The sequence below is a fragment of the Pseudoduganella aquatica genome, assembly GCF_020865585.1.
GTDB lineage: Bacteria > Pseudomonadota > Gammaproteobacteria > Burkholderiales > Burkholderiaceae_D > Rugamonas > Rugamonas aquatica_A.
Genome location: NZ_CP086370.1, coordinates 5,416,922 through 5,529,322, shown reverse-complemented (window position 1 = coordinate 5,529,322; position 112,401 = coordinate 5,416,922). Strand labels below are relative to the sequence as shown.

Sequence of the window (112,401 nt, the reverse complement as noted above, 5' to 3'; positions counted from 1 at the left end):
AGGATGTATTGGCGCGCCATCAGGCGCGAGACGCGGCTGTCGTCGACGACCAGTATCTGTTTGACGGACTCCATGCGCTTTCCTGGCGGGCTATGTCTGGGAGCTTATTCTCGCATAAACACGCGGGGGCGCGGTGGCGATCCGCTAAAATAGCGGCAATTCGATTTCCCGCATTCCTACTCTTAATTTTTTATCATGACCCAAGACGAACTGAAACAAGCCGTAGCCCGCGCCGCCATCGCCCACGTGGAAGGCGACATCATCGGCGTCGGCACCGGCTCCACCGCCAACTTCTTCATCGACGAACTGGCCAAGATCAAGCACCAGATCAAGGGCACGGTGGCTTCCTCGGAATCGACCGCCGCGCGCCTGGCCGCGCACGGCATCGCTGTGCTGGACCTGAACGACGTGGCCGAAATCGCGGTCTACATCGACGGCGCCGACGAGATCACCGAGCAGGGCGCCATGATCAAGGGCGGCGGCGCGGCGCTGACGCGCGAGAAGATCGTTGCTTCCGTGTCGAAGAAGTTCGTTTGCATCGCCGACGGCTCCAAGCTGGTGGATGTGATGGGCAAGTTCCCGCTGCCGGTGGAAGTGCTGCCGATGGCGCGCAACGCCGTGGCGCGCCAGCTGGCCGCGCTGGGCGGCCAGCCCAAGCTGCGCCTGAAGGCCGGCACCGACGAGGCCTTCGTCACCGACAATGGCGGCAACATCCTGGACGTGGCCGGCCTGGCCATCACCGATCCTAAAGGCCTGGAAGCGCAGATCAACCAGATCGTCGGCGTCATCGCCGTGGGCCTGTTCGCTGCGCGCGGCGCCGACGTTTGCCTGCTGGGCACCGCCGACGGCGTGCGCACGCTGACCTTTTAATCCCTCCCCAGGACGTCTATGAAACGCTTGCTGTTGCTGTCGGTCGTGGTGTTGAGTGCCTGTTCGCAGTTGCCGTTCAAGCAGGACCAGGAGCAGGAAGCCGAGGCGGCCCGGCGCGCGGCCACGGTGCGCAAGCCCGTGGTGTCCGAGCTGGCCAGCGACGGCAGCAAGCGCGTGGCGGTGGACGGGGTGGAGATAGAAAAAGTGGTCTTCCGCGCCGGCGCCTCGTCGGCCACGGTGGAGCGCATGGCGCGCAAGGCCGGCTGCGACGGCAACGGCGGCCCCGGCGCCGGGCTGCTGTCCGAGCCCGGCCCGGTGGAGGTCTACCGCATGATGTGCAGCAACGGCACGGCCTACCTGGCCAAGTGCGAGCTGCGGCAGTGCAAACCTTTGCAGCGATAAAAAAAGGCGCCGCTGGCGCCTTTTTTTATTCCGCCGGCGGTACGTAGCCGGCTGCTGCGTCGGCGCCGTCGCCGAAGAAGTGCTTTTCCATCTGCGTGGCCAGGTATTTGCGCGCGCGCAGGTCGGCCAGGTTCAGGCGGTTCTCGTTGACCAGCATGGTCTGGTGCTTGAGCCAGGCGCCCCAGGCTTCTTTCGAGACGGACAGGTAGATCTTCTTGCCCAGTTCACCCGGGTAAGGCGGGAAATCCAGGCCTTCGGCTTCCTTGTTCAGTTTGATGCAATGGACGGTGCGGGCCATCTTTGGTGCTCCTAATGCGGTGTGGTGAAACCGTGATTATAAGGTTTTAATCAGAACCTGGGATTTGCGCTGCCAGTTATACATGCGCTGGCGGTCCTTCGGCAGCGCGTCCACCGTGGCCGGCACGAAGCCGCGCTTGATGAACCAGTGCGCCGTGCGGGTGGTGAGCACGAACAGCTTGGACAGCCCCAGCGCGCGGGCGCGGTTTTCCATGTGCTTGAGGATGCGCTCGCCGTCGCCCTGGGCTTGCACGTCGGGGTTGACGGTCAGGCATGCCATTTCGGCCATTTTTTGTTCCGGGAAGGGGTACAGCGCGGCGCAGCCGAAGATCACGCCGTCGTGCTCGATGACGGAGAACAGGTCGATTTCCCGTTCGATCAGCTCGCGGCCGCGCTTGACCAGCGTGCCGTCCGCTTCCAGCGGTTCGATCAGCTTGATAATGCCGCCCACGTCTTCGATCGTGGCCTGGCGCAGCGATTCCAGGTTTTCGTGCGAGATCATGGTCCCCACGCCATCGTGGGTGAACAGTTCCAGCAGGGCCGAGCCGTCCATGGCGAAGGGCACGATGTGGGAGCGCTCCACGCCGTTGTTGCAGGCCTTGACGCAGTGCTTCAAGTAAAATGCGGTGGCGTCGGGCAGGAAGCCGGCCATCAGCACGGCTTCGGCCTGGTGCGAGGACAGCTCGCGGATCTCGGCGCCGGCGGCGTCGGTCATCATGTCCGTTTCGGTGATGAAGATCAGCTTGTCGGCGTGCAGGGCGATGGCGGCGCTGCAGGCCACGTCTTCCATGGTCAGGTTGAAGGTCTCGCCGGTGGGCGAGAAGCCCAGCGGCGACAGCAGCACCAGGCCGTCCGAACCGAGGATGGAGTGGATGGTCTCGGCGTCCACCTTACGGGTGATGCCGGTCAGCTCCAGGTCCACGCCGTCTATCACGCCGAGCGGGCGGGCGGTGATGAAGTTGCCGGAAATGATGCGGATGGCCGCATTGGACATGGGCGTGTTGGGCAAACCCTGGCTGAACGCGGCCTCGATGTCCAGGCGCAGCTCGCCGGCCGCTTCCTTGGCGCATTCCATGGCGGCGGTGTCGGTAATGCGCACGCCGTTGTGGAAACGGCCTTCCACATTGCGCAGCGCGAGCTGTTCGGCCACCTGCGGGCGCGAGCCGTAGACCACGGTCACGTTGATGTCGAGCGCCTGCAGCAGCGACAAATCATGGGCCAGCACCGGCAGGGCGCCAGCCGATACGAGTTCGCCGGGAAAGGCGACCACGAAGGTCTTGCCGCGGAAAGCGTGGACGTAGGGCGCGACGGAGCGCAGCCATTGGACGAATTGGGTAGGGTTTTCCATTTGCCGCATTATAATTCGGTGCGCGGTTTTCGCGCCAAATACTAGTAAAAAACATGTCAGAAGCCAGCAAGAAGCCACCAGTTTCCACTCCGCAGCAGCCATCCACCGCTCCCGCCGCCAACGCAGCCGCCTCTCGCGGCGATACGCCCGCTGTGACGCGCGCGCCACAAGGGGGGCAACGCGGCGCCCAGCGCGGCGGCCAGCAGGGCCAGGCCGGACGCGCCGCACGCGCCCCGGGCGGGGCGCCGGGCGCCCGCACGCCCGGCCAGCCGCGCCCCGCGCAGGCGGGCGAGGGCCGCGCCCCGCGTCCGCCGCGCACGGAGTCCGATGGCGGCGAGCGTGGCGGCCGCGGCCAGCGCGCGCGCCTGACGCCGGAGGAAGTGGCCGCGCGCGAGGCGGAGGCGGCGTTCCGCAATCCCATCCCGCCGATCACCTTCCCCGAAGACCTGCCTGTCTCCGGCCGCCGCGAGGAAATCGCCGAGGCGCTGATGAAGCACCAGGTCATTATCGTGTCCGGCGAAACCGGCTCGGGCAAGACCACCCAGCTGCCGAAGATCTGCCTGGAACTGGGGCGCGGGCGCAAGGGCCTGATCGGCCACACGCAGCCGCGCCGTATCGCCGCCTCGTCCACCGCCAAGCGCATCGCGCAGGAACTGGGCACGCCGCTGGGCGAGAACGTCGGCTTCAAGGTGCGCTTTGCCGACACGCTGATGCGCGGCGCCTGCGTCAAGCTGATGACGGACGGTATCCTGCTGGCCGAAACCCAGACCGACCCGCTGCTCAAGGGCTACGACACCATCATCATCGACGAGGCCCACGAGCGCAGCCTGAACATCGATTTCCTGCTTGGCTACCTGAAGCAGCTGCTGCCGCGCCGCCCGGACCTGAAGATCATCATCACCTCGGCGACCATCGACGCGGACCGATTCTCGCGCCACTTCGGCACACCGGAGAAGCCCGCGCCGGTGATCGAAGTTTCCGGCCGCCTGTACGCGGTGGAAGTGCGCTACCGCCCGGTGGAGCGCGACCAGGTGGCGATGGGCGGCGCCAACGCAGCCAACCCTTCGCCGCAACAGGGCAAGGCCGCCGCCGCGCGCGAAAAGCGCGACCTGATGGACGCCGTGGTCGACGGCGTGGACGAAGTGTGCCGCATCGGCTCCGGCGACGTGCTGGTGTTCCTGCCCGGCGAGCGCGAGATCCGCGACGCTGCGGAAGCGCTGCGCAAGCACCATCCGCCGCACGTGGAGATACTGCCGCTGTTCGCCCGCCTGTCGGTGGAGGAGCAGGAGCGCGTGTTCCGCACCTCTAATGCGCGCCGCATCGTGCTGGCCACCAATGTGGCCGAGACCTCGCTGACCGTGCCCGGCATCCGCTACGTGGTGGATGCCGGCCTGGCGCGCGTGAAGCGCTACAGCTACCGCAACAAGGTGGAGCAGCTGCAGGTTGAGCCGATTGCGCAATCGGCCGCGAACCAGCGCGCCGGCCGCTGCGGCCGCGTGGCCGACGGCGTCTGCGTCCGCCTGTACGACGAGCAGGACTACCTGCAGCGCCCCAAGTTCACCGAACCCGAGATCCTGCGTTCTTCGCTGGCCGCCGTTATCCTGCGCATGAAGTCCCTGCACCTGGCGGACGTGGAAACCTTCCCCTTCATCGAGCCGCCGATGGCGCGCGCGATCGCGGACGGCTACCAGCTGCTGCAGGAGCTGGGCGCGGTCGATGAATACAACCAGCTGACGCCGCTGGGCCGCAAGCTGGCCAAGCTGCCGCTGGACCCGCGTGTGGGCCGCATGATTCTGGCCGCGCACGACAACGCCTCGCTGACCGAAGTGCTGATCGTGGCGTCCGCGCTGTCCGTGCAGGACCCGCGCGACCGTCCGGTGGAGCACCAGCAGGCGGCCGACGAGGCGCACAAGAAGTTCGCCGACGAGAAGTCCGAATTCCTCAGCTACATCAAGATCTGGCGCTGGTTCGAGGGCGCCATCGAGCACAAGAAGACCAACCGCCAGTTGCAGGAAAACTGCCGCAGCAACTTCCTGTCGCAGGTGCGCCTGCGCGAATGGCGCGACGTGCATTCGCAGCTGCTCACCATCGTCAAGGAGCAGGGCTGGCGCATGAACGAGGCGCCCGCCACCTACGAGAACCTGCACCTGGCGCTGCTGACAGGCTTGCTGGGCAATGTGGGCTTCAAGGGCGAGGACGAGCCGGGCGCCGGCTTCCTGGGCGCGCGGGGCATCAAGTTCCATATCTGGCCGGGTTCCAATCTGTTGAAGAAGCCGGGCAAGTGGATCATGGCGGCCGAGCTGGTGGAAACCACCCGCCTGTACGCGCGCTGCGTGGCCAAGATCGAGCCGGAATGGCTGGAGAAGGTGGGCGGCCACCTGCTGAAGAAATCGTGGGGCGAGCCGCGCTGGGAAAAACGCAGCGCGCAAGTGACCGCGTCCGAGCGCGCCACCTTGTACGGCCTGGTGGTGTACAGCCAGCGCCGCATCAACTACGGCGCCTTCAACCCGCAGGAAGCGCGCGAAATCTTTATCCGCGACGCGCTGGTGGGCGGCGACTACGATACGCGCGCGCCGTTCTTCGCCCACAACCACAAGCTGGTGAAGGAGATCGAGAACCTCGAGCACAAGTCGCGCCGCCTGGACGTGCTGGTGGACGATGAACTGATCGCCGCCTTCTACGACAAGCTGATCCCGGCCGACGTGGTGAACGGCGCCGGTTTCGAAAAGTGGCACAAGGAGGCGACCGCCGCCGAACCGAAGCTGCTGTACTTGAACCGCGATGAGCTGATGCGCCACGAGGCGGCCGGCGTAACCACCGACCTGTTCCCGAAAACGATGATGGCGGCAGGCCTGGAAATGGCGCTGACCTATCACTTCGAGCCGGGCAGCGTGCGCGACGGCGTGACGCTGGCGGTGCCGCTGTATGCGCTGAACCAGCTCTCGCGCGAGCGCTGCGAATGGCTGGTGCCGGGCATGTTGAAGGAGAAGGTGCATCTGCTGCTGAAGTCCTTGCCGCAGAAGCTGCGCCGCCATTGCGTGCCGCTGCCGGATTACGCGGCCAAGTTCTGCGAGCGCGTGCACGCAGCGCTGGCTTTCGGGCGCGGCGATCTGATCGACGCCATCATTGCCGACATCCGCAAGGAAATCACGATAGGCGTGCTCACCACGGACTTCAAGCCGGAAACGCTGCCCGCTCACCACTTTATGAATTTCAAGGTGATCGACGAGCATGGCCGCCAGCTGGACATGGGCCGCAACCTGGCTACCTTGCAGGCTGAATACGGCATGCAGGCGCGCCAGAGCTTCCAGAAGATGGCCGAGACCACCACGCCGGCCGGCACGCAGCTGCGCGCGGGCACTCCTGCAGCAGGCGCCGGTGCTGCCGCCGCAGGCGCGGGCAAGCTGGCGCATGGCGGCATCGCGGCGGACGCTGCGCGCGGTGCGGCGCCGAACGCGGGCAAGGGAGGCAAGGCTGGTGCGCAGTCCGGCGCCGCCGCGAACGCTGCCGCGAATGCGCCGGCCGCGCAATCGGCCACCACCGGCATCACCGCCTGGACCTTCGGCGAGCTGCCGGAACTGCTGGAGATCGTGCAGGGCAAGCTGACGCTGATCGGCTTCCCGGCACTGGTGGACAAGGGCACGCACTGCGACCTGGAAGTGTTCGACGACCCCACCGTGGCGGCGCGCACGCACCGCGTCGGCCTGCGCCGCCTGTTCGCGCTGCAGATGAAGGACCAGATCAAGTTCGTGGAAAAGAGCATCCCCAACCTGCAGCAGATGGGCATGCAGTTCATGTCCATGGGCACGCAGGAGGAGCTGCGCGACCAGATCATCAACAAGGCGCTGGACATCGCCTGCCTGCAGGACCCGCTGCCGACAGACGCAGCCACTTTCGCCAAGCGCAAGGACGAAGGCAAGTCGCGCCTGGTGCTGCTGGTTAACGAGGTGGCGCGCCTGCTGTCGCAGGTGCTGACCGAATTCCACGGCCTGCCCAAGCGGCTGCAAGGCATCAACGCGCAGGTGGCGGCGGACATGCAGGCGCAGTTGCAAGGCCTGGTGCACAAGCGCTTCCTGCTGGAGAGCGACTACGCGCAGCTGGCGCACTTCCCGCGCTATCTGAAGGCGATGAATGTGCGGCTGGAGAAGCTGCGCGCCGATCCCGCGCGCGACGCCAAGCTGATGGCCGAGTGGCAGAGCGCCGCCGCGCCGTATCAGCGCCTGATGCGCGACAAGACCGCAGGCCGCAACACCGACCCCAAGCTGGTGGAGTTCCGGTGGATGCTGGAGGAGCTGCGCGTGTCGCTGTATGCGCAGGAGCTGCGCACGCCGATGCCGGTGTCGGCCAAGCGCTTGCAGAAGGTGTGGGAGTCCATGCAGCGCTAAGGCGCCGGCATGGTGTAGGGTGCGCGGCAGGGGAGCCAACGCAGTCCCACCTGCCGGCCCCCCTGTTTTCCCCGCGCATGGCGGTTACTGCTGCATTCGGTACAAAAGTTTAATCTGCGATCCCGTGCGCTGGCGCACCGATGGGAGCTTTCTGCCCCGGTATATTGCACTGCAACATACTGAACAGGAGTGTCGCATGACCAAGCCCATCTTTGGCGCACGATTGCTGCGCAGCATTACCCGTGCAGGCAAGTCGCAGCAGAAGTTGATGACGCAATTGTTCGGCGTACCCCCCGTGAAGGCGAAGCCGAAAGCCAAGACGGTGAAGGCGGTCAAGCTCGCGAAGCCGGGGCTCAAACTCGCCGCGAAGCCTGCCGCCAAACCGGCGTCCAAGGCCAAGACCGCGGGCGCCGCGCGCCGGTCCATCTCCGCGCCGGACGGCATGCCGATCCGCCAGCACGCGCGGCCGGATGTGGCTGTGCTGCCGGGCCGCTGGCTCGCGTCGCACTACGCCGCCATGCCGCAGCCTGGCCAGGCGCCGGGCCACGCCATGAGCTACTGGCTCTACCTCCCCCAGTACGTGCCCGACGCCGCCGCGCGCCACGGCCTGCCGCTGATCGTCATGCTGCACGGATGCCATCAGAGCGCCACCCAGTTCGCGCAAGGCACGCGCATGAACCGCCTGGCCGAGCAGAAGGGCTACGCCGTGCTGTATCCGCAGCAGGCGGCCAGCACACAGGCGCACCGCTGCTGGCGCTGGTATGACAAGAGTACGCAGGAGGGCGGCGGCGATACCGCGCTGATCGCCGCCGTGATAGCCAGGGTTTGCAGCGACTACGCCATCGACCGCAAGCGCATTTACGTCTGCGGCATTTCGGCCGGCGCCGGCATGGCCAACATCCTGGCGCTGAACCATCCGGAATTGGTGGCCGCGGTGGGCCTGCATTCGGGGCCGGCTTACGGCGGCGGGCATAGCACCGTCGGCGCGCTGACCGTGATGCAGCACGGCGCCGGGCTGCAAGCGTCCGCCGCCATTCGGCAGGTGCTGCGGCAGCGGCCCGGCTTCCCCGTCATGCCCACCATCCTGATCCACGGCGAAGGCGACAAGGTGGTGCGGCCCATCAACCAGGCGCAGCTGGTGCAGCAAAGCCTGCTGTTGAACCGGCTGCCTGCGGGGACCGAAGTGACGGTGGTGGAGCGCGCGCGGCGCGGGCTGACGCGTAACGCGCATGAGATACGCGACTACAGCGCAAAGGGAAAAGTGCTGCTGCGCGTGGCGCGCATCGCGGACCTGGAGCACGCATGGAGCGGCGGCGACCCGGCGCTGTCCTTTAACGCCAAGGCCGGCCCGGACGCCAGCAAGATGATGCTGGACTTCTTCGCCAAGCACCGGCGCATTATTGCGTGAACGCGCCGGCGCGGCTTACTCCGGCGCCGGTTCGGGGCTGTCGCCGGGATCGGCGGCCGGGCTGTCCGTGCCGGCGCCTTCGCCCTTGAGCTTCACGCCCCGGCGCGCCAGCCCTTCGCGCAGCAGGAACTCGATTTCCGCGTTCACGCTGCGCAGGTCGCGCGCAGCCAGGCGCTGGATTTCCTCCCACAGCGCGGGGTCTATCCTGAGCGGATAGGCTTTTTTACCTGGGCTTGCCATGCTGTTCCGCCGCTAGTTATACAGCGTGCCCGTGTTGATAATCGGCTGGGTCTCCTTGTCCGAGCACAGCACCACGAGCAGGTTGCTCACCATGGCCGCCTTGCGTTCGGCATCCAGCTCCACGATGTCGCGTTCCGCCAGGCCTTTCAGCGCGGCCTCCACCATGGTCACGGCGCCGTGCACGATCTTGGAGCGGGCGCTGATGATGGCGTCGGCTTGCTGGCGGCGCAGCATCACTTGCGCGATTTCGGCGGCGTAGGCCAGGTGGGTCAGCTTGGCGTCCAGCGTTTCCACGCCGGCCGCGTCGAAGCGCGCTTGCAGTTCCACTTTCAGCGCATTGGCCACCACGTCCATGCCGGCGCGCAGCGTGGTTTCGCCCTCGGCCAGGTCTTCGCCTTCATCGTAGGCGTATTGCGAGGCCAGGTGGCGCAGCGCGGCTTCCGCCTGCACCGACACGTAGCGCTCGAAATCGTCCACTTCAAACACGGCCTGGGCGGTGTCGCGCACGCGCCAGACGATGGCGGCGCTGATCTCCACCGGGTTGCCGCGCTTGTCGTTGACCTTCAGGGTAGGGCAGTTGAAGTTGCGCGCGCGGACCGACAGCTTGCGCTTGCCGTAGAACGGCAGCGCCCAGCGCAGGCCTTCGTTGCGGTCGGTGCCCAGGTACTTGCCGAACAGCGTAATGATGGCGCTCTCGTTCGGCTGCAGCATGTACAGCCCGGCGAAGGAGGCCAGTCCGAGCACGGCAGCGAGGATGCAAATCAGCGGATGGATGCCGCTGCGTATGCCCAGCCCGGCCAAAGCAAGTAGCGCAATGGCGCCTACCGCCGCCGTATAACCGCTGACCGAGGAAAACGCCGTTTCGCGGCGGATATGTGCTGCATTCATGCTGGACTCCCTCTTGGTTGTGACATCAAAGTGATATCACTTTAGGATCACTTCGAGTTGGAGTCAAGAAATTTATCAAAAAAATATTAGGGCAGGAAGCCACAGCCTGCCGTGCTTGCTGCGTTCCATCCAGGGAGACGCATGTTGTCTACAGGAAAAAGGCTGCGGCGGCTACGGCGGTGGGCGGCAGGGCGCCCAGCAGCAGGCCGAGTGCGCCGATGGACTCGTCCTGGAAGCCGCGCCGCAGCAGCGACACGCCGGCCGGGTTGGGCGCGTTGGCGATCACCGTCAGGCCGCCGCCGGCCACCGCGCCGGCCACCAGCATGTATTGCGCTTGCGGCGCCATGCCTTCGATCAGCGAGCCGAGGTAGGTGAGGGCTGCGTTGTCGGTGATGGCGGTCAGGCCCAGCGCGCCGAAGAACAGCGCCACCGGCGCCAGGCTGGAGACGATGGGCTGCAGCCACCATTGCTGCATGCCGCCCAGCACCACCAGCCCGGCCAGGAAGAAGCCCACCAGCAGGCCCTCCTTCAGGATCAGCGGCTGCTGGTAGCGCTGGTAGGCTTGCGTGAAGCCCAGGAACAGCAGGAACAGGCCGAGGAACATCACCGGATGGTGCGCCAGCAGCACCACGGCCGCCAGGAAGGCCAGGTGGATCAGCGACACCAGCAGCGGCACCTGCACGGGGCCGCCCTCGGCCGGCGCGCCTTCCGCAGGCTGTAAATGGCGTTTGAGCATGAAGCAGACGGCGGTGGCGTTGGCCAGCACCGCCAGCGTGGCTTTCCAGCCGAACTGGCTGGCCATGAAGGCGCTGTCCCAGCCCCAGGTGGCGGCCACCATCAGCACCGGCGGCGCGGCGTAGGAGGTGAGCGTGCCGCCTATGGAGACGTTGACGAACAGTACGCCCAGCGCCGCGTACTTCAGCCGCTCGGGCATGCCGGCGCGGAAGACCAGCGGCGCCAGCGTCAGCGCAGCCAAGGTCATGGCGGCCGGTTCGGTGATCAGCGAGCCGGCCAGCGGCACCAGCGCCAGGCCCAGCCAGGCCAGCGCAAGTTCCGTGCGCATGGGCGCCAGCCGCGCCAGCGCCTGCAAGGCGCGCTGCACCGCGTTCAGCACCGGCCATGAGGCGGCCACCACCATCACCACGAACACGAACAGCGGCTCGGTGTACTGGCGCGATTCGGCGTAGGCGATGGCGTTCTGGCCGCCTGCCGCAAGGGCAATGGCCACGATCAGGATGGCGGCCCAGAAGCCGAACACCACTTCCACTTCGCCCAGCAGGTGCAGCAGCCCCGCGTGGCGCGGGTGGCGGTGGGCCAGCTTTTCGAAGGATTTGGCGGCGAAGGTGTGCACCAGCGCCAGTCCGAACAGGATGGCGCCGATGAGCTCGATGGTGGTCATAAATGTCCATAAAGAATGGTGGCAATGGCCATCTTACAGCATGCGCAAGCTTTCTCCTGGGCACATACCGCAAGTAGTCCTTGCTAAAACCGGGAGTAAATAGTACTGTGTATATGTACAGTATTTTGCATTGAGCGCCATGTCCAACTCCACCGCAGCCGCCGTTATCGCCGCGCCCGAAAGCCTGCATCCGTCCCTGTGGCTGGCTTCGCAGCTGGCGCACGCGGCCACGCGCTGCATGGACACCGGCTACGCGGCGCTGTCGGCGCAGCTGCCGGGTGGCGGCTGGCCGCAAGGCACGCTTACCGAGCTGATGCTGCAGCAAGCGGGCATAGGCGAAATCCGGCTGCTGCGGCCGGCATTGGCGGCGGCCGCGCAACGGCCGGTGGTGCTGCTGGCGCCGCCGCAAATTCCGCAGGGGCTGGCGCTGGCCGCGCTGGGCCTGCCCCCGGAACAGATGGTATGGATACGCGGCACCGGCAAAAGCGGGGACGCGCTGTGGGCGGCCGAACAGGTGCTGCGCAGCGGCTGCTGCGGCGCGCTGCTGCTGTGGCAGCAGCAAATGCGCAGCGAAAGCTTGCGCCGGCTGCATCTGGCGGCGCAAAGCGGCGATACGCTGTTTTTCCTGATGCGTCCGCTGGCGGCGGCGCAGGACGCCTCGCCCGCGCCGCTGCGGCTGGCGCTGCGCCCGGCTCCGGGCGGCATCAGCATCGACTTTATAAAACGCCGGGGACCGCAGCGCGACGCGCCGCTCTTCCTGCCCTTGCCTCCTTCTTTGTTGCAGCGTCATGCGTTTATGGATAAGCCTCTACCTGCCACGGTTACCGCTCGAAGTCTTCTGCCCCAGCTGGTCGGAGGATAAGGGCAGCGTGGTGCTGGAGCAGGACGGCGTGCTGGCGGTGTCGCCGCATGCCCATGCCGCCGGTGTGCGGGTGGGCATGCGGCGCGGCGGCGCGCTGCTGATGGCGCCGGAGGCGCAGTTGCACGAGCGCGCGCCGCTGCGCGAGCGGGAGGCGGCGCACGCGGTGGCGATGGCGCTGCTGCGCTACACGCCGCAGGTGGCGGAGGCCGAGGAGGCCACGCTGCTGATGGATGTGGGCGCCAGCCTGCGCCTGTTCGGCGGCGTGCGCAAGCTGTGCGCGCTGGTGCGCGCCAGCATGCGGGCGCTGGGTTTCACCGCCGTGCTGGGCGCCGCGCCCACCGCGCGCGGCGCCTGGCTGCTGGCGCGCAGCGGGGGCGGACGTTCTTTAACAATCGAGAGCATGGCGCGGCGGCTGGCGCCGCTGCCCAGCAGCTTGCCGCCGCCGGCGCGGCCCTTCCTGAACTGGTTCGAGGGCATGGGCTGTCTTACGCTGGCGGACCTGCGGCGTTTGCCCCGGCCCGGCTTGCAGCGCCGCTGCGGGCGCGCCTTGCTGGACCTGCTGGACGAGGCGCACGGCGAGGCGCCCGAGCTGCATGTGTGGATAGAGGCGCCGCCCACTTTCAGCGCGAAGCTGGAATTGTTCGACCGCGTCGAACATGCGGACGCGCTGCTGCACGGGGCGCAGCGCCTGCTGCAGCAGATGGTGGGTTGGCTGTGCGCGCGCCAGTTCGCGGTCGAGCGCGTGAGGCTGCTGCTCGAGCATGAGCGGGGCAAGGTGGCGCGCGCGCCGACGGCGATCGACATCGCGCTGGGCGAGCCGGTATGGCGCGATGACCATTTGCTGCGCCTGCTTAAGGAGCGCCTGGCCAAGACCGAGCTGGCGGCGCCGGTCATCGGCCTGTGCCTGGAGGCGGCGCAGGTGCGTCCCATGCTGCCGCCAACCGATACACTGTTCCCGGAGCCGGGCGGCAGCAAGGAGGACCGCGAGCGCCTGTTCGAACTGCTGGTGGCACGGCTGGGGGCGGACAATGTGCTGAAGGCGTCGCCGCAGGCGGACTACCGGCCGGAACTGGCCAACGCCTGGGTGCCGGTGCGCGACAAGCTGCGCGCCGCCGAGGCAGCCGCACGCCTGCCGCCGCAAAGCCTGCCGCGCCCGGCCTGGCTGCTGCCCAAGCCGGTTGCGCTGCTGATGCGCGACCACCGGCCGTTCTATACGTCGCCGCTGCGCATGGTGTCGAACGCGGAGCGCATCGAGGCGGGCTGGTGGAGCGAGGGGCAGACGCGCGACTACTTCATCGCCGAGGGCGCCGACCACGCGCACTACTGGGTGTTCCGCGAACGGCTGGGCGCCAGGGAGGGCGAGGCTGAAGCGCGCTGGTATCTGCATGGCTTGTTCGGCTAGACTGCGGGTATTGCCATCTTCCCGGAATCCATCATGCGTGCGGAACGACACGAATTCACCAGCGCCAGCGGCCACCGCCTGGCGGCGCGCCTGGACGCCCCGGACGGCGCGGTCCAGGCTTATGCACTGTTTGCGCATTGTTTTACCTGCGGCAAGGACGTGATCGCGGCCAGCCGCATCGCGCAGGCGCTTACCGCGCACGGCATCGCCGTGCTGCGTTTCGACTTCACCGGCCTGGGCGCCAGCGAGGGCGAATTCGAGAACACCAATTTCTCGTCCAACGTGGCGGACCTGGTGGCGGCGGCCGATTTCCTGCGCGCGCAATTCGCCGCGCCGCGCCTGCTGATCGGCCACAGCCTGGGCGGCGCGGCGGTGCTGGCGGCGGCCGTCAGCGTGCCCGAAGCCAAGGCGGTGGTGACCATCGCCGCGCCCGGCGAGCCGGCCTACGTGACCAATATGTTCAGCGCCCACCTGGAGCAGATCGCCGCCGAGGGCGAGGCGCAGGTGCAGCTGGCGGGGCGGCCGTTCCGAATCAAGCAGCAGTTCGTGGAGGACGTGGGCGGACACAGCCTGCGCGAGCATATCGCGGGACTGCGCAAGGCTTTGCTGGTGATGCACGCGCCGGGGGACGATACGGTGGCGGTGCGCAATGCGATGGATATTTTCATGGCGGCGCGCCATCCGAAAAGCTTTGTTTCGCTGGACGACGCCGACCATCTGCTGACGCGGCGCGAGGACGCCGCTTATGTGGCCAATCTGATCGCGGCCTGGGCCAGCCGCTATCTATAAGGCATTACTCGTCGGAATTACTCGTCGAACTCGGACGTCAGGTCTTTAAAGCCCTTGCGCACGGCGAAGGGCAGGAATTCGTCCGGCGTGTCGAGTACGATCAGTTTCTTTTCCTGGATCACCGGATCGCCCGGCACCATGTCCGGACCGGTGTAGCCCAGGCTGCGCAGGCGGGCGCTGATCTCGGCGATCAGTTTCTTGTCCTTGTGCAAGCCGTCGGACGCTGGCGCGGCCAGGTCCACATACAGGTCGATGACGCCATAGCCCTCGTCGAAAATGCGGATGGCTTTGATGTCGATAGCGCGGCCGGCGCCGTCGGTGGCCTTGAACGGGCCGCTGAGCTGGATATCGGTGTCTTGGTTCATGCCCGCAGCATACACCAAAATCAGGTCGCGATGCGGTCGCGGCCCAGGTGTTTGGCGCGGTACAGGGCCTGGTCGGCCAGCAGGTAGAGCTGGTCCAGCCCCAGTTCGGCGCCGGCCGCCAGGAAGGCTGCACCCATCGACAGGGTGACCAGCAGGCCGGGCGGATTGTCGCGGTGGGGGATGGCGTGCGCCGCCATTGCGGTGCGGATCTCGGCGGCCAGCGCCAGGCTTTCTTCGGTGCCGCTGCTGGTGTACAGGCAGGCGAATTCGTCGCCGCCGATGCGGAAGCACAGGTCGCCCGCGCGGTGCAGCGCCGCGCGCATGCTGTGCGCCACGGCTTGCAGCACCGCGTCGCCGGCCGGGTGGCCGTAGTGGTCGTTGTACTGCTTGAAGCGGTCCACGTCCAGCAGCAGCAGGGTCAGCAGGCGGCCGTCGCGGCGCGCGCGCTTTTGCTCCTCGTTGAAGCGCATATTGAAGTAGCGCCGGTTCTTCAGCCCGGTCAATTCGTCGGTCACGCTGCTGTCCTCGGCGGCGCGCGCCTGCGTGATGTCGGTGGAGACGGCGCAGGTGGCGTTGACCTGGCCATGCTCGTCATACAGTGGGAATTTCACCGTCATGTAGGTGTGCAGTGTCTTGTCGCGGTGGTGCACCGCTTCCTCCTCCAGCACGGCGCGCTGTTCGAGCGCGGCGCGGCGGTCGTTGCGCCACAGCTGCTCGGCGATCTCGGGCGGGAACAGCTCGAAGACGCTGCGGCCGACGAAGTTGGCGGCGTCATAGCCGTCGAGCACGTCGAAATGCCGGTTGGCCATGGTGATGCGGCCCTCCAGGTCCTTGGTGGAAATGAGCAGCGGCGCGTTGTCGAGCAGGGAGTTGAAGACGCGGTTATGGCCGTGCAATACGGCCAGCTCCCGGCGCAGGCGGGCGATTTCTTCCAGCAGGGCAGGGACGTTGGCGGCTTCGTCCATGAAAGCTTTCCAGGCTATCGAGAGACAGCCAGTATAACCGCAGTCCGGGACGGCGCGTGCTGTCCCGGACAATCCGCCGGTGGGCTTATTTCAGCGGCGAGAGGATGGTTTGCAGGCGGTCCGGCGTGCCGGGGATGCGTTCCAGGCGCGGGTACTTCAGGCCGTCGTGGTAGTCGAGCAGGATGGTGCGGTATTTCGCGCCCTTCTTGACCAGCAGTTCGATCGGTTTGGCGTCCGCCTTGCCGCCGGTTTTGGCGGCGGTGACGGCGGCGCGCAGCACGTCGGCCTTGTAGGCGGTGCCGTTGACGGCCAGCACCGTGGTGCCGCCGCCGATGCCGGCCTTGAAGCCCAGGCCTTCCCATTGCAGCGCTTCCACCTTGCCTTCGCTGTTCAGCGAGAAGCCCAGCGAGTACTGGAAGTCGGCCGACTTGCTGCGCTCCTCCACCGCCTTCAGGTAGGGCGTGGGGGTGTCGGTGTAGACCAGCTTCCAGCCGGCGCGCGCGTAGCCGTCCAGCGGCGCGGCGCCGGTGCCGTCCAGGCGGGTGCGCAGGAAGGCGGCCCAGTCGTGCGGCTGGATGGCGTTGAGCGCCTTGACCACGTCCTCGAAGGTGTAGTGGTTGGCCACGTAGGCGCCGTTGTCGATGCCGAAGAAGTTGCGCGCGAAGTTGTCCAGCGACTTGGTGTCGTTCGACATTTCGCGGATCTTGGTGTCCACGTCCAGCCAGATCAGGGCGCCTTCGTTGTAGTAGTCCTCGCTGCGCTGCCAGTTGGTCCAGCCCAGCGGGCGGCGGCCGTTGATGATGGGGTCGTTGGTGGTGTCCTGCACCGGGCGCCAGCTGCGGCCCTGCATGTGGTCGTAGCGGGCCGCGTTGGCGGCCATGATGTCGCGCACGCTTTCCATCTTCTGGATGCCCGAGCGCGCCGACAGCACCTGGCCCCAGTACTGGGTCTGGCCTTCGTACACCCACAGCAGGCTGTTCTGCAGCGGGGTGTTGAAGTTGGGCACGTTCTGGTCGGCCGGGCGGCGGAACTTGCCGTTCCACGAGTGCGTGAATTCATGCGGCAGCAGGCCGCGCACGGACTCGGCCTTGTTCCATTCGGTGAAGTAGTCGAGCTTCACGCCGTTTTCGCTGGACTGGTGGTGCTCGCGTCCCACGCCGCCGAACTCCTCGCTCAGGGCCAGCAGGAAATCGTAGTGCTGGTAGTGCTGCGAGTTGAACAGCTTGTAGGCCTGCTGCACCATGGCGCGGTGCAGTTCGATCTGCTCCGGCTTGGCCTCCACCGCTTCGGCCGTGTCTGCCACCACGTTCAGGTGCACCGGGATTTTCGCGCCGGGGTCGAGGTCGTAGCGCTTGAAGTAGCGGCCCGCGAACAGCGGCGAGTCGACCATGGTCTCCAGGTCCAGCGCCTTGAACTGCACGGTGTCGCCCTGGCGTTCGGCGGTCTCGAGCGCGCTGCCGTACTGCCAGCCTTCCGGCAGCGTCAGGCTGGGCTGCACGGTGATGCGGCGCGTGGTGTGGCCGGCCGGGTACAGCACCATGGAGTGCCACTGGATGCCCAGGATCTCGCTGGTGATGGTGGTGCGGCCCTGGTTGGCTTCGGTGGGCGACAGGTACTGGTATTCCACCTCCACCGCCTTGGCGTCGCGCGGCACTTCCAGGTGGAAGGCGTGCACGTTGACGGTGTCGCGCTTCCAGGCCAGCGGCTTGCCGTTGGCGCTGAACTTCAGGCCGGCCAGCTGGTTGAGCGGACCGCTGGGGCCATGGTTGGCCGGCACCCATTGTGGGTACAGCAGGGTCAGCTTGCCGGGCTTGGCCGGGATGGTTTCGCTGATGCGGAAAATCTGCTGGGCGGTATTGGACGCGTCCACCTTCAGCACGATGGTGCCGGGGTAGGGCTGGTCGACCGGGGCAGGGATGGTATCGGCCTGGGCGGTCAGGGCGGCGCTGAGCAGCAGGGCCAGCAGGGTTTTGCGCATAACAGTCATGGAGCGGAAAGGAGAGGACTAAAGGAGCCGAGTGTAGCACGCAGGAAACACGGCTTTATTTCAAACTGTTTCTCGCAAAGCGTCGAAAAAATTTTTGAAAAAGAGCCCTTGAAAGGGGAGGCCGGCAGCCGTATATCGGATGCACCGGTGGCCCAGAAGGGGACCGGAAGACCATATCGCTTAACTTGAAAAGGATATCATCATGCGTACTTTTGACCTGGCACCACTGTATCGTTCCGCTATCGGCTTTGACCGCCTGGCCCAGCTGCTGAACGACGCCCAGCGCGGCGACGCCCAGCCCAGCTACCCGCCGTACAACATCGAACTGGTCTCCGAAGACCAGTACCGGATTGTGATGGCGCTGGCCGGCTTCAACCGCAGCGAGATCGACATCACCAGCGAGCGCGACAGCCTGCACATCGTGGGCCGCAAGCAGCGCGACGGCGTCGAGCGCACCTATCTGCACCGCGGCATTGCGGCGCGTGATTTCGAGCAGCGCTTCCAGCTGGCCAACCACGTGAAAGTGACCGGCGCCGCCTTCGACAACGGCATGCTCACCATCGAACTGGTGCGCGAAGTGCCGGAAGCGCTGAAGCCGCGCAAAATCGTCATCGACGGCACGGAAAACGTGACCGCGCTGGAGCAGCGCCAAGCCGCTTAAGCTGCCTGCGGTAAAGCTGTAACGAGGTAGTACACACTGGCCGGGCAATCCGGCCAGTTGCACGTCCGGCGTGCAGCTGTAACCGTAAGTAACGGTTTGGAATATTAAGCGGCGCCTAAGTCTCATCCCCCATATTGGCTACATCGGTAAGCCCCGCGATCAACCATTTATCAGGAGTGCAGACATGCAAAACCAACCTGTTTCCGTCACCATGAAACGTGGCGTAGCTGCCCTGGCCGTACTTGGCGCTCTCGGTGCCGGCGGTGCCGTGGTGGTGCAGCAAAATAGCGCCGGCGCCGCTGCCAGCTCGCCCGCCGCGCCCGCGCCCGCCCAGGCCGCCGCGCCGGTGGCCGCGCCCATGATCTCCATGCCCGACTTCAGCGTCATTGCTGAACGCAACGGCCCGGCCGTGGTCAATATCAGCGTCACCGGCAGCACCAAGACCGCCTTCGACGGCGCGCAGGGCCGTGGCCGCGATCCTTTCGGCGACGATCCCTTCTTCGAATTCTTCCGCCGCTTCCAGCAGCAGCCCGGCCAGCAGCGCGGTGAACGTTCGGTGCCCACCCACGGCGTCGGCTCCGGCTTCATCATCAGCCCCGACGGCCTGATCCTGACCAATGCCCACGTGGTGCGCGACGCCAGCGAAGTGACGGTGAAAATGACCGACCGCCGCGAATACCGCGCCAAGGTGCTGGGCTCGGACCCGAAAACCGACGTGGCGGTGCTGAAAATTGAAGGTAAGAACCTGCCGGTGGTGCCGCTGGGCCGCACCAAGGACCTGAAAGTGGGCGAGTGGGTGCTGGCCATCGGCTCGCCATACGGCCTGGAAAGCACGGTCACGGCCGGCGTGGTCAGCGCCAAGGGCCGCTCGCTCGGTCCCGAGGACAGCTATGTGCCCTTCATCCAGACCGACGTGGCGGTCAATCCCGGCAACTCGGGCGGCCCGCTGTTCAACACGCGCGGCGAGGTGATCGGCATTAACTCGCAGATCTACAGCCAGACCGGCGGCTACCAGGGCCTGTCGTTCGCGATTCCGATCGACGTGGCCACCAAAATCAAGGACCAGATCGTATCGACCGGCAAGGTGGCGCACGCCAAGCTGGGTGTGACGGTGCAGGAGGTGGACCAGGCCTTCGCCGATTCCTTCAAGCTCGATACGCCGGAAGGCGCGCTGGTGGCCAATGTGGAGCCGGGCGGCCCGGCCGACAAGGCCGGCCTGAAGTCCGGCGACGTGATCCGCAAGATCAACGGCCAGAAGATTATCGCCTCGGGCGACTTGCCGGCCGTGGTGGGCGTGGCCCTGCCGGGTGAGAAAGTGGTGCTGGAAGTGTGGCGCCAGGGCAAGGCCATCGAGCTGAGCGGCAAGCTGGGCAACGCCGCCGACAAGGTCGCCGACGTGGCCCGCGCCGACGACGGCGCCAGCAGCAAGGTCAAGCTGGGCTTGCAGCTGCGTCCGCTGGACCCGGTCGAGAAGCGCCAGTCCGGCATCAATTCCGGCCTGCTGATCGAGGGCGCGGGCGGCGCGGCGGCCTACGCCGGCGTGCAGCCGGGCGACGTGCTGCTGTCGGTGAACGGGCGCGCGGTCAACACCATCGAGCAGGTGCGCGACGTGATGGCCAAGTCCGAGAAGTCGGTGGCCTTGCTGATCCAGCGCGGGGATGAGAAGATCTTCATTCCGGTGCGGATCGGTTAATAAACAATACAAGGAATAGCCATGCGCCTGCTGCTGGTGGAAGACGATACGATGATAGGCGAGGTGGTGCTGGACCTGCTGCGCGCCGAGCACTACGCGGTGGACTGGGTCAAGGACGGCGACATGGCCGACACGGCCCTGCAGACCCAGACCTACGACCTGGTGCTGCTGGACCTGGGCCTGCCGCGCAAGGACGGCCTGGAAGTGCTGCGCTCCATGCGCGCGCGCAAGGAGATCACGCCGGTGCTGGTGGCCACGGCGCGCGACGCGGTCGAGCAGCGCATCGCCGGCCTGGACGCGGGCGCGGACGACTACGTGCTCAAGCCCTACGACCTGGACGAGCTGCTGGCGCGCATCCGCGCGCTGCTGCGCCGTTCGGCCGGCCGCGCCGATCCGGTGTTCGAGCACAAGGACGTGATGATCAACCCGCAAACGCGGGAGGTGATCGCCAACGGCCAGAACGTCAGCCTGTCCGCGCGCGAGTGGGCGGTGCTGGAGGCGCTGATCGCGCGCCCCGGCATCGTGCTGTCGCGCGCCCAGCTGGAGGAAAAGCTGTACAGCTGGAAGGATGAAGTCAACAGCAACGCGGTGGAAGTGTATATCCACGGCCTGCGCAAGAAGCTGGGCAGCGAGCTGATCCAGAACGTGCGCGGCCTGGGCTACATGGTGCCCAAGGCATGAAGGTCTCCGTCGCGTCGATGTCGCAGTCGGTCAGCAAGTCCGTGTCGCGTTCGGTCTCGCACTCGCTGCGCGCGCGCCTGCTGTGGTTTCTGCTGGCCGCCATCGTGCTGGCCGCCATGGCCCAGGCCCTGATCGCCTACCGCAGCGCGCGCAGCGACGCCGACGAAATCTTCGACTACCACATGCAGCAGATGGCGCTGTCGCTGCGTTCCGGCGCGCCGCTGGCCAACCACGCCAACGACCCGGCGGCCGACCCCGGCAACGACGACATGGTGGTGCAGGTGTGGACCCCGGACGGCGTGCAGGTGTTCCGTTCGCTGTCCCGCGCCGAGCTGCCGCAGCGCGCCGTGCTGGGCTTTTCCAATGTGCGCGTGCGCGGCGCCACCTACCGCATCTTCTCCGTGCAGACCAGCAACCAGACCGTGCAGATCGCGCAGGACATGGCGGTGCGCCAGCGCATGGCCGGCGCCCTGGCGCTGCGCACGGTGGCGCCCATCGCGCTGATGGCGCCGCTGCTGATGCTGGTGGTGTGGTGGGTGGTCAGCGGTTCGCTGGCGCCGGTGGCGCGCGTGCGCAAGCAGGTGGCGGCGCGCCAGGCGGACGATTTGTCGCCCGTGTCCGAGAACGACTTGCCGGACGAGGTGCGGCCGCTGGTGCACGAACTGAACCTGCTGTTCGGCCGCGTGCGCACCGCCTTTGACGCGCAGCAGCATTTCGTGGCCGACGCCGCGCACGAGCTGCGCTCGCCGCTGGCCGCGCTCAAGCTGCAGGTGCTGAGCCTGGACCGCGCCGAGGACGCGTCCGCGCGCGCGGTGGCGGTGGGCCGCCTGACGGCCGGCATCGAGCGCGCCACGCGGCTGGTGGAGCAATTGCTGGTGCTGGCGCGGCAGGAGTCCGGCGGCGCCGAGCAGAAATTCGACCAGGTCAACCTGGCCGACCTGGCCAAGCGCACCCTGGGCGACATGGCGGGCGCCGCACAGGCGCGCGAGATCGACCTGGGCCTGCCGCGCGCCGACGATCTGAGCGTGGCGGGGCAGGGCGACGCGCTGCTGATCCTGCTGCGCAACCTGATCGACAACGCCATCAAGTACACGCCGGCCGGCGGCACGGTGGACGTGGAAGTGCTGCAGGGCGAACGCGGCCCGGTGCTGTGCGTCGAGGACAGCGGCCCCGGCATTTCGCCCGAGGAGCGCGAGCGCGTGTTCAGCCGCTTCTACCGCGTGCCGGGCAGCGCGGCCGGCGGCAGCGGGCTGGGGCTGGCCATTATCAAGGCCATCGCCGAGCGCCACGGCGCCGCGCTGGTGCTGGGGCAGTCCGAGCGCCTGGGCGGCTTGCAGGTCAGAGTCGAGTTTCCTAAAAGTTGAGTTTCCTGTAACCGGAAAGGCCGCGCCCGGCTAGAATGTCGTTTTACCTCGGCAGTGGAGCGGCGCATGAAGAAAATCGGCTTTTCGGGCACCCTGGACCCTATCACCAATGGCCATATGTGGGTGATAGGCGAGGCGCGTTCCATTGCGGACGAGGTGGTGGTGTTCCTGTCCGAGAACTCCACCAAGCAGCCCAAGTTCTCCGCCGAGCAGCGCAAGGCCATCATCGCCGAGAGCTGCGCCGAGCGCGGCTGGGACAATGTGCAGGTGCAGATCGTCAAGAGCGACTACACGGCGCGCGTGGCCAAGAAGCACGGCATCGACTACCTGGTGCGCGGCATCCGCACCACCGCCGACTTCGACTATGAAAACCTGATCCAGCAGACCAATGTGGACGTGATCGGCGGCGCCAAGACCCTGTTCGTGATGCCGCCGCGCGACCTCGGCTCCGTCAGCTCCAGCTTCGTCAAGGCGCTGGAAGGGCCGGTGGGCTGGAACTGGACCATGAAGAACTTCGTGCCCGCGCCGGCCTACAAAGCCTGGATCATCAGCTGGCTGCGCAAGGAGTGGGACGCGCTGTGGCAGGGCGCCGCGGCCGATCCTGCGGCCGCCGCCAACGCCGACGCCTGGTTCGAGCGCCTGACCGGCCCCGGCGCCTACGGCGGCCCGGAGCGCCACTACCACAACCTGGACCACCTGGTGCACGGCCTGGCCGAGATCCGCACCTGGAGCGCCAACGTCGGCCCGGCGCGGCGCGACGCCGACATCGTGCGCGCCGCCTTCTGGTTCCACGACGCGGTGTACGACCATGGCGCCGGTAGCGGGCTGTCGAACGAGGAAGCCAGCGCGCGGCAATGGCTGGCCAGCGGCCTGGGGCCGGACATCTCCGCCGACGTGGCCGCGCTGATACGCGCCACCGACCACTTCCAGAGTGCCGGCGTGGCGCACCCGCTGAAGGAAACCATGCTCAGCGTGGATTTGGCGATCCTGGGGCAGGCGGAGGACGTGTACCGCCACTACACGCAAGGCATCCGCGCCGAATACCGCCACATCTCCGACGACCGCTACGCCTTGCAGCGCGGCCAGGTGCTGACCTATCTGCGCCACAAGGCCGAAGCCGGCACCCTGTTCGGCGACCCCTTCTTCGCCGAACAATACAATGCCCAGGCCATCCTCAACATGAGCGACGAAATCGCCGTCCTCTAGACTGGCAGGCGCAAAAAAACGCCCGGCGCATTGCTGCGGCGGGCGTTTTGGCCAGGCCGGAATCAGCTTAGAACTTGACCCACAGGCGGCCAAAGTAGGAGGTGCCGTTCAGGCCGAACTGCACGCTTTCGTACTTGAAGCCGTTGTCGGTTTCGTTCGGATCCTGCACGCTAGGATGGACGTTGAAGATGTTGCTCGCGCCGAAGGTCAGCTTGGTGTTCTTGCTGAAGCTGTAGGTGAAGCCCAGGTCGGCCGAGGTCTTGGGCGCGTAGCGCTGGTTGGCCACGCCGGAGGCGGTGCCGCTCCAGGTGCCCAGGGTCTGCGGGCCGAAGTGGATGATCTTGAAGTCGGTCTCCAGCGCGCCGGTGGTCAGGTCGAAGCCCAGCGTGGCCTTGCGGCGCGGGCCGCCCTGTTCCAGGAACAGGCGCTCGCGCTCGGACAGCAGCACGTCCTCGTAGCCTTTCAGCGCGGCCGGGGCGTGGATGGCGTCCACTTCGGTCTTGCCGAAGTTCATGGCCAGGAAGGTGGTCAGCTTGTTGCCGGCGATGGCGCCGCGGTGCGACGCGGTCAGGTCCAGGCCGCGCGTCTTGGTGTCGACCGAGTTGACGAAGAACTGCGCGCCGCCCACGCCCAGCGTGGCCAGCTTGGCGGCCAGGGTAGGGTAGTTGCTGTCGTCAAACAGGCCGGACAGCACGATGCGGTCCTTGATCTTGATCTGGTACAGGTCGGCCGTGACCGACAGCGCGCCGCTCGGGGTCCAGGTCGCGCCCAGGGTGAAGCTGCGCGACTTTTCTTCCTTCAGCGGCGGCAGGCCGGCCAGCTGGCCCACCGCGCCCACGGCCGGGGTGATCGAGATGTCGGTCGGCTTGCCGCCCACGAAGTCGGTGTAGGTGGACGAGAAGTGCGCCTGCTGCAGCGACGGCGCGCGGAAGCCGGTGCTGGCCGAACCGCGCAGCAGCACCGCGTCGTTCACGCTGTAGGAACCGGCCAGCTTGCCGGTCACGGTGGAGCCGAAGTCGCTGAATTTCTCGTAGCGCAGCGCGCCCTGCAGCTTGGTTTTCTTGTTCAGGTCCGCTTCCAGGTCCAGGTACAGCGCGGTGCTGTGGCGGCTGGCGTTGGTCACGTCGCCCGGCTGGAAGCCGGGGAAGCCCTGGCTGCCGGCATTGCCGCCGCCGGGACCGTCCGCATCGATATACGAGCCCGGCTCGCCGGCGAAGATCTTGTACTGCTCGCGGCGGTATTCGGCGCCGAAGGCCACGTTCATGCCGTCGCCCACCAGGCCCTCGAAGTAGCGGCTGGCGTCGGCGTTGGTGGTGGTCTGCTGGAAGGAGAAGCCGCCCGCGTTGAAGCTGCTCGGGCTGATGCCCTTGTTGGCCGGCAGGTTGGCGATGGACGCGTTCAGCGTGTTGCTGATGTTGTACTTCAGGCGGTTGTAGCCGTAGGTCTGCGAGAGGTCGGTGTTCCACTCGCCGAGCTTGCTGCGGTAGCCGATGATGCCGTAGCGGTCGTCCAGCTCGCCGTTGATGAAGGGCACGAAGCCGTTCGGGTACATGGCGGCCGAGTTGCGGGTCGGCACGTCGTCGACGCCGTCGCGCGCCCAGGCGCCGCTGGAGGCGTCGCGCTGCTGCAGGCCGGCCGTGAAGTAGAACTTGCCGCCCGCGCCGGCCGGAATTTCACCGTTCACGTAGACGGTCTGGTTCTCGGACTTGGAATCGCCTATGGTGCGCGGGTTGCCCGGCTCGGCGCGGTTGGAGCGGCCGCGGTCCAGGTATTCGCCGGTCACGCCCACCGTGCCGCCGGCCATGGCGAAGCCGCAGTAGGCCGACGCCATGTAGTTCTTGCCGTCGCCGGCCGAGTACTGGCTGTAGCCCACCGACGATTCGCAGCCGATGTTTTTCTTCAGGCCGATGTCCATCACGCCGGCGATGGCGTCCGAGCCGTACTGGGCGGCCGCGCCGTCGCGCAGGATCTGCACGTCCTTGATGGCCATGGTCGGGATGGTGTTCATGTCGGTGCCGGTGCTGCCGCGGTTGCGCGCGCCGAAGATGTTCACCAGCGCGGCGGTGTGGCGGCGCTTGCCGTTGATCAGCACCAGGGTCTGGTCCGAACTCAGGCCGCGCAGCGCGGCCGAGTCCACCAGGTCGGCGCCGTCGGCGCCGGTCTGGCGGGTGGAGTTGAAGGACGGCGAAATATAGGTCAGCGTCTGCGACAGGTCGAACTGGGCGCCTTGCTCGGCCGCCTTGTTCATCGGGATCACGTCGACCGGCACCACGGTGTCGGTGGCGGAGCTGGTGGCGCGGCGCGAGCCCACCACATTGACTGATTGCATGGGGCTGGCGCTGGCGTCGGCGCTCTGGGCTTGGGCGGCCGGGGCCATGGTCGCCAGGGCGGCGCTGCCGTACAGACTGAGCAGAACGGCGCGGCGGAGGGCGGAAATAGTAGGCACGTGTTTCTCCAGATGAAAGATTTCGCTGATTTTATAGCTCAGCACGTTCAACTGAAAGTTACGAACCGTATCTTGCTGCCTCTTTGTTTCAATTTCAGCACACATACACTATTTTTATTGTGCGCCTGAAAAAATGGTGTATGTGACAGGCTTTCCGCTCAGTGGGGCCGCAGGAATGCGGCCGCGCCGCCGATTAATATGTGTTCGCCGTCCGCGCGGCCGCCGTCCAATTCGGTGCGCAGCACGCAGGGCTGGCCCAGCGCGGCGCCCTGGTGCAGGGTGAGGGCGCGGCCCAGGTGCACGGTCAGCGCGCCGGCCGCCACGCCGGTGGCGCTGTCTTCCAGCGCCGGGTCCAGATGGTTGAAGTTGCGGCCTTCAAAGCTGCCGTCGCCGCGGCGCGCGTAGGCGTAGCAACCACTCACTCCGTGCTCCTTGCCCCAGGCGGCGATGCGCGCCAGATCCGGGCGCAGGGCCTGCAAGGCAGCCGCGCTGTCCAGTTCCAGCAGCAGCTTGGGGCTGCCGACCGAGGCGATGGCCGGCGCGGAAGCCAGGCGCAAGCTGGGCTGGCCGAGCAGGGCGGCAGGCAAGTCCGGCGGAATGACCACGTCCGGCGTCGGCTGGCGCTGCAGGCGGACAAACACATCCGTGCCGCGCTCGGACACGTGCAGCAGCTGGCCGCGCAGGGCGGTGCGCACCGCCAGCGGCGCGCCATGTTCGCGCAGCAGCACGCGCGCCGCCGCCAGCGTCGCGTGCAGGCACAGCGGGCTGCGCATGTGCGGATAGTAGTAATCCAGCACGAACAGCGCGTCCTGGGCTGCGGCACCGCCTCCGTCCGCAGGAGCCACGGCATCCACAAACACGCACGCGCTGCGGTTCTGCGCCCGGGCAAATTCCTGCCGCTGGGCTTCGCTGGACGCGTCCCCCAGCACCACCAGGGCCGCGTTGCCCTCGCCGGGGCGGCTGCCGAAGCATTTCAGTTCATGGACGGTGCGTTGCATATATGTACCTTAAATTGCCGGGCCGGATAGCATAGCGCAGACTGTCCAGCGCCGCACGATGCGCGTACAATACTGTATTTATATACAGTATTCTTGAGCCATGCCGTCCCCCTCGCCGTCGCCAGCCAGCAGCCTGCCAGCCTATGCGGAACTGTTTTGCCTGACGAACTTTTCATTTTTGCAAGGCGCTTCCCATGCCGAGGAGCTGGCTGAGCGCGCCGTGCAGCTGGACTACGCCGCGCTGGCCATCACCGACGAGTGTTCGCTGGCGGGCGTGGTGCGGGCGCACGGGGCGGCCAAGCGCGCCACGCCGGACGGAGCGCCGCCATTCCCCTTGCTGATAGGCAGTCATTTCCACTTGAGCAAGCCGGATGGCTCGCCGGGGCTGTCGCTGCTGGTGCTGGCGAAAAACCGCGCAGGCTATGGCAACCTGTCCGAACTCATCACTTTGGCGCGCATGCGGGAAGGCGTGGTCAAGGGCAGCTACAAGCTCTACCTGGACGACATCGCCGCGCCGCAGCCGGCCCAGGCGCACCTGAAGGGCTTGCCGGACTGCCTGCTGATACTGCTGCCGCGCTATCCATCCGACCAGCCGGAAGACGTGGACGCGCTGCACTTGCAGGCGGCCTGGATGGCGGCGCAGTTCCCCGGCCGCGCCTGGATAGGCCTGAACCTGCTGCAGCACGCCTTCGACGAGGCGCACCGCATGAGCGTGGACGAGGTGGCGTGGCAGCATGGCTTGCCCGTGACGGCGGTGGGCAATGTGCGCATGCACGTGCGCTCGCGCAAGCCGCTGCTGGACACTTTGACGGCGGTGCGTGTGGGCCGCCCGGTGGCCGAGTGTGGTTACGAGCTGGCGCAGAACGCCGAGCAGCACCTGCGTTCGCGGCTGCGGCTGGCCAATCTCTATCCCCGCGCCGCGCTGGACGAAACCGTGCGCATCGCCGCACTGTGCAAGTTCTCGCTGGACGAACTGAAGTACGAATATCCGCACGAGTTGGTGCCGCCAGGCCACACGCCGGCCAGCTATCTGCGTTACGAAACCTATATCGGCGCGCAAACGCGTTATCCGCACGGCATGCCGGAACAGGTGCAACAGCAGGTCGAGGAGGAGCTGGAGCTGATCGCCGAACTGGGCTACGAGTTCTATTTCCTCACCGTGTACGATATCGTGCGCTTCGCCCGTTCGAAGGGCATCCTGTGCCAGGGACGCGGTTCGGCGGCCAATTCGGCCGTATGCTATTGCCTGGGCGTAACCGAGGTCGATCCTGCGCAAAGCAAGCTGCTGGTGGGGCGTTTCATTTCCCGCGAGCGCGCCGAGCCGCCGGACATCGACGTGGACTTCGAACATCAGCGGCGCGAAGAAGTGATCCAGTACATCTATGCGAAGTACGGACGCCACCGCGCCGCGCTGGCCGCCACGGTCATCTGCTACCGGCCCAAAAGCGCGCTGCGCGACGCCGGCAAGGCGCTGGGCGTGGACCTGGCCATCGTGGAGAAGGTGGCCAAGTCGCACCGCTGGTTTGACAGCAAGCAGGACTTGCTGGCCCGGCTCGGGGAAAGCGGGCTGGATCCGGAATCGAAGGTCGCGCACCAGTGGGCCTCGCTGGCCTTCCAGTTCCTCGGCATGCCGCGCCACCTGTCGCAGCACGTGGGTGGCTTTGTCATCGCGCAAGACAAGCTGTCGCGTCTGGTGCCCATCGAGAACGCCAGCATGCAAGACCGCAGCGTGATCCAGTGGGACAAGGACGACCTGGAGGAACTGGGCCTGATGAAGGTGGACGTGCTGGCGCTAGGCATGCTGTCAGCGCTGCGCCGATCACTGGATCTGATCGGAGAGCGGCGTGGCACGCTGTTCCGCCTGCAAGACATCCCGCGCGAAGACCCGCAAACCTACGACATGATGTGCGAGGCCGACACCATAGGCGTATTCCAGATCGAGTCGCGCGCGCAGATGAGCATGCTGCCGCGCCTGCGGCCGAGGGTGTTCTACGATCTCGTGGTGGAGGTGGCGCTGGTGCGGCCGGGCCCGATCCAGGGCGGCATGGTCCATCCCTATCTGCAGCGCCGCATGGACCCCTCACTGATCGAGTACCAGCCGCGCCTGGAAGGGGCGCTGCAGCGCACGCTGGGCGTCCCCATCTTCCAGGAACAGGTGATGCAGATCGCCATGATCGCCGCTGACTTCACCCAGGGGGAGGCGGATCAGCTACGGCGCGCCATGGCAGCCTGGAAGCGTAAGGGCGATATCGAAAAGTACCAGAAGAAAATCGTCGAAGGCATGGTGCGGAATCAATACGACAAAGCGTTTGCCGAAGCCATCTGCGAGCAAATCCAGGGCTTCGGCGAATACGGTTTCCCCGAATCGCACGCCGCCAGTTTCGCGCTGCTGACCTACGCCAGTTCCTGGGTCAAATGCCACGAGCCGGCCGCCTTCCTGTGCGCTTTGCTCAACAGCCAGCCGCTGGGCTTCTACGGTCCCTCGCAGCTGGTGCAGGACGCCAGGCGCCATGGCGTGATCGTGCGGCCGGTGGACGTGGCCATCAGCAGCTGGGACTCGGCGCTGGAGGAAGAGGCCGGCGCGCGCAGCCAGCCTGCCGTGCGGCTGGGCTTTTCCGTGCTGCGCGGCATGCGTCCCGACAGCGCCGGGCGCATCGAACAGGCGCGCGCCGTGCGGGCCTTCGCCAGCGTGGCCGACCTGGCCCGGCGCGCCGACCTCGACCGGCACGACCTGCAAGTGCTGGCCGGCGCCAACGCGCTGGAAGGCCTGTCCGGCAACCGCCGCCAGGCCCTGTGGGAAGCCGCCGGCGCCGTGCCCGACAAGGACTTGCTGCGTCCCACCGAGCCGGACGAGGAAGTCCCGCAGCTGCGCCCGCCCAGCGAAGGCGACGACATCGTCAGCGACTACCGCGCGCAGCGGCTGACCTTGCGCCGCCATCCGCTGGCGCTGCTGCGCGCCACGCTGCTGGACCACCGCTTCATGCCCGCGTCCACGCTGAACAGCTACCGCAACGGCCAGCTCGCGCGCGGCTGCGGCATCGTCACCGTGCGGCAGCGGCCGGGCACGGCCAAGGGCGTGCTGTTCATCACGATAGAGGACGAGACCGGGAACGTGAATGTGATCATCTGGCCGTCGCTGGTGGAGCAGCAGCGCAAGGAAGTGCTGGGCGCCCAGCTGCTGGGGGTGTACGGCGTGTGGCAGCAGGAAGGCATCGTGCGCCACCTGGTGGCCAAGCGCCTGGTGGACATGAGCCACCTGCTCGGCAGCCTGCCCACCGTCAGCCGCGACTTTTGCTAATCGCCTTGCCAGTTTTGGCATAATGGCGGCATGGATAAAATGTTAATGCGGAAGGCGGAGCGGGGAGATGCGGGGGCGATCAGCGCGCTGATTCACGACTTGATGCCGTTTATGACGCTGGCGCCGGACGGCGCGGGCGCGGAGCAATTCATGCTGAGCATGGCGGCCGAGGCGATTGAGCGCTATGTGACGGGCGAGGCGTATCAATACTGGACCGGCTGGCTTGATGATGGCCTGGCTGGCGTGGTCGCGCTGCGCAACGGCACGCATCTGTTCCACCTGTACGTGGCGCGGCGCCATCATGACCAGGGCCATGCGCGGCAGCTGTGGGAGACGGCCCGCGCGGCGGTGCCGGCGGCGCAGGCGATGACGGTCAATGCTTCCGTCTACGCGGTACCCATGTACCAGCACTTCGGTTTCGCCGCCACCGGCCCGCGCGTTGAGCAGCACGGCATTGCCTACGTGCCGATGCGGCTGGAACAAAACGCGCCCGGAGAGGGCGCGTGAAAGCAGGCTTGCCTGGTACGGCGGCGGCTAAGATCTAGCGGGCGCTGGTGCCGTAATAGTTGTGGATCTCGGCAGCCCAGGCCTGGTTGGCCATATTGGGCCAGTGCTCGGTGTCGAAGCCGGGCGCGTTGTCGATGCGGTCCTTGTCGATGTTGAGCGTGAAGCGCTTGTTCACCGTGTCCAGCGTCAGTGCCTCCCAGGGCACGGCGAACAGCCGCTCGCCCAGCGTGAACACGCCGCCGCTGGCCATCACCGCGTAGGCGATTTTGCCCGAGCGCATGTCCAGCATGATTTCCTTGATCTCGCCCAGGTGCTCGTTTTGCAGATTGTGCACGTGGTCGCCGATCAGCGTGTCGGCGCCCATCAGTTCAGGACCTGGGCCCTTGTGGCCCCGGTCTACATACATGCCGTAGGCATCGCGTTCTTCGTAGCTCATGTCGTCCTCCGTTGTGGAAATGTCATTGAAAACCCATTTTGCGGCCTGCCTGTCGGCGGCTCTGTACGCTGTCCAACACAGTATGCAATCTTGCCGTTTTTATCAGCCGAGACTGAGGAATAGAGCGGGCGTTCGGGCTATTTGCAGCCGTACTGATGAAGAATCGCGCAATTTGCGCTATAATTTCAATTTCCCGCACGTGCCGTTCGGCACCGACCCGCAATGACCAAATATGTCTTCGTCACCGGTGGCGTTGTGTCTTCCCTTGGTAAAGGGATAGCCGCCGCCTCCCTCGCCGCGATCCTCGAATCGCGCGGCCTCAAAGTCACCATGCTCAAGCTCGATCCGTACATCAACGTTGATCCGGGCACCATGAGCCCCATGCAGCACGGTGAAGTCTTCGTTACCGACGACGGGGCGGAAACCGACCTCGACCTCGGCCACTACGAGCGTTTCATCTCCACCCGCATGAAAAAGGTGAACAACTTCACCACCGGCCAGATCTACGAATCCGTGATCCGCAAGGAACGCCGCGGCGAGTACCTGGGCAAGACCGTGCAGGTGATTCCGCACATCACCAATGAAATCCAGGACTACATCCGCCGCGGCGCCGAAGGCTACGACGTGGCCCTGTGCGAAATCGGCGGCACCGTGGGCGACATCGAGTCGCTGCCCTTCCTGGAAGCGGCGCGCCAGCTGAGCCTGCGCGCAGGTCGCAAGAACACCGCCTTCGTCCACCTGACCCTGGTGCCGTTCATCGCCTCGGCCGGCGAACTGAAGACCAAGCCTACCCAGCACTCGGTGCAGAAGCTGCGCGAAATCGGCATCTCGCCGAACGCGCTGCTGTGCCGCGCCGACCGCGCCATTCCGGAAGACGAACGCGCCAAGATCTCGCTGTTCTCCAACATCGAAGAGCAGGCCGTGATCTCGGTGTGGGACGTGGACACCATCTACAAAGTGCCGCAGATGCTGCACGACCAGGGCCTGGACGCCATCATCTGCGAAGCGCTGGACCTGAACCCGGCCCCGGCCGACCTGTCCGTGTGGAGCAAGCTGATCTACACGCTGGAGCACCCGAAAGCGGAAGTGTCGATCGGCATGGTCGGCAAATACGTGGAGCTGACCGAGTCGTACAAGTCGCTGACCGAAGCGCTGCGCCACGCCGGCATCCACAACGAGTCCAAGGTCAACATCGAGTACATCGACTCGGAAGAGATCGAGACCACCGGCTGCGCCGAGCTGGCCAAGTACGACGCCATCCTGGTGCCGGGCGGCTTCGGCAAGCGCGGCGTGGAAGGCAAGATTATGGCGGCCCAGTTCGCCCGTGAAAACAAGATCCCTTACCTGGGCATCTGCCTGGGCATGCAGGTGGCGCTGATCGAATACGCGCGCCACAAGGCCGGCCTGACGCACGCCAACTCCACCGAGTTCGAGCCGCAGACCGACCAGCCTGTGGTCGCCCTGATCGATGAATGGCAAGGCCTGGACGGCAAGGTTGAAAAGCGCGACGAGAAGTCGGACCTGGGCGGCACCATGCGCCTGGGCGCGCAAGCCTGCGCCGTCAAGCCGGGCACGCTGGCATCGGAAATCTACGGCAGCGTGGTGACCGAGCGCCACCGCCACCGCTACGAAGCCAACAACCACTACCTGGGCCGCGTGGAAGCCGCCGGCCTGGTGGTTGCCGCGCGCACCCCGACCGAAGACCTGTGCGAAATCATGGAACTGCCGCGCACCGGCGAGAACGCGCACCCATGGTATATGGGCGTGCAGTACCACCCTGAATTCAAATCGACCCCGCGCGACGGCCACCCGCTGTTCACGTCCTATATCAAGGCGGCGCTGGCGCAAAAAGCGTCCAAGGGTCTGCATGCAGTCCAACTGGAAGGAGACGCAGCATGAAACTGTGCGGATTTGACGTAGGCCTCGACCAGCCGTTCTTCCTGATCGCCGGCACCTGCGTGATCGAGTCGCGCCAGATGGCGTTCGACGTGGCCGGCGCGCTGAAGGAAATGACCACCGAGCTGGGCATTCCCTTCATCTACAAGTCGTCCTTCGACAAGGCGAACCGTTCGTCGGGCACGTCCTACCGTGGTCCGGGCATGGAAAAAGGCCTGGAGATCCTGGGCGACGTCAAGCGCGAGCTGGGCGTGCCGGTGCTGACCGACGTGCACACCATCGAGGAAATCGAAGTGGTGTCGTCCGTGGTGGACGTGCTGCAAACCCCGGCCTTCCTGTGCCGCCAGACCGACTTCATCAACGCGTGCGCCGAATCGGGCAAGCCGGTGAACATCAAGAAGGGCCAGTTCCTGGCCCCGGGCGACATGAAGCACGTGATCGCCAAGGCGCGCGCAGCGGCGGCCGCCAAGAATCTGCCTGAAGACAACTTCATGGCCTGCGAACGCGGCGCCTCCTTCGGCTACAACAACCTGGTGTCCGATATGCGCTCGCTGTCCATCATGCGCGAAACCGGCGCCCCGGTGGTGTTCGACGCCACCCACTCGGTGCAGCTGCCGGGCGGCAATGGTTCCTCCTCGGGCGGCATGCGCGAGATGGTGCCGGTGCTGTCGCGCGCGGCCGTGGCCGTGGGCGTGGCCGGCCTGTTCATGGAAACCCACCCGACCCCGGCCACCGCGCTGTCGGACGGCCCGAACGCGGTGCCGCTGGGCCGCATGAAGGAGCTGCTGTCGGTGCTGATCGAGCTGGACCGCGTGACCAAGAAGGCGGGCTTCCTGGAAACCAGTTTTAACTAAGTTATCACTGAGCATACAGAATCATGAGTTACCGGGCGGGTCCGGCGTATAGAACACATACGCCGGACCCGCTTCCACATCCGGCTGCCGTCTGTTACCCTTGCTGCACCTTGCGCGGGGACTAGCCAGACTGGCCCCGCGAGCAACAGTTTTGCTTAAACTTTTGGAGTATGACATGAGTGCTATCGTAGACATTATCGGCCGTGAAGTAATCGATTCGCGCGGCAATCCTACCGTCGAATGCGACGTGCTGCTGGAGTCGGGCGTGATGGGCCGCGCGGCTGTGCCGTCGGGCGCATCCACCGGTTCGCGCGAAGCCATCGAGCTGCGCGACGGCGATCCGAAGCGCTACTTCGGCAAGGGCGTGCTGCAAGCCTGCGAAAACATCAACACCGAAATCTCGGAAGCCATCATGGGCCTGGACGCCAATGAGCAGGCCTTCCTGGACCGCACCCTGATCGACCTGGACGGCACCGAGAACAAGTCGCGCCTGGGCGCCAACGCCATGCTGGCCGTGTCCATGGCCGTGGCCAAGGCCGCCGCCGAAGAAGCCGGCCTGCCGCTGTACCGCTACTTCGGCGGTTCGGGCGCCATGCAGATGCCAGTGCCGATGATGAACGTCATCAACGGCGGCGCACACGCCGACAACAACCTGGACATCCAGGAATTCATGATCATCCCGGTCGGCGCGCCTTCCTTCAAGGAAGCCATCCGCTACGGCGCGGAAGTGTTCCACACGCTGAAAAAGATCCTGCACAAGAAGGGCCTGAACACCGCCGTGGGCGACGAAGGCGGTTTCGCCCCATCGCTGGCCAACCATGAAGAAGCGATCAAGCTCATCATCCAGGCCATCGAAGAAGCCGGCTACGAGCCAGGCACCCAGATCGCGCTGGGCCTGGACTGCGCCGCCTCCGAGTTCTACAAGGACGGCAAGTACCAGCTGGACGGCGAAGGCATGAGCCTGACCGCCGTGGAGTTCACCAACCTGCTGGCCACCTGGTGCGACAAATACCCGATCATCTCGATCGAGGACGCGATGCACGAAGGCGATTGGGAAGGCTGGGCGACCCTGACCGCAGCACTGGGCAAGCGCGTGCAGCTGGTGGGCGACGACCTGTTCGTCACCAACACCAAGATCCTGAAAGAAGGCATCCAGAAGGGTATCGCCAACTCGATCCTGATCAAGATCAATCAGATCGGCACCCTGACCGAAACCTTCGCCGCCATCGAAATGGCCAAGCGCGCCGGCTACACCGCCGTGATCTCGCACCGCTCGGGCGAGACCGAAGACTCGACCATCGCCGACATCGCCGTGGGCACCAACGCGCTGCAGATCAAGACCGGCTCGATGTCCCGTTCGGACCGCATGGCCAAGTACAACCAGCTGCTGCGCATCGAAGAAGACCTGGGCGACATCGCTTCCTACCCTGGCCGTGACGCGTTCTACAACCTGAAGTAATAGCACCACGCCGGCCGGGCGCTTGCCTGGCCGGCTTTTCCCTATGCGTTTGATTACCCTTGCACTGGCAGCGCTGCTGCTGCTGATACAGTACCCGCTCTGGCTGGGGAAAGGCGGCTGGCTGCGTGTCGCCGACCTGGAAAGCCAGGTGGCGGTGGCCCAGAAGAAGAACGACGAGCTGAAAAGCCGCAACGCCAAACTCGATTCCGAAGTGCGCGACCTCAAGGACGGCACCGGCGCCGTCGAAGAACGTGCCCGCTTCGAGCTGAGCATGATCAAGCAGAACGAAATCTACATCCAGATCCTCGGCAAGGGCCAGGCCCAGCCGCAACCTCAAGCCGCAGCCGCTACGCCCAATCCATAAACATTACGCGTACTTGTAAATAAGAATCATTCTTGTTAATATGCGCCGTTGCCAGCGATATCCACAAGGAGAGCCAGCCTTAAACCTCTCCCGATCTGGAATCCTATGGCTGCCAACCACCCGCGACAGCGGCGCCTTGCCGCGCTGCTGCTGACCGCATTCGCCGTGCCCGCCGCACCGGCAATCGCCCAAACCACCCAACTGAACGAAATCCTGGTCACCGCCCAGCGCGAGGACGCGCCGTCCAGGACCGGCACCACCACCGTCATCGGCAGCGCCGAGCTGAACAAACGCAACGCCACCGACATGGCCAATATGGCGCGCTACGAGCCGCTCATCAGCGTGCCGGCGGCCGGCATCGGCTCCGGCAATATCTGGGACGGCGCGGGCAACACCGGCTTCAATATCCGTGGCGTGGAAGGCAACCGCGTGAGCCTGGACCTGGACGGCATCTCGCTGCCGGACGCCGCGCCCAAGCCGGACGGCAACACTCTGAACAGCTTCGGCGTGGGCCGCGACTACTTCGACCCGGAAATCTTCCGCGAAGTGCGCATCGGCTCCGGCACCTCGGCGGCGGGGGCGGGCACGCCCGGCCTGGGCGGCAGCGTGTCCTTCGTCACCAAGTCGCCGGAAGACTACCTGAGCGCCACCCGCAACAGCTACGCCGAATACAAATTCGGCTACACCTCTGGCGACAAGGCCAGGATGCACGCGCTCACCGGCGCCGCAGGCTTTGGCGCATTGCAGGCCCTGGCCGTGCTGGTGCACCGCGACGGCCAGCAACTGGACAGCAAGGGCAGTGCCGTGCTCAACCCGGACGACTGGTCGTCGGACGCCTTGCTCGGCAAATTCAGCTGGGCGCCGGTGGCCGGCCACAAGCTGGGCTTCACCGTGGACGCCTTCAAGTCCGGGCACGACCGCGAGATCAAGAACAAGCAGCTGTCGCTCTATCCGGAAGGTTCCCAGCAGGCCTCCACCACGCGCCGCACGCGCGTCAGCCTCGACCACGGCTACACCGCCGCGGCCGGCTTGCTGTTCGACAGCATCGACACCCGCCTCTACGTGCAGGACGCGAAAGTGGAAGACAACACCCACGCGCCCTACATCACCGGCGGCCGCCCCTACACGCGCGACATTTCCACCGGCCTGTACAACAAGAGCGTCGGCATCGCCAGCGACGCGGGCAAGCAGCTCAACGCGGCCACGCTGCTGAACTACGGCTTCACGCTGGAAGACCTGGAAACCCGCCGTCCGTGGAAAGAAGACAGGCTGGTGGTGGGCACCACCACCCACCAGCTCACGCAAAAGAACCGCATGGCGGACATGGACACGCTCAAGTTCGCGGCCTATGCGCGCGGCGACATCGCCTTCGCGCTGGCCGGCCACAACGCTACGCTGACGCCCGGTCTGCGCTTCGAGCACCGCAAGCTGAGCCCCAAGAACCTGGAAAACTACCTCATCGCCGTGCCGTCCGCCGCCAAGGAACTCAAGGACGACAGCGACAGCTACCTGGCGCCCAGCCTGGGCCTGTCGGTCGAGCTGACGCCCAGTTTCAACGCCTACGCCAGCTTCAAGCGCGGCGCGCGCATGCCCAGCGGCGCCGACCGCACCAGCACCTACGACTCCTTCAGCTACACCGGGGCAGGCCAGGGTTACGGCGTGCTGGGCAACGCCAAGCTGGAAAAGGAAACCAGCAACGCGGTCGAACTTGGTGTGAAGGGCGAGCCGCGCAAGGGCGTCCAGTTCAGCGCCTCGGCCTTCCACACCGCCTACCGCAACTTCATCGAATACGTGGCGCAGCCGGCCGACCCGGTCAACTACCCGACCCTGAGCCAGGGCCTGTTCCGTCCCGAGAACGTGGCGCGCGCGGGCATCTGGGGCGTGGAAATGAGCAGCCGCTTCGACCTGGGGCAGTGGTCCGCGCCCTTGCAAGGCGCCAGCGTGGCAGTGGCGGCGGGCGGCTCGCGCGGCACCACCACCAACGACAGGACCGGCAAGAAGGGCGACCTCGCCACCGTGCTGCCCTACAAAGGCAGCGCCACCCTGGCCTGGGACGATCCCGGCCAGCGCGGCGGCGTCTCCCTGACCACCGTGCATGCGCGCGCCAAGCAGGCCAAGCCGGACGTGGTGAGCGGCGCCACCACCGTGCTGTTCGCCGTGCCCGCGTCCACGGTGGTGGACCTGGCCGCCTACTTCAACCTCGGCAAGAACGCCGTGATCAGCGCCGGCGCCTACAACCTGGGCGACAAGAAGTACTGGGACTACGCCTCCGCGCGCACGCTGGCGGCGGGCACCACCGCCACCGCGCTGGCCGACATCGAACGCCAGGTGAAAACCGGACGCAATTACGCCGTTACCTTTAAACTGATGTACTGATACTGGAGACCATATGAAGCATCATCACCGTTATGCCCTGGCGCTTGCGAGCGCCCTCGTGTTCGGCGCCATGCCCGCCATGGCGGCGGACGCCGCCCTGGCCCAGCGCTGGGAAAAGCTGCGCGCCGAACAGCCCAAGCTGCAGATACGCGACGCCGCGCGCGCGCTCAACGTGTCCGAAGCCGAACTGCTGGCCACCAGCATCGGCAAGACCGCCACGCTGCTCAAGAATGACGGCAACGCGCCGCGCGAAATCATGCGCCGCGCGCTGGACCTGGGCAAAGTGCTGGCCCTGACGCGCAATGAAAACGGCGTGCTGGAACGCACCGGCATCGCCACCCGCATCGAGCAGGACGCGGCTGCCGCGCAGACGGCGGCGGGCGCGCCCGGCGATCCCGAGCGCGAAGCACGCATGCGCAACATCGCCGGCGGCTACCTGGGCGGCGAGATCGACCTGCGCTTCAACTTCGCCAACTGGAAGCACGCCTTCGCCGTGGAACAGCCCGGCCGCGACGGCCAGACCTCGCGCAGCCTGCAGTTCTTCGACGAGAACGGCAACGCCGTGCACAAGCTGTACCTGAAGAACGAAGCGGCAGTCGGCATCTTCGACAAGCTGGTGGCCGACTTCCGCGCAGCCGACCAGAACGCCGCGCTGAAGGTGCTGGCGGCGGCGCCGAAGCCGGTGGAGAAGGCCGACAGCGCAGTGGACGTGAAAGAGTTCCAGCTGGCCTGGAAGGAGATGACGGACGTGCACCAGTTCAGCCGCCTGCTGGGCGAGTTCGGCATCTCGCGCGAACAGGCCATGCGTCTGGCGCCCGAGGGTGCGGTGCAGCGTGTGTCGCCGAAAGCGGTGCGCAATCTGCTGGACGAATCGGCCCGGCGGAAGCTGCCCATCATGGCTTTCCTGGGCAATGGTTCGGTGACGCAGATTTTCAGCGGCGTGATTGAAAAGACCGCCGCCAGCGGCGACTGGTACAACGTGCTGGACCCGGACTTCAACCTGCACCTGCGCGAGACGGCCTTCAACAGCGGCTACGTGGTACAGCGCGCGGGCGTGACGTCGGTGGAGTTTTTCGACAAGAACGGCGAGCTGGTGGTGACCTTCTTTGGCGTGCGCGAGCGCGCCAAGCCGCAGCCGCAGACCTGGGTGGATTTGACGAGCAATCTGCCCAAGGCCTGAGCCTGCCGCCGTTGCTCAGCCGTCGACGGCGGCCCTGCCCAGTGCCGGGTCGTCGGTGAAGAACCCGTCCAGCTCCAGCTTCAGATAGCGCTTGATCTCGGCCACCGAACCGGCCGGATTGCGCGCATGCTCGCCTGCGCTGCTGCGGAAGTCTGCGGCCAGGAAGCGGTTCTCCGGACGGAAGGTCCATGTCTCCACGCGCAGGCCCGCTGCGCGGCCATCGGCCGCCAGCGGAGTCGGCTCGGCCAGGAAACCATCCTGCTTCAGCGGTATCAGCATGCGCGTCGGCGGCGCCACCACATCCGCATACGCGGCGATCGCCTTCAACCCGGCGGGCGTGCACATCTGCCCGTAGGTAAGGGCGCCGTTGGCCGCCGCCACGTCCGCCGGACGCTGCGTGGGGGCGCCCACCAGCTGCATCAGGCGGATGTTGGCGCGGCGTCCCAGCTTGTCGCGCACATACTTCAGATTGGCCACTTCGAAAGACTGGATCTCCACCGGATGGCGGCGCGTGTAGTCGTGCGCGGCCAGCGTGGCGAAGAAACGTTCTTCCAGCGGCAGCCCCGCGCTGGCAAAGTAGGCCGAGCTTTTCAGCTCGGGCACCAGGCCGATCACGCGGCCGGCAGCGGCCGATTGCGCCGCCACGAAGTCGATGATCTCCTCGAACGTCACCACCTGGAACATGCCGTCGAACTGCGCGCTGCCGGGGCGCGATTCGGGGATGCGCTCGACGGCGCGCAGCGTCTTGATCTCGGCCAGCGTAAAGTCGTCCACGAACCAGCCCTCATGCGTCTGGCCATCGATGGTCTTGCGCGCGCGGCGGCTGGCGAATTCGGGGCGCCTGGCCACGTCGGTGGTCTCGTTCAGGAAGGCGTCGTGGCGCGCCACCAGAATGCCGTCCCTGGTGCAGACCAGGTCCGGCTCCACGTAGTCCGCGCCGTCCGCAATCGCTTTGGCGTAGGACGCCAGCGTGTGCTCCGGCCGCAGCGCGCTCGCGCCGCGATGGGCGAACACCAGCGGCTTCACGCCGCCGCCTGCGCCCGCACCGCCGGCGGCAAAGGCTGCGGGCGCCAGCAGCGCGCTGCCGCCGGCGGCGGCCACACTGCCGATAAAGCCGCGCCGCGACAGCAGGCGGCGCGCAGTGAGGATGGTGTCCATCAGAAGTCCGCCATCACGGTAACGAAAGCCTGGCGCGGGGCGATAGGGAAGGTGTTGTAGGTCTTGTCCGCCGCGCCCACCACCACGTTCAGGCTGCCCATGCGGTCCGCCAGGTTGCTCACGTTGACGCGGTAGCGCGCGTTCTTCACCAGGCCGCCGTTCAGGAATGGCAGCTGGCCGGATACGCCCAGGCCCAGCAGGAAGTAGCTCGGCACCGACAGGTCATTGGTGTAGGTGGCGTAGCGCTTGCCCACGTAGTCGCCGCTGAGCTGGAACTCGGTGTCGGCCACCGTCATGGTGGCGACGAATTTATTCATCCACTGCGGATTGCCCGGCACGGTCTTGCCTGCGGTCGGCACCACGGTGGCGCCGTTGCTGTAGTTGTCCTCGTAGGTGGAGCGGTTGTAGGACAGCGCGTTGTACAGCGAGAAGCCGCGTCCGAAGTGCAGGGTGCCCGACAAGTCGATGCCGTCGATCTTCACGCTGCCCACGTTGGCCAGCACCGGATTGCCGCCTATGATGGCCGAGATCACCGGAGTAGGGCTGATCTGCAGCAGGCGGTTCTTGAAGTCCACGTGGTACACATTGACCTGGCCGTCGAAGGCCTTGAGCATGCCCCAGTCCAGCTGGTGGTTGCTGCGCAGGCCGGCCTCGTAGGTGATCGAGGTTTCAGGCTTGGCGGTGGACTTGAACAGGTCGAACGCCTGCTGGCTGGCCAGCGACCATGGCGACGCGCCGCCGCCGCCGTAGGTGACGAACTGGCGCATGTTTTTCTGCACGTTGAAGAAGGCCTGGTCCTGCGCGGTGATGTCCCAGCGGCCGCCGATCTGCGGCAGGAACCATTTTTTGGTCTCGATCTGGCCGACCGGCAGCGCCTTGGAGCCGCCTGCGATGGCGCCCAGCTTGGGCTGCACCGGGAACTGGCCGTCCGCGTCCTGCAGGCTCGATTTGAAGCCGGCCTGCAGCACCAGGTCGTCGCGCATGCGCCATTCGTCCTGCAGGTGCAGCTGGATGACCTTGTTGTCTATGGTGCTGCCGTATTGCGTGATCAGCGGATTCGAGGGGCGGTCGTATGGCGAGCTAGGGTTGTTCACGTCCAGCGCGTACCAGCGGCGGTAGGCCGAGGACTTGTTGTGCTCATACCAAAGGCCGCCCTGCACGGTGTGGTTGCCGAACTCGCTGCGCAGCGTGGACAGGAAGCCGCTGCGGTTGATGTCGTATTCGGTGGTGCGGGTGGCGTAGCCGGAGCCGCCGAAGACTTGTTTCAGGTTCTGGTTCGGGTAGTACACCGCGAACAGCGCAGGCAGACCCGCCACGCCGATGGGACCGGCCACCACGCCCACGCCGTCGTCGTCGTGGTGGTAGACCTGGTTGCTCCAGGTGGTGGACTCGCCCAGGCGCCAGTCGAACTTGGCGTAGCCCAGGTAGTCCTTGCGTTGCGCGTCGCTGTAGTAGTTGCGGTAGTTGTTGCCATCCGCCGCAGGCGTGCCGCCCGTGGGCGACAGGTAGCTCAGCGCGTAGGCGAAGTCGGGGTAGGTGAAGGGACGGGTGTAGGGCGCGCTGGTTTCGCCCGCCACGTGCACGGTGCTGTCCTCGTTCGGCTCGATCTTGTCCGAGTACGCGAAGTACAGGGTCAGCTTGCCGGCTTCGCTCTGGTTGACGAACTTGGCGTTGACCTGGTCGCCGCCCTGCTTGCCGTTGAAGTCCCACGCGCGCTGCTTCTGGTGCGCGGCCGAGATGGTGGCGCTGTTGCCGCCGCCGAAGGTGCCGGTGTCGAAGCGCGCATAGGTGCGCGAGGTGCGGTAGCTGCCCAGGGTCTGCTGCACGCTGGCGCCGCGCGCGGCCAGCGGGTCGCTGGAGAAGGTCTCGATGGTGCCGCCCAGGTTGCTGGTGGAGGCGGTGGCCAGGTCGCCCGCGCCGGACGACAGGATCACGCTGCGCACGTTCTCGCTGATGACGGCGCGCTGCGGCGACAGGCCGTTGTAGTTGCCGTACTGCTGGTCGCCCAGCGGCACGCCGTCCATGGTGTAGCCCAGCTGCTGGCCGCTGAAACCGTGCACGAACAGCGACAGGTTCTGTTCGTTGTTGCCCCACGGGTCGGCGGTCTGGAAGCTCACGCCGGGCAGCGCCTGCAAGGCCTTCAGCGGGTTAATGCCGGGCAGGATTTTCTGCATGTCGTTCTTCGTCATCGCCACCGACGAGCGGGTTTTTCGCGAAGCCACTTCCACCGTGGCGACAGGGCCGGCCACGGCTGCGGCCATTTCGCTGCCGCTGTCGGGCGCCGCCGGCGCCTCCGGTTCGGCTGCCATGGCAGGGAAGGAGAATGCCATGCAGATGGCGGAAGCGAGGAGAGTCTTGTTCATCATGAGCCTGTCGTTGGAAACATTGGGAGAAATGCAAACGACGCGCAGCGTAACCAGCCGGTATGACGGCGGCATGACGGGAGGATGACGATTTGATGAATCAGGCGGGAGGGCGCGGCCAAGCGCCCCGTAGGGCGGGTTAGCCGGCGCAAGCCGGCGTAACCCGCCAATGCGCAGCTTAGTGCTTGGCTTCGCTGGCGTGCATCAGCACTTCGGCGGGGGCGCTGGTGACGAACAGCTGGGCGCAGTCGACCTTGTCGTACTCGTAGTGCTGGCCGCAGAAATCGCAGTTGATGGCGACGGTGCCTTGCTCATCGAGCACGCCTTCCACTTCCTCCTGGCCCAGCATCTTCAGCATATTGCCCACTTTTTCGCGGGTGCAGCTGCAGTGGAAGGACGGATGCACCGGGTCGAAGACGCGGATGGTCTCTTCCCAGAACAGGCGCTGCAGCAGCACGTCGATGGTGGTGCCGAGGATCTCTTCCTGCTTCAGCGTCGAGCCCAGGATGACGGCGCGGTTCCAGGTCTCCAGCGCTTCTTCCTGCGACAGCTGCGCCGCTTCGGCCTTGCCGCCGTGGTGGGGCAGCTTCTGCAGCAGCATGCCGCGCGACACCTGGTCGTCGGCCGCCAGCCACAGCTTGGTGTCCAGCTGTTCCGAGCGCTGCATATAGTTTTCGATGACGGTGGCCACGTCGTCGCCGTCCAGCGGCACGATGCCCTGGTAAGGCTGCTGGCCCGGCATCTTGTCGGCCGGGTCGAGCGTGATGATGAAGCGGCCCTTGCCGTGCGCGTTCAGCAGCTGCATCACGCCCGCGTCGTCAGGCACTTCGAGGTCCGGGTTCAGCTTGGCCGTGGCGCGCACGCGCAGGTCGGCGTCGCATTCCACCACCAGCAGGCGCACCGGGCCGTCACCATGGATTTGCATGATGATGGAGCCGTTGAACTTCAGGTTGGCCGACAGCAGCGCCGCAGCGGCCACCATCTCGCCCAGCACGCGCTTGACCGGCGCCGGGTAGGCGTGGCGCGCCTGCACTTCGCGCCAGGTGGCGGAAATGTCGATCAGCTCGCCGCGCACGGAAGCGTTGTCGAAGATGAATTTCTGCAGCGTGTCCTGGCCAGCGGCCAGATCGGGGGTAGTGCTCATTATTTATCCTATTTTCTTGAGTTGCGTCTTGTACTGCAGGCCGCGCTTCACATAGCCGTCGGCGGCGCCCAGCAGCTTGGCCGCGTCTTCTGCCGTCAGCGTGCGCACGGCCTTGGCCGGGGCGCCGATGATGAGCTGGTTGTCGGGGAATTCCTTGCCCTCGGTCACCAGCGCGCCGGCGCCCACCAGGCAGCCCTTGCCGATCTTGGCGCCGTTCAGTATCACCGCACCGATGCCGACCAGCGAGCCGTCGCCCACGGTGCAGCCGTGCAGCATGGCCTGGTGGCCCACAGTGACGTTCTTGCCCAGGGTGAGCGGGAAGCCCATGTCGGTATGCATCACGGTGTTTTCCTGCACATTGCTGTTCTCGCCGATGGTGATGCGCTCGTTGTCGCCGCGTATGGTGGTGCCGTACCATACCGAGGCGTTGGCGTGCAGCGTGACTTTGCCGATCAGGGTTGCCGTATCGGCAACGAAGGCGGATGCATCGATCTCGGGCGCGTGTTCGCCCAACTGGTAGATGGTCATGGAAGGCCCAAAGTATATATTTGTGGAAACGGTGGAATGGCGCTATTTTACGCCTGCCGGGGCCCGGCTCGCTGCCGGCTTTGCGAACGATCGTGCTATTATCAGGGCTTGCGCCCGTCCAAGGCACCCATATTGCGCTCGCCGCGCTACTTTCAAGGCTGCACTTACCATGAAATCTTCCCGATCCGAATTCATCAATGTACGCGGCAACCGCACCCATATCCGCCACTGGGGCAGGGAAGGGGCGCCCAAGATCTTCATGGTGCACGGCTGGATGGATGTGTCCGCCTCCTTCCAGTTCGTGGTGGACGCGCTGCAGGGCGACTGGCACGTGATCGCGCCGGACTGGCGCGGCTTCGGCCTGACCGAGCGCCCGCGCGTGGACACTTACTGGTTTGTGGACTACCTGGGCGACCTGGACGCCATCCTGCGCCACTACCAGCCGGACAGCCCGGTCAACCTGCTGGGCCACAGCATGGGCGGCAATGTGGTGGGCCTGTACGCGGGCGCGCGGCCCGAGCGCATCCGCCGCTTGATTAACCTGGAGGGCTTCGGCATGAAGACCACCACGCCGGACCAGGCGCCGGGCCGCTACGCCAAGTGGATGGACGAGCTGCTGGAGCCGCAGGAAATGCGCGGCTACGCCGACCTGGCGGAAGTGGCCAAGCGGCTGCAGAAGACCAATCCGCGCCTGTCCGACGCGCGCGCCGCCTTCCTGGCCGGCCACTGGGCGGGGCAGAACGACAAGGGCGAGTGGGAAATCCTGGGCGACCCGGCGCACAAGCGCATCAACCCGCTGCTGTACCACGTGGAGGAAGTGATGGCCTGCTGGCGCGCGATCACCGCGCCGGTGCTGTGGGTGGAGGCCGAGCACACCAATATGTGGCTGTGGATGGGGCCGAAGGAGGAAGCGCGCGTGGAAATTGACCGCCGCCTGGGCCACCTGGCCAACGTCACCGCGAAGATGATGGACAACGCCGGCCACATGCTGCACCACGACCAGCCGGAACAGCTCGCCGCCATGCTGGAGGAGTTCCTGGCCTGATCGGCGGGTTACGCGCTCCGCGCTAACCCGCCCTACAGCCTGCGCCGAACGCAGGGCGGGTTAGGCAGAGCCGTAACCCGCCAACGCAGCGTACAATGGGGTTTCTATTACCGTAAACAATCCTGTCCGTATGAATGTAGATTTGCATTGCCATTCCAATGTTTCCGACGGCGTGCTGCCGCCGGCCAAGGTCGCCATGGTGGCGCGCCAGGCCGGTGTGGACGTGTGGGCGCTGACCGATCACGATGAGGTGGGCGGCATCCCGGCCGCCCGCGCCGCCGCCGCCGAGCAGGGCATGCGCTTTGTGACGGGCGTGGAAATCTCCATCACCTGGGCCAACGAGACGGTGCACATCGTTGGCCTGCAGATCGACGAGAACAACGCGGCCCTGGTGCAGGGACTGGAAGCAACCCGCTCGGGCCGCGACAACCGCGGCCGCGAAATCGCCGCCCAGCTGGCCAAGGCCGGCATTCCGGACGCCTACGAGGGCGCGCTGAAATACGTGTCCAACCCGAACCTGATGTCGCGCACCCACTTCGCGCGCTACATCGTGGAAATCGGCGCCTGCCGCAATACCTCGGAAGTGTTCAAGAAATACCTGTGCGAAGGCAAGCCCGGCTACGTGGAGCACCGCTGGGCCACCCTGGAGCAGTCGGTGCAGTGGATACGCGGCGCGGGCGGCATTGCCGTCATCGCCCACCCGGGCCGCTACAAGTTCAGCGACACCGCGCAGGGCGCGCTGTTCGACCAGTTCAAGCAGCTGGGCGGCGCCGCCATCGAGGTGGTGACCGGCAGCCATACGCCGGACCAGTATCCGGAATATGCGCGCCTGGCCAATGGCTACGGCTTCCTGGCCTCGCGCGGCACCGATTTCCATGCGCCCGGCGAGGCCCGGGTGGACTTCAAGCTGCTGCCGCCGCTGCCGGGCAATGTAACGCCCGTCTGGCACGACTGGTTCTGATTCTAGTTGTAAGCGGACTTGTAATTCCAGCTATCCGGCCATATCTTATGCTCGGATAACTCTGCGGAGCAAAGCAATATGAAACGTATCGTCCTCTTTATCGCCACCAATCTGGCCGTGATGCTGGTGTTGTCGCTGGTGCTGTCGCTGCTGGGCATAGGCCGTCCAACGGCGGGCGGGCAGCTGCAGCTGGGCAGCCTGCTGGCGTTTTCGCTGGTGGTGGGCTTCACCGGTTCCATTATTTCGTTGCTGATCAGCAAGCCCATGGCCAAGTGGAGCACCGGCGCGCGCGTCATCGACGCGCCGGCCAACTCCACCGAGCAATGGCTGGTGGCCACCGTGCGCCAGCTGGCCGAGCGCGCCGGCATCGGCATGCCGGAAGTGGCCGTGTACGACGGCGAGCCAAACGCCTTCGCCACCGGCGCCTTCAAGAACTCGGCCCTGGTGGCCGTGTCCACCGGCCTGCTGCAGTCGATGAACCGCGACGAAGTGGAAGCCGTGCTGGGCCATGAAGTGGCCCACATCGCCAACGGCGACATGGTCACCATGACGCTGATCCAGGGCGTGGTGAATACCTTCGTGGTGTTCCTGGCGCGCATAGTCGGCTTCTTTGTCGACAATATGCTGCGCAGCAAGGACGACCAGCGCAGCAGCGGCAACGGCATCGGCTATATGGTCACCGTGTTCGTGTGCGAAATCGTATTCGGCCTGCTGGCTTCCATCATCGTGGCCTGGTTCTCGCGCCAGCGCGAATTCCGCGCCGACGCCGGCTCGGCCAAGCTGCTGGGCAGCAGCGTGCCGATGCAGCACGCGCTGGCCCGCCTGGGCGGCCTGGAGCCAGGCGCGCTGCCGCAGAATATGGCGGCCTCCGGCATTACCGGCGGCGGCGGCTGGTCGGCGCTGTTTTCCACCCACCCGCCGATGGAACAGCGCATCGCGGCTCTGCAGCAGCTGCCGCGCTGAGCCTAGCCCATGAGCCAATATTTCCAGATCCATCCGGTCAACCCGCAGCTGCGCCTGATCAAGCAGGCCGCGCAGATCATCCACGGGGGCGGCATTGTCGCGCTGCCGACGGATTCCTGCTACGCGCTGGTGTGCCATCTGGACGATAAAAGCGCGGTCGAACGCCTGCGCCGCATCCGCGGCATCGACGAGAAGCACCACCTGACGCTGCTGTGCCGCGACCTGAGCGAGATCGGCGTCTACGCCCGCGTGGACAACAAGCAGTTCCGCCTGCTCAAGGCGGCCACGCCGGGGCCGTTCACCTTTATCCTGGAGGCGACCCGCTGCGTGCCGCGCCGCCTCAGCCATCCTTCGCGCAAGACCATAGGCCTGCGCGTGCCGGAGAACTGCATCGTCGAGATGCTGCTGGCCGAGCTGCAGCAGCCGCTGCTGGGCACCACGCTGATACTGCCGGGCGACGACCAGCCGCTGACCGATCCGGACATCGTGCGCGAGCGCCTGGAAAAGCAGGTCGACCTGATTATCGACGGCGGCGCATGCAGCTTCGAGCCGACCACGGTGATCGACCTGAGCGGCCCGGAACCGGAGCTGGTGCGCCAGGGCCGGGGCGACCCCGCCGTGCTGGGCCTGTAGGCGCCGCCATCCCCCAACCCCTCACTCGCCGGGCCGGCCATCCCGCTCTGGTAGAATTTACCCATGACCGATTTCAACCAAGTAATACAGACCATTGCCGTCTACGCGATTCCTGTTCTGTTTGCCATCTCCCTGCATGAAGCTGCCCACGGCTATGTGGCGCGCTATTTCGGCGACACCACGGCCGAGCAGCAGGGCCGGCTGAGCCTGAATCCCATCCACCATATCGACTGGTTCGGCACCGTGCTGCTGCCCATTATGCTGGCGCTGAGCCCGCTGCACATGGCGTTTGGCTACGCCAAGCCGGTGCCGGTGGACTACAGCCGCCTGCGCAATCCGAAAAAGCAGATGGGTTTCGTGGCCGCCGCCGGCCCGGCCGCCAACTTCGTCATGGGCCTGGGCTGGACCATCGCGCTGCTGCTGATGTACCGCCTGGATGTGAGCGAGCCCTTCCTGATTGAAATGGGCAAGGCCGGCATGCTGACCAACGCCGTCATGTGCGTGTTCAACCTGATCCCGGTGCCACCGCTGGACGGCGGCCGCATCCTGACCGCGCTGCTGCCGGACGCGCTGGCCTATAAATTCGCCAAAATCGAATGCTACGGCCCGTATGTGTTCATCGGCCTGCTGGTGCTGATGTACACCGGCATCCTCAGCCCCGTGCTGGCCGTCATGGTGCAAGCCTGCCACTCGCTGTTCATCATGCTGGTGCAGCCGCTGGCCTTTTTGCTGAATTAAATACCATGTATCCCGACCGCGTCGTCTCCGGCATGCGCCCCACTGGGGCTATGCACCTGGGCCACTACCACGGTGCGCTGGCCAACTGGATCAAGATGCAGGCCCAGCAGCCTTGCCTGTTCTTTGTGGCCGACTGGCACGCGCTGACCACCCATTACGACGACCCGGAGCTGATCGAGCGCAGCACCTGGGACATGCTGGTGGACTGGCTGGCGGCCGGGGTGAATCCCTCGCAGGCCACGCTGTTCATCCAGTCGCGCGTGCCGGAACACGCCGAGCTGCATCTGCTGCTGTCCATGGCCACGCCGCTGGGCTGGCTGGAGCGGGTGCCCACGTATAAGGACCAGATCGAGAATCTGTCCAATAAAGACCTCGCAACGTACGGCTTCCTCGGCTATCCGCTGCTGCAGGCGGCCGACGTGCTGATCTACCGCGCGTCCGAGGTGCCGGTCGGCGAGGACCAGCTGCCGCACATAGAAATGATGCGCGAAATTGCGCGCCGTTTTAATCATTTGTACGGCAAAGAGAAGGGTTTCGAGCAGAAAGCGCAGGACGCGGTGAAGAAGCTGGGCAGCAAGCGCGCCAAGCTGTACAACGAACTGCGCACGCAATTCCAGCAGGACGGCGACGGAGAAGCGCTGGAGCAGGCCAAGGCCATGCTGGACGACGCCCACAGCCTGTCGATGATAGACCGCGAGCGCCTGTTCGGCTACCTGGAGGGCAGCCGCAAGCTGATCCTGGTGGAGCCGCAAGCCAGGCTGACGGCATCTTCCCGCCTGCCGGGACTGGACGGGCGCAAGATGTCCAAGAGCTACGGCAACACCATCGCGCTGCGCGAGGACAAGGACGCGGTGACCAAGAAAGTGCGCACCATGCCCACCGATCCGGCCCGCGTGCGCCGCAGCGACGCAGGCGATCCGGCGCGCTGCCCGGTGTGGCAGTTCCACCAGGTCTATTCGGACAACGCCACCCAGGAATGGGTAGTGAAGGGCTGCCGCTCGGCCGGCATCGGCTGCATAGAGTGCAAGCAGCCGGTGATCGACGCCATAATCAAGGAACAGGAGCCTATGCACGAGCGCGCCCAGCCCTATCTGGATGACCCCACGCTGGTGCGCGCCATCGTGGCGGACGGCAACGACGTGGCGCGCAAGCTGGCTCAGGAAACGATGCGCGATGTGCGCGAAGCAATGGGACTGTCATATACATGAACGACGAAATTTCACCCTGGATCAAACGATTCGCCCCCTGGTGCCGGGCGGCGAAGTGCTGGACCTGGCCTGCGGCACCGGCCGCCATGCGCGCCATATGGTGGCCCTGGGCCACTCGGTGGTGGCGGTGGACCAGAACGCCGATGCGCTGGCCGCCGTCACCGGCGACGGCATCGTGACTTCCCAGATCGACCTGGAAGCGGACGGCGCGGTCTGGCCTTTCGGCCCGGGCCGTTTTGCCGGCATCGTGGTCACAAATTACTTGCATCGGCCGCTAATTGCGGACATGCTGGCCAGCCTGGCCCCGAATGGCGTGCTGCTGTACGAGACGTTTTCGGAGGGGAATGCGCAGTTCGGCAAGCCGTCCAATCCGGATTTCCTGCTGGCGCCGGGCGAATTGCTGGCCTGGGCGGCCAAGCACGAATTGCGCGTGATCGCCTTTGAAGACGGGCTGGTGGAGACGCCAAAACCTGCACTGGTGCAGCGCATCTGCGCGGTGAAAGCGGAATTCCCGCGCGTTGCGGCACTCTTGCCGCCGTTTTAATCGTATTTTTAATATGCGATACTGCGCCGGGAAGCACCACAGACCCGGCCTATCGTCTACAATCGTTGTTTTAATATCTTACTGTTTTGGTTAACTATGATTAAGGGCAGCATAGTAGCAATTGTCACCCCGATGCACGCAGACGGCAGTCTGGACTATCCGGGTTTGAACAAGCTGATCGATTGGCACATTGCCGAAGGTACGGATGGCATAGTCATCGTGGGCACCACCGGCGAATCGGCCACCGTCAACGTTGATGAGCACTGCGCCCTGGTCAAGGCCACCGTGGAGCACGCCAAGGGCCGTATCCCCATCATCGCCGGCGCCGGCGGCAATTCGACCGCCGAGGCGATCGAACTGACCCGCTACGCCAAGGAAGCGGGCGCGGACGCCGTGCTGCAAGTGGTGCCGTACTACAACCGTCCTACCCAGGAAGGCATGTATCAGCACTTCAAGGCCATCGCCGAAGCAGTGGACATTCCTGTGATCCTGTACAACGTACCGGGCCGCACCGTGGCGGACATGTCGAACGAGACCATCGTGCGCCTGGCCGCCATCAAGAACATCATCGGCGTGAAAGACGCGACCGGCAATATCGGCCGCGGCCTGGACTTGCTGCGCCTGGCGCCGAAGGACTTCGCCGTTTTCTCCGGCGACGACCCCACCGCCGTGGCCCTGATGCTGGCCGGCGGCAAAGGCAATATCTCCGTGACCGCCAACGTGGCGCCGCGCGCCATGCATGAAATGTGCAAGGCCGCCATGGCCGGCGACATCGCCAAGGCCATCGAGATCAACAACAAGGTCTTCCCGCTGCACCAGAAACTGTTCGTCGAGCCCAATCCGGTGCCTGTGAAGTGGGCGCTGGCCGAGATGGGCATGATGCCCGCCGGCATACGCCTGCCGCTGGTGCCGCTGGCAGCCGAGTACCATGAGACCGTGCGCGGCGCGCTGCGCGAAGCCGGCCTGATCAACTAAGCCCCGCTCCCGGCGGGACTTTCCTTTCCAGTAAAACATGACTATTCGCAAGACAGCATCCCTTACCGCCATCGCCGCCATGGCCGTCAGCCTGACCGGTTGCGGCATGATCAGTTCGGTTATCGGCAATGACAAGGTTGATTACAAGTCCGCCAAGAAAGCCAGCACGCTGGACGTGCCGCCTGATTTGACGCAGTTGCAGACCGATAACCGCTATTCTCTGCCGGATAGCAACCGCGGCGTGGCCACGGCGTCCGGCTACCAGGCCCAGCGCGCCGCCGGCGGCACGGGCGTGGCCGCGCCGGCGGGCGGCAGCAACCAGGTGGCTTCGACCGGCACCGACAGCGTTAAAGTCATGCGCGCGGGTAACCAGCGCTGGCTGGTGGTCAAGCAGACGCCTGAGCAGCTGTGGCCGCAGCTGAAGAATTTCTGGGAAGAGTCCGGCTTCACGCTGGCCCTGAACGAACCCAAGGCCGGCATCCTGGAAACGGAATGGAATGAAAACCGTGCCAAGATCCCGCAGGACTTCGTGCGCAACACCATCGGCAAGGTATTCGATTCGCTGTATTCGAGCGGCGAGCGCGATAAATACCGCACCCGCCTGGAACGCTTGCCGGACGGCAGCACCGAGATCTACATCAGCCATCGCGGCGCCGAGGAAGTCATCACCGGCGCCCAGAAGGAAAGCACGATGTGGACCGCGCGTCCGAACGACCCCAACCTGGAAGCCCTGTTCGTTGCCAAGCTGATGACCAAGCTGGGCGGCGGCAAGGATGAAGCCCAGTCGCGCACCGCCGTGGACAACGCCATTGTGCAGCCGCAGCACGCCACGCTGAAAGGCGCAGGCGAAACCCGCATGGTGGAAGTGGACGAGGGCTTCGACCGCGCCTGGCGCCGCGTGGGCCTGGCGCTGGACCGCGCCGGCTTTACCGTGGAAGACCGCGACCGCGTGAACGGCATCTACTTCGTGCGCTATGTGGACCAGGACGCCGGCGCAAGCAAGGGCTTCTTCTCCAAGCTGTTCAGCTGGGGCTCGTCCGAGAAGGACAAGGAAGCGCAGCGCTACCGCGTGACCGTCAAGGCCGGCGCAGGCACCACCAGCGACGTGGCCGTACTGACCAACGACGGCAAGCCGGAAACCACCGCCACCGGCGAGAAGATCCTGGCGCTGCTGCACGAACAGCTGAAATAAGCTGGGCAGCCATTAAAAAACCGGCCTCGGCCGGTTTTTTTACGTCTGCGCAGATTGCAGCGAAAAGTCCTGACGAAAATGCGGACGAAAAAAAACCGGCCGAAGCCGGTTTTTCTTTTCCAACTGACTGATTACTTCGCTGGAGCAGCAGCAGCGGAAGCAGCCGAAGCAGCAGCCGAAGCGGCAGCAGCAGCAGCGGAAGCAGCCGAAGCGGCAGCAGCAGCAGCGTCAGCAGCAGGAGCAACAGCAGCTGGAGCAGCAGCGTCAGCGGCTGGAGCAGCTGGAGCAGCAGCAGGAGCTGCTACTTCTGGGGTTGCTACTGGAGCAGCAGGAGCTTCTTCTTTTTTCGAGCAAGCAGCCAGAGCAACGGCCAGCAGGGAGGCGATCAGCAGGGATTTTTTCATGGGTTTTCCTTAATTAATTCAAAAAATAAACAACAATGTTGCGATGAATAATTACCGGTAATTATCGCTCATTAGGGCGTCTTCGTAGGCCTTTCGTACCAAATGGTGCCTGCCAGACAACGGAAACTTCCTAACCGAATATTATAGCGATTTTTGGTGCGTCGCAATAGCATAGAAGGCCGAAATCGCAACTATTTTGCGATAACGCAATAAATTGCTTCCTCAGCCATTTGCCTGCATCGCCAGCCATTACCGGCATACCTGTCGAACAGCAGCATTCTACATTGAACGAGGCTAGAGTCCAGTAGTGTCCGCATTCAAACCGGGCAAGGACTCGGCCCACATCTCCGCGTAACGTTCGCCGCAGACCTGGGTGTCAGTTGCTGAATCATACACGGCTTCGCCGCGGAAGTGGTCTGAATGATAACGGCGCACCACATGTAGCTGGTCGGCAATGCAGAAAGAGTCGGTCAGCAGGCGCAGCGCCGGGCTGGAGCGGCGGCATTCAATGGCATGGCTGTAGTCGCGCAGCAGGCGCTGGAAGCGGGGCGCGTTGCGCTCCAGTTCCGCATTGCTATGCGCCAGCAGCGTCAGTTTGCCGTGTTTGGACAGGAAATGGCGCAGCAAGGCGTCCATTTCGCTGCTGCCGAGCTGCCAGGCGGCAAAGTCCGGGTCGAACAGCTGCAAGCTCAGGTGGGCGCGGGAAATGCAGGTCCGCAATTGCTCTTGGAAGCCCGCGCGGGTATCGAAGGGCTGGATCTGCTTTTCCATGCGCGCTCTCCTGTTTAAGCTAAGCCAGCTCCAGCCAGCCGTCCGTGTACCAGGCGTACAGCGCGTCCGTCACGTCGTCCGACGCGTCGGCCAGGGCTGCGGCGTCCAGTGCGCGGTCGTTGGCCAGGGCCACCAGCGCGGCCTTGTCGGCGCGGCCGGCGGCGAAGGACTCGCCGTTGATGAAGACATGGCTGCCCCGGTACAGCATTTGCGACTTGGCCGACAGCACCACGCCGCCTTTCTTGGCGGCGGCCTGCAGGAAGCGCTCGAAGGTGAGCGGCTTGGCCGGGCCGGTGAAGAACACATTGTGCTTGGGCTCGGACAGGTACTCGCCGAGGAAGATGGTGATGTCGTCTTCGGTGAAGCGCACCTTGTTCAGCTCCTCGATCACCGTGTCGAGCATGTGGCGCGGGATTTCGGCCGGCTTGCCGGTCGCTTCCAGGTCCGGATCGGCGTAGCGGCCGGGCAGGTCGATGGAGTCCGCCATCCATTGCAGGAAGTTCTCGCCCAGTTCCTGGAAGGCCGGCGAGCGGAAGCCGATGGAGTAGGTCTGGCAGTCGCCGATGGCGGTGCCGTCGTGCGCGTAGTGCGGCGGCAGGTAGAGCATGTCGCCCGGCTCCAGCACGAATTCCTCTTCCGACTGGAAGTTGGACAGGATTTTCAGCGGCATGCCTTCGATCAGGCTCAGGTCCTTCTGCGCGCTGATGCGCCAGCGGCGCTGGCCTTGCGCCTGCAGCAGGAACACGTCGTAGGAATCGAAGTGCGGGCCGACGCCGCCGCCGTCGGTGGCAAAGCTCACCATCAGGTCGTCCAGGCGGGCGTCGGGGATGAAGCGGAACTGGCGCAGCAGCGCGTCGGCGCGGGCGTCGAACAGGTTCACGCCTTGCACCAGCATGGTCCATTCCTTCTCGTCGCGCGGGGGAATCGCTTCGATCGGGCCGTGCTGCATGTCCCATTCGCCGTCACGCTTGGTGATCAGGCGGGATTCGACGAAATTCTTGGTGGCCAGTTCGGCCAGCGCATCCACCGTCAGCAGCGGCTTGAAGCCGGGCACCGCTTGGCGGATCAGCAATGGTTTTTTGTGCCAGTAGTCGCGCAGGAATTGCGCGGGCGTGATGTCGCCCAGGAGAGGTAATTTTTTCATACGCCATTATAACAAGGGCGCAGATGGGGGAATTCGCGACGCGGTATAATTCGGGCAGCTTAAATATGAAAGGAAAGCCATAATGAAGATCGCCAAGAATACCGTCGTGACCGTGAACTACAAACTGTCCGACGCACAGAACAACCTGATCGAAGACGGTCGCCAGCCTATGGTCTACCTGCACGGCGGTTACGAGAACACGCTGCCGAAAATCGAAGAAGAGCTGGACGGCAAAGAAACCGGCTACGCCACCACCCTCCAGATCGAACCGGAAGATGCGTTCGGCGACTACGACGCCAGCCTGGTGAAAGTGGAGCCGCGCAACCGCCTGCCTGAGCCGCTGGAAGTGGGCATGCAGTTCGAAGGCATGCCGGATGGCGAAGACGGCGACGAAGAAGCGCTGATCTTCACCGTGACCGAAATCGCCGACGACAAAGTGGTCCTGGACGGCAACCATCCACTGGCCGGCATGGCACTGCGCTTTGAACTGGAAGTGGTGGATGTCCGCGCCGCTACCGACGAAGAAATCGCGCATGAGCATGTGCACGGCGCCCATGGCCACCACCATGGCGACGAAGATGATGGCGATGAAGGCGACGAGTTCCGCTCGCACCCGATTCATTAAGCAGTTTGGCGGGTTACGCACTGCGTGCTAACCCGCCCTACAGACGACGAATTGATCGACGATTGATCGGCGTAGGGCGGGTTAGCGCAGCGCGCGTAACCCGCCGGCGTTACGGCGCCGCTTCCTCGCCCAGCGAGAACAGGTTGGCGCTGCCAGGCTGTACCCGCACCGTTTCCCATTCCACGCCCAGTCCCAGATGCCCCAGGTTGCCGCGCCACGTCATGGCCGGTGGGGTCTTCGCATCGCCCTGGTTATCCACCAGCAGCACCTTGCCTTTGAATTTCTCCGCCAGCGCGCGCAGCTGCTTGCGCACCTGCGTATAGCCGTCCTGCTTTTCCGAGAAGCCGCCCAGCAGCGAGAAGCCTTCCTCAACATGCGCGCCAGGATCGCCGTCCGAGAACAGCACGATGCCTTCCACGCCGCGCCGCTGCGCCAGCGCGAACAGGCGGTGCAGCCAGGCGCGGTTGGCTACCAGCCGGTCTTCGAACTCGCTGTTGCGGCCCGCTTCCTGCAGGAAGTGGTTGTTCTGCGCGGGCAGGTTCAGCGTGGCGAACAGCACCGGGCCATGTTCCCAATAAGCGTTTTCTGCATAGCTGCGGAACTTGGCCGTGGCCGACAGCCGTGTCAGCACCAGCGGCTGCAAGCCCAGCGATTCATTACTCGGATAGAAAACTTCGCGGATGCGGTTCAGGCGTTCGATGGCGTTCGAGCGTCCAGCCGAATTGCGGCATGCGGTCCAGTCGGTGCCGGCCGGCGAGACGATGATGGGGCGCGGGGATTCGTCCAGTATTTCCTTGCGCTGCGCATACAGCTTGTCGCTGCAAGGCTCGCCGGCCGCCTTGATGCCAGTGGCGACGATGAACGCCGGCTTGTCCTGGCTGGCCTCCGTGATGGCGCGCTTGAGCAGCGCTTCGTCCGCGCCCGCCTTGAATGCATGGCCGAGGGTGCTGAACACAAAGGCGCGCGGGGCCTTCGCCGTTGCGCCGGCAGCCGTGGCTTTGCCTGCCGCGCTTTTGCCCGCAGCGGCGCTGCCCGTCCTGGCCGCTGCGCCGAAGGCGGGCGACGCGGCCAGGCAGGCCGTCAGCAGCAGGGCGGCGCGGCGCGTCATGCCAGCGCGGGCTCCGCCAGGCGCTTGAGCTGGTACAGGCGCTCCAGCGCTTCGCGCGGGGTCAGCGCGTCCGGGTCCAGGCCGTCCAGCGCGTCGAGCAGCTCGCGCATGGCGGGCGATTCGGCAGGCTGCGCCGCCTGCGCTGCATGTGCAGCCATTGCGTGCGGCTGCGGCGCTTCCTCGTCGTTGGCGTCCGCCGTTGGCGCGGCGAACAGGTCCAGCTGCGGCGTGGCGTCCAGCGCCTGCGCTTCCAGGCGCGCCAAGTGCTTGCGCGCGGCCTTGATGACAGGCTGCGGCACGCCGGCCAGCTGCGCCACCTGCAAGCCGTAGCTCTGCGAGGCCGGGCCGCTCTGCACCGCGTGCAGGAACACGATGGTGTCCTTGTGCTCCACGGCCGACAGGTGCACGTTGGCTGCGGTGGGATGGCTCTCCGGCAGCTGCGTCAGTTCGAAGTAGTGGGTGGCGAACAGCGTGAAGCTGCGGCTGGTGTCGATCAGGTGGCGCGCGATGGCCCAGGCCAGCGCCAGGCCGTCGAAGGTGGACGTGCCGCGGCCGATTTCATCCATCAGCACCAGCGAGTTGTCGGTGGCGCCGTTCAGGATGGCCGCAGCTTCCGTCATCTCCACCATGAAGGTCGAGCGGCCGCCGGCCAGGTCGTCGGTGGCGCCGATGCGGGTGAACACGCGGTCGATGGGGCCGATCACGGCGCTGGTGGCCGGCACGTAGCTGCCCACATAGGCCAGCAGCGTGATCAGCGCCACCTGGCGCATGAAGGTCGATTTACCGCCCATGTTGGGGCCGGTGATCAGCAGCAGGCGGCGGTCGTTGACGAAGCGGCAGTCGTTGGCGATGAAGCGCTCGATCTGGCCTTCCACGACCGGGTGGCGGCCTTCCACGATATTGATGCACGGCTCGGCCACCAGTTCCGGCGCGCACCAGTTGTGGCGCAGCGCATGGGTGGTGAGCGCGGTCAGCGTGTCGGCCTGGGCCAGCGCCTGCGCGATGGTCTGCAGGGAGCCGATGAAGGGCGCCAGGTCGGCCAGCAGCTGGTCGTACAGGATCTTTTCGCGCGCCAGCGCGCGGTCCTGCGCCGACAGCGCCTTGTCCTCGAAGGCTTTCAGTTCCGGCGTGATGTAGCGCTCGCAGTTCTTCAGCGTCTGGCGGCGGCGGTAGTCGTCCGGCACCTTGTTGGCCTGGCCGTTGGTCACTTCGATGTAGAAACCGTGCACCTTGTTGTATTCCACCCGCAGGTTGGCGATGCCGGTGCGCGCGCGTTCGCGCGTTTCCAGGTCCACCAGGTACTGGCCCGCGTTTTCGGACAGGCCGCGCAGCTCGTCCAGGTCCGCGTCGAAGCCGCGCGCGATCACGCCGCCGTCGCGCACCATGGTGGCCGGTTCTTCCATCACGGCGCGGGTCAGCAAGTCCAGGCAATTGTCCGGCGTGGCCAGCGCGTGGTGGATGGAGGCCAGCAGAGTGCCGGTGTCCTGGCCGATGCTGCGTTCCATCGCGTGGCGCAGCATGGGCAGCTGCTTCAGGCCGTCGCGCAGGCTGGCCAGGTCGCGCGGGCGCGCCGACAGCAGCGCGATGCGCGTGGTGATGCGTTCAATGTCCGGCACCTGCGCCAGCGTTTGCGACAGCACGCCGGTGGTGTCGCTTTGCGCCAGCGCCGCGATGGCCTGGTGGCGCGAGCGCGCCACGCCCTGGTCGCGCTTGGCGTGGTGCAGCCAGTAGCGCAGCAGGCGCGAGCCCATGGCGGTGCGGCAGTGGTCCAGCAGCGAGAACAGGGTGGGCGATTCCTGGCCGCGTATGGTTTCGGTCAGCTCCAGGTTGCGGCGCGTGGCCGCATCCAGGCCGATGAATTCGGATTCGGTCTCGGTCGACAGGCTGCGCACGTGCTGCAGGCCGCGTCCCTGCGTCGACTGGGCATAGCGCAGCAGCGCGCCGGCCGCGCCGAAGGCCGCGCCCAGGTTGTCCGCGCCGAAGCCGGTCAGCGTGGCCACGCTCAGCTGGTCCAGCAGCGCCTTGTGGCCGCTCACCACGTCGAAGTGCCACTCGGGCACGCGGTTCACGTGGCAGCTGAAGGCTTCCTCGAACAGCTCGGCGTCGTCGCCGCGCAGGATCTCGGCCGGCGAGATGCGCTCCAGTTCCTGCTGCATGCGGATCGCCACAGTGCGGCTGTCGCCCGAGAACTCCATCAGCTTCAGCGCGCCGCTGGCCAGAGACAGCCACGCCAGGCCGGCCGTTGCCACCTTGCGCTGGCTGATCATGCACAGCGCCAGCAGGGGACGCTCGGCCTTCTCCGGCAGCAGGTCCGAATCGGTCAGCGTGCCGGGCGTCACCACGCGCATCACCTTGCGCTCGACCGGGCCCTTGCTGGTGGCCGGATCGCCGATCTGTTCGCAGATCGCGCACGACTCGCCTATCTTGACCAGCTTGGCCAGGTAGCCTTCCAGCGAATGGAAGGGCACGCCCGCCATCTTGATCGGCACGCCGTTGGACGAGCCGCGCGCCGTCAGCGTAATGCCCAGCACGCGCGAGGCCTTCTCGGCATCTTCGTGGAACAGCTCGTAAAAGTCGCCCATGCGGTAGAACACCAGCATGGACGGGTATTCCGCCTTGATGCGCAGGTATTGCTGCATCATGGGCGTGACTTTTTCAGCAGGGCTGTTCTTGACGGCGGCGGCGTTGATTTCGCTAGGGATGGTGGTCATTGTTTCGTGGTTCGATGTGGCTGCGCGTAACGGCGCGATAAGGCCGACATTTTACCGCTTTCACAACAATGCGCTGAGTTTCCTTAGTCTTCAGGGCAGAAAATCGTCATCGAGCAGCTGTTCCAGTGTGTATGGCAAGTGCTGGGGAAATGCCTTCGCCGGTAGAACGGTTTCGCGGGCCGCCAGCCGCAGGGCATGCTGGTAGCAACTTTCCAGCTTACTGGAAAGCACATTCCGCAAGCTGGGGCTATCCTCCAGTATCGATTTGACTTGCCTGCGCTGCTCGTCTACTGTGTTTTCCCAGCTGTGGGTCTTGTGGTCTGGCTGGAATTGGCATTTGAGCAGGTGGACGATCAGTACTTCCACCCGATGGTTCAGTTCGCGGCGTTCTCGATTGGCCATAGATGTGAGCTCGTCGATGAGGTTTTCGCTGTCCAGCAGCTCCAGGCGGCCTGAGCGTAAAAAATCGGCTTGCGCTTTTAGCCAGATGACGAAGTCTTTTTCGTATACTGGCGAAGGGTTGGGTTCATCCTTGAAGTCCAGCATGGTGCACCTCCTTTACACTTCACGGCAGCAAAGTCCCGCTGAAAGTCCAGCCTACGCCTTTACGCGTGGACGCGGCGTGCGTTTGCTCAAAGGTTGCGGTGGTGCCGGCTTTTCAGCGGGCCGCGTCGTATTTCCTGAGCAGGACGTGCAGGCGCTTGCTGCCGTTGTCGCCCAGCCAGGTCCACATATTCTCCACCGCAGGCTTGTTCGCGTTGTAGTAGGTCCGGTTGACCATGAGCCAGAGGGCGCGGGTGCGGAAGGGGCGGTCCAGGCGGACCAGCTGGCCGCCGAATTCCCGGGCCAGCAGGTCGTCCATGTCGCCGGGCGTGTTCAGCGACACGGCGACCGCGTCTATCCGGCTCAGGCGCAGCTTGTCGAAATTGCGGCGGGCGTTGGCCGCGCCGTCGTCGATTTCCATGCCGGCTTCGCGCAGCTCGGCCGCGAACGATACGCCGTGCGTGACGCCCACGCGGCGGCCGCGCAGGTAGGCGGCCGTATCCCGGCTGGCGGCGGCGCGGTCGGCGGTGCGCACGTAGATCATGGTGAACTGCGGCAGGCCGCGGCTGGGGTCGGGCTTGCCCCGGCTGTCCAGGGGCAGGGCGATCTGCTGCAGGTCGGCCGGCGGGGTGGTCATGACGACGGCGTCGATCCGGCCGCCGCTCACGGCGCCCAGCAGGCGCGCGGTCGGCAGCCGCAGGGGCTCGATGGTGCAGCCGCTTTTGGCCGCCATCTCCTGCAGCAGCTCCACCATGGCGCCCGGCGCCTTGGGCACCGTCTCCGAGCCGAGGTAGTAGGGCGGCGCATGCTGCGTGGTATAGCCGAGCCGGATGCTGCAGGCATCGGCGCCTGCGGCCAGCATGAGCAGCAGCGGCAGGGCGGTGGTACGCAGCAGTTCCGGGATTGATGGGGGCATCCCGCATGATAACTGTACCTGTCCGGTTCGCAAGCGACTGTACCTCTGCCGCCACAGCCGCCGCGCTTACCATGGAGGCATGTATTGAGATCCAGGAGCTGGTGCCATGATAGTCCGTCCCCCCGTCAACTGGCTGCGCCTGCTGTTCGTGTGGCGCGGCTCGGTGCTGCCGGCCATCCTGCCGCAGCTGCTGCTGATGCTGTTCGTCAGCACGGTGGCGCTGGAGACGGGCGGCCGCATCGCCGGCGCCAAGCTGCCGCTCGACACGGCAGCCTTCCCGCTGCTGGGCGTGAGCCTGGCCATCTTCCTGGCTTTCCGCAACAACGCCAGCTACCAGCGCTTTACCGAGGCGCGGCTGTGCTGGGGCCAGCTGCTGATCGCCGCGCGCGCGCTGACCTCGCAGGCCATCAGCTGCTTTGCGGCGCAGCCGGCGGCGCTCAACCAGGCGCTGTTCCAGCGCCGGCTGATCGCGGTGGTGTACGCGCTCAAGCACCAGCTGCGCGGCACCGATCCCATGCCGGAACTGGCCGGCCTGCTCGATGCGCCCGAGCTGGCGCTGCTGCGCGGGCGCAGCTTCCTGCCGGTGGCGCTGCTGGACGCGGTGCGCCAGATGCTGGTGCAGGCCGCGCTGCGACCGCCGGCCCGTGGCGAGGTGCTGATGGTGCTGGACCGGCAGGTCAATGCGCTGGGTGCGGCGGTCGGCGCCTGCGAGCGCATCAGCTCCACGCCCATCCCTTACGGCTATGGCGTGCTGCTGCACCGCACGGTCTACCTGTACTGCTTCCTGCTGCCGTTCGGCCTGGTCGATGCGATCGGCGTGGCCACGCCGCTGATCACCGTATTCGTGGCCTACACTTTTTTTGCGCTGGAGGCGATTGCCGAGCAGGTGGCCGAGCCTTTCGGCACGGCGCCCAACTGCCTGGCGCTGAATGCGCTCACGCGCCAGATCGAGCGCTCCGTGTGCGAGCAGTACGGCGTGCCCATGCCGGCGGCGCTGCAACCGGATGCGGGCTTCCGCATCGATTGATATCAGGAGACGCACCATGTTGACAGAAACTTCCCCAGGCGCCGCAACAGCGACGGCGGCGGAAAGCGGCTGCGAGGCGCGGCCGGTGCTGCGCCGGCGGGCCGGCAGCAGCGGCCCCGGCACCGACAGCGTGGCGCAGGAGGCGCCGGTGGCGCTGGTGATCAACGGTATTTCCTACGCCGTGATGATGGCCACGCCCGCAAGCCTGGAGGAATTCGCCGCCGGCTTTGTGCTGACCGAGGGCGTGGTCGGCGCGCGTTCGGACATTTACGAGATCGAGGTGCAGCGGCATGGCGCGGGCTACGAAGTGGCGCTGGAGGTGGCGCAGCAGTGCTTTATGCAGATGAAGGAGAAGCGCCGCGCCATGGCGGGACGCAGCGGCTGCGGCGTGTGCGGCATCGAGAGCCTGGCCATGCTGGACCTGGCGCCCGAGCAGGTGGCGGCGCCCTGGCTTGGCCGCGATGTTGCGCCAGCAGTGGCGGCGGCCGCGCGTGAACTGGGCCGGCACCAGGCGCTGATGCGGGCCACGGGCGGCGTACATGCCGCTGCCTGGTGCGCGCCGGACGGCGGCATCGTGCACGTGTGCGAGGACGTGGGCCGGCACAACGCGCTGGACAAGCTGATCGGCCGGCTGGCCCTGCAGGGAGCGGACATGCGCGAGGGCTTTGTATTCATGTCCAGCCGCGCCAGCTACGAGCTGGCGCGCAAGGCGACGCGCATGGGCATTCCCATGCTGGCCACCATTTCCGCGCCCAGCTCGCTGGCCATCGACATCGCCGGGCCGGCCGGGCTCAAGCTGGTCAGCTTCTGCCGCCAGGACGGCTGCGTGGAGTACACGCTGCTGGACACCGTCTAGGGCAGCAAGTCCTCGTCCAGCATCTGCTCGGCGCTGTAAGGCGATTGCTGAGGAAAGTGATCGAGCGGCAGGCCGGTTTCCGTGGCCGCCATGCGCCGGGCGTACTGGTAGCAATAGTTCATTTTCTCCGTCACGACATGGCGCAGGCTGGGGCTGTGCGCGATGAGCCGTTTGATTTTGTGCCGCTGCTCCAGCAAGGTGGACTGCCAGCTGCGCGTCATGTGATCCGGCTGGAACTGGCACTTGAGCAGGTGGGCCAGCAGCACTTCCATCCGGCTCTGCACTTTGTCGCGGTGACGATTTGCCATGGCTGTGAGCTCATCGATCAGATTGTCCCTATCCAGAAGTTCAAGCCGGCCGTCCTGCAAGAACTCCGCCTGCGCATCAAGCCACACCACGAAGTCGTCCTCGTAGGCTGGCGCCGCCTGTGTTTCGTCATTGAAATCGAGCATGGTGCACCTCCTTTGCTGCAGGATTTCAGTCTACGCCTTGCCGCGCCGCGACGAGGTGCGCTTGCGCAAACAGATTTCGTTAAAATAATTTGCACGCTAATGAATTGTGCGCTATAGTTCGATCCATGGCAGCACCGGACACGGGCAAGCAGCCATAACAAGCATAGCGCACTAACTATTAACGCACAATATAACTTGGAGCTTCATCATGAAAACCTCGATCAAACCTGTCCTGCTGGCTTCCGCTGTCCTGTCCGCCGCCATCCTGTCCACTTTCGCCGCTGCGCCGGCCCGCGCTGAAACCGCCGCAGGCGACACCACGGTGGTGCTGGTGCACGGCGCCTTCGCCGACGGTTCCAGCTGGGACAAGGTGATCCCGCTGCTGCAAGCCAAGGGCGTGAAGGTGGTGTCGGTGCAGAATCCGCTGTCTTCGCTGGCGGACGACGTGGAAGCCGCGCAGCGCGTGATCGACGCGCAGACCGGCAAAGTGGTGCTGGTGGGCCATTCGTGGGGCGGCGCCGTGATCACCCAGGCCGGCACCAGCGACAAGATCAAGGCGCTGGTGTATGTAGCAGCGTTTGCGCCGTCGGAAGGCGAGTCGCTGGGTTCGGTGGGCAAGAATTATCCGCTGCCGGCCGGCGTGCCGACGCTGCAGGAAGGCCCGGCCGGCTACCTGAGCCTGCCCGCCGCGTCCTTCGCTGCCAACTTCGCGCAGGACCTGCCCGCCGCCACCACCAAGGTGCTGGCCGCCACCCAGGGCCTGTTCCCGGCCAAAAACTTCGCCGAGCCGGTCACGGTTGCCGCCTGGAAGAACAAGGTCAACTACTACATCGTGGCCGGCAAGGACCGCATGATCGATCCGGGCCTGCAGCGCGACTTCGCCAAGAAGATCAACGCCGTCACCACCACCGTGCAGACCAGCCACGTGCCGATGGTGTCGCAGCCGAAACAGGTTGCCGACGTGATCCTGGCCGCCGTCCAGCGCTAAGCCGGCTTGGTTGACTTAGTTGTATTTGGCCGCGATGCGCTGCCACGCCGGATCATCCTTGAGCTTGCGGATGACCGGCGCCAGCTGGCGGTACACCGCCGCTTTCGCGTGCGGCACCAGGAAGCGGCGCTCGGTTTGCCGGGCCGGCAGTTCGGTCAGCAGGAAGGTGGTGCCGGCCGCGTGCGTCCGCATGTAGTAGCGCACCACCGACTCGGCCGCCGCCACGCAGTCCACGCGCCCCATGCGCAGCTTTTCCAGGTTGGCTTCCTCGCCGATGCCGTCGCTGCGCACCAGGCCCACGCGCTGTATCCAGTCATCCAGGTCCGGGTAGACGTAGCCCAGCACCAAACCCACCGAGCGGCCCGCCATGGAGGCGGACACCAGCGGCTTCAGGCCCGAGTCGGCCCGCGTCACCACCACAAAACGGTCCAGGGCGAAGGGCGTGGTCCACAGGTATTTTTGCTGGGCCGTGTCGTCGAACCAGTGCGGCATCATGCCGATCACAATGCCGTCCAGACGGTTTTCCTCCACCATCAGCTGCAGCCGCTTGCGCGGCAGATAATTCAGTTTGAAATTCAGTCCGGGCAGCTTTTGCCGGTTCAGATAGTCCACCATATCGTGGTAGACGCCGCTGTCCTCACCTACTACCAGCGGCGCAAAATTGGCGCTGGTGTAGACCGTGATAGTTTCGGCACGGCAATATCCGGACATGATGCTGGCGCCTAGCCATGTCAGGATGAGGAATAGCTTTCTCATAGGATCAAAATATAGCACGCACGCAATTCTACGGAGCGGCTCTGTGCGAAAGGCGGCTGTATAATTTTATGCATGGAAAAACTGAGAGACTATGCGCAGATTGTTGCCGAGGCACGGCGCGGCCAGCTGGTGTTCCCCACCAGCGTGAATGCGGCTTTGCAATTGCAGCAGGCGCTGGCCGATCCTGATTGCCATGTGGAGGACGCGATCCGCAAAGTGCTGGCCGAGCCGGTGCTGGCGGCGCGCGCAGTGGCGCTGGCCAATTCGGCGGTATTCAGCCGCCTGGGTGGGCCGGTGGTGACCAGCGCGCGCGGCGCGGTGCTGCGGGTGGGCTACCGCAATCTGTATTCGCTGGCGGCAGCCATGGTGGTGCGCCAGTTCGGCGCGCGCATCCGCCAGCCGCAGCTGCGCTACCAGGCCGAGCGGCTGTGGCAGCACAGCGCCCACGTGGCCGCGCTGTCCCATGTGCTGGCGCGCAAGCTGACGCGGGTGGACCCCGACACGGCGCTGTTCGCCGGCATCATGCACGAAGTAGGCGGTTTCTATCTACTGTCGCGCGCCGACGACATGCCGGGGCTGCTGGACGACCCGGACGCGCGCATGGGCGCGCTGCACGAGATCGTCACGCGCGAGCTGCTCGGCAAGCTCATGGTGCCGGAGCCGGTGGCGGTGGCGATCGCCTCGCTGCGCGGCGGCGCCGTGTCGATTCCGCCGGGCGGCCTGCGCGACACGCTGCTGCTGGCCAAGCGGCTGGCCCCCTTGCGCTCGCCGCTGGCGCTGGCCGACGACGCCGTGCTGGCGCGCGGCGCGGCGCTGGACGCCTACCTGGCCGGCAACGCCTTGATCGACGACATCCTGCTGGAATCGGCCGAGGAAGCGCGCTCGATGAGCGCGGCGCTGCTGGTCTAAGCCCAGGCCTCGCCGTGGAGGATCTGGTCCAGCGAGTAGGGGCAGGCGGGGGGGAACGCCGAGGCAGGCAGGCCGGTCTGCTTCGCCGCTTCGTAGACGGCGGCATGGTATGCACCGTCCATGCTGGTTCGCAATTCATGCTGCAGGCTGGGGCTGTCTTCCAGGAGGAAGGCAATCTGGCGCCGCTGCTCCCGGATGCTGCTGCTCCAGCTGCGCGTTCGGCGTGCCGGCTGGAAATCGATTTTCAGCATGTGCATGACGATCTTTTCCAGCCGGCTGCGCAGGCTGCGGCGTTCGTGTCTGGTCATGGCGTTCAGCTCGTCGAGAAGGTTGTCCTTGTCGAGAAGTTCGTAGCGGCCTGCGCGCAGGAGCTCCACCTGGGCATCCAGCCACAGGACGAAATCATCGTCGTAGGCTGATGCGGTGGGCTGGTCTGGTTGGAAATTGAGCATGACGGCACCTCCACAAATCACGTTAGCAGCGTGGGCGTGGAAGTCCAGAGGAAGCAGGCGGGCGCATGCGCAGTATCAATCCGCATGCGTCCGGGAGAGCGCGGGCTTAGGCGGGCAGGGTGGCTTCGAGCAAGCGCACCAGGGACTGGATGCCTTCGGAATCGACTTCGTCGAAACGGTTCGGCAGCGGGCTGTCGAGGTCGAACACGCCGTGGATGGCGCCGCCGGCGAACACCGGCACCACCAGCTCGGAGCGCGAGTTGACGTCGCAGGCGATGTGGCCGGGGAAGGCGTGCACGTCCGGAACCAGGATGGGCTCGCCTTTTTCCACGGTGCTGCCGCAGACGCCGCGTCCTTTTTTGATGCGGATGCAGGCCGGCTTGCCCTGGAACGGTCCCAGCACCAGTTCGTCGCCCTTGAGGAAGTAGAAGCCGGCCCAGTTCAGGCCCGGCATGGTGTTGAACACCAGCGAACTGAAGTTGGCGGTATTGGCGATCACGTCGGTCTCGCCGGCCAGCAGGCCTTGCAGCTGGGAGCGCAGATCGGCGTACATGGCCTGTTTGGCTTCCGGGGTGTCGGTGCCGTAGGCGGCGTCGCTAAGGGTAAAAGTCATGATGGCAGGTAAAAAAATGGCTGAGGGCAGTATCTTACGCCGGTCTGGCCGGATTTGCCGGATTGTGATTCCCCGTGATCGCGCGCACGCGGCGCCGATATTGCGGTACAGTTTGACATAGCCACCGTGGCCACCGTCGCCACCATAGCCAACACAGGAACAGGAGCAGCAGTCCGAATGAATTCTCTCAGCCACCAGCTCCAGCCGCTGCCGCCGCAGTGCTATGCGCCGCAGGGCGGCGGCGACACGGGGCGCCTGGTGCGCGAGTTCGACTGGGCCGCCACCGCCCTGGGACCGATGGCGCAGTGGTCGCCGGCGCTGCGCACCACGGTCGACATCCTGCTCAACACCCCGGTCGCCATGGTGCTGATGTGGGGGCCGGCGCACGTGATGATCTACAACGACGCCTATGCCGGCATCGCCGGCGCGCGCCATCCGCGCATCCTGGGCGCCACGGTGGAAGGCGGCTGGCCCGAACTGTGGGACTGGAACCGCGAGATGCTGGAAACCGGCTTCCGTGGCGAGCTGCGCCGCGTGCGCGAAGCGCCGATGACGGTGCTGCGCAACGGCATGCCCGAGCAGGTCTGGTTCGACCTGGACTACACGCCGGTGCGCGACGGCGGGGCCGAGGTGGGCGGCGTGCTGTGCACCGTCAGCGCCGCCGCCTGGGGCCGGCCGCGCGAGCAGATGGAGCAGGCCCTGCGCGCCAGCCAGGACCGTCTGGCCGCCATCTTCGGCCAGGCCTCGGTGGGCCTGTCAGAGCTGGACCTGAGCGGGCGCTTCCGCCGCGTCAACGGCGCGCTGTGCCAGATGCTGGGGCGCGGCGAGGAGGAACTGCTGGGCCTGCACATGGACGACATCATCCACCCGCTGGACATGGACGAGAACCGCGCGCGGGTGGCGCGCCTGCTGGCAGACGGCGTGCCGTTCACGCTGGAAAAGCGCTACCTGAAGCCGGACGGCGACTGGGTCTGGATTTCCAGCAGCATGAGCCGGCTGGTGGACGAGGACGGCGAGCCGCAGGCGCTGATCGCGGTCAAGACCGACATCACCGAGCGGCGCCGCATCGAAGTGGCGCTGCGCGACCTGAACGACACCCTGGAGCAGCGCGTGGGCCGCGAGATCGCCGAGCGCGACAAGGCCGAGGACGCGCTGCGCCAGTCGCAGAAGATGGAAGCGGTGGGCCAGCTGACCGGCGGCGTGGCGCACGACTTCAACAATGTGCTGCAAATCATCTACGGCAATCTGCACCTGCTGCAGCAGGACGCGCCGGCCGACGGCGCCGCGCGCCAGCGCCTGGCCATGGCGATTGCGGCGGTCGAGCGCGGCGCCAAGCTGTCCTCGCAGCTGCTAGCGTTCGCGCGGCGCCAGCCGCTGCAGCCGGTGGTGGCCAACCTGGGCCGCCTGGTCGGCAATATGGGCGAGCTGCTGCGCCGCACGCTGGGCGAGCCGGTGGAGGTGGCCACCATCGTCGGCAGCGATTTGTGGAACACGCTGGTGGACCCGGGGCAGATTGAAAACGTGGTGCTGAACCTGGCCATCAACGCGCGCGACGCCATGCGCGGCGGCGGCAAGCTCACCATCGAGATCAGCAACGCCGTGCTGGACGAGTACTACGTGCACAACCTGCTCGACGTGCCGTCCGGCCAGTACGTGATGCTGTCCGTGAGCGACACCGGCTGCGGCATGCCGCCCGACGTGCTGCAGCGCGCCTTCGAGCCTTTCTTCACCACCAAGCCGGAAGGCGAGGGCACCGGCCTGGGCCTGTCGATGGCGTATGGCTTCGTCAAGCAGAGCCGGGGCCATATCAAGATCGCCAGCGAGCCGGGCGAGGGCACCAGCGTCAAGATCTACCTGCCGCGCTCCTGCGCGGAGGAGAGCCAGGAGCTGCCCGGCCTGGGCGGGCCGGCCAGCGGCGGCAGCGAGACCGTGCTGGTGGTGGAGGACGACCCCGGCGTGCGCGCGGTGGTGCTGGACATGCTGGGCGGCCTGGGCTACCGCGTGCTGCAGGCCGAAAACGGCGAGCAGGCGCTGGCGGTGATCGAGCGCGAGCCGGTCGACCTGCTGTTTACCGACGTGGTGATGCCGGGCGCCCTGCGCAGCCCGGACCTGGCGCGCGCCGCGCGCGCCATCCAGCCGGAACTGGCGGTGCTGTTCACGTCCGGCTATCCGCGCAGCGCCATCGTGCACGGCGGCCGGGTGGACGCCGGCCTGGAACTGCTGAGCAAACCCTACCGGCGCGACGACCTGGCGCGCAAGCTGCGCCACGTGTTCAACAACCGCAGCCAGGAAAAGCTGGCGCGCGGCCGCAAGCTGGAGCCGGGCGGCGGACCGGCGGCAGCCGCAAGCGGCACCATACCGGCATTCGTTCCCGGCAGCGGCGGCGCGCTGCGCATCCTGGTGGTGGAGGACAATCTCGATTCGCAGCAAATGGTGTGCGAGCTGATCGGCATGCTGGGCCACCATGTCAGCGGCGTGTGCGACGGCGAGCAGGCCTGGGCGCTGCTGGAGGCCGAGCGCTTCGACATCCTGTTTACCGACATCAGCCTGCCCGGCATGTCCGGCATCGACCTGGCGCGGCGCATGCTCGCGGCGGGCCAGCCCACCCGCATCATCTTTTCCACCGGCTACGGCAAGGAAGCGCTGTCCCAGCTGGAATTCCCGGCCGGCGTGCTGCGCAAGCCCTACGACCTGGCCGAACTCCAGGCCGCGCTGAACAATACCTAGCGGCCCTCCTACGGCTGCTGTAGGCGGCGTCCTATGGCGTCCTCCCCATCCGCCGCTTACATTAGCTCTAACTACAGTAGCGATGAAGCGAGGCGGACACCATGGCAAGCAGCGACAAGAGCGCGGCGGCACAGCGGCGCGTAGCGAAGGAGGCGACGGCGCGCACGCGCCTGATCGGCGGCTTGCTGCGCCGTGTATTCGGCGTGGAAAGCCTGCGTCCGGGCCAGCGCCAGGTGATCGACAGCGTGCTGGCGGGGCGCAACACGCTGGCCATCATGCCCACCGGCAGCGGCAAATCGCTGTGCTACCAGATTCCCGCCTCCATACTGCCGGGCGCCACGGTGGTGGTGTCGCCGCTGATTTCGCTGATGCAGGACCAGCTGGAAAAGCTGGAGGAGATCGGCATCCGCGCCGCGCAGCTCAACAGCAGCGGCATTATCTTCTGCACGCCGGAGCGGCTGGCCATGCCGGAGTTCCTGGCGCTGCTGCAGGCCAGCCAGGTGGACCTGCTGGTGATCGACGAGGCGCACTGCATTTCCCAGTGGGGCCATGACTTCCGCCCCGCCTACCTGGGCATAGGCGCGGCGGTGGCGGCGCTGGGCCGCCCGCCGGTGCTGGCGCTGACCGCCACCGCCACCGGCGACGTGGTGGCGGACATCGGGCAGCAGCTGGGCGTGGCGGACCTGAACGTGATCAACACCGGCATCTACCGCCCCAATCTGCACTACCAGGTGGTGCAGAGCACCAACCCGGACGAGAAGCGCGCCCAGGCGCTGGAGCGGGTCCGCAGCGAAACCGGCGTGGGCATTGTGTACGCGGCCACGGTCAAGGCAGCCGAGGAGATGTACGCGCTGCTGGAGGCGGCGGGCGAAAGCGTGGCGCTGTACCACGGCAAGCTGCCCGCGCAGCAGCGCAGGGACAGCCAGGAGCTGTTCATGAACGGCGCGCGCCGCGTGATGGTGGCCACCAACGCTTTCGGCATGGCATAGACAAGGCCGACGTGCGCTTCGTGCTGCATCTGCAGGTGCCGGCCAATCTGGAAGCCTACTACCAGGAGTCCGGCCGCGCGGGACGCGACGGGCAGATCGCCAACTGCACGCTGCTTTACCTGCAGGCCGACAAGCGCCTGCAGCAGTTTTTCCTGGTCAAGCACTACCCGGAGGCCAACGAACTGCGGACGGTGTACGACGCCGCCTGCAAGCTGGCGGCCGGCGGCCCCTTCGCCTTCGACGCGCTCAAGGCCGAACTGGGCGAGGCCGCGCCGGCCATGCTGCAGGTCTGCCTCAAGCTGCTCAAGGACGGCAAGCTGCTGAAACAGAACCGCCGCCTGGCGTGGCAGCCCGCGGCGGGCGAGCCCTCCGCCGCGCAGTTCGAGCGCCTGGCCGGAGTCTACGCCGACAAGCAGGAGCGCGACCGCGAGGCGCTGGAGCAAATGGTGGGCTATGCGCAAAGCGGCTACTGCCGCTGGAAGCTGCTGCTCGACTATTTCGGCGACGAGACGCCCGGCTTCGAGCGCTGCTGCCAGTGCGATAATTGCCTGGCGCCGCCGCAGGCGGCCTTTGATCCCGGCGAGACCTTCGCCATGCCGGCGCCGCCGGCGGCCGGCCCGCAGATCGAAGTGGGCAGCCAGGTCAAGGTGGCCAAGTTCGACATCGGCACCGTGCTGTCGGTGGCGGGAGACCAGGTCACGATAGCGTTTCCGGAGAATACAACCAAGACCTTCATGGCCGGTTTTGTCGAGCCGGTCTAGCCTGGGAGGAGACCCATGTCCGACATGGTGGTAGTGCGCAAGGAGGGCCTGTACTGCGTGCCCGGCGATTTCTACATCGACCCGTGGCGGCCGGTGGCCAGGGCCGTCATCACGCACGCGCATTCCGACCACGCACGCCAGGGCCACGGCCACTACCTGGCCGCCGCGCCCGGCGTGAACATTCTCAAGTCGCGCCTGGGCGAGATCAATGTGCAGGGCCTGGACTACGGCACGGAAGTGGAGCACAACGGCGTGCGCATCTCGCTGCATCCGGCCGGCCATGTGCTTGGCTCGGCGCAGGTGCGCATGGCGCACCGCGGCGAGGTGTGGGTGGCTTCCGGCGACTACAAGGTGGAGGCGGACGCCACCTGCGCGCCGTTCGAGCCGGTGCGCTGCGACACCTTCATCACCGAGTCCACCTTCGGCCTGCCCATCTACCGCTGGCAGCCGCAGGAGCAGGTCTACGCCGACATCAACGCCTGGTGGGCGCGCAACGCGGAGCAGGGCCGCGCCAGCGTGCTGCTGGGCTATTCCTTCGGCAAGGCGCAGCGCATGCTGAGCGGGCTCGATCCGTCCATCGGCCCCATCGTCTGCCACGGCGCGGTGGAGCCGCTGAACCGCGTGTACCGCGCGGCCGGCGTGGCGCTGCCGGAGACGCGCATGGTGACGGAAGTGGACAAGGCGGAGCTGCGCCGCGCCATTGTGCTGGCGCCGCCGTCGGCGGCGGGCTCGCCGTGGATCAAGCGCTTCGGCGACTACAGCGACGCCTTCGCCAGCGGCTGGATGCTGCTGCGCGGCGCGCGCCGCCGGCGCGGCGTGGACCGGGGCTTTGTGCTGTCGGACCACGCGGACTGGCCGGGACTGATGTCCGCCATCAAGGCCACCGGCGCGCAGCGCGTCATCGTCACGCATGGCTCCATACCGGTGATGGTGCGCTGGCTGTGCCAGAACGGCCTGGACGCCAGCGGCTTCGACACCGAATACGGCGACGACGAAGCGGAGGAGGGCGAGGTGCCGCATGCGTGAATTCGCCCGTCTCTACGCCGAACTGGACGAGACCACGTCCACCAGCCGCAAGCTCGATGCGCTGCAGGCTTTTTTCGCCAGCGCGGCGCCGGAGAACGCGGCGTGGGCGGTGTATTTCCTGGCGGGCGGCAAGCCGCGCCAGGCGGTGCCGGTCAAGCTGCTGCGCCAGTACGCCACCGAGTTCGCCGGCCTGGACGAGTGGCTGTTCGACGAGTGCTACCACGCGGTGGGCGACCTGGCCGAGACCATCGCGCACATTCTGCCCGCGCCCAGCCGGCGCAGCGACGCGGGCCTGGCGGAATGGGTGGAGCAGCGCATTGCGCCGCTGCGCGGGGCGGCGCCGGAAACCATACGCGAGGCCTTGTTCCGCTATTGGGACGAACTGGAAACGCGCGAACGCTTCCTGCTGTCCAAGCTGATAGGCGGCGGCTTCCGCGTCGGCGTGTCGCGCCTGCTGGTCACGCGCGCGCTGAGCGCCATCGCGGCGGTGGACGGCAAAGTGATCGCGCAGCGGCTGATGGGCTGGACCGACGGCCGCGTCAGCCCCACGGCGCAGGGCTTTCTGCAGCTGGTCAGCGCGCAGTCGGCGGACGAGCATGCGCAGCGCGGCGGCCAGCCCTATCCCTTCTTCCTGGCGCACCAGCTGCAGGCCGCGCCCGAGTCGCTGGGGGCGCTGGAAGACTGGCAGGCCGAGTGGAAGTACGACGGCATGCGCGCGCAGCTGGTGTGCCGGGAAGGGAAGAACTGGCTGTGGTCGCGCGGCGAGGAACTGATCACGGACCGCTTTCCCGAGCTGGCCGCGCTGGCCCTGCCGGAAGGCACGGTGATCGACGGCGAAATCCTGGTCTGGCGCGGCGCCGACGCGCCAGCTCCCTTCGCCGACCTGCAAAAGCGCATCGCGCGCAAGACCCTGTCGGCCCGCATGCTGGGCGAGCTGCCGGCCGTGCTGCTGGCTTACGATCTGCTGGAGCAGGACGGCGCCGACCTGCGCGCGCTGCCGCAGCGCGAGCGGCGCGCCATGCTGGAAGGGCTGGTGGCCGCGCTGGCGCTGCCGGCCTTGCGCCTGTCGCCGCTGGTGCAGGCGCAGAGCTGGGAACAGCTGGCCGGCATCCGCGCCGAGTCGCGCGCGCGCGGCGTGGAGGGATTGATGCTGAAGGCGGCGTCCGCGCAGTACGGCGTGGGCCGCACCAAGGATGTGGGCACGTGGTGGAAGTGGAAGATCGATCCCTATTCGGTGGACGCGGTGCTGATCTATGCGCAGGCCGGCCATGGGCGCCGCGCGTCGCTGTACACGGACTACACCTTCGCAGTGTGGGACGGCGAGGAAGATGGACGCCAGCTGGTGCCGTTCGCGAAAGCGTATTCGGGGCTGACGGACGCGGAGATCGCGCAGGTCGACAACGCCATCCGCCGCACCACGATAGAAAAATTCGGGCCGGTGCGCAGCGTGAAGCCCAGCATGGTGTTCGAGATCGGCTTCGAAGGCATTGCGCTGTCGCCGCGCCACAAGTCGGGCATTGCCGTGCGCTTCCCGCGCATCCTGCGCCGCCGCGACGACAAGACCGTGGACGATGCCGATACGCTGGAAACGCTCAAGGGCCTGCTGGCCGGCGCGGCATGAGCGGCCCGGGCGCGGCGCAGGTGGACGCGTGGTTCGCCGCCCGGGGCTGGGCTGTGTTTCCCTTTCAGCGCGAGGTCTGGCGCGCCGCGCTGGCCGGCGCATCGGGCCTGCTGCATGCAACGACAGGCTCGGGCAAGACTTACGCGGTCTGGTTCGCGGCCTTGCTGCGCGCGGGCGCACAGGCGCCGCGCCGCAAGGCTGGCCTGCGCGTGCTGTGGATCACGCCCATGCGCGCCCTGGCCGCCGACACGCTGCGCACGCTGGAATCCTCCGCCGCCGAGCTGGCCCCCGGCTGGACCGTCGCCGCCCGCACCGGCGATACCGCGTCCGCCGAGCGCGCCCGCCAGGCCAGGCGCCTGCCGGACGCCCTGGTCACCACGCCCGAATCCCTGACCCTGATGCTCAGCAAGCCGGACGCCGAGCAGCACTTCGCCCTGCTGGACATGGTGGTGATCGACGAATGGCACGAACTGATGGGCAACAAACGCGGCGTGCAAACCCAGCTTGCGCTGGCGCGGCTGCGCAAGTGGAATCCGGACCTGCCGGTGTGGGGCCTGTCGGCCACGCTGGGCCAGCTGGAGCGGGCCAGGGACGTGCTGCTCGGCGAGGGGCAGGGCGTGCTGGTGGAAGGCCATGTGCGCAAGGAGCTGCTGATCGACACCCTGATTCCGGACCACCCGTCGCGCTTTCCCTGGGCCGGCCACCTCGGCATGCAGATGCTGCAGCCGGTGATCGCCGAGATCGAACGGCACGCCACCACGCTGGTGTTCACCAACACGCGTTCGCAGTCCGAGCTGTGGTACCAGAACCTGCTGGACGCCCGCCCCGACTGGGCCGGTTTGATCGCGCTGCACCACGGCTCGCTGGACAGGGAGGTGCGCGCGTGGGTGGAGCAGGGCCTGAAAAGCGGCGCGCTGAAAGCCGTGGTGTGCACCTCCAGCCTGGATCTCGGCGTGGACTTCCTGCCGGTCGAACGCGTGCTGCAGATCGGCAGCGCCAAGGGCGTGGCGCGGCTGCTGCAGCGCGCCGGGCGTTCCGGCCATGCGCCCGGCCGCGCCTCGCGCGTCACCCTGGTGCCTACGCACAGCCTGGAGCTGCTGGAGGCGGCCGGCGCGCGCCAGGCCGTGGCGTTGCGGCGCATCGAATCGCGCGCCGCGCCGGACAAGCCGCTGGACGTGCTGGTGCAGCACCTCGTCACCATCGCGGCCGGCGGCGGCTTCCGTTCGGACGAGCTGCTGGCGGAGGTGCGCGGCGCATGGTCCTACCGCAGCCTGACGGAGCAGGAGTGGCAATGGGCGCTGGACTTCGTGGCGCGTGGCGGGCAAAGCCTGACCGTCTATCCCGAATACCGCCGCGTGCTGCCGGACGGGGACGGCGTGTACCGCGTGCCGGACGCCGCCATCGCGCGCCGCCACCGCATGGGCATAGGCACCATCGTTTCCGAGGCCAGCATCCAGGTCAAGTTCATGAACGGCGGGCGCATCGGCACCGTGGAGGAATCCTTTATTTCGCGGCTGCGCAAGGGCGACCATTTCCTGTTCGGCGGGCGCATACTGGAATTCGTGCGGGTCCACGAGATGACGGCCTACGTGCGGCGCGCCACCGGCGGCAAGGGCGCCGTGCCGCGCTGGCAGGGCGGCAAGATGCCGCTGTCGTCCGAGCTGGCGCATGCGGTGCTGGAACAGCTGCGGGAGGCCGCGCAAGGCCGCTATGCGGGGCCGGAGATGGCCGCCGTGCGTCCGCTGCTGGAGGTGCAGCAGCGTTGGTCCGCCTTGCCGGCGCCGGACGCCACGCTGGCCGAGTGCATGCAAAGCCGCGAGGGGCGGCACTTGTTCCTGTATCCCTTTGCGGGCCGCGCGGTGCACCTGGGACTGGCCTCGCTGCTGGCCTGGCGCGTGGCGCGCACGCAGCCGGCCACTTTCTCGATTGCGGTCAACGATTACGGCCTTGAGCTGCTGGCGGCGGACGGGGAGGGGGCGCCCGACTGGCGCGCGCTGCTCGATGCAGGCCAGGACGGTTGCACGCCGCTGTTCAGCACCAGTGATCTGCTGGAGGACGTGCTGGCCAGCCTGAACGCCACCGAGCTGTCGCAGCGCCGCTTCCGGGAAATTGCGCGCATCGCGGGGCTGGTGTTCCAGGGCTATCCGGGCCAGCCCAAAAGCGCGCGCCAATTGCAGGCTTCGTCTTCGCTGTTTTTCGAGGTCTTCCGCAAGCACGACGCGGCCAATTTGCTGCTGACGCAGGCGCAGCGCGAAGTGCTGGAACAGGAGCTCGAACTGGAGCGCCTGCGCGCGGCCTTGCTGGAGCTGCAGCGGCGCAGCCTGTCCCTGCACGAGGTGAAGCGCGCCACGCCGTTCGGCTTCGGGCTGATGGTGGAGCGCTTCCGCGAAAAACTCAGCACGGAGAAGCTGTCGGACCGCGTGGCGCGCATGCTGCGCGAGCTGGAAAAGGCGGCCGGGCCATGAGCGCGCACATCACGCCCATCGCAGACGGCGCCTGCGCCATCGAGCTGGCCGGCGAGACGGTTTTGCTGCTGCCGGAGAAGGCCTTGTTCTGGCCGCGCCTGCGGTTGCTGGCGGTGGCCGATATTCATTTCGGCAAGGCGGCGGCTTTCCGCGCGCTGGGCGTGCCTGTGCCGGGCGGCACCACGGCGGACAACCTGGAGAGGCTGGACCGGCTGCTGGCAGCGCACGGCGTGGCGCACCTGGTTTTCCTCGGCGACTTCCTGCACGCCAAGGCGGCGCGCGCGCCGGCCACGCTGGCGGAGCTGGCGAGCTGGCGCGGGCGGCATCCGGCGCTGCGCCTGACGCTGGTGCGCGGCAACCACGACCTGCACGCGGGCGATCCGCCGGAGGCGCTGGGCATAGCGGTGGCCGACGAACCGTTTGCGCTGGCGCCGTTTCAGTTTTGCCACCATCCGGAACTGGATGCGCCGGGCTATGTACTGGCGGGCCATGTGCACCCGGTGTTCCATCTCGCGGCGGGGCGCGATGCGCTGCGCCTGCCTTGCTTCGTGGCTGGCGGGCGGCGCGCCATCCTGCCCTCGTTCGGCGCCTTCACCGGAGGCCATGCGCTGCGGCTTGCCGGCGACGACAAGCTGTACCTGGTGGCGGGCGACAAGGTGCTGCCGCACGCAATGTTGAACGCTGGAAGGTAAGCAAAACTCGGTCACGAAATGCGGGACTGTTCCTACGCCTTGTCTTGCAAGTGTCCTATGGGCGCTGCGAAATCGATGCACTACCATGAGTTTCTCTATCCACGACAGGAGACTCACCATGGCTAGCAATCAAGGCAAAGGGCAGGACAACAAAGGCAGCAGCGCAAGCAGCAGTGCAAGCAGCGGCAGCAAGCAGGGCGGTACGCAGTCCAGCAGCAAGCAGAGCGGCGACACCAGCAGCCGTGGCTTCGCGTCCATGGATCCGCAGCGCCAGCGTGAAATCGCCGCCGAAGGCGGGCGCGCAGCCCACGAAAAAGGCACGGCGCACGAGTTCACTTCCGAAGAAGCGCGCCGCGCCGGCAGCATGAGCCACAAGAACGACCAGAACAGCCAGAGCAGCTCGGCCAGCTCCGGCTCGCGCAGTGGCGGCCAGGGCGGCAATGAAGGCAGCAGCCGGGGCGGCAACCAGGGCGGTAGCCAAGGCAGCAACCAAGGCAGCAGCCAGGGCGGCAGCAAGGGCGGTCGTTAAGTCTGCACGGCAATAACACCAACCATCCTTACAGAGTGCCCGGCGCCAAGTCATTGGCGCCGGGCATTTTTGTATGTGTGCTGCAAAGAAAAATATCGTAATGTAACAATTGCCCTAGCCGATTGACTTCGCAAATGATAATCATTACCATTCTCAACTCGATGACCTACCCTATCAAGAAAGTATTCTCGTGAGCGCTTCCCCGAATGCCGGCCGAGCCTTGTGGCTGAAGACGCTGCACCAGTGGCATTGGATCAGCTCCGCGCTGTGCCTGCTGGGCATGTTTTTGTTCAGCATCACCGGCATCACGCTGAATCACGCGGCGCAGATCGAAGCCAAGCCCAGCGTGGTGCGCAAGCAGGCCGAGGCGCCTGCCGCGCTGGCCGCCGAACTGAAGAAGTTCGCCGCCGCGCACGACGGCGACAAGGCGCCGCTGCCGGAGAGCGCCGAGCGCTGGCTGCGCGACACCTGGTCGCTGAAGGCGGGCGGGCGCAGCGCCGAATGGTCGCTGGACGAGGTCTACCTGCCGCTGCCCAAGGCCGGCGGCGACGCCTGGGTGCGCATCGGCCTGGAGGACGGCGCCGCCGAATTCGAGCATACCGACCGTGGCTGGGTGTCCTGGCTGAACGACGTGCACAAGGGGCGCAACACCGGCGCGGCCTGGAACTGGTTTATCGACATCTTTGCCGCCGCCTGCCTGGTGTTCTGCATCACCGGCCTGCTGATATTGAAATTCCACGCCGCCAACCGGCCGTTCACCTGGCCCATGGTCGGGCTGGGCATCCTGATTCCCTTTGTCATTGCATTGCTGTTCATCCATTAAAAAGGCAACTCATGAAATTACGCTACTCCATCGCTGCCGCCATCCCCCTGCTCAGCGCCCAGGCCATGGCGGCCGACCTGGCCCTCAAGCTGGAAATCCCGCAACTGAACGTGGCGGAGTACCACCGCCCATATATCGCGGCCTGGCTGGAGAATGCGGACCAGAAAGTGGTGGCCAACCTGGCGGTGCTGTACGACACCAAGAAGAAGGACAACGCCGGCACCAAGTGGCTCAAGGATATGCGCCAGTGGTGGCGCAAGAGCGGCCGCGACCTGGCCATGCCGATGGACGGCGTAAGCGGCGCCACCAAGTCGCCGGGCGAGCACACGCTGAGCTTCCCGCTGTCCAGGGACGGCCTGGACAAGCTGCCGGCCGGCCAGTACAACCTGCTGGTGGAAGTGGCGCGCGAAGCGGGCGGACGGGAAGTGGTGAAGGTGCCGCTGACCTGGCCGCTGAAAGCCGCCCAGGTGGCCAGCGCCAAAGGCAAGGAAGAAGTCGGCGCCGTCGCCGTTCAACTCAAATAAAGGCAGCCCAAGATGAAAACCACAAAATTGCTGCTGGCCGCCGCGCTGGCCGGCCTGGCCCTGAACGCCTATGCCCACAAGCCCTGGCTGCTGCCTTCGTCCTCGCTGGTCGACGCCAAGGACGCCTGGGTGACGGTGGACGCCGCCATCTCCGAAGGCCTGTTCGATATCGACCACCAGCCGCTGAAGCTGGACGCCGTCGTGGTGACCGGCCCGGACGGCGCCAAGGTGGACCTGCAGAACGCCAGCACCGGCCGCCTGCGCAGCACCTTCGACGTCAAGATGAGCAAGCCGGGCACCTACAAGATCGCGCTGGTGCAGCAGAGCGTGATGGGCAGCTACAAGCTGAACGGCGAGATGAAGCGCTTCCGTGGTAGCGAGGAAAGCCTGGCCAAGGACGTGCCGGCCGACGCGCAGGAAGTCAAGCTGACGCGCACCGCCAGCCGCCTGGAAACCTTTGTGTCCGCCACTGAGACGGACACGGCGGTCTTCAAGCCGACCGGCGTGGGCCTGGAACTGGTGCCGGTGACGCATCCGAACGATCTGCGCGCGGGCGAGAAGGCCACCTGGCGCTTCCTGCTGGACGGCAAGCCGGCCGCCAACCAGGCCTTCAGTCTGATACCGGGCGGCGTGAAATACCGCGGCACCCTGGGCGAGGTGCGCCACACCACCGACGCCAAGGGCGAAATCACCTTCACGCTGCCGGCGGCGAATATGTACCTGGTGAGCGCCAGCTGGCCGGCCGCCGCCGCGCCTGCGCCCGGCCAGCCGCCGCAAATGCCGCCGCGCCGCGCCACCTACGGCGCCACCGTGGAAGTGCTGCCGCAATAAGGCAGGATTGCCCTCATCCGCGCGCGCCGGCCGAGCTTGCCGGCGCGCCGCTATCGCAGGCGGGCCGCAGACCCGCCGTTTTCCTATGCGCCTGACACTGATACCGCACCAGATTTCCGAGCTTGCCCCGCCCGACGGCGCCGCCATCCATAGTTTTGGCGGCCTGAGCATGGGCACCAGCTGGTCGGTGCTGGTGGCGGACAAGGGCGTGCCGCAGGCGCTCCAGCAGCAGCTCCAGCAGCAGCTCGACCGCGTGGTGGCCGAAATGAGCCACTGGGAAGCCGGTTCCGACCTGGGCCGCTTCAACCGCGCCGCGCCGGGCAGCTGGCAGGCGCTGCCGCCAGCCTTTTTCGACGTGCTGTCCTTTGCCATGCAGGTGGCGCGCGAGTCCGGCGGCGCCTACGACCCTTGTGCCGGCGCCATCGTCAACGCCTGGGGCTTCGGCCCCGCCGGCCGGCACGACCAGCCGGGTTTCGTGGCGCCGGACGCCGCACGCATCGCCGCGCTGCGCGCCGAACGCGCTGCGCAAGTGCTGCGTCTGGAGCCGGGGCCGGTGCCGCATGGCGGCGGGCGGGCGCTGCAGCCGGGCGGACTACAGCTGGACCTGTCGGCCGTAGCCAAGGGCTACAGCGTGGACCGGCTGGCCCACAGCCTGCTGGCGCAAGGCTGGCGCCACTTCCTGGTGGAGGTGGGCGGCGAGCTGCGCGGCGCGGGCATGAAGCCGGACGGCCAGCCGTGGTGGGTGGCGCTGGAACAGCCGCCTGCCGCGCAGCCGCCCGCCGTGCCACAGGCCGAGCCGCAGCCCGAGCCGTTGCCCCAGATCGCGCTGGCGCTGCATGGCTTGTCGGTGGCTACCTCGGGCGACTACCGGCGCTATTTCCTGCAGGACGGCACGCGCTTTGCGCACACCATCGATCCGCGCAGCGCCGCCCCCATCGCCAACCAGCTGGCCGCCGTCACGGTGGTGCATCCGCACTGCATGGCGGCGGACGCCTGGTCCACCGCGCTCACCGTGCTGGGCCTGGAACAAGGCATGGCCCTGGCGGACCGGTTGGGCCTGGCGGCGCGCTTTGTGGTGCGCCAGGATGGCGGCGCAGTTGGCTATACCGAACACCTCAGCGGCCCCATGCGCGGCATGCTGGACGAAGAACAAGACTGACAGCAATGATACTGACCAACGATCCCTTGCGCCTGGCCCTGACGGCGGGCTGTTTCATGGTCTACGGCCTGGTGTGCATGGCGCCCTGGCTGCGCCTGCGCCGCAAGCGCCGGGCCGGCGCGGCCGGACAGGCCGCCGCAGCGCTGGCGCCGGGCTGGATCGTGGCCTACGCCAGCCAGACCGGCTGCGCCGAGGAACTGGCCGGGCAGACGCTGGAAACGCTGCGCCTGGCCGGCATTCCGGCGCGGCTGTGCGAGTTGTCCGCACTGAAACAGCGCGACCTGGCCGAGGCCGAGCGCATCCTGTTCCTGGTCAGCACCTACGGCGAGGGCGATGCGCCCGATGCGGCGGCGGCCTTCGCCAGCCGCATCATGACGCTGAGCCTGCCGCTGCCGCGCCTGCATTACGCGGTGCTGGCGCTGGGTGACATGTCCTACATCAATTATTGCGGCTTTGGCCGCGCGCTTGACCAGTGGCTGCGGGAGCAGGGCGCCAGCAGCCTGTTCGAGCGCATCGAGGTCAACTGCAACGCCGAACCGGCGATCGCGGCGTGGCGCCTGCAATTGAGCCACCTGGCCGGCACCAGCGACGCGCCGGACTGGAGCGCGCCGGCCTTCGGCGGCTGGCGCCTGGCCGAGCGCCGCCAGCTCAACGAGGGCAGCGCCGGGGCGCCCATTTTCCATCTCGAGCTTGAGCCGCTGGACGGCGCGCTGCCCGAGTGGCAGGCGGGCGACCTGGTGCAGGTGGCGCCGCCGTCCGACCCGTCCCGGGCGCGCGAGTATTCGATCGCCTCGGTGCCGGCCGACGGCCGGGTGCATTTGCTGGTGCGCCTGCATGTGCATGGGGACGGCAGCCATGGCCACGCCTCGGGCTGGCTGTGCAGGCAGGCCGAGCCGGGCGAGACGGTGCAGCTGCGGCTGCGCGCCCACCGCCGTTTCCGGCTGGAAGACAACGCCGGCAGGCCGCTGATTCTGATCGGCAACGGTAGCGGCATCGCCGGCTTGCGCGGGCATTTGCGCGCCCGCGCCGGCGCCGGCCAGGTGCGCAACTGGCTGCTGTTCGGCGAGCGCCAGCAGGCCCACGACTACCATTACCGAGACGAAATCGCCGCCTGGCGGCAGTCCGGGCAGCTGCCTGGACTGGACCTGGCCTGGTCGCGCGACGGCGCGGCGCAGCGCTATGTGCAGGATTTGCTGCCGGCCCGCGCCGCGCAATTGCGGGACTGGGTGGCGGACGGCGCGGCGATTTATGTGTGCGGCAGCCTGGACGGCATGGCGGCGGGCGTGGACCAGGCGCTGGCTACGCTGCTGGGCCGGACGGCGCTGGATGAGCTGGCTGCGCAAGGCCGCTACCGGCGTGACGTGTATTGATACAGTTACAGGCTATGTTGCGGAAATCATACAAATTAGCGTGATTTCCGTCGAATTGGCGAAACTTAATTTGTTTCTGGGGTGCTGAACCAGAATTATCTCCAATTATCACGCATTTTGTAACTTTTTGACAATCAGGATGGCGATTTGCTCATAGTAAATGTGTCAGTTGCGTGACATCATCGAGCCTTCCAAGGGCAAGGATGTTAACTTTTTGTGAAGAAAAGATACAAGCACATCACGTGCTTGCCTTGCATTTGATCCACGATGACAGGAGTTGTGCATGGTTTTGAAAGAGAAGATTGGCGCGCGTTCGGTGCGCTTGGCATTTGCAGTCCTGGCCGGTACGGCCGCGCTGACTGGCAACTCCGTTGCTCAGGAACAAATCCAAAAGGTTGAGATTACCGGTTCGGCCATTCGCCGCATCGCCGTTGAAGGCGCACTGCCAGTGCAGCGCCTGTCGCAAGAGCAGATCGCCAAGTCCGGCGCCACCAACGTTGCCGAGCTGATCCAGGCCCTGCCGGCAATGCAAGGTTTCACCATCGATGCCATCGCGGCCGGCACCAACTCGGGCGGCCGCGTGTCGGCATCGATCCATGATATCGGCGAGGACTACACCCTGGTGCTGCTGAACGGCCGCCGCATCGCGCCGCAGGGTTCGGGCAGCACCATCAACCTGAACGCCATCCCACTGGGCGCGGTTGAGCGCGTCGAGATCCTGACCGACGGCGCTTCGGCCCTGTACGGCTCGGACGCCATCGCCGGCGTGATCAACTTCATCCTGAAGAAAAACCTGCAAGGCGGCTCGATTGAAGCTTCCTACAGCCAGCCGGGCGACAGCAGCCCAGGCTCGCAGTCCAACATCAACGCCACCTATGGCTTCGGCGACCTGAACAAGGACCGCTTCAACGTGATGGCGTCGTTCCGCCATGACGAGCGCAAACAGATCAAAGCAATCGACCGCGACTTCGCATCGACCGCTTATGTTCCGTTCAGCAACAAGGGCACCAACTACATCTACGACCGCACCAGCCCGGCAGCCATCCCTGCCAACGTGTCGGCCACCTTCAACAAAGTGGGTAGCGACCCGATCGGCTTCAATCCTTACTTGAAGAAAAACGGCAGCTGCGCACCGATGAACCAGGTTGCCCTGAGCAACACCGCCCTGGTGCAGAACTGCGGCTTCGACTTCGTGCAGACCATCGAGATCGTGCCTGAGAGCAAGCGCGACAGCTTCTTCGGTAAAGCCAGTTTCAAGGCCACTGAAGACATCACCGTGTTCGCCGAGGCAGCCTACTCGCGCCTGGACCTGACCGCGCGCATCGCACCGAACACCGCGTCGGTATCGATCGCCAAGGGCTCGCCGCTGTACAACACCTATGTCAAGCCATATCTGACGGCAGCGCAGGACGCCGATATCAAGGCCGTCACCGCCAGCTATCGCACCTACGACTGGGGCACCCGCGACAGCCAGACCATCACCGATTCCAAAAACTTCGTGCTGGGCGCGGAAGCTGAACTGAGCACCTGGAACCTGAGCGGTGGCCTGACCTGGTCGCAAAACGCGATCGACGAGCGCTATGTGGGCGGCTACGTGAAGAACACGGAATTCCGCGACATGCTGGCCAAGAACCAGTTCGACCCCTTCCTCGGTATCGGCGCGCAATCCGACGCCACCAAGCAGCTGATCGCCAACTCGGTGTACAAGGGTTCGATCCGCGACGCTTCGACCACCCTGAAAGGCATCGACGGCCGCGCTTCGCGTGAACTGTTCGCGCTGCCGGGCGGTCCTGCAGCCATCGCGCTGGGCGGCGACTACCGCAATTACCACTACGTGCAGACCCCGCACGCCACCGGCTCGGACATTTTCGGCTTCAGCGCTTCGCCGGCCTACGATCTGGAACGTGCCAACTATGGCGTGTTCACCGAGCTGAGCGCACCGGTGCACAAGACTGTTGAACTGAGCCTGGCTGCCCGTTACGACACCTTCGACGCGGTCAAGAACGCCATCGCCAACCGCGACATGGGCAGCAAAGAGTCCTCCAGCACCTACAAGCTGTCGGCACGCTGGCAGCCTAGCCAGTCCTTCCTGGCCCGCGGTTCCTACGGCACCGGCTTCAAGGCGCCTTCCATGCTGGACATCGGCCAGCCGCTGGTGGCCGCAGGCTTCACCGCATCGTCGTGGGATTGCCCTGCCAACCTGAAGGCTGAAAAAGCGGACTACTGCCAGGTTGGCAAGCGCCAGTACAACGTCCTGTCGGGTGGCAACGAGAGCCTGAAGCCGGAAAAATCCAAGCAGTTCACGATTGGCTTCCGCTACGAACCGACCTCGACCTTCTCGGTGCAGGCCGACCTGTGGGATGTGAAGCTGAAAGATGCGGTGTCGAGCGTGAGCGAAGCGCTGATCTTCGGCGATCCGGTCAAGTACCGCGACCTGTTCACCACCTTCGTGGATCCAGGCAACAACCAGACCTACTGGGCCAAGAAAACCCTGTCGATCAACATCGGCCAGACCCACAACCAAGGTGTTGACTGGGAAACCACCTACCGTCACCGCTTTGCATTCGGTAACCTGACCAGCACGCTGAATGGCACCTACCTGATCAAGTCGGACTACACCACGCCGGGTACGGATAACGTGTGGGTGAACAGCATGAACTTCTTCGGCGTCAACGATAAGGTGTCTTTCCGCCATGTCGTCCGTCTGACCACCACGCTGGATACCGGTGCGTTCTCGAACCAGCTGACCGCCAACTACCGCAACGGCTACACCGATGCGGAAGCGGAAAGCCGCAACCTGAGCACCAACAAGCTGGAGAAGTTCCGCATGGAAGTGCCATCGCACCTGACCTTCGACTGGCAGGGTAAATGGTCGGTCAACAAGCAGATCGCCCTGCGCGCTGGTGTGAAAAACATCGCCGACCGCAACCCGCCGTTCTCGCTGCGCGCTTCGTCCGGCCACCAGGTTGGTTTCGACCCACGCTATGCTGACCCTATGGGCCGCACCTTCTACATGACCGGTACCTATACCTTCTAATGTAGATTGAAAACAAAAAACCCGCCGGTCCCGAAAGGAACCGGCGGGTTTTTTTTATGCGCGGAAGAATCAGGCCAGGTCGGCTTCTTCCAGGCCGCGCGCCAGGCTGGAGATGCTGGGGTTGTCGATGAATACGCAGCGCTTGCCGGTGCGCTTGCAGAAGTCCTTCACGCGCCAGTAGGCGCTGTGGCTGATGCAGCCGGTCTGGCAGATCACCAGGTCGGCGGCGGCCAGGCTGGCTTCGAGGCGGTTGGCGTTGTCCTCCAGGCCGCCGTCATGGTGGGCGAACTGGGCGCCCACGCGCTCGATCAGCGCGCGGTAGGTCGCCACGTTGCCGGTGCGCCCGCCCACGCACAGGATGCTGCGGTCGGCCAGCCGCTCCGGCATGCGGATCACGTGTTCGGTGAGCGGCTGCGCGGCGCCGCGCTCGGCCTGGGGAAGGGCGTGGACGGCGGCGCCGGCCGGGACCTGCGCGGCGGCCAGCGCCGCCTGCGCTTGCGCCAGCTCCTGCTTCAGGTCCGCCAGCTGGTTGCGCAGCGCGCGCTCGCGCTCGTCCACCTGGCTCAGGCGCTGGGACAGGCGGTCGCGCGTGTCCAGGCCGGGAATCGAGGCGCGCAGCTGCTCCAGTTCATGGCGCAGCGAGTCGGCCAGGCTGTCGCGGCCCACCAGCTGGGCGCGCAGTTGCATCAGCTGGCTGGCGTGCTGGTCCAGTTCGGCGTTGCGCTCCAGCTGCATGGCGGCGCTGCGCTGCTGCATACGGGCCAGTTCGCGCGTCATGCGCGAGTTTTCCTCCAGTACCGCATGGAAGCGCGTGATGTCGGCGCGCGCGCAGGCGCCGGCCTGGTGCTGCACCATGTGCAGGTCGCGGCACATCTGTTCCTCCAGCTCCGGCGTGCAGCGCGCATGCGTGAGTCCGGCCCAGAAGGCGCCGGCCACGTCGCCGTTGGCCACGGCGGCGCGCCACAGCGCGGCCACGGCGGCGCTGTCCTTGGCGCTCTTGAAGCGCAGCAGCACACCGGCGTAGCGCCGCTCCAGCTCCTTCTGCAGGGCTTCGGACAGGCGGTTACGGGCGCCGCATTCGGTCACCACGCCGACGTGGACTTCGTAGTCGTCCGCCACCACGGCGCCGCCGGTGATTTTGCCCACCAGCTTGCGCAGCGCCGCCAGCGGCATGCCCACGCCGACCAGCGGGCAATGGCAGGCGTGGCCCAGTTCCCACAGGCGCCGGCGGCGCGAAGTCTGCGCGCCGCCGGCGCCGGTTTTGGCTTGATGTTTATCGCACATGCCGCCGCCTCACGCCGCCTGTTCGCCGCTGCGCGAGCGGGCCATCAGCCGTTCCAGGAAGTTGTGTTTTTCCTGCACCGGCATGGCGCGCTCGACCACGCCGGCCCATTGCTCGGACAGCTGCTGGCAGGTGGCGCTGAGCACCGGCGCCAGTTCCGGCAAGCTGGCCAGGGCTTTCAAATGGCGCTCGATGACCGAGGCCAGCTTCAGGCAGGCTCCGCTTTCGCCGGCGCTGGCCGTGTAATGCGACATCAGGTGCAGCACGGCGGACAGCATGAGTTCCGGGCGCTGGCCGTGCTGGTTATTGGTCAGGAAGATAGGATCGGTACGGTCGATGATAGCCATCAGGCACTCCTCGCAAGGTCAGGAAGGCTGGCTACCGCATGCGGATGGCTGGCTGGGGTGGGAAGCTTCGGAAGTTCGGTGTTCAGGCGGTCAGGATCAGCTTGCCGAGCTGGGTGATGCGCAGGCGGTAGACTTTGTTGCCGTGTTCAATTTCCACTTCCCGCTGGTCCTGCATCAGGCCGGCGCTGGTCAGGCGGCGGACGGAAGAAGCGGCTGGAGCGGCGCTTCGCGCAGCGGCGGGGAGGGCGGCGCCGGCGGGCGCCAGGGGGGATTTCTCTGCATGCATGTGACACTCCATTAAATGAGAACGATTCGCATTTGCATTATTGTTCAAGCCTGCTTTATTTGCAAGAACAATTTGCGTGGAGCGCGGCCATAAAAAAAGGCCCGCGCTGAGCGGGCCAAACTGGGGTTAACCTGAAGAAAAACTAGACTGCGGCGGCGTACAGCGGCTGGGCGCCGTGGGGCGACGCTGATGCGGCGGCGGCCGCCTTGGCGCGGGCGGCGGGCTGGCGTCCACGCGCGCGCGACGGCGGCAGGCGGCGCAGGTTTTTCAGCGCTTCCGGATCCTTGATGCCTATGGTGCGCTGGTCCACGCTGATCAGGCCCACTTCGTTGAAGGCGGATAGCGTGCGGCTGACCGTTTCCAGCGTCAGGCCCAGGTAGCTGCCGATTTCGTGGCGCGTCATGCGCAGGTTGAACAGCTTGCTGGAATAGCCCATTTGCGCAAAGCGGTCCGACAGCGCGACCAGGAAGCGCGCCACGCGCGCCTCCGCGCTGAGCGCGCCCAGCATGCCTATCATGGCTTGCTCGCGCACGAGTTCGCGGCTCATCACGCCGTACATCATGTTTTCCAGCTCGATATGCACGCGGCCCAGCGCGGCCAGCTTGCGGAAGGGCAGCAGGATCAGGTCGCAGTCGGACAGCGCCACCGCTTCCGACGAGTAGTGGCGGGTGTGGATGCCGTCCACGCCCATCATGTCGCCCTTCATCGGGAAGCTGAGCACCTGCTCGTTGCCGAACTCGTCGATGAGCACGGTTTTCAGGAAGCCGGAGTTGACGATGTACAGCATGTCGAAGGGCTGGCCTATGGTGTGGATGCGCTGGCCGGTCTTGAACTGCACGTGCTGGAACAGCAGTTCCTCCGAGTGGGCGATGTTGACGGGAGGGATATGCAGCAGTTCGCAGACTTCCGTCAGGTTCGACCACAGCCGGCCCTGGCGCTGGCGCCCGGCCTCCAGGCCGGACAGTGGCGCCGCCGGCGCGCCGGGGCGGAATTCGTTGATGTGCGTAGACTGCATGCTTTTCTCCTTGTAGCAGTTATGACCTTCTGGCAACTTCCATCGTGTGATTTCAGTATGCCAACATGGTCTTGCCATAGATATCAGCCGAGGCTGATTGTGGGCGTAGGAGTAAGCGCCCGTTTGTAGGAGTAGTCCTACGTCTTGAAGGGGGACAGCAGGCGGTGCGCCACGGCGTACTGCACCATCTCGGAGAGCGAGGCCATGCCCATCTTCTGCATGATGCGGGTCTTGTGGGTGCTGACCGTCTTTACACTAAGATGCAAGCCATTGGCGATTTCGGTGATGGATTTGCCGGCCACCAGTAGCGAAAACACCTCGAACTCGCGGTCCGACAGCTGTTTGTGCAGCAGACTCTCGTTGGGCAGCATGATGTTGAGCGCCAGCTGCTCGGCCACTTCGGTGCTGATATAGGGCCGGCCGGCGGCCACGCGCCGGATCGCGCCCAGCAGCTGGGTGCCGGCGCTTTCCTTGGTCAGATAGCCTTGCGCGCCGGCGCGGATGGCGCGCACCGCGTACTGCTCCTCCTCGTGCATGGTGAGTATCAGGATGGCCAGCTTGGGCGCCTCGCTGCGGATCTGGCGTATCAGCTCGATGCCGCTGCGCCCCGGCATGGACAGGTCCAGCAGCAGCAGGTCGAAGCCGCCCTGGCGGATGTGGTTCAGTACTTCGAAACCGTCGATGGCTTCGCCGACGATATCGATGTCGGGCGCGCCGTCGAGGATGCGCTTGAGGCCCTCGCGCATAATGGTGTGGTCGTCGGCAATGACTATTTTGATCATGGATTGCTAAGTAGTGTTACAGGGGAGGGGCGGCGGGCAACGCTCAGTCCGGCAGGGGTTCTTTCAGCAGGCGGTGCACCAGCACCGGCAGCCTGGAGTGGGACAGCACCTTGTTGGTGACGCTGCCCAGCAGCAGCTGGCCCCAGCCGCTGCGGCCGTGCGAGCCCATGAAGATCAGGTCGCAGCCCTGCTGCGCCGCCACATCGACGATCTTCAGCGCCGTGCTTTCGGCGAACGCGGTCAGGCCCTGGCATTCCAGGCCCTTCTTGCGGCACGAGTCCAGGATGGGCTGCACATGCTCGGCGCCGGCGCGCTGCATGGCGGCGCGGTATTCCTCCTCGCTGGGATAGCTGGGCGGAATGATTTCAACGTAGATGGGGTATTGGTATTCCGGCGCCACGAACAGGGCCAGCACTTCGGCCCCCATTTGCTGGGCGAACGATACGCCGGCGCAGGCGGTCATCTTGGAGACGGCCGAGCCATCGGTGGTGATCAGGATTTTGCGGTACATATGCAGCTCCTTGTCTATGAAAATCCGCTACGCTATCGGGGGCCATACTTTATTGTAGCCGCGATTTCGTCCATTATTAGGATGGAAAGACTTGATATTTATCAAGAAACACCGGAAACGCCGTGTCCAATACCAGCCATGTCCTGGACGATTTTTTTGCCGCATCGCGGTATTTGTTCCTCTGAGGCACCCCGAGGTGCCCCTGGCGATGTTAGTATCTCCAAATACAACAGAAAACTCCGTTTACGCCATGCCACAGGGTGGGGCAAGCGCCTTTCCAGCGCCGGTGATTGAACAACCGGCCAGCGCCCTGCTACACTCGCGTAAGCGGTATGAATATTGCCGGGCGTCATCACGCGAAGCGCCGGGGCGAGCAGCATAGCATTTTGACAAATTAGGAGAAGCAGGGATATGACCAACGCCGCTGATGATTTCGACGCACTATTTGATGAAGTGTCCGCGCAACGCGCTACAGAACCGGCACCCGCACCTGCACCCGCTGCGCCTGCCCCATCCGCCGAGGATGATCTGGAAAGCCTGTTCGACGAAGTCTCCGCCTCCCGTCCGGCCGCTGCCGCTCCCGCAGCTCCGGCAGCAGCCCCGGCCGCTCCGGCCGCCGACGCTGCCGCCGGCGAGCACCATGGCGACGGCAATCCGATGTTTGAACGCCTGGGCGGCATCGTGCGCCTGCTGCACGATTCGCTGCGCGAACTGGGCTACGACAAGGCGCTGACGGAAGCGTCGGCCCAGATCGGCGACGCCCAGGACCGCCTGGAATACGTGGCCACGCTGACCGAACAGGCAGCCAACAAGGTGCTCAACACCCTGGACGACGGCATGCCGGCCCAGGACGTGCTGTCCAAGCAGTCCAAGGCCATGGAAGACCGCTGGGCCGCCCTGTTCGCGGGCAAGCTCAGCCTGGACGAATTCAAGACACTGGCCGGCGACTCGCGCGCCTTCGCGCAAGCGGTGTCGGCCGCGACCGAGGCGGAAAAAGCCCGCCTGCTGGAAATCATGATGGCCCAGGACTTCCAGGACATCACCGGCCAGCTGATCAAGAAAGTGGTCGGCATCACCAAGACGGTGGAATCGGAATTGGCGCAGCTGTTGAAAGACAACGCGCCGACCGAGGTGCGCGAGAAGATTGCGCAGAAAGAGGTGTCGCTGATGTCCGGCCCATCCGCACCGACGGTGGCGCTGAACCAGGACAGTGTCGATGACCTGCTTGCCGATCTGGGATTCTAATGGACGATATGCTCAAGGAGTTCGTCGTCGAGGCGATGGACCTGGCTGTAAATGTTGAAGAAAACCTGTTGCGCCTCGAACGCGACCCGGAAAACAAGGAAACGCTGAACGCGGTGTTCCGCGCCTTCCACACCATCAAGGGCGGCGCCGGCTTCATGAGCCTGGGCGCCCTGGTGTCGGCCTGCCACCTGACGGAAAACCTGTTCGACGCGCTGCGCACCGGCGCCGCGCCGGTCACGCCGATCGCCATCGAGGCGGCGCTGATGGCGTCCGGCTTCGTGGCCGACCAGCTGACCGAACTGAACAACGGCGGCGCGCCGGAAGACCTGCCGGCCATGCCGGGCGAGCTGGAAGCCATCCTGAAGGACGCGATCGAAGGCAAGGGCAACGCACCGGCCAAGGCCGCGCCCGCCCCAGCGCCCGCCGCTGCCGCCCCGGTTGCCGCCGTAGCGGCCGCGCCGGTTGCCGTTGCCGCCGCCGCGCCTGCTGCGGCCTCGGCTGACGGCCTGGACTGGGAAGGCATGTATATCTCCGTGGTACCGGAAGGCACGTACACGCGCAGCGCCGCCGCGCCGGCCGCTGCTGCGCCGGCCGTGTCCGAAGGCGTGGCTGCCGCCATCGCCGCCGCCGACGTCGCGCCCGCCGCCCCGGCTGCGGCCCGCGCCCGTCCGGAGCGCGACGACGCCAAGGTGCACGCCGCGCCGGCCAAGGAAGAAAGCATCCGTATCGACGCCGTCAAGCTCGACGCGCTGCTGGAAGTGGCCGGCGAATCGGTGCAGGCCGCCAACCAGGCCGCCGTGCTGCTGGAGCGTCTGCAGCAATTCAAATTCGAAGGCCAGGCCGCCAGCCTGATGTCGGCGCTGACCGAGACGCTGGAACGCGCCTCGCGCTACTCGACCGAGCTGCAGCGCGCCACGCTGGCCACCCGCATGCAGCCGGTGGGCCGCTTGTTCCAGAAATTCCCGCGCCTGGTGCGCGAGCTGGCCAAAGACCTGGGCAAGGAAGTCGAGCTGACCATCGAAGGCGCGGAGACCGAAGTCGACCGCGTGGTGGTGGACAGCCTGTACGATCCGCTGGTGCACATGCTGCGCAACGCGCTGGACCACGGCGTGGAATCGCCGGACGTGCGCGTGGCCGCCGGCAAGCCGTCCAAGGCCTATATCTCGCTCAAGGCATGGCAGGAAGCCAACAGCGTCATGATCGTTCTGCAGGACGACGGCAAGGGCATGGACCCGATCGCGCTGCGCAAGAAAGCGGCGGAAAAGGGCTTGATCTCGCCATCTGCTAACATGACGGACGACGAATCGTACCAGCTGGTGTTCCTGCCGGGCTTTTCGACCAAGGAAGTCGCTTCCAGCGTGTCCGGCCGCGGCGTGGGCATGGACGTGGTGAAGACAGCCGTGGAGAAGAACCGCGGCGCCATCCACATCGAATCGGCGCTGGGCAAGGGCACCAAGTTCGCCATCCGCCTGCCGATCGAGCTGTCCATCGTGCCGACCATGCTGGTCTCGACCTCGGGCGCGCTGCTGGCGCTGCCGATGGCCGTGGTGCAGCGCGTGGTCGAACTGCCGGAAGAGTTCATGGAAGTGGGCGGCGCGCCGGTGCTGAAGGACCAGGGCCGTCCGCTGCCGGTACGCACGCTGGCCGGCGCGCTGGGCTACGCGCCCGCGTCGGAACGCGTGGGCATCGTGGTCAACGCGCCGCAGCCCTACATCCTGGCCGTGGAAGCGGTCGATGGCACGGCCGACCTGGTGATCAAACCGATGACTGCGATTTCCGTCGAAGGCATTACCGGCACCGCGCGTTCCGCCGAGGGCGCGCTAGTGCTAGTGGTGGGCCTATCGTTCCTGATGGACGGATGCAGGGGTAGTGTGCGCATGGCGGCTTAAAACCCGCCGGCAGCAAGAAAACACAAAAGCCTGCGAGATCCGCAGGCTTTTTTTTCAAAGGGCGTCATACAAGGTGGATCGGAACCTGAAGCCGCATCGGCTCACGAGGCGGACAGACGGGCTTGGTTTTGCATTGCACAAATATGGCATAATCAAAGTGAAATTCTCACACGGGCAGTAGCAGCAATCATGAAGACGCTTTACGACAAACTCTGGGAATCCCATGTGGTGCGCACCGAAGAAGACGGTACGTCCATCCTGTATATCGACCGCCACCTGGTGCACGAAGTCACCAGCCCGCAGGCATTCGACGGCCTGCGCGCCGCCAACCGCCAGCCGTGGCGCATTTCCGCCAACCTGGCGGTGGCCGACCACAACGTGCCGACCACCGACCGTTCGCACGGCATCGCCGACCCCACCTCGCGCCTGCAGGTGGAAACGCTGGACGCCAACACGAAATCGGTCGGCATGACCTATTTCAACATGAACGACAAGCGCCAGGGCATCGTACACGTGATCGGGCCGGAGCAGGGCGCCACCCTGCCGGGCATGACGGTGGTCTGCGGCGACTCGCACACCTCCACCCACGGCGCTTTCGGCGCGCTGGCGCACGGCATCGGCACCTCGGAAGTGGAGCATGTGCTGGCCACCCAGACCCTGCTGCAGAAGAAATCCAAGGCCATGCTGGTGCAGGTCGACGGCGCGCTGCCGGCCGGCGTGACCTCCAAGGACATCGTGCTGGCCATTATCGGCAAGATCGGCACCGCCGGCGGCAACGGCTACGCGATTGAGTTCGGCGGCTCCACCATCCGCGCCCTGTCCATGGAAGGCCGCATGACGGTCTGCAATATGGCGATCGAAGCGGGCGCGCGCGCCGGTATGGTCGCCGTGGACGACACCACCATCAACTACGTCAAGGGCCGCCCGTTCTCGCCCGTCGGCCCGCACTGGGACCGCGCGGTGGAATACTGGCGCACCCTGCATTCGGACGCCGGCGCGAAATTCGACCTGGTGGTCACGCTGGACGCCGCGCAGATCAAGCCGCAAGTGACCTGGGGCACCTCGCCCGAGCAAGTCGTTTCCATCGACGGCCGCGTGCCGGACCCGGACCTGGAAAAAGACGCCGTCAAGCGCGACGCCATGGAAAAAGCCCTGGTGTACATGAACCTCAAGCCCAACACGGCCATCGAGGACATCCGCATCGACAAGGTCTTCATCGGCTCCTGCACCAATTCCCGCATCGAGGACTTGCGCGCCGCCGCCGCCGTGGTGCGCGGCAAGCAGCGCGCCTCCAACGTCAAGCTGGCGCTGGTGGTGCCGGGTTCCGGCCTGGTGAAAGAGCAAGCCGAGCGCGAAGGCCTGGACACCATCTTCCGCGACGCCGGCTTCGAATGGCGCGAGCCTGGCTGCTCCATGTGCCTGGCCATGAACGCCGACCGCCTGGAACCGGGCGAGCGCTGCGCGTCGACCTCCAACCGCAATTTCGAAGGCCGCCAGGGCCAGGGCGGACGCACCCACCTGGTGTCGCCCGCGATGGCTGCGGCAGCCGGTATCGCCGGCCATTTTGTCGATGTGCGCAAAGTCCACTGAGCCACTGATTTAACCTTTTTTTAAAATACGAGAGTCCCACCATGAAAACGCTGACCACCCTGATCCTTGCCACCCTCGTCCTGACCGGCTGCAACACCATTTCCGGCATCGGCAGGGACGTACAAAAGGCCGGCCAGGTCGTGACGAGCGCCGGCGGGAAATAACAGCAATGCACCCGGCCCCGGGCCGGACTGCACATCGCAGAAAACATCATGGAAAAATTTACGATCTACGAAGGACTGGTGGCCCCGCTTGACCGCGCCAATGTCGACACCGACGCCATCATCCCGAAGCAATTCCTGAAGTCCATCCACCGCACCGGCTTCGGCCCCAACCTGTTCGACGAGTGGCGCTACCTGGACCACGGCGAACCCGGCATGGACAACAGCAAGCGTCCGCTGAACCCGGACTTCGTGCTCAACCAGCCGCGCTACCAGGGCGCCTCCATCCTGCTGGCGCGCAAGAACTTCGGCTGCGGCTCTTCGCGCGAGCACGCGCCGTGGGCGCTGGACCAGTACGGCTTCCGCGCCATCATCGCGCCCAGCTTCGCCGACATCTTTTTCAACAATAGCTACAAAAGCGGCTTGCTGCCCATCGTATTGAGCGAGCAACAGATCGATCATCTGTTCAATGAAGTCAAGGCCTTCCCCGGTTATCGCCTGGTGGTGGATCTTGAACAGCAGCGTATCTCCACCAGCAACGGCAGCGTCTCCTACCCCTTCGAGATCGACGCCTTCCGCAAATACTGCCTGATGAACGGACTCGACGATATCGGCCTGACGCTGCGCCACGCAGACAGCATCCGCGCCTTCGAAGAGCGTCATCTGGCGACCCAGCCCTGGCTGGCCAACGTCATTTAAGAACCCACCATGAAAATTGCAATCCTCCCGGGCGACGGCATCGGCCCGGAAATCGTGGCGCAGGCAGTCAAGGTACTGAATGTGCTGGACGAGAAATTCGAACTGGAAACCGCGCCCGTGGGCGGCGCCGGCTACGCCGCGCACGGCCACCCGCTGCCGGAAGGCACGCTGGCGCTGGCCAAGGCGGCCGACGCGGTGCTGTTCGGCGCCGTCGGCGACTACCAGTACGACGGCCTGGAACGCGCACTGCGCCCGGAGCAGGCCATCCTCGGCCTGCGCAAGACCCTGGGCCTGTTCGCCAACCTGCGCCCGGCCATCCTGTACCCTGAACTGGCCGGCGCTTCGACGCTGAAGCCGGAAGTGGTGTCCGGCCTGGACATCCTCATCATCCGCGAACTGACCGGCGACATCTACTTCGGCCAGCCGCGCGGCGTGCGCGAGTGCCCGGACGGCCCCTTCAAGGGCCAGCGCGAAGGCTTTGACACCATGCGCTACGCCGAAGGCGAAATCCGCCGCATCGCCCACGTGGCCTTCCAGGCAGCGCAGAAGCGCGACAAGCGCCTGACCAGCGTGGACAAGGCCAATGTGCTGGAGACCTTCCAGTTCTGGAAAGACGTCGTCATCGACGTCCACAAGGAATACCCGGACGTGACGCTGGAACATATGTACGTCGACAACGCCGCCATGCAGCTGGTGCGCGCGCCGAAGAAGTTCGACGTCATCGTCACCGGCAATATGTTCGGCGACATCCTGTCGGACGCGGCCGCCATGCTGACCGGTTCGATCGGCATGCTGCCGTCGGCCTCGCTGGACGCCAACAACAAGGGCCTGTATGAGCCGTCGCATGGTTCCGCGCCGGACATCGCAGGCAAGGGCATCGCCAATCCGCTGGCGACCATCCTGTCCGCAGCCATGATGCTGCGCTTCTCGCTGAACCGCCCCGAGCAGGCGGACCGCATCGAGAACGCCGTCAAGAAGGTGTTGTCGCAAGGCTTGCGCACCGTGGACATCTATGAAGCCGGCACCACGAAGGTCGGCACGGAACAAATGGGCGATGCCGTCGTGGCAGCGCTGGCACAATAAGCAAAGGGCTGGGGTCAGACCCCTAGGGGGCTGACCCCGGGGTCTGCTGCTGGTTTAAACAATCAAGGGATAGCAAAATGAAACTCGTAGGTCTGGTAGGTTGGCGCGGCATGGTCGGTTCGGTCCTGATGCAGCGCATGCAGGAAGAGGGCGACTTCGCCCACATCGAGCCGGTGTTCTTCACCACCTCGAACACCGGCGGCAAAGCGCCGGCCATGGCGAAGAATGAAACCGTGCTGAAGGACGCCACCAATATCGACGAACTGAAGCGCTGCGAGATCATCATCTCCTGCCAGGGCGGCGACTACACCTCGGAAGTGTTCCCGAAACTGCGCGCCGCAGGCTGGAACGGCTACTGGATCGACGCGGCCTCCACGCTGCGCATGGAAAAAGACGCCGTCATCGTGCTGGACCCGGTCAACCTGAACGTCATCAAGGACGCCATGGCCAAGGGCGTGAAGAACTTCGTCGGCGGCAACTGCACCGTGTCCTGCATGCTGATGGGCCTGGGCGGCCTGTTCAAGCACGACCTGGTGGAATGGATGACCTCCATGACCTACCAGGCGGCCTCGGGCGGCGGCGCGCAGCACATGCGCGAACTGCTGACCCAGTTCGGCACCATCAACGCCGCCGTGCGTCCGCTGCTGGACAATCCGGCCTCGGCCATCCTGGAAATCGACCGCCAGGTGCTGGCCACCCAGCACGGCTACTCGCCGGACGAGATCAAGCAGTTCGGCGCCCCGCTGGCCGGCAACCTGATCCCGTGGATCGACAAGGACCTGGGCAACGGCCAGTCGAAAGAAGAGTGGAAGGGCGGCGCCGAGACCAACAAGATCCTGGGCCGCGGCCTGGACTTCGGCACGGCGGCGATTCCGGTGGACGGCCTGTGCGTGCGCATCGGCGCCATGCGCTGCCACTCGCAGGCGCTGACCATCAAGCTGAAGAAGGACGTGCCGCTGGACGAAGTGAACGACATCATCGCCAGCGACAACCAGTGGGTGAAGTTCGTGCCGAACACGCGCGAAGCGTCGGTGCGCGACCTGTCGCCGGCCGCCGTCACCGGCAGCCTGACCATCCCGGTGGGCCGCGTGCGCAAGATGAGCATGGGCGGCGAATACCTGTCCGCGTTCACCGTGGGCGACCAGCTGCTGTGGGGCGCGGCCGAACCGCTGCGCCGCATGCTGCGCATCGTGCTCGACAAATAAGAGCAAAGGCAAAATCAGGGGGCAGACCGAATGGGTCTGACCCCAGCCTTCAAAAGGCCGATTTCATAGGGAAATCGGCCTTTTTTTTAAGCATCAAACTTTGAATTCAGCACAGAGGTGACAGAAGGCGCGGCAAAGCTTGCATGCTCCTTTGCATGGTGATATGTTGGTATATCTCGGAAAGCAACTTTTCCGCTCAATCACACACGCCATCGACACTATGCATGTAAATCGCCCCCCCAAGACCGTTACGTTCGCGTTGAAAACACTCGCCAGTGCTGTCGCCTGTGCGGTGCTGCTGTCCCCGGCAGCCAACGCAGCCGGCTTGGGCAAGCTCACGGTGCTGTCGTCGCTGGGCCAGCCGCTGCGCGCGGAAATCGAGCTGACCGCCGTCAGCGCCGACGAAGCGTCCGGCCTGTCGGCCAAGCTGGCCCCGGCGGATGCCTTCCGCCTGGCCAATATCGATTTCAATCCGGCCCTGCTGTCGCTGCGCTTCGACGTGGACCAGCGCAATGGCCGCCAGTTCATCCGTGTCAGCTCCACGCAGCCGGTGAACGAGCCCTTCGTGGACATGCTGCTGGAGCTGAGCTGGACCGGCGGCCGCCTGGTGCGCGAATACACCTTCCTGCTCGATCCGGCCGAACTGCGCAGCACCCAGTCGGCGCAGGTCGCCGCGCCGGTGGACGTGCCGTCGCGCGCCGCCGCCCCTGCTGCAGCCCCGGCCGCATCCACGCCGTCGCCGGCCGCCCTGGCCGCGGCAGCGCGCGCGCAGGCCCAGGCCCAGCCGCAGGCGCCCGCCGCGCCCCGCGCCGCTCCTGCACCGGCCCCGCGCGCAGCCGCCGGCGACGACGCCAAGGAATACCACGTCAAACCGGGCGACACGCTGGGCCGCATCGCCTCGCGCCTGAAACCGGCCGACGTATCGCTGGACATGATGCTGGTGGCGCTGTACCGCGCCAACCCGGAAGCCTTCGTGGGCAACAATATGAACCGCCTGAAATCGGGTCAGATCCTGGCGGTGCCCGATTCGGACGCCATCAAGGGCGGCGCCGCCGAGGGTGAAGCGCACGGCGTGGTGATTGCCCATGCGGCCGACTTCAACGCCTACCGCAGCAAGCTGGCCGGGCAGGTGTCGTCCAGCACGCCGGCCAAGGCGCCGGAAAGCAGCCAGAGCGCGGCCGGCAAGATCACCGCCAAGGTCGAGGAACGCCCGACCGCCGTCACGGAATCGAAAGACCAGCTCAAGCTGTCCAAAGCGGCCGGCGCGGCGGCGGCGGGCAAGACTGCGGTGGCCGGCGAGGAAGACAAAATCGCCCGCGAAAAGCAGGTGGGCGAGGCCAATGCCCGCGTGAAGGAACTGGAAAAGAACGTCGCCGACCTGGAAAAGCTGATGGCGGTGAAGAACAAGACCATGGCCGAGAAGCAGCAGGCGGCCAGCGCGCCGGCTGCATCGGCTGCGGCCTCCGCAGCGGCTTCGGTCGCCTCGGCTCCGGCGCCCGCCCCCAAGCCGAAAGCCAAACCGCCGGTGGTGGCGCCCGTCGCCCAGCCCGGCGTGATGGACATCATCATGGACAACATCCAGGCCATCGGCATTGCGCTGGCGGCCTTGCTGGGCGGCGCCGGTTTCCTGCTGGCGCGCCGCCGCAAGCAGGAACAGACCGCCTCTATCCTGCCCAAACCGGAAATCAGCGTGCTGGGCGATCCCGGCGCGCAAGCCCAGCCGCTGATCGCCGAGACCGGCGGCCAGAGCGTGGACACCAGCAACAGCGTCTTCAACTCCAATTTCGCCCCATCGGCCAGCCAGCTCGATACCAATGAGGTCGATCCGGTTGCAGAAGCGGACGTCTACATCGCCTACGGCCGCGACGCGCAAGCCGAAGAGATCCTGAAGGAAGCGCTGCGCACCCATCCGGAACGCCACGCGGTGCGCCTGAAGCTGATGGAAATCTTCGCCAACCGCAAGGACGTGCGCTCCTTCGAGATGCAGGCCAGCGAACTGTACGCGCTGACCAAGGGCGAGGGCGAGGACTGGGCGCAGGCAGCGCTGCTGGGCCAGGCGATTGATCCGCAAAATCCGCTGTACGCGAATGCCGGCTCGGCAGCTGGATTCGGCGCCGCTGCAGCCGCCGGCGCAGGCGCTGCGGCAGGGTATGCCGCAGCCGATAATGCCGCCATGGATGACTTCGCCAGCATGTTTGCCGAACCGCCCGCCGCCGAAGCCACGCAAGCGCCGTCGGCCGCCGATTTCAGCGGCCTGGATCTCGATCTGAGCCTGGACGCCGCGCCGGCCGCCTCCCCGGCTCCAGCCGACTTCGCCGCTGCGCCCCAAGCCGACAGCAATCTGATGGACTTCGACCTGGACCGCGACGCCACCGCGCTGCCGTCCTTCGACGAGCCGGCCGCCACCACGCCGCCGGCGCCCACCCCGGCCTCGGTGGCTGCGGCAGCCGACGCCGACCACTTCCTGGACTTCGACCTGGGCGGCCTGAGCTTCGAGCCGGTGGCCGCAGCCCCCGCGCCGGCGATTGAAATGCCGGCGCCTGCGGACGACGAGCCCGTCATCGTGGCCGAGGCCAGCGCACCGGCGGCCGATGCCGCCGTCGAGCCGTTCGACTTCGCCTTCGACCTGGATCCGCCGGCCAAGGCCGAACCCGCTCCTGCGCAGGAAGCCGCCCCGGCCTCCCTGTCGGCCAATGATTTCAGCATGGACTTCGGCCTGGACCTGCCAGCCTCGGCAGCCGAGCCCACCGCCGCGCCCGCCGCGCAGCCCGATCCGCTGGCCGAGCTGGACATGATGGACTTCAAGCTGCCGGACGAGCCGGCAGCGCCGGCACCGGCGCCGGCCAGCGCCGAACTGTCGATGGACGACTTCGACATCCCCGGCATGGCCGAGGCTGCCCCGGTCCCGGCCGCAGCCCCGGCCGCGCCCGAGTTCGACCTGTCCGGCATCGACCTGGACCTGCTGGGCAGCGCCGCCGCCAAGACGCCTGCGCTGGGCGACGAAGAAATGTCGGCCCTGCACATGGAAATGGACACCAAGCTGGACCTGGCGATCGCCTACCAGGAAATCGGCGACAAGGAGGGCGCGCGCGAGCTGCTCGACGAGGTGATCCGCGGCGGCAGCGACGACCAGGTGTCCCGCGCCAGCTCCATGCGCGCCTTGCTCGGCTAAGGCCGCCGGGCCAGCCGCCCCTGGCCTCGGCGGGTATAATGCGCCGAGGCACACTACAGACAGAGCAGCAATTGAAACGCATCGCATTAGGAGTCCAGTACGACGGCACAGCCTGGCAAGGCTACCAGACCCAACCCTGCGGCAACACCGTGCAGGACCAGCTGGAGAAGGCGATGCAGCGTTTCGCCACCGTGCCGCTGGCCACCACCTGCGCCGGCCGCACCGACGCCGGCGTGCACGCGCTGGGCCAGGTGGTCCATTTCGACACCGAACTGAACCGCGAAATGCACGCCTGGGTGCGTGGTATCAACGCCTTCCTGCCGGAGTCCATCGGCGTGCGCTGGGCCAAGGAGCTGCACGAGGTGGTGCCCTACGACCCCGCAGCGGCAGAAGGCAATCCGCCGCTGCACACCGCTCAGGACTTCCACGCCCGCTTCAGCGCCCGTTCCCGCACTTACCATTACCTCTTGCACAACCACCAGGTGCGCTCGCCGCTGCTGGCCGGCCGCGCCGGCTTCACGCACCGCCCGCTGGACGTGGAACGCATGCGCGCCGCCGTGCCCGCGCTGATCGGCGAGCACGACTTCACCACCTTCCGCGCCGCGCACTGCCAGGCCAAGACCCCGGTCAAGCAGATGCACGAGATCCGCATCGAACGCCATGGCGACCTGATCGTGTTTACCTTGCGCGCCAGCGCCTTCCTGCACCACATGGTGCGCAACCTGGTGGGCTCGCTGGTCTACATCGGCGCCGGGCGCGAGGAGCCGGAATGGCTGGGCCGGCTGCTGGCCATGAAGGACCGTTCCAAGGCCGCGCCCACCTTCATGCCGGACGGCCTCTACCTGGCCGACATCGAATACGACGACAAGTGGGGCCTGCCGCAAGAGAGCGCGCGCCCGCTGCCATGGTTTTAAAAGGATAAGCGCATGCACCGCACCCGCATCAAGATCTGCGGCCTGACCCGCGAAGAAGACCTGGCCGCCGTGGTGGCCGCCGGCGCGGACGCCGCCGGTTTCGTGTTCTACGACAAAAGCCCGCGCTACGTCACGCCGCAGCGCGCCGCCGAGCTGATGGCGGGCCTGCCGCCCTTCGTCACCGCCACCGGCCTGTTCGTCAACGCCACGCCGGAGCAGGTGGCCGAGACCGTGCGCATCGCCCCGGTGGGCCTGCTGCAATTCCACGGCGACGAGACCGCCGAACAGTGCGCGGCCGCCGCCGAACTGGCAAACCGCCCCTATTTGCGGGTATTTCGCGTCAAACCCGACACGTCGCCGGACGATTTGCTAGAATACGAAACACAATGCCGTGCATCCAGCAGGCTGTTTTCGGGCCTCTTGCTCGATACCTGGGTGGATGCCTACGGCGGCGCAGGAAAGGTTTTCGATTGGTCACTCGTTCCAAAAGATCTCGCGCATCGGGCCGTTTTGAGTGGTGGCTTGAGCGTACTCAACGCGACTGGCGCGGTGGCTCAGCTACGCCCCTACGCGGTTGACATCAGCAGTGGTGTCGAAGCGTCCAAGGGCATAAAAGACGCCCACAAGATCGCCGCCTTCGTGCGCGCGGTCCGTGCGGCCGATGCCACCATTGAGAGAGATCCGCACCATGAAAGACCAAGTAGCTAACGCGCTGTTCCACGCCTCCGACTACCATCTGCCGGACGCCAAGGGCCATTTCGGCCCCTACGGCGGCGCCTTCGCCGCCGAAACCCTGACCTTTGCGCTGGCCGAGCTGAACGCCGCCTACGAGCACTACAGCAAAGACCCCATCTTCCTGGACGAGTTCCGCTACGAGCTGAAGCACTTCGTCGGCCGTCCGTCGCCCATCTACCACGCCAAGCGCTGGTCCGGGCAGGCCGGCGGCGCGCAGATCTACTTCAAGCGCGAAGACCTGAACCACACCGGCGCGCACAAGATCAACAACGTGATCGGCCAGGCTTTGCTGGCGCGCCGCATGGGCAAGAAGCGCATCATCGCCGAGACCGGCGCCGGCCAGCACGGCGTGGCCACGGCCACCATCTGCGCCCGTTTCGGGCTGGAGTGCGTGGTCTACATGGGCAGCGAGGACGTCAAGCGCCAGGCGCAGAATGTGTACCGCATGAAGCTGCTGGGCGCCACCGTGGTGCCGGTGGAGTCAGGCTCCAAGACCCTGAAGGACGCGCTCAACGAAGCCATGCGCGACTGGGTCACCAATATTGAAAACACCTTCTACATCATCGGCACCGTAGCCGGCCCGCACCCGTATCCGATGCTGGTGCGCGATTTCCAGTCGGTGATCGGCGAGGAGTGCCTGGTGCAGATGCCGGAAATGACCGGCCGCCAGCCGGACTACGTGGTGGCCTGCATAGGCGGCGGCTCCAACGCCATGGGCATTTTCTATCCGTATATCGACCAGAAGCAGGTGCAGCTGGTGGGCGTGGAGGCGGCGGGCGAGGGCCTGGACAGCGGCAAGCACGCGGCCTCGCTGACCAAGGGCTATCCGGGGGTATTGCACGGCAACCGCACTTATCTGCTGCAGGATGACAACGGCCAGATCATCGAAACGCACTCGGTCTCGGCCGGCCTGGACTATCCGGGCGTGGGGCCGGAACATGCCTACCTGAAGGACAGCGGACGCGCGCAGTACGTGTCCATCACGGACGAGGAAGCGCTGCAGGCCTTCCACGATTGCTGCCACATCGAGGGCATCATTCCCGCGCTGGAATCGTCGCACGCGCTGGCCTACGCGGCCAAGCTGGCGGCCACGCTGCCGAAGGACAAGATCGTGCTGGCCAACCTGTCGGGCCGTGGTGACAAGGACATGCATACAGTAGCGGAGCGCATGGGCTTGAAATTCGGGTAATCCCGGTTTCGTCCCATCCACGCCCACTACTGATAAGGAAATGAATATGTCCCGTATTGCACCAACTTTCGCCGCCCTGAAAGAACAGAAAAAAACCGCCCTGGTCACCTTTATCACCGCAGGCGACCCCGGCCCCGATGAAACCGTTCCGCTGATGCACGCCATGGTGGCGGGCGGCGCCGACATCCTGGAACTCGGCGTGCCGTTTTCCGACCCCATGGCCGAAGGCCCTGTCATCCAGCGCGCCTGCGAGCGCGCGCTGGTGTTCGGCGTCGGCATCCGCGACTGCTTCGAGTATGTGCGCGAGTTCCGCAAAACCAACCAGACCACGCCGGTGGTGCTGATGGGCTACGCCAATCCCATCGAGCGCATCGGCCAGCAAGCCTTTATCGCCAACTCGCTGGAGGCGGGCGCGGACGGCGCCATCGTGGTGGACTATCCGCCCGAAGAGTGCGAGGAATTCGCCGCGCAGATGCGCGCGGCGGGCCTGGACCTGATCTTCCTGCTGGCGCCCACCTCGACCGAGGAGCGCATTGCCCAGGTGGCCAAGGTGGGCGGCGGCTTCAGCTACTACGTGTCGCTGAAAGGCGTGACCGGCGCCGGCAATATCGACACCGTGGAAGTGGCCGAACGCCTGAAGGCTATCCGCAAGCACGTGCAGCTGCCGATCGGCGTGGGCTTCGGCATCCGCGACGGCGCCACCGCCCGGGCCGTGGCCGAAGTGGCGGACGCGGTGGTGATCGGCAGCCGCATTATCCAGGAGATCGAGAACGCGCCAAAAGGCGCTGCGCCGGCCGCCGTGCAGGCCTTTGTTTCGGGCATCCGCAGCGCGCTGGACGCCTGAAAATCTCACGATCGTGCGGAAAGTTGTCCTGGTGTAAAGTTCGACAGTGGCGGCTAAAACAGCTACACTGCCGCCACTGAATTGTGCATTAGGAGAAATTTATGAGCTGGTTGGAAAAATTGCTGCCACCGCGCATCCAGCGTTCCGAAGCTGCCGCACGCAAGACCATGCCTGAAGGCCTGTGGGTCAAATGCCCATCGTGCGAGGCAGTGCTGTACCGTACCGATCTGGAATCGAACCTGCACGTTTGCCCCAAGTGCGACCACCACATGCGCATCCGCGCGCGCGAGCGCCTGGACGGCCTGCTGGACGCCGGCGGCCGTTATGAAATCGGCCAGGAAGCCCTGCCGGTCGACACGCTGAAGTTCAAGGATAGCAAGAAATACCCGGACCGCCTGAAGCAGGCCATGGAAGCCACCGGCGAGACCGATGCGCTGATCGTCATGGGCGGTGCCATCATGAGCCTGCCGGTTGTGGTGGCGTGTTTCGAGTTCGAATTCATGGGCGGCTCCATGGGCTCCGTGGTGGGCGAGCGCTTTGCGCGCGGCGCCCAGGTGGCGCTGGAGCAGAAAGTGCCGTTCATTTGCATCACCGCCACCGGCGGCGCGCGCATGCAGGAAGGCCTGCTGTCGCTGATGCAGATGGCCAAGACCACTTCCATGCTGACCAAGCTGTCCGAGAAGAAGCTGCCGTTCATCTCGGTGCTGACCGATCCGACCATGGGCGGCGTGTCCGCCTCCTTCGCCTTCATGGGCGACGTGGTGATCGCTGAACCGAAGGCGCTGATCGGCTTCGCCGGCCCGCGCGTGATCGAGAACACGGTGCGCGAAAAGCTGCCGGAAGGCTTCCAGCGCGCCGAGTTCCTGGTGCAAAAAGGCGCCGTCGACATGATCGTCGACCGCCGCAAGATGCGCGAAGAAATCGCCCGCCTGCTGGCGCTGTTGCAAAGCCAGGCCGTCGAAGTGCTGGCCTAAGAAACACCCGGGGCAGGGTCCAGCGGACCCGGCCCCACCTCCCGCCTGGAATACCTCCCCGATGTCTACTCTCCCGACTACTTTGCCCGCCTGGCTGGCGCTGATCGAATCGCGCCACGCTGTCACTGAAATCAATATGGGCCTGGACCGCGTGCGCGCGGTCAAGGAGCGCATGGCGCTGGCCTTCAGCTGTCCGGTCATCATGGTGGCCGGCACCAACGGCAAGGGGTCGACCTGCGCCATGCTGGAGTCCATCCTGCTGCGCGCGGGCTACAAGGTGGGCTTGTACATCAAGCCGCACTTCCTGGATTTCAACGAGCGTGCCCGGGTCAACGGCGATCTGGCCAGCGACGAGGCCCTGGTGGCCAGCTTCAATGTGGTGGAGGCCGCGCGCGGCGACACCATGCTGACGTATTTCGAGTTCACCACGCTGGCCATCATGCATCTGATGGCCAACTCGGGGCTGGACGTGGCGATACTGGAAGTGGGCCTGGGCGGCCGCCTTGACGCGGTGAACGTGATCGATGCGGACGTGTCCATCGTCACCAGCGTGGATATCGACCATACCGACTACCTGGGCGATAACCGCGAGCAGATCGGCTATGAGAAGGCCGGCATTTTCCGCTCCGGCAAGCCAGCGATCTGCAGCGACCCGGTGCCGCCGAAGTCGCTGATCGATTACGCCGAGGGCATAGGCGCGGACCTGTGGCTGATGGGCCGCGATTTCAATTACTCGGGCGACAAGCAGCAGTGGAACTACGGCGGCCGCAGCCAGCGCCGCAACTCGCTGGCTTACCCCAGCCTGCGCGGCGCCAACCAGCTGCTGAACGCGTCGGCCGTCCTGGCCGCGCTGGAGGCGCTCAAGCTCGAGCTGCCGGTGGGCGCGCAGGAAGTGCGCACCGGCCTGGTGACGGTGGAGCTGCCGGGCCGCTTCCAGGTGCTGCCGGGCCGCCCGACCGTCATCCTGGACGTGGCGCACAATCCGCACGCCGCTTCCGCGCTGAACCAGAACCTGGGCAATATGGGCTACCACCCGTACACCTTCGCCGTGTTCGGTTCGATGCACGACAAGGATATCGACGGCGTGATCAAGGCCATGTCCGAGCATGTGGACCACTGGTGCCTGGCCACGCTGCCGTCGCCGCGTTCGGCTTCGGGCTCGGAACTGGCCGCCAAGGTGCAGCTGATCCAGGAAGACCGGCCCGAGCGCACCGTGAACATATTCGACGATCCGGCACAAGCTTTTGCAAATGCGATGAGCCGTGCCAGCGAGAATGATAGAATTGTGGTCTTCGGATCGTTCCTGACCGTTGCCGGCGTCATGGCAGCGCGAAAATCCGCACTTCACTGACATCACCGACTGAAAACCACGCATGGGCTTGTTCTCGAAACTCAGCAAAAACAAGCAGGAAGCCGCTAGCCAGGATAGCGGCTATTACACCAGCGCAGCCGACAGCTCCGCGCTGGAACTGGCCAAATCCAAGCGTGCCAGCGCAGCCGACCGCGACGGCGGCGCGCGCCGCACCCGCGCGCGCGACGCCGCTCCGGATCCGGTCTTGCCTGAAAAGAAACGCGCGCGCCGCCGCCTGGTAGGCGCGATCGCGCTGGCGCTGGCCGTCGCGGTGGGCCTGCCCATGCTGCTGGACTCCGAGCCCAAGCCGCTGGCGTCCGATATCGCCATCCAGATTCCATCCAAGGACAAGCCGGCCGACGCCGCGCCAGCCGCCGCCGTTCCCGCGTCGCGCGTGGACGCGGCCGATGCGCTCGACAAGAGCGAGGAAATTGTCAAGGATGCACCGGCCGCCCACGCGCCCGCCGCCAAGCCGGCTGCCGTGGCGACGCCCGCCGCGCCGATTGCTGCGCCGGTGCTTGCTCCCGCCATCGCCCCCGTCCTGGCCGCTGCGCCGCAAGCCGCCGAAGCGAAACCGCATGCCGACGCGGCCAAGCCGGCCAAGGACAGCGTCAAGGAAAGCCTGAAGGAAAGCAGCCGCGCCGCCGAGGCCAAGCTGGAGGCCGACGCGAAGGCCAAGGCGGAAGCCAAAGCCAAGGCCAAGGCCGAGGAAATCCGGCACGCCAAGGCGGAGGCCGACGCCAAGGCGGAAGCGGACGCCAGGGCGGAAGCCAAGGCCAAGCTGGACGCCAAGCGCGCCGCCGAGGCCAAGCTGGCCGAGAGCAAGCACGCCAAGCCGGAGACCGAAGCCAAGCCGAAGTCCGAGGACGCCGCGCGCGCCATGGCCATCCTGGAAGACAAGCCCTCGGACACCAAGTACCTGGTGCAGGTGGCCGCCGTGGCCACGCAGGAAAAAGTGGACGAGTTGCAGAGCAAGCTCAAGGAAGCGGGCATCAAATCCTTTACGCAGAAGGTGACCACGGCCAGCGGCGCCCTGACCCGCATCCGCGTGGGGCCGTTCCCGAACAAGGAAGAAGCCGAAAAAGTGCGCGCCAAGCTGAGCAAGATCGGCCTGAGCAGCAGCCTGGCCACTTCCTGACCGACATGACCGCAGGGCTGCGCTGACGTGACGCTATTCGATTACCTGGTGATATTCGTGCTGATCGCCTCCGTTGTCATCAGCACCATGCGCGGCCTGGTCAAGGAAATGATTTCATTGGCCAGCTGGATCGTGGCTTTCGTGGTGGCCAACGCCTACGGCGCGCAGCTGGCGCAGATGCTGCCGGCGATGGTGCCGGGCGAGGTGGTGCGCCTGATCCTGGCCTTTATCGTACTGTTCATCGGCGTGCGCATCTTGATGGGACTGCTGGGCATGGCGGTCGATGCGCTGATCAAGGCGGGCGGCCTGAGCCTGGCGGACCGGGGCCTGGGCGGCCTGTTCGGCCTGGGGCGGGGCCTTGTAATCGTGCTGGCCGCAGTCATATTGTGCGGGATGACCACGATACCGCAGCAGGATTTCTGGAAGAACGCGCTATTGAGTCCGCTCGCGGAGACCGGTGCGCGCACCGTGAAACCATTCCTGCCCGCTGCCTTTGCGCAGCATGTGCAATTTTAGAATTCTTTAAATCCGTAGTACCAGTCCAGGAGCACTACCATGTGTGGCATCGTCGGCGTCGTATCCCATCAACCCGTCAATCAAATGCTGTATGACGCCTTGCTGCTGCTGCAGCATCGCGGCCAGGACGCAGCGGGCATCGCGACCAATCACAGCAGCATGTTTTCCATGCACAAGGCCAACGGCCTGGTGCGCGACGTCTTCCGCACGCGCAATATGCGTTCGCTGCAAGGCACCACCGGCATCGGCCACTGCCGCTATCCTACCGCCGGCTCGTCCAGCGAAGAGGAAGCGCAGCCGTTCTACGTCAACGCGCCGTTCGGCATCACGCTGGCGCACAACGGTAACCTCACCAACTGGGAACAGTTGAAAGAGGAAATGTTCAAGAACGACCGCCGCCACATCAACACGGACTCCGACTCGGAAGTGCTGCTGAACGTGCTGGCGCATGAAATCCAGACCGCCACCACCGGCCTGAACCTGGACCCGGACGCAATTTTCAAGGCCGTCACCGTGCTGCACCGCCGCGTCAAGGGCGGCTACGCCGCCGTGGCGCAAATCGCCGGCGTGGGCCTGCTGGCCTTCCGCGACCCGAACGGCATCCGTCCGCTGTGCCTGGGCATCAACGAAACGCCGGAAGGCACCGAGTACCTGATCGCCTCCGAATCGGTGGCGCTGGAAGGCATGGGCTTCCGCTTCGTGCGCGACGTGGAACCGGGCGAAGCCATCTTCATCGACGCCGACAAGAAGCTGCACGCGCGCCAGTGCGCCGACAACCCGCAGCTCAATCCCTGCGTGTTCGAATTCGTCTACCTGGCCCGTCCGGATTCCGTCATCGACGGCGCCTCGGTGTACGCCACCCGTTTGAAAATGGGCGAGTACCTGGCCGACAAGATCAAGCGCGAAATCCCGGACGGCGAAATCGACGTGGTCATGCCGATTCCCGACTCGTCGCGTCCGGCCGCCATCCAGCTGGCGCTGCGCCTGGGCGTGGAATACCGCGAAGGCTTTATCAAGAACCGCTACATCGGCCGCACCTTCATCATGCCGGGCCAGGCCGCGCGCAAGAAGTCCGTGCGCCAGAAGCTGAACGCGATTCCGCACGAATTCAAGGGCAAGAACGTGCTGCTGGTGGACGACTCCATCGTGCGCGGCACCACCTCGCGCGAGATCGTGCAGATGGCGCGCGACTCCGGCGCCAAGAAGGTGATCTTCGCTTCCGCCGCGCCGCCGGTGATCTACCCTAACGTGTACGGTATCGACATGCCGACGCGCGACGAGCTGATCGCCTATGGCCGCACGACGGAAGAAGTGTGCAAGGAAATCACGGCCGACTACCTGGTGTACCAGGACATCGACGCGCTGAAGCAGTCCATCACCGACGTCAATCCCAAGCTGACCAAGTTCGAGGCGTCGTGCTTCGACGGCATCTACGTGACCGGCGACGTGTCGCCCGACTACCTGGACAAGCTGGAATACAACCGCCACCATCCGAAAAAGCCGGCGGCCGCGGAGGATGCGGGCCGGACGCAGCTGAATTTGAACGCGGCCACCACCGAAGGGTGATGTCCCAGCCCGGCCGCCAAGCGCGCCGGGCTTTTTTTTGACTTGAGATCATGACAGAAAAGAAAAATTACGGTTTCACCACCACCATCCTGCACAACGACCGCCAGAAGGGCATCGAGCACGGTTCGCTGCACAAGCCGGTGCACACCTCGGTGGCCTTCGGCTACGGCGACGCGCGCCAGCTGGCCTCGGTATTCCAGGGCAAGGAGCCGGGCTTCCGCTACGGCCGCCAGGGCAATCCCACCGTGTCCGCGCTGGAAGACAAAGTGAACAAGATGGAGCAGGGCGTGGCCACCTTGTGCTTCGCCACCGGCATGGGCGCCATCGGCGCCGTGTTCCAGGCGCTGCTGCGCGCAGGCGACCATGTGGTCTCGTCGTCCTTCCTGTTCGGTAACACCAACTCGCTGTGGCAGACGGTGGCGGGGCAGGGCGTGGCGGTTGATTTCGTGGATGCGACCGACGTGGACTATGTGGCTGCGGCCATTCAGCCGAACACCCGCATCGTCTTCGTCGAGACCATCGCCAATCCGCGCACGCAGGTGGCGGACCTGAAGCGCATCGGCGAGCTGTGCAAGGAGCGCGGCATCCTCTACATCGTGGACAACACCATGACCACGCCCTACCTGTTCCAGCCGAAGACGGTGGGCGCGGGCCTGGTGATCAATGCGCTGACCAAGTCGATCGGCGGCCACGGCAACGCGCTGGGCGGCAGCCTGACCGACACCGGCGCCTACGACTGGACGCAGTTCCCGAATATTTTCGAGAACTACAAGAAGGCGGCGCCGGCGCAGTGGGGCATCACGCAGATCCGCGCCAAGGGCTTGCGCGACTTCGGCGCCTCGCTGGGACCGGAAGCGGCGCACCACATCGCCGTGGGCGCGGAGACGCTGGCGCTGCGCATGGAGCGCACCTGCGCCAACGCCAAGGCGCTGGCCGAGTTGCTGGAAGCGGACGAGCGCGTGGCGGCGGTGTACTACCCGGGTCTTCAGTCGCACCCGCAGTACGCCATTGCCTCGGCACTGTTCCGCGCGCACGGTTCGCTGCTGAGCTTTGAGCTGAAGGACGGCATCGACTGCTTCGATTTCCTGAACCGACTGAGGCTGGCGATTCCGGCCTCCAACCTGGGCGATACGCGCACGCTGATCATTCCGGTGGCGCACACCATTTTCTACGAGATGGGTGCGGAACGCCGCGCGTCGATGGGCATCGCGGAGTCGCTGATACGCGTGTCCGTCGGCATCGAGGATACGGCCGATTTGCTGGAAGATTTCAGCTGCGCGCTGGAGGCCTGCTAAGGCGGCGGGTTACGGTGCTGCGCACCTAGCCCGCCCTACGTTGCGGGGCTGGACTGGTAGGACGGGTTAGGCGGAACGCCGTAACCCGCCATGCTTACCAGGGCTGCGCGCCTTCCATCTGATAAGGATGGCGCCAGCCGGGCAGGGCCGCGATGCGGTCCAGCCAGGCCTGTACGCGCGGCGGGTAGTTCACATTGGCCTGTTCGGGCCAGTACAAATAACCGCAGATGGAAAAGTCCGCCATGCTGACGCTGTCATCGAGCAGGAAGGCGCGGCCGTCGGCCAGTTCATTGTCCAGGCGCTCGATGTCCGCGTTGAAACGGTTGCGGAACCAGGGCAGCACGGTGCCTGCGTAAGCCTCGGGATCGAACTTCTGGCCGTAGCGCAGGTGCGCCATGGAGAAACCGATGCGGTTCGCTTCCCAGAACAGCCACTCGCGCACGCGCTCCAGGCGCTGCTGCGTTTCACCGCCGTAGGCTTTCAGATGTTCCGCCAGGTGCAGCAGGATGGCGTTGGACTGCACATAGGCGCGGTCCCCATGCACCAGCAGCGGCACCTCGCCATATTTGGCCAGGCTGCGGAAAGGCTCGGGGCGCGCGGCGCGCTCCAGGCGCAGATCGATTTCCTCGTACTCATGCGGCACGCCGGCCACTTCCATGGCCAGCTTGACCTTGTAGCTGTGGCCGGACTCGCAATTGCCGTAAAGCTTGAAGCTCGCCATGCTGCCGTCCGCCGGTTAATGCCAGCTGCGGAGCAGGCCGACCGCCAGGCCTTCCAGTGCGAACTCCTCCGCTTCCGGATCAACGGTGATCACTTTGAAATCCGGGTTTTCAGGGAACAGTTCGACGGTCGAACCGGTCTTCTTGTAGCGCTTGACCGTGACTTCGTTGCCGATGCGGGCCACCACGATCTGGCCGTTCTTGGCGCTGTCCACCTTTTTGACGGCCAGCAGGTCGCCGTCCATGATGCCGATGTCGCGCATCGACTCGCCGCGCACTTTCAGCAGGTAGTCGGGCTTGGCTGAGAACAGGGAAGGGTCTACGCTGTAGCTGGTTTCCAGGTTTTCCTGGGCCAGGATGGGCGAGCCGGCGGCCACGCGGCCGATCAGCGGCAGCGACATCATATTGGATGCGGCGGCAGCGGCGGCGTGCGCCAGTTTGGTGGCGGCCGATTCGGCGTGCGCACCCAGCAGGCGAATGCCGCGCGAGGTGCCGGCGGCGATCTCGATGGCGCCCTTGCGCGCCAGGGCCTGCAGGTGTTCCTCGGCGGCGTTGGCCGATTTGAAGCCCAGCTCGTTGGCGATTT

Annotated in this window: 100 protein-coding genes and 1 pseudogene (2 of these 101 only partly in view); 66 read left to right on the top strand and 35 right to left on the bottom strand. The window is 65.9% G+C overall.

Going from position 1 to position 112,401, the window contains the following annotated elements; translation table 11 throughout:
* A protein-coding gene (locus tag KT882_RS24685; RefSeq protein WP_161073612.1) for a response regulator crosses the window boundary here: on the bottom strand, nucleotides 1–74 show its beginning. It extends 295 nt beyond the left edge of the window; 74 of the gene's 369 nt are visible here — the first part of the coding sequence; its start codon is at nucleotides 72–74; its stop codon lies off the left edge, out of view.
* A gap of 121 nt (nucleotides 75–195) precedes the next feature.
* On the opposite strand from KT882_RS24685, the gene rpiA reads away from it, so the two are divergent.
* Both rpiA and KT882_RS24675 read left to right on the top strand, forming a co-directional pair.
* Nucleotides 196–870 (top strand): ribose-5-phosphate isomerase RpiA, encoded by a 675-nt coding sequence (gene rpiA / locus KT882_RS24680; RefSeq protein ID WP_228893548.1) that lies wholly within the window; start codon nucleotides 196–198, stop codon nucleotides 868–870.
* Between the two features lie 18 nt (nucleotides 871–888).
* The gene (locus KT882_RS24675; RefSeq protein WP_187358763.1) at nucleotides 889–1,272 is read left to right on the top strand and encodes a hypothetical protein; all 384 of its coding nucleotides are present in this window, start codon (nucleotides 889–891) and stop codon (nucleotides 1,270–1,272) included.
* Nucleotides 1,273–1,297: 25 nt separating this feature from the next.
* On the opposite strand, the gene KT882_RS24670 is transcribed toward KT882_RS24675, so the two are convergent.
* Nucleotides 1,298–1,570: an oxidative damage protection protein gene (locus KT882_RS24670; RefSeq protein WP_161073610.1), complete on the bottom strand. Its 273-nt coding sequence runs from the start codon at nucleotides 1,568–1,570 to the stop codon at nucleotides 1,298–1,300.
* 36 nt (nucleotides 1,571–1,606) lie between these two features.
* Nucleotides 1,607–2,917 carry an amino-acid N-acetyltransferase gene (gene argA, locus KT882_RS24665; RefSeq protein WP_161073609.1) on the bottom strand — a complete coding sequence of 437 codons (1,311 nt, stop codon included), beginning with the start codon at nucleotides 2,915–2,917 and terminating at the stop codon, nucleotides 1,607–1,609.
* A 53-nt stretch (nucleotides 2,918–2,970) separates the two neighbouring features.
* Here argA and hrpA point away from each other — a divergent pair, with 53 nt between their 5' ends.
* Both hrpA and KT882_RS24655 read left to right on the top strand, forming a co-directional pair.
* Nucleotides 2,971–7,302, top strand: coding sequence for an ATP-dependent RNA helicase HrpA (hrpA, locus tag KT882_RS24660; RefSeq protein WP_228893547.1), 4,332 nt, complete (start codon nucleotides 2,971–2,973; stop codon nucleotides 7,300–7,302).
* A 196-nt stretch (nucleotides 7,303–7,498) separates the two neighbouring features.
* Entirely contained in the window at nucleotides 7,499–8,710 is a 1,212-nt protein-coding gene (locus KT882_RS24655; RefSeq protein ID WP_228893546.1) for an extracellular catalytic domain type 1 short-chain-length polyhydroxyalkanoate depolymerase, read from the top strand.
* A gap of 15 nt (nucleotides 8,711–8,725) precedes the next feature.
* Here KT882_RS24655 and KT882_RS24650 read toward each other — a convergent pair whose 3' ends face one another.
* The 3 genes from KT882_RS24650 to KT882_RS24640 all read right to left on the bottom strand — a co-directional run bounded on the left by KT882_RS24650 (nucleotide 8,726) and on the right by KT882_RS24640 (nucleotide 11,237).
* Entirely contained in the window at nucleotides 8,726–8,950 is a 225-nt protein-coding gene (locus KT882_RS24650) for a hypothetical protein (RefSeq protein ID WP_228893545.1), read from the bottom strand.
* A 12-nt stretch (nucleotides 8,951–8,962) separates the two neighbouring features.
* On the bottom strand, nucleotides 8,963–9,838 hold the full coding sequence (locus KT882_RS24645; protein ID WP_161072738.1) for an SPFH domain-containing protein: 876 nt from the start codon (nucleotides 9,836–9,838) through the stop codon (nucleotides 8,963–8,965).
* A 148-nt stretch (nucleotides 9,839–9,986) separates the two neighbouring features.
* Complete coding sequence (locus KT882_RS24640) at nucleotides 9,987–11,237, bottom strand: putative Na+/H+ antiporter (RefSeq protein WP_161072737.1); 1,251 nt, start codon at nucleotides 11,235–11,237, stop codon at nucleotides 9,987–9,989.
* Between the two features lie 139 nt (nucleotides 11,238–11,376).
* Between KT882_RS24640 and imuA the strand changes: the two genes are divergently transcribed.
* The 3 genes from imuA to KT882_RS24625 are packed head-to-tail and all read left to right on the top strand — an operon-like array spanning nucleotide 11,377 to nucleotide 14,290.
* The gene (imuA, locus tag KT882_RS24635) at nucleotides 11,377–12,099 is read left to right on the top strand and encodes a translesion DNA synthesis-associated protein ImuA (protein WP_161072736.1); all 723 of its coding nucleotides are present in this window, start codon (nucleotides 11,377–11,379) and stop codon (nucleotides 12,097–12,099) included.
* Nucleotides 12,026–13,501 (top strand): Y-family DNA polymerase, encoded by a 1,476-nt coding sequence (locus KT882_RS24630; RefSeq protein WP_161072735.1) that lies wholly within the window; start codon nucleotides 12,026–12,028, stop codon nucleotides 13,499–13,501. The genes imuA and KT882_RS24630 overlap by 74 nt, the downstream gene beginning before the upstream one ends.
* A gap of 33 nt (nucleotides 13,502–13,534) precedes the next feature.
* Complete coding sequence (locus KT882_RS24625; protein WP_161072734.1) at nucleotides 13,535–14,290, top strand: alpha/beta hydrolase family protein; 756 nt, start codon at nucleotides 13,535–13,537, stop codon at nucleotides 14,288–14,290.
* Between the two features lie 17 nt (nucleotides 14,291–14,307).
* Here KT882_RS24625 and KT882_RS24620 read toward each other — a convergent pair whose 3' ends face one another.
* The 3 genes from KT882_RS24620 to KT882_RS24610 form a co-directional block, all read right to left on the bottom strand.
* Nucleotides 14,308–14,655 carry a hypothetical protein gene (locus KT882_RS24620; RefSeq protein WP_161072733.1) on the bottom strand — a complete coding sequence of 116 codons (348 nt, stop codon included), beginning with the start codon at nucleotides 14,653–14,655 and terminating at the stop codon, nucleotides 14,308–14,310.
* Between the two features lie 20 nt (nucleotides 14,656–14,675).
* The gene (locus tag KT882_RS24615) at nucleotides 14,676–15,620 is read right to left on the bottom strand and encodes a sensor domain-containing diguanylate cyclase (RefSeq protein WP_161072732.1); all 945 of its coding nucleotides are present in this window, start codon (nucleotides 15,618–15,620) and stop codon (nucleotides 14,676–14,678) included.
* An 85-nt stretch (nucleotides 15,621–15,705) separates the two neighbouring features.
* Nucleotides 15,706–17,598 (bottom strand): M61 family metallopeptidase, encoded by a 1,893-nt coding sequence (locus KT882_RS24610; protein ID WP_228893544.1) that lies wholly within the window; start codon nucleotides 17,596–17,598, stop codon nucleotides 15,706–15,708.
* A 211-nt stretch (nucleotides 17,599–17,809) separates the two neighbouring features.
* On the opposite strand from KT882_RS24610, the gene KT882_RS24605 reads away from it, so the two are divergent.
* From KT882_RS24605 to coaD, 5 genes are all read left to right on the top strand, one after another.
* Nucleotides 17,810–18,268: an Hsp20 family protein gene (locus KT882_RS24605; protein WP_161072730.1), complete on the top strand. Its 459-nt coding sequence runs from the start codon at nucleotides 17,810–17,812 to the stop codon at nucleotides 18,266–18,268.
* A gap of 184 nt (nucleotides 18,269–18,452) precedes the next feature.
* On the top strand, nucleotides 18,453–19,961 hold the full coding sequence (locus KT882_RS24600; protein ID WP_161072729.1) for a Do family serine endopeptidase: 1,509 nt from the start codon (nucleotides 18,453–18,455) through the stop codon (nucleotides 19,959–19,961).
* A gap of 21 nt (nucleotides 19,962–19,982) precedes the next feature.
* Complete coding sequence (locus KT882_RS24595; protein WP_161072728.1) at nucleotides 19,983–20,642, top strand: response regulator; 660 nt, start codon at nucleotides 19,983–19,985, stop codon at nucleotides 20,640–20,642.
* The gene (locus tag KT882_RS24590; protein ID WP_228893543.1) at nucleotides 20,639–22,006 is read left to right on the top strand and encodes an ATP-binding protein; all 1,368 of its coding nucleotides are present in this window, start codon (nucleotides 20,639–20,641) and stop codon (nucleotides 22,004–22,006) included. Before KT882_RS24595 ends, KT882_RS24590 begins: the two co-directional genes overlap by 4 nt.
* 66 nt (nucleotides 22,007–22,072) lie before the next feature.
* A complete protein-coding gene (gene coaD / locus KT882_RS24585) occupies nucleotides 22,073–23,212 on the top strand; it encodes a pantetheine-phosphate adenylyltransferase (RefSeq protein ID WP_161072727.1) in 1,140 nt (379 codons plus the stop codon).
* Between the two features lie 67 nt (nucleotides 23,213–23,279).
* On the opposite strand, the gene KT882_RS24580 is transcribed toward coaD, so the two are convergent.
* On the bottom strand, nucleotides 23,280–25,658 hold the full coding sequence (locus tag KT882_RS24580) for a TonB-dependent receptor plug domain-containing protein (protein ID WP_228893542.1): 2,379 nt from the start codon (nucleotides 25,656–25,658) through the stop codon (nucleotides 23,280–23,282).
* A gap of 158 nt (nucleotides 25,659–25,816) precedes the next feature.
* Complete coding sequence (locus KT882_RS24575; RefSeq protein ID WP_228893541.1) at nucleotides 25,817–26,656, bottom strand: PhzF family phenazine biosynthesis protein; 840 nt, start codon at nucleotides 26,654–26,656, stop codon at nucleotides 25,817–25,819.
* Between the two features lie 100 nt (nucleotides 26,657–26,756).
* On the opposite strand from KT882_RS24575, the gene KT882_RS24570 reads away from it, so the two are divergent.
* Together KT882_RS24570 and KT882_RS24565 are read left to right on the top strand one after the other, a co-directional pair.
* Entirely contained in the window at nucleotides 26,757–29,954 is a 3,198-nt protein-coding gene (locus tag KT882_RS24570; protein WP_161072725.1) for an error-prone DNA polymerase, read from the top strand.
* Between the two features lie 30 nt (nucleotides 29,955–29,984).
* Nucleotides 29,985–30,461, top strand: coding sequence for a GNAT family N-acetyltransferase (locus tag KT882_RS24565; protein ID WP_228893540.1), 477 nt, complete (start codon nucleotides 29,985–29,987; stop codon nucleotides 30,459–30,461).
* A gap of 34 nt (nucleotides 30,462–30,495) precedes the next feature.
* Here the strand turns inward: KT882_RS24565 and KT882_RS24560 are convergent, their stop codons facing one another.
* On the bottom strand, nucleotides 30,496–30,897 hold the full coding sequence (locus tag KT882_RS24560; protein WP_161072724.1) for a PRC-barrel domain-containing protein: 402 nt from the start codon (nucleotides 30,895–30,897) through the stop codon (nucleotides 30,496–30,498).
* A gap of 222 nt (nucleotides 30,898–31,119) precedes the next feature.
* Between KT882_RS24560 and KT882_RS24555 the strand changes: the two genes are divergently transcribed.
* The 6 genes from KT882_RS24555 to KT882_RS24530 all read left to right on the top strand — a co-directional run bounded on the left by KT882_RS24555 (nucleotide 31,120) and on the right by KT882_RS24530 (nucleotide 39,026).
* Nucleotides 31,120–32,796, top strand: a complete 1,677-nt coding sequence (locus KT882_RS24555; RefSeq protein WP_161072723.1) for a CTP synthase — start codon at nucleotides 31,120–31,122, stop codon at nucleotides 32,794–32,796.
* Nucleotides 32,793–33,647: a 3-deoxy-8-phosphooctulonate synthase gene (kdsA, locus tag KT882_RS24550; RefSeq protein WP_161072722.1), complete on the top strand. Its 855-nt coding sequence runs from the start codon at nucleotides 32,793–32,795 to the stop codon at nucleotides 33,645–33,647. Before KT882_RS24555 ends, kdsA begins: the two co-directional genes overlap by 4 nt.
* Nucleotides 33,648–33,822: 175 nt before the next feature.
* The gene (eno, locus tag KT882_RS24545) at nucleotides 33,823–35,106 is read left to right on the top strand and encodes a phosphopyruvate hydratase (RefSeq protein WP_161072721.1); all 1,284 of its coding nucleotides are present in this window, start codon (nucleotides 33,823–33,825) and stop codon (nucleotides 35,104–35,106) included.
* Between the two features lie 43 nt (nucleotides 35,107–35,149).
* Entirely contained in the window at nucleotides 35,150–35,470 is a 321-nt protein-coding gene (ftsB, locus tag KT882_RS24540) for a cell division protein FtsB (protein ID WP_161072720.1), read from the top strand.
* Nucleotides 35,471–35,575: 105 nt separating this feature from the next.
* On the top strand, nucleotides 35,576–37,846 hold the full coding sequence (locus tag KT882_RS24535) for a TonB-dependent receptor domain-containing protein (RefSeq protein WP_228893539.1): 2,271 nt from the start codon (nucleotides 35,576–35,578) through the stop codon (nucleotides 37,844–37,846).
* Between the two features lie 13 nt (nucleotides 37,847–37,859).
* Nucleotides 37,860–39,026 carry a hemin-degrading factor gene (locus KT882_RS24530; RefSeq protein WP_161072718.1) on the top strand — a complete coding sequence of 389 codons (1,167 nt, stop codon included), beginning with the start codon at nucleotides 37,860–37,862 and terminating at the stop codon, nucleotides 39,024–39,026.
* Nucleotides 39,027–39,041: 15 nt separating this feature from the next.
* Here the strand turns inward: KT882_RS24530 and KT882_RS24525 are convergent, their stop codons facing one another.
* The 4 genes from KT882_RS24525 to KT882_RS24510 form a co-directional block, all read right to left on the bottom strand.
* Nucleotides 39,042–40,184, bottom strand: coding sequence for a glycerophosphodiester phosphodiesterase family protein (locus KT882_RS24525; RefSeq protein WP_228893538.1), 1,143 nt, complete (start codon nucleotides 40,182–40,184; stop codon nucleotides 39,042–39,044).
* Entirely contained in the window at nucleotides 40,184–42,550 is a 2,367-nt protein-coding gene (locus KT882_RS24520) for a TonB-dependent receptor (RefSeq protein ID WP_228893537.1), read from the bottom strand. The genes KT882_RS24525 and KT882_RS24520 overlap by 1 nt, the downstream gene beginning before the upstream one ends.
* A 175-nt stretch (nucleotides 42,551–42,725) precedes the next feature.
* On the bottom strand, nucleotides 42,726–43,691 hold the full coding sequence (gene hslO / locus KT882_RS24515) for an Hsp33 family molecular chaperone HslO (protein WP_228893536.1): 966 nt from the start codon (nucleotides 43,689–43,691) through the stop codon (nucleotides 42,726–42,728).
* A 3-nt stretch (nucleotides 43,692–43,694) separates the two neighbouring features.
* On the bottom strand, nucleotides 43,695–44,219 hold the full coding sequence (locus KT882_RS24510; protein ID WP_161072715.1) for a gamma carbonic anhydrase family protein: 525 nt from the start codon (nucleotides 44,217–44,219) through the stop codon (nucleotides 43,695–43,697).
* A gap of 169 nt (nucleotides 44,220–44,388) precedes the next feature.
* Here KT882_RS24510 and KT882_RS24505 point away from each other — a divergent pair, with 169 nt between their 5' ends.
* From KT882_RS24505 to bamC, 9 genes and pseudogenes are all read left to right on the top strand, one after another.
* Nucleotides 44,389–45,264 (top strand): alpha/beta fold hydrolase, encoded by an 876-nt coding sequence (locus KT882_RS24505; protein ID WP_228893535.1) that lies wholly within the window; start codon nucleotides 44,389–44,391, stop codon nucleotides 45,262–45,264.
* Between the two features lie 130 nt (nucleotides 45,265–45,394).
* Complete coding sequence (locus KT882_RS24500) at nucleotides 45,395–46,225, top strand: 3',5'-nucleoside bisphosphate phosphatase (RefSeq protein WP_228893534.1); 831 nt, start codon at nucleotides 45,395–45,397, stop codon at nucleotides 46,223–46,225.
* 78 nt (nucleotides 46,226–46,303) lie between these two features.
* Complete coding sequence (gene htpX / locus KT882_RS24495) at nucleotides 46,304–47,188, top strand: protease HtpX (protein WP_228893533.1); 885 nt, start codon at nucleotides 46,304–46,306, stop codon at nucleotides 47,186–47,188.
* A gap of 9 nt (nucleotides 47,189–47,197) precedes the next feature.
* Nucleotides 47,198–47,821 (top strand): L-threonylcarbamoyladenylate synthase, encoded by a 624-nt coding sequence (locus KT882_RS24490; protein ID WP_228893532.1) that lies wholly within the window; start codon nucleotides 47,198–47,200, stop codon nucleotides 47,819–47,821.
* A gap of 63 nt (nucleotides 47,822–47,884) precedes the next feature.
* Nucleotides 47,885–48,559, top strand: a complete 675-nt coding sequence (locus KT882_RS24485; RefSeq protein WP_228893531.1) for a site-2 protease family protein — start codon at nucleotides 47,885–47,887, stop codon at nucleotides 48,557–48,559.
* A 5-nt stretch (nucleotides 48,560–48,564) separates the two neighbouring features.
* Nucleotides 48,565–49,767 (top strand): tryptophan--tRNA ligase, encoded by a 1,203-nt coding sequence (locus KT882_RS24480; protein ID WP_228893530.1) that lies wholly within the window; start codon nucleotides 48,565–48,567, stop codon nucleotides 49,765–49,767.
* A pseudogene (locus tag KT882_RS24475) lies at nucleotides 49,764–50,311 on the top strand (class I SAM-dependent methyltransferase). Before KT882_RS24480 ends, KT882_RS24475 begins: the two are co-directional and overlap by 4 nt.
* Before the next feature lie 96 nt (nucleotides 50,312–50,407).
* Nucleotides 50,408–51,286, top strand: a complete 879-nt coding sequence (gene dapA / locus KT882_RS24470; protein ID WP_161072707.1) for a 4-hydroxy-tetrahydrodipicolinate synthase — start codon at nucleotides 50,408–50,410, stop codon at nucleotides 51,284–51,286.
* A gap of 37 nt (nucleotides 51,287–51,323) precedes the next feature.
* Entirely contained in the window at nucleotides 51,324–52,478 is a 1,155-nt protein-coding gene (gene bamC / locus KT882_RS24465; protein ID WP_228893529.1) for an outer membrane protein assembly factor BamC, read from the top strand.
* 131 nt (nucleotides 52,479–52,609) lie between these two features.
* Here the strand turns inward: bamC and KT882_RS24460 are convergent, their stop codons facing one another.
* From KT882_RS24460 to KT882_RS24450, 3 genes are all read right to left on the bottom strand, one after another.
* Nucleotides 52,610–52,882, bottom strand: coding sequence for a hypothetical protein (locus tag KT882_RS24460; protein ID WP_161072705.1), 273 nt, complete (start codon nucleotides 52,880–52,882; stop codon nucleotides 52,610–52,612).
* Between the two features lie 294 nt (nucleotides 52,883–53,176).
* Nucleotides 53,177–53,653 (bottom strand): DUF7931 domain-containing protein, encoded by a 477-nt coding sequence (locus KT882_RS24455; RefSeq protein WP_228893528.1) that lies wholly within the window; start codon nucleotides 53,651–53,653, stop codon nucleotides 53,177–53,179.
* A 19-nt stretch (nucleotides 53,654–53,672) separates the two neighbouring features.
* Complete coding sequence (locus tag KT882_RS24450) at nucleotides 53,673–54,797, bottom strand: JmjC domain-containing protein (RefSeq protein WP_228893527.1); 1,125 nt, start codon at nucleotides 54,795–54,797, stop codon at nucleotides 53,673–53,675.
* 82 nt (nucleotides 54,798–54,879) lie between these two features.
* Between KT882_RS24450 and KT882_RS24445 the strand changes: the two genes are divergently transcribed.
* Nucleotides 54,880–55,422 carry an FKBP-type peptidyl-prolyl cis-trans isomerase gene (locus tag KT882_RS24445; protein WP_161072703.1) on the top strand — a complete coding sequence of 181 codons (543 nt, stop codon included), beginning with the start codon at nucleotides 54,880–54,882 and terminating at the stop codon, nucleotides 55,420–55,422.
* A 109-nt stretch (nucleotides 55,423–55,531) separates the two neighbouring features.
* Here KT882_RS24445 and KT882_RS24440 read toward each other — a convergent pair whose 3' ends face one another.
* The 4 genes from KT882_RS24440 to KT882_RS24425 all read right to left on the bottom strand — a co-directional run bounded on the left by KT882_RS24440 (nucleotide 55,532) and on the right by KT882_RS24425 (nucleotide 60,700).
* Complete coding sequence (locus KT882_RS24440; protein WP_228893526.1) at nucleotides 55,532–56,530, bottom strand: hypothetical protein; 999 nt, start codon at nucleotides 56,528–56,530, stop codon at nucleotides 55,532–55,534.
* Complete coding sequence (gene mutS / locus KT882_RS24435; protein WP_228893525.1) at nucleotides 56,527–59,241, bottom strand: DNA mismatch repair protein MutS; 2,715 nt, start codon at nucleotides 59,239–59,241, stop codon at nucleotides 56,527–56,529. The genes KT882_RS24440 and mutS overlap by 4 nt, the downstream gene beginning before the upstream one ends.
* Nucleotides 59,242–59,331: 90 nt before the next feature.
* Complete coding sequence (locus tag KT882_RS24430) at nucleotides 59,332–59,787, bottom strand: DUF29 domain-containing protein (protein ID WP_228893524.1); 456 nt, start codon at nucleotides 59,785–59,787, stop codon at nucleotides 59,332–59,334.
* 112 nt (nucleotides 59,788–59,899) lie between these two features.
* Complete coding sequence (locus KT882_RS24425; protein ID WP_161072700.1) at nucleotides 59,900–60,700, bottom strand: substrate-binding periplasmic protein; 801 nt, start codon at nucleotides 60,698–60,700, stop codon at nucleotides 59,900–59,902.
* A gap of 106 nt (nucleotides 60,701–60,806) precedes the next feature.
* Here KT882_RS24425 and KT882_RS24420 point away from each other — a divergent pair, with 106 nt between their 5' ends.
* Nucleotides 60,807–61,727, top strand: a complete 921-nt coding sequence (locus KT882_RS24420) for a bestrophin family protein (RefSeq protein WP_161072699.1) — start codon at nucleotides 60,807–60,809, stop codon at nucleotides 61,725–61,727.
* Nucleotides 61,728–61,743: 16 nt separating this feature from the next.
* The gene (gene fdhD, locus KT882_RS24415) at nucleotides 61,744–62,583 is read left to right on the top strand and encodes a formate dehydrogenase accessory sulfurtransferase FdhD (RefSeq protein WP_228893523.1); all 840 of its coding nucleotides are present in this window, start codon (nucleotides 61,744–61,746) and stop codon (nucleotides 62,581–62,583) included.
* Here fdhD and KT882_RS24410 read toward each other — a convergent pair.
* Nucleotides 62,580–63,035, bottom strand: coding sequence for a DUF29 domain-containing protein (locus tag KT882_RS24410; RefSeq protein WP_228893522.1), 456 nt, complete (start codon nucleotides 63,033–63,035; stop codon nucleotides 62,580–62,582). The genes fdhD and KT882_RS24410 overlap by 4 nt on opposite strands.
* A gap of 208 nt (nucleotides 63,036–63,243) precedes the next feature.
* On the opposite strand from KT882_RS24410, the gene KT882_RS24405 reads away from it, so the two are divergent.
* On the top strand, nucleotides 63,244–64,023 hold the full coding sequence (locus tag KT882_RS24405; protein ID WP_187358715.1) for an alpha/beta fold hydrolase: 780 nt from the start codon (nucleotides 63,244–63,246) through the stop codon (nucleotides 64,021–64,023).
* A gap of 15 nt (nucleotides 64,024–64,038) precedes the next feature.
* On the opposite strand, the gene KT882_RS24400 is transcribed toward KT882_RS24405, so the two are convergent.
* Nucleotides 64,039–64,734: a substrate-binding periplasmic protein gene (locus tag KT882_RS24400; protein WP_228893521.1), complete on the bottom strand. Its 696-nt coding sequence runs from the start codon at nucleotides 64,732–64,734 to the stop codon at nucleotides 64,039–64,041.
* 117 nt (nucleotides 64,735–64,851) lie between these two features.
* On the opposite strand from KT882_RS24400, the gene KT882_RS24395 reads away from it, so the two are divergent.
* Nucleotides 64,852–65,688, top strand: a complete 837-nt coding sequence (locus tag KT882_RS24395) for an HDOD domain-containing protein (protein ID WP_161072694.1) — start codon at nucleotides 64,852–64,854, stop codon at nucleotides 65,686–65,688.
* Here the strand turns inward: KT882_RS24395 and KT882_RS24390 are convergent.
* Entirely contained in the window at nucleotides 65,685–66,140 is a 456-nt protein-coding gene (locus KT882_RS24390) for a DUF29 domain-containing protein (RefSeq protein WP_228893520.1), read from the bottom strand. The genes KT882_RS24395 and KT882_RS24390 overlap by 4 nt on opposite strands.
* 106 nt (nucleotides 66,141–66,246) lie before the next feature.
* Nucleotides 66,247–66,753: a GAF domain-containing protein gene (locus tag KT882_RS24385; RefSeq protein ID WP_161072692.1), complete on the bottom strand. Its 507-nt coding sequence runs from the start codon at nucleotides 66,751–66,753 to the stop codon at nucleotides 66,247–66,249.
* A 177-nt stretch (nucleotides 66,754–66,930) separates the two neighbouring features.
* Between KT882_RS24385 and KT882_RS24380 the strand changes: the two genes are divergently transcribed.
* The 14 genes from KT882_RS24380 (at nucleotide 66,931) to KT882_RS24320 (ending at nucleotide 85,307) form a co-directional block, all read left to right on the top strand.
* Entirely contained in the window at nucleotides 66,931–69,480 is a 2,550-nt protein-coding gene (locus KT882_RS24380) for a hybrid sensor histidine kinase/response regulator (RefSeq protein WP_161072691.1), read from the top strand.
* 101 nt (nucleotides 69,481–69,581) lie between these two features.
* On the top strand, nucleotides 69,582–70,469 hold the full coding sequence (locus KT882_RS30840) for a RecQ family ATP-dependent DNA helicase (RefSeq protein ID WP_321170294.1): 888 nt from the start codon (nucleotides 69,582–69,584) through the stop codon (nucleotides 70,467–70,469).
* An 11-nt stretch (nucleotides 70,470–70,480) separates the two neighbouring features.
* Nucleotides 70,481–71,230 (top strand): RecQ family zinc-binding domain-containing protein, encoded by a 750-nt coding sequence (locus KT882_RS30835; protein WP_321170293.1) that lies wholly within the window; start codon nucleotides 70,481–70,483, stop codon nucleotides 71,228–71,230.
* Nucleotides 71,231–71,245: 15 nt separating this feature from the next.
* Complete coding sequence (locus KT882_RS24370) at nucleotides 71,246–72,256, top strand: ligase-associated DNA damage response exonuclease (protein ID WP_161072689.1); 1,011 nt, start codon at nucleotides 71,246–71,248, stop codon at nucleotides 72,254–72,256.
* Nucleotides 72,249–73,877 (top strand): ATP-dependent DNA ligase, encoded by a 1,629-nt coding sequence (locus KT882_RS24365; RefSeq protein WP_228893519.1) that lies wholly within the window; start codon nucleotides 72,249–72,251, stop codon nucleotides 73,875–73,877. The genes KT882_RS24370 and KT882_RS24365 overlap by 8 nt, the downstream gene beginning before the upstream one ends.
* On the top strand, nucleotides 73,874–76,342 hold the full coding sequence (locus KT882_RS24360) for a ligase-associated DNA damage response DEXH box helicase (RefSeq protein WP_228893518.1): 2,469 nt from the start codon (nucleotides 73,874–73,876) through the stop codon (nucleotides 76,340–76,342). Before KT882_RS24365 ends, KT882_RS24360 begins: the two co-directional genes overlap by 4 nt.
* Nucleotides 76,339–77,034 carry a ligase-associated DNA damage response endonuclease PdeM gene (pdeM, locus tag KT882_RS24355; protein ID WP_228893517.1) on the top strand — a complete coding sequence of 232 codons (696 nt, stop codon included), beginning with the start codon at nucleotides 76,339–76,341 and terminating at the stop codon, nucleotides 77,032–77,034. Before KT882_RS24360 ends, pdeM begins: the two co-directional genes overlap by 4 nt.
* Nucleotides 77,035–77,152: 118 nt before the next feature.
* Nucleotides 77,153–77,563: a KGG domain-containing protein gene (locus KT882_RS24350; protein ID WP_161072685.1), complete on the top strand. Its 411-nt coding sequence runs from the start codon at nucleotides 77,153–77,155 to the stop codon at nucleotides 77,561–77,563.
* 190 nt (nucleotides 77,564–77,753) lie between these two features.
* Nucleotides 77,754–78,386 carry a PepSY-associated TM helix domain-containing protein gene (locus tag KT882_RS24345; RefSeq protein ID WP_371869358.1) on the top strand — a complete coding sequence of 211 codons (633 nt, stop codon included), beginning with the start codon at nucleotides 77,754–77,756 and terminating at the stop codon, nucleotides 78,384–78,386.
* A gap of 11 nt (nucleotides 78,387–78,397) precedes the next feature.
* On the top strand, nucleotides 78,398–78,910 hold the full coding sequence (locus KT882_RS24340) for a DUF2271 domain-containing protein (protein WP_161072684.1): 513 nt from the start codon (nucleotides 78,398–78,400) through the stop codon (nucleotides 78,908–78,910).
* A 12-nt stretch (nucleotides 78,911–78,922) separates the two neighbouring features.
* Nucleotides 78,923–79,741, top strand: coding sequence for a DUF4198 domain-containing protein (locus tag KT882_RS24335; protein ID WP_228893516.1), 819 nt, complete (start codon nucleotides 78,923–78,925; stop codon nucleotides 79,739–79,741).
* An 85-nt stretch (nucleotides 79,742–79,826) separates the two neighbouring features.
* Nucleotides 79,827–80,900: an FAD:protein FMN transferase gene (locus KT882_RS24330; RefSeq protein ID WP_228893515.1), complete on the top strand. Its 1,074-nt coding sequence runs from the start codon at nucleotides 79,827–79,829 to the stop codon at nucleotides 80,898–80,900.
* Between the two features lie 5 nt (nucleotides 80,901–80,905).
* The gene (locus KT882_RS24325) at nucleotides 80,906–82,270 is read left to right on the top strand and encodes a sulfite reductase subunit alpha (protein ID WP_161072681.1); all 1,365 of its coding nucleotides are present in this window, start codon (nucleotides 80,906–80,908) and stop codon (nucleotides 82,268–82,270) included.
* A gap of 283 nt (nucleotides 82,271–82,553) precedes the next feature.
* Complete coding sequence (locus tag KT882_RS24320) at nucleotides 82,554–85,307, top strand: TonB-dependent receptor (protein ID WP_228893514.1); 2,754 nt, start codon at nucleotides 82,554–82,556, stop codon at nucleotides 85,305–85,307.
* 69 nt (nucleotides 85,308–85,376) lie between these two features.
* Here the strand turns inward: KT882_RS24320 and KT882_RS24315 are convergent, their stop codons facing one another.
* The 6 genes from KT882_RS24315 to KT882_RS24290 form a co-directional block, all read right to left on the bottom strand.
* Nucleotides 85,377–86,591 carry a DUF2325 domain-containing protein gene (locus KT882_RS24315; protein ID WP_228893513.1) on the bottom strand — a complete coding sequence of 405 codons (1,215 nt, stop codon included), beginning with the start codon at nucleotides 86,589–86,591 and terminating at the stop codon, nucleotides 85,377–85,379.
* 9 nt (nucleotides 86,592–86,600) lie between these two features.
* Complete coding sequence (locus KT882_RS24310; RefSeq protein WP_228893512.1) at nucleotides 86,601–86,936, bottom strand: hypothetical protein; 336 nt, start codon at nucleotides 86,934–86,936, stop codon at nucleotides 86,601–86,603.
* A gap of 82 nt (nucleotides 86,937–87,018) precedes the next feature.
* Nucleotides 87,019–87,222 carry a hemin uptake protein HemP gene (hemP, locus tag KT882_RS24305; protein ID WP_228893511.1) on the bottom strand — a complete coding sequence of 68 codons (204 nt, stop codon included), beginning with the start codon at nucleotides 87,220–87,222 and terminating at the stop codon, nucleotides 87,019–87,021.
* Between the two features lie 142 nt (nucleotides 87,223–87,364).
* The gene (locus tag KT882_RS24300; protein ID WP_228893510.1) at nucleotides 87,365–88,237 is read right to left on the bottom strand and encodes a Crp/Fnr family transcriptional regulator; all 873 of its coding nucleotides are present in this window, start codon (nucleotides 88,235–88,237) and stop codon (nucleotides 87,365–87,367) included.
* Between the two features lie 137 nt (nucleotides 88,238–88,374).
* Nucleotides 88,375–89,019, bottom strand: a complete 645-nt coding sequence (locus KT882_RS24295; RefSeq protein WP_228893509.1) for a response regulator — start codon at nucleotides 89,017–89,019, stop codon at nucleotides 88,375–88,377.
* A 43-nt stretch (nucleotides 89,020–89,062) separates the two neighbouring features.
* A complete protein-coding gene (locus tag KT882_RS24290; protein WP_161072675.1) occupies nucleotides 89,063–89,530 on the bottom strand; it encodes a universal stress protein in 468 nt (155 codons plus the stop codon).
* 411 nt (nucleotides 89,531–89,941) lie between these two features.
* On the opposite strand from KT882_RS24290, the gene KT882_RS24285 reads away from it, so the two are divergent.
* From KT882_RS24285 to KT882_RS24200, 18 genes are all read left to right on the top strand, one after another.
* A complete protein-coding gene (locus KT882_RS24285; protein WP_161072674.1) occupies nucleotides 89,942–90,775 on the top strand; it encodes a protein phosphatase CheZ in 834 nt (277 codons plus the stop codon).
* On the top strand, nucleotides 90,775–92,664 hold the full coding sequence (locus KT882_RS24280) for a chemotaxis protein CheA (protein WP_228893508.1): 1,890 nt from the start codon (nucleotides 90,775–90,777) through the stop codon (nucleotides 92,662–92,664). The genes KT882_RS24285 and KT882_RS24280 overlap by 1 nt, the downstream gene beginning before the upstream one ends.
* A gap of 186 nt (nucleotides 92,665–92,850) precedes the next feature.
* Complete coding sequence (gene leuC, locus KT882_RS24275) at nucleotides 92,851–94,254, top strand: 3-isopropylmalate dehydratase large subunit (protein ID WP_161072744.1); 1,404 nt, start codon at nucleotides 92,851–92,853, stop codon at nucleotides 94,252–94,254.
* A 41-nt stretch (nucleotides 94,255–94,295) separates the two neighbouring features.
* The gene (locus KT882_RS24270) at nucleotides 94,296–94,418 is read left to right on the top strand and encodes an entericidin A/B family lipoprotein (protein WP_132138349.1); all 123 of its coding nucleotides are present in this window, start codon (nucleotides 94,296–94,298) and stop codon (nucleotides 94,416–94,418) included.
* 48 nt (nucleotides 94,419–94,466) lie between these two features.
* Entirely contained in the window at nucleotides 94,467–95,114 is a 648-nt protein-coding gene (leuD, locus tag KT882_RS24265; RefSeq protein WP_161072672.1) for a 3-isopropylmalate dehydratase small subunit, read from the top strand.
* Between the two features lie 9 nt (nucleotides 95,115–95,123).
* Nucleotides 95,124–96,197 (top strand): 3-isopropylmalate dehydrogenase, encoded by a 1,074-nt coding sequence (gene leuB, locus KT882_RS24260; protein WP_161072671.1) that lies wholly within the window; start codon nucleotides 95,124–95,126, stop codon nucleotides 96,195–96,197.
* A 77-nt stretch (nucleotides 96,198–96,274) separates the two neighbouring features.
* A complete protein-coding gene (asd, locus tag KT882_RS24255) occupies nucleotides 96,275–97,402 on the top strand; it encodes an aspartate-semialdehyde dehydrogenase (RefSeq protein ID WP_161072670.1) in 1,128 nt (375 codons plus the stop codon).
* A gap of 259 nt (nucleotides 97,403–97,661) precedes the next feature.
* Entirely contained in the window at nucleotides 97,662–100,574 is a 2,913-nt protein-coding gene (locus KT882_RS24250; protein ID WP_228893507.1) for a FimV/HubP family polar landmark protein, read from the top strand.
* Between the two features lie 71 nt (nucleotides 100,575–100,645).
* A complete protein-coding gene (locus KT882_RS24245; protein WP_161072668.1) occupies nucleotides 100,646–101,488 on the top strand; it encodes a tRNA pseudouridine synthase A in 843 nt (280 codons plus the stop codon).
* Nucleotides 101,489–101,500: 12 nt separating this feature from the next.
* Nucleotides 101,501–102,196 carry a phosphoribosylanthranilate isomerase gene (locus tag KT882_RS24240; RefSeq protein WP_161072667.1) on the top strand — a complete coding sequence of 232 codons (696 nt, stop codon included), beginning with the start codon at nucleotides 101,501–101,503 and terminating at the stop codon, nucleotides 102,194–102,196.
* Entirely contained in the window at nucleotides 102,177–103,412 is a 1,236-nt protein-coding gene (trpB, locus tag KT882_RS24235; protein ID WP_187358713.1) for a tryptophan synthase subunit beta, read from the top strand. The genes KT882_RS24240 and trpB overlap by 20 nt, the downstream gene beginning before the upstream one ends.
* 46 nt (nucleotides 103,413–103,458) lie before the next feature.
* Complete coding sequence (gene trpA / locus KT882_RS24230) at nucleotides 103,459–104,256, top strand: tryptophan synthase subunit alpha (RefSeq protein ID WP_161072665.1); 798 nt, start codon at nucleotides 103,459–103,461, stop codon at nucleotides 104,254–104,256.
* Nucleotides 104,257–104,357: 101 nt separating this feature from the next.
* Complete coding sequence (accD, locus tag KT882_RS24225; RefSeq protein ID WP_161072664.1) at nucleotides 104,358–105,230, top strand: acetyl-CoA carboxylase, carboxyltransferase subunit beta; 873 nt, start codon at nucleotides 104,358–104,360, stop codon at nucleotides 105,228–105,230.
* Nucleotides 105,231–105,291: 61 nt separating this feature from the next.
* Nucleotides 105,292–106,581: a bifunctional tetrahydrofolate synthase/dihydrofolate synthase gene (gene folC / locus KT882_RS24220; RefSeq protein ID WP_161072663.1), complete on the top strand. Its 1,290-nt coding sequence runs from the start codon at nucleotides 105,292–105,294 to the stop codon at nucleotides 106,579–106,581.
* A gap of 22 nt (nucleotides 106,582–106,603) precedes the next feature.
* Complete coding sequence (locus KT882_RS24215) at nucleotides 106,604–107,719, top strand: SPOR domain-containing protein (RefSeq protein WP_161072662.1); 1,116 nt, start codon at nucleotides 106,604–106,606, stop codon at nucleotides 107,717–107,719.
* A 27-nt stretch (nucleotides 107,720–107,746) separates the two neighbouring features.
* Nucleotides 107,747–108,235 carry a CvpA family protein gene (locus KT882_RS24210; RefSeq protein WP_228893506.1) on the top strand — a complete coding sequence of 163 codons (489 nt, stop codon included), beginning with the start codon at nucleotides 107,747–107,749 and terminating at the stop codon, nucleotides 108,233–108,235.
* Nucleotides 108,236–108,274: 39 nt separating this feature from the next.
* Nucleotides 108,275–109,801 carry an amidophosphoribosyltransferase gene (gene purF, locus KT882_RS24205; protein ID WP_228893505.1) on the top strand — a complete coding sequence of 509 codons (1,527 nt, stop codon included), beginning with the start codon at nucleotides 108,275–108,277 and terminating at the stop codon, nucleotides 109,799–109,801.
* A 50-nt stretch (nucleotides 109,802–109,851) separates the two neighbouring features.
* A complete protein-coding gene (locus KT882_RS24200) occupies nucleotides 109,852–111,096 on the top strand; it encodes a cystathionine gamma-synthase family protein (RefSeq protein ID WP_161072659.1) in 1,245 nt (414 codons plus the stop codon).
* Between the two features lie 94 nt (nucleotides 111,097–111,190).
* Here the strand turns inward: KT882_RS24200 and KT882_RS24195 are convergent, their stop codons facing one another.
* Together KT882_RS24195 and lexA are read right to left on the bottom strand one after the other, a co-directional pair.
* A complete protein-coding gene (locus tag KT882_RS24195) occupies nucleotides 111,191–111,817 on the bottom strand; it encodes a glutathione S-transferase family protein (RefSeq protein WP_228893504.1) in 627 nt (208 codons plus the stop codon).
* Between the two features lie 15 nt (nucleotides 111,818–111,832).
* On the bottom strand, nucleotides 111,833–112,401 hold the 3' portion of the coding sequence (gene lexA, locus KT882_RS24190) for a transcriptional repressor LexA (RefSeq protein WP_161072657.1). It continues 88 nt past the right edge of the window; the window shows 569 of its 657 coding nt (coding positions 89–657); its start codon lies beyond the right edge, outside the window; the stop codon is at nucleotides 111,833–111,835.

What these genes read in the sequence shown, in the direction of transcription:
- KT882_RS24315 (WP_228893513.1), bottom strand. Translation starts at nt 86,591, where the DNA reads ATGTGCGATAAACATCAAGCCAAAACCGGCGCCGGCGGCGCGCAGACT.
- KT882_RS24600 (WP_161072729.1), top strand. Translation starts at nt 18,453, where the DNA reads ATGCAAAACCAACCTGTTTCCGTCACCATGAAACGTGGCGTAGCTGCC.
- KT882_RS24405 (WP_187358715.1), top strand. Translation starts at nt 63,244, where the DNA reads ATGAAAACCTCGATCAAACCTGTCCTGCTGGCTTCCGCTGTCCTGTCC.
- hrpA (WP_228893547.1), top strand. Translation starts at nt 2,971, where the DNA reads ATGTCAGAAGCCAGCAAGAAGCCACCAGTTTCCACTCCGCAGCAGCCA.
- KT882_RS24610 (WP_228893544.1), bottom strand. Translation starts at nt 17,598, where the DNA reads ATGCGCAAAACCCTGCTGGCCCTGCTGCTCAGCGCCGCCCTGACCGCC.
- KT882_RS24430 (WP_228893524.1), bottom strand. Translation starts at nt 59,787, where the DNA reads ATGCTGGACTTCAAGGATGAACCCAACCCTTCGCCAGTATACGAAAAA.
- KT882_RS24440 (WP_228893526.1), bottom strand. Translation starts at nt 56,530, where the DNA reads ATGACGCGCCGCGCCGCCCTGCTGCTGACGGCCTGCCTGGCCGCGTCG.
- pdeM (WP_228893517.1), top strand. Translation starts at nt 76,339, where the DNA reads ATGAGCGCGCACATCACGCCCATCGCAGACGGCGCCTGCGCCATCGAG.
- KT882_RS24310 (WP_228893512.1), bottom strand. Translation starts at nt 86,936, where the DNA reads ATGGCTATCATCGACCGTACCGATCCTATCTTCCTGACCAATAACCAG.
- KT882_RS24655 (WP_228893546.1), top strand. Translation starts at nt 7,499, where the DNA reads ATGACCAAGCCCATCTTTGGCGCACGATTGCTGCGCAGCATTACCCGT.
- KT882_RS24285 (WP_161072674.1), top strand. Translation starts at nt 89,942, where the DNA reads ATGACCAACGCCGCTGATGATTTCGACGCACTATTTGATGAAGTGTCC.
- htpX (WP_228893533.1), top strand. Translation starts at nt 46,304, where the DNA reads ATGAAACGTATCGTCCTCTTTATCGCCACCAATCTGGCCGTGATGCTG.
- KT882_RS24480 (WP_228893530.1), top strand. Translation starts at nt 48,565, where the DNA reads ATGTATCCCGACCGCGTCGTCTCCGGCATGCGCCCCACTGGGGCTATG.
- leuD (WP_161072672.1), top strand. Translation starts at nt 94,467, where the DNA reads ATGGAAAAATTTACGATCTACGAAGGACTGGTGGCCCCGCTTGACCGC.
- KT882_RS24590 (WP_228893543.1), top strand. Translation starts at nt 20,639, where the DNA reads ATGAAGGTCTCCGTCGCGTCGATGTCGCAGTCGGTCAGCAAGTCCGTG.
- KT882_RS24570 (WP_161072725.1), top strand. Translation starts at nt 26,757, where the DNA reads ATGCCGTCCCCCTCGCCGTCGCCAGCCAGCAGCCTGCCAGCCTATGCG.
- purF (WP_228893505.1), top strand. Translation starts at nt 108,275, where the DNA reads ATGTGTGGCATCGTCGGCGTCGTATCCCATCAACCCGTCAATCAAATG.
- leuB (WP_161072671.1), top strand. Translation starts at nt 95,124, where the DNA reads ATGAAAATTGCAATCCTCCCGGGCGACGGCATCGGCCCGGAAATCGTG.
- KT882_RS24525 (WP_228893538.1), bottom strand. Translation starts at nt 40,184, where the DNA reads ATGGACACCATCCTCACTGCGCGCCGCCTGCTGTCGCGGCGCGGCTTT.
- KT882_RS24560 (WP_161072724.1), bottom strand. Translation starts at nt 30,897, where the DNA reads ATGAGCTACGAAGAACGCGATGCCTACGGCATGTATGTAGACCGGGGC.
- KT882_RS24510 (WP_161072715.1), bottom strand. Translation starts at nt 44,219, where the DNA reads ATGACCATCTACCAGTTGGGCGAACACGCGCCCGAGATCGATGCATCC.
- KT882_RS24630 (WP_161072735.1), top strand. Translation starts at nt 12,026, where the DNA reads ATGCGTTTATGGATAAGCCTCTACCTGCCACGGTTACCGCTCGAAGTC.
- KT882_RS24380 (WP_161072691.1), top strand. Translation starts at nt 66,931, where the DNA reads ATGAATTCTCTCAGCCACCAGCTCCAGCCGCTGCCGCCGCAGTGCTAT.
- KT882_RS24455 (WP_228893528.1), bottom strand. Translation starts at nt 53,653, where the DNA reads ATGGAAAAGCAGATCCAGCCCTTCGATACCCGCGCGGGCTTCCAAGAG.
- KT882_RS24390 (WP_228893520.1), bottom strand. Translation starts at nt 66,140, where the DNA reads ATGCTCAATTTCCAACCAGACCAGCCCACCGCATCAGCCTACGACGAT.
- KT882_RS24340 (WP_161072684.1), top strand. Translation starts at nt 78,398, where the DNA reads ATGAAATTACGCTACTCCATCGCTGCCGCCATCCCCCTGCTCAGCGCC.
- KT882_RS24335 (WP_228893516.1), top strand. Translation starts at nt 78,923, where the DNA reads ATGAAAACCACAAAATTGCTGCTGGCCGCCGCGCTGGCCGGCCTGGCC.
- KT882_RS24535 (WP_228893539.1), top strand. Translation starts at nt 35,576, where the DNA reads ATGGCTGCCAACCACCCGCGACAGCGGCGCCTTGCCGCGCTGCTGCTG.
- KT882_RS24670 (WP_161073610.1), bottom strand. Translation starts at nt 1,570, where the DNA reads ATGGCCCGCACCGTCCATTGCATCAAACTGAACAAGGAAGCCGAAGGC.
- KT882_RS24325 (WP_161072681.1), top strand. Translation starts at nt 80,906, where the DNA reads ATGATACTGACCAACGATCCCTTGCGCCTGGCCCTGACGGCGGGCTGT.
- KT882_RS24575 (WP_228893541.1), bottom strand. Translation starts at nt 26,656, where the DNA reads ATGCAACGCACCGTCCATGAACTGAAATGCTTCGGCAGCCGCCCCGGC.
- KT882_RS24520 (WP_228893537.1), bottom strand. Translation starts at nt 42,550, where the DNA reads ATGATGAACAAGACTCTCCTCGCTTCCGCCATCTGCATGGCATTCTCC.
- dapA (WP_161072707.1), top strand. Translation starts at nt 50,408, where the DNA reads ATGATTAAGGGCAGCATAGTAGCAATTGTCACCCCGATGCACGCAGAC.
- hemP (WP_228893511.1), bottom strand. Translation starts at nt 87,222, where the DNA reads ATGCATGCAGAGAAATCCCCCCTGGCGCCCGCCGGCGCCGCCCTCCCC.
- KT882_RS24615 (WP_161072732.1), bottom strand. Translation starts at nt 15,620, where the DNA reads ATGGACGAAGCCGCCAACGTCCCTGCCCTGCTGGAAGAAATCGCCCGC.
- asd (WP_161072670.1), top strand. Translation starts at nt 96,275, where the DNA reads ATGAAACTCGTAGGTCTGGTAGGTTGGCGCGGCATGGTCGGTTCGGTC.
- KT882_RS24270 (WP_132138349.1), top strand. Translation starts at nt 94,296, where the DNA reads ATGAAAACGCTGACCACCCTGATCCTTGCCACCCTCGTCCTGACCGGC.
- coaD (WP_161072727.1), top strand. Translation starts at nt 22,073, where the DNA reads ATGAAGAAAATCGGCTTTTCGGGCACCCTGGACCCTATCACCAATGGC.
- KT882_RS24460 (WP_161072705.1), bottom strand. Translation starts at nt 52,882, where the DNA reads ATGAAAAAATCCCTGCTGATCGCCTCCCTGCTGGCCGTTGCTCTGGCT.
- hslO (WP_228893536.1), bottom strand. Translation starts at nt 43,691, where the DNA reads ATGAGCACTACCCCCGATCTGGCCGCTGGCCAGGACACGCTGCAGAAA.
- KT882_RS24555 (WP_161072723.1), top strand. Translation starts at nt 31,120, where the DNA reads ATGACCAAATATGTCTTCGTCACCGGTGGCGTTGTGTCTTCCCTTGGT.
- folC (WP_161072663.1), top strand. Translation starts at nt 105,292, where the DNA reads ATGTCTACTCTCCCGACTACTTTGCCCGCCTGGCTGGCGCTGATCGAA.
- KT882_RS24200 (WP_161072659.1), top strand. Translation starts at nt 109,852, where the DNA reads ATGACAGAAAAGAAAAATTACGGTTTCACCACCACCATCCTGCACAAC.
- KT882_RS24490 (WP_228893532.1), top strand. Translation starts at nt 47,198, where the DNA reads ATGAGCCAATATTTCCAGATCCATCCGGTCAACCCGCAGCTGCGCCTG.
- kdsA (WP_161072722.1), top strand. Translation starts at nt 32,793, where the DNA reads ATGAAACTGTGCGGATTTGACGTAGGCCTCGACCAGCCGTTCTTCCTG.
- KT882_RS24195 (WP_228893504.1), bottom strand. Translation starts at nt 111,817, where the DNA reads ATGGCGAGCTTCAAGCTTTACGGCAATTGCGAGTCCGGCCACAGCTAC.
- KT882_RS24410 (WP_228893522.1), bottom strand. Translation starts at nt 63,035, where the DNA reads ATGCTCGATTTCAATGACGAAACACAGGCGGCGCCAGCCTACGAGGAC.
- KT882_RS24650 (WP_228893545.1), bottom strand. Translation starts at nt 8,950, where the DNA reads ATGGCAAGCCCAGGTAAAAAAGCCTATCCGCTCAGGATAGACCCCGCG.
- KT882_RS24450 (WP_228893527.1), bottom strand. Translation starts at nt 54,797, where the DNA reads ATGAAAAAATTACCTCTCCTGGGCGACATCACGCCCGCGCAATTCCTG.
- accD (WP_161072664.1), top strand. Translation starts at nt 104,358, where the DNA reads ATGAGCTGGTTGGAAAAATTGCTGCCACCGCGCATCCAGCGTTCCGAA.
- KT882_RS24485 (WP_228893531.1), top strand. Translation starts at nt 47,885, where the DNA reads ATGACCGATTTCAACCAAGTAATACAGACCATTGCCGTCTACGCGATT.
- KT882_RS24420 (WP_161072699.1), top strand. Translation starts at nt 60,807, where the DNA reads ATGATAGTCCGTCCCCCCGTCAACTGGCTGCGCCTGCTGTTCGTGTGG.
- rpiA (WP_228893548.1), top strand. Translation starts at nt 196, where the DNA reads ATGACCCAAGACGAACTGAAACAAGCCGTAGCCCGCGCCGCCATCGCC.
- KT882_RS24425 (WP_161072700.1), bottom strand. Translation starts at nt 60,700, where the DNA reads ATGCCCCCATCAATCCCGGAACTGCTGCGTACCACCGCCCTGCCGCTG.
- bamC (WP_228893529.1), top strand. Translation starts at nt 51,324, where the DNA reads ATGACTATTCGCAAGACAGCATCCCTTACCGCCATCGCCGCCATGGCC.
- KT882_RS24625 (WP_161072734.1), top strand. Translation starts at nt 13,535, where the DNA reads ATGCGTGCGGAACGACACGAATTCACCAGCGCCAGCGGCCACCGCCTG.
- KT882_RS24640 (WP_161072737.1), bottom strand. Translation starts at nt 11,237, where the DNA reads ATGACCACCATCGAGCTCATCGGCGCCATCCTGTTCGGACTGGCGCTG.
- trpB (WP_187358713.1), top strand. Translation starts at nt 102,177, where the DNA reads ATGAAAGACCAAGTAGCTAACGCGCTGTTCCACGCCTCCGACTACCAT.
- ftsB (WP_161072720.1), top strand. Translation starts at nt 35,150, where the DNA reads ATGCGTTTGATTACCCTTGCACTGGCAGCGCTGCTGCTGCTGATACAG.
- KT882_RS24645 (WP_161072738.1), bottom strand. Translation starts at nt 9,838, where the DNA reads ATGAATGCAGCACATATCCGCCGCGAAACGGCGTTTTCCTCGGTCAGC.
- KT882_RS24395 (WP_161072694.1), top strand. Translation starts at nt 64,852, where the DNA reads ATGGAAAAACTGAGAGACTATGCGCAGATTGTTGCCGAGGCACGGCGC.
- KT882_RS24370 (WP_161072689.1), top strand. Translation starts at nt 71,246, where the DNA reads ATGTCCGACATGGTGGTAGTGCGCAAGGAGGGCCTGTACTGCGTGCCC.
- KT882_RS24595 (WP_161072728.1), top strand. Translation starts at nt 19,983, where the DNA reads ATGCGCCTGCTGCTGGTGGAAGACGATACGATGATAGGCGAGGTGGTG.
- imuA (WP_161072736.1), top strand. Translation starts at nt 11,377, where the DNA reads ATGTCCAACTCCACCGCAGCCGCCGTTATCGCCGCGCCCGAAAGCCTG.
- argA (WP_161073609.1), bottom strand. Translation starts at nt 2,917, where the DNA reads ATGGAAAACCCTACCCAATTCGTCCAATGGCTGCGCTCCGTCGCGCCC.
- KT882_RS24530 (WP_161072718.1), top strand. Translation starts at nt 37,860, where the DNA reads ATGAAGCATCATCACCGTTATGCCCTGGCGCTTGCGAGCGCCCTCGTG.
- KT882_RS24605 (WP_161072730.1), top strand. Translation starts at nt 17,810, where the DNA reads ATGCGTACTTTTGACCTGGCACCACTGTATCGTTCCGCTATCGGCTTT.
- KT882_RS24360 (WP_228893518.1), top strand. Translation starts at nt 73,874, where the DNA reads ATGAGCGGCCCGGGCGCGGCGCAGGTGGACGCGTGGTTCGCCGCCCGG.
- KT882_RS24365 (WP_228893519.1), top strand. Translation starts at nt 72,249, where the DNA reads ATGCGTGAATTCGCCCGTCTCTACGCCGAACTGGACGAGACCACGTCC.
- trpA (WP_161072665.1), top strand. Translation starts at nt 103,459, where the DNA reads ATGTCCCGTATTGCACCAACTTTCGCCGCCCTGAAAGAACAGAAAAAA.
- KT882_RS24620 (WP_161072733.1), bottom strand. Translation starts at nt 14,655, where the DNA reads ATGAACCAAGACACCGATATCCAGCTCAGCGGCCCGTTCAAGGCCACC.
- KT882_RS24400 (WP_228893521.1), bottom strand. Translation starts at nt 64,734, where the DNA reads ATGTCCGGATATTGCCGTGCCGAAACTATCACGGTCTACACCAGCGCC.
- KT882_RS24565 (WP_228893540.1), top strand. Translation starts at nt 29,985, where the DNA reads ATGGATAAAATGTTAATGCGGAAGGCGGAGCGGGGAGATGCGGGGGCG.
- fdhD (WP_228893523.1), top strand. Translation starts at nt 61,744, where the DNA reads ATGTTGACAGAAACTTCCCCAGGCGCCGCAACAGCGACGGCGGCGGAA.
- KT882_RS24320 (WP_228893514.1), top strand. Translation starts at nt 82,554, where the DNA reads ATGGTTTTGAAAGAGAAGATTGGCGCGCGTTCGGTGCGCTTGGCATTT.
- KT882_RS24240 (WP_161072667.1), top strand. Translation starts at nt 101,501, where the DNA reads ATGCACCGCACCCGCATCAAGATCTGCGGCCTGACCCGCGAAGAAGAC.
- KT882_RS24300 (WP_228893510.1), bottom strand. Translation starts at nt 88,237, where the DNA reads ATGCAGTCTACGCACATCAACGAATTCCGCCCCGGCGCGCCGGCGGCG.
- KT882_RS24295 (WP_228893509.1), bottom strand. Translation starts at nt 89,019, where the DNA reads ATGATCAAAATAGTCATTGCCGACGACCACACCATTATGCGCGAGGGC.
- KT882_RS24445 (WP_161072703.1), top strand. Translation starts at nt 54,880, where the DNA reads ATGAAGATCGCCAAGAATACCGTCGTGACCGTGAACTACAAACTGTCC.
- KT882_RS30840 (WP_321170294.1), top strand. Translation starts at nt 69,582, where the DNA reads ATGGCAAGCAGCGACAAGAGCGCGGCGGCACAGCGGCGCGTAGCGAAG.
- mutS (WP_228893525.1), bottom strand. Translation starts at nt 59,241, where the DNA reads ATGACCACCATCCCTAGCGAAATCAACGCCGCCGCCGTCAAGAACAGC.
- KT882_RS24290 (WP_161072675.1), bottom strand. Translation starts at nt 89,530, where the DNA reads ATGTACCGCAAAATCCTGATCACCACCGATGGCTCGGCCGTCTCCAAG.
- KT882_RS24385 (WP_161072692.1), bottom strand. Translation starts at nt 66,753, where the DNA reads ATGACTTTTACCCTTAGCGACGCCGCCTACGGCACCGACACCCCGGAA.
- KT882_RS24215 (WP_161072662.1), top strand. Translation starts at nt 106,604, where the DNA reads ATGGGCTTGTTCTCGAAACTCAGCAAAAACAAGCAGGAAGCCGCTAGC.
- KT882_RS24505 (WP_228893535.1), top strand. Translation starts at nt 44,389, where the DNA reads ATGAAATCTTCCCGATCCGAATTCATCAATGTACGCGGCAACCGCACC.
- KT882_RS24500 (WP_228893534.1), top strand. Translation starts at nt 45,395, where the DNA reads ATGAATGTAGATTTGCATTGCCATTCCAATGTTTCCGACGGCGTGCTG.
- KT882_RS24350 (WP_161072685.1), top strand. Translation starts at nt 77,153, where the DNA reads ATGGCTAGCAATCAAGGCAAAGGGCAGGACAACAAAGGCAGCAGCGCA.
- KT882_RS24675 (WP_187358763.1), top strand. Translation starts at nt 889, where the DNA reads ATGAAACGCTTGCTGTTGCTGTCGGTCGTGGTGTTGAGTGCCTGTTCG.
- KT882_RS24330 (WP_228893515.1), top strand. Translation starts at nt 79,827, where the DNA reads ATGCGCCTGACACTGATACCGCACCAGATTTCCGAGCTTGCCCCGCCC.
- eno (WP_161072721.1), top strand. Translation starts at nt 33,823, where the DNA reads ATGAGTGCTATCGTAGACATTATCGGCCGTGAAGTAATCGATTCGCGC.
- KT882_RS24280 (WP_228893508.1), top strand. Translation starts at nt 90,775, where the DNA reads ATGGACGATATGCTCAAGGAGTTCGTCGTCGAGGCGATGGACCTGGCT.